This window comes from Flavobacterium piscisymbiosum, from assembly GCF_020905295.1.
GTDB classification, from domain to species: Bacteria; Bacteroidota; Bacteroidia; order Flavobacteriales; family Flavobacteriaceae; genus Flavobacterium; species Flavobacterium piscisymbiosum.
Genome location: NZ_JAJJMM010000001.1, coordinates 57,672 through 173,014, shown reverse-complemented (window position 1 = coordinate 173,014; position 115,343 = coordinate 57,672). Strand labels below are relative to the sequence as shown.

The window sequence follows — 115,343 nt, the reverse complement described above, 5'->3', positions numbered from 1 at the left end:
AATCGTCAGACTTTGGTCTTAATCTAGGTTTGGGGTATAATTTTACAGAAGATCTTTCTGTAGGTTTTCGTTATACCATTGGGCTTTCTGATATCGCAGATGTTCCTGATGATTACGATGATTATCCTGATTTCTATAATGCAAGCTTTAAAAACAGCAATTTTGCCTTATCATTAGCCTATAAATTTTAAAATTTACAACGACATAATTTTATAAACCTTCCTGATTCAGGAAGGTTTTTTTATGTCTAAAAATGTTTTTACTTTGTAAGTATGAATTGGAACCGATACATCAAAGATTATCAATCGTATTTAAGGATCGAAAGAGGACTGTCTAAAAACACTATCGAAAATTATGGTTTTGATATCGAACGATTGTGTCTTTTTTTAGAAACCAATCAAATTGAAGTTTCTCCTTTAAAAATTAATGACGAAACGATTCAGCAATTTATATATGCTGTTGCTAAAGAAGTTAATCCGCGTTCGCAAGCCCGGATTATTTCAGGCTTAAAAAGTTTTTTTAATTACCTGGTTTTTGAAGATTACAGAAATGACAATCCGCTGGAATTAATCGAAACACCAAAGACAGGCCGTAAATTACCCGATACTTTATCGGTACAAGAAATTGATGCGCTTATTGCGGCTATTGATTTAAGTTCTAATGAAGGCGAACGAAATCGAGCCATGTTAGAAACTTTATACGGTTGCGGACTTAGGGTTTCGGAACTGGTTTCGCTCAAAATTTCCGATTTGTTTTTTGATGAAGGGTTTATAAAAATCACCGGAAAAGGAAACAAAGAGCGTTTTGTGCCTATTGGGAAATTGACTCAAAAATACATACAGATTTATCACAAAGAAGTTCGCGTAAATCTAACGATAAAAAAAGGTCACGAAGATACTTTGTTCCTGAACCGAAGAGGTAACCAGCTTACTCGTGCCATGATTTTTACGATTATCAAAGATCTGGCAGTAAAAATAAATTTGCATAAAAGTATTAGTCCGCATACTTTGAGGCATTCGTTTGCTACTCATTTACTTGAAAATGGAGCCGATTTAAGATCGATTCAATTAATGTTGGGACATGAGTCTATCACAACTACTGAAATTTATGTGCATCTGGATCGAAGTTTTCTAAAAGAAGTAATGCATTCTTATCATCCTCGAAAATAATTTTTTTGCGATGACCAGTTATTTTAAGTGAAAATTTAATATATTGTGATGTATTTTCTACTAAAGGCAGATAAGATCGATAAACAGCGCTTTTATTGTGTTAAATGTTATTTTGATCACTAAATTTAAGTAAAATAAGTAGCGTATGGTTTTTGATTTATATGGAAATGAGGACTGCTTAGAGGTGAATAATTTTTATAAGAAGTTATTTGCAGAAATGCCTGATTTGCTTTTTCAGTTTGTCATTGATTGTGATAACAATTATTCTTTTCCACTTGTCAGTAAATCTGCTGATGAAATTTTTGAGCTTACCGCCGAAATGTTTTCAAGTGATCCAAAACTCATTATTTACGATAGAATTTTCCCTCAGGATCGTGATTTCTTTTTTGATTCCTTAGTCAAAGCGCGAAGAGAAGTAAAGCCGTGGGAGATTGAATTTAGGGCTGTTCTTCCGAAAAAAGGATTGCGTTGGTTTAAAATTTCTTCTAAAACCGAATTATCTCCTTCAGATGGTTGTGTTAGTTTTTACGGTCATGTCTCTGATATTACAGAACTAAAAGATAAGGAAGAAAAACTGCGGATATCCGAAGAGCGTTTTCAATTCGCTTTAGACGCATCAACTGCCGGAATCTGGGATTGGGATATGGTGACCAATAATGTTTTTTATTCTTCTTTATCGCTTAAAATTCTGGAACTCGAATCGACTGATATTTTTGATGATCCGGAACGCTGGGATAAAATTGTGCATCCTGATGATTTGCCTAAATATTATTCGGATATTCAGGAACACTTTGATAATAAGATTCCGTATTACGAAAATTACCATCGTGTCATGACGTCGAGCGGTAATTATAAATGGATTCTCGATCGCGGAAAAGTGATCAAAAGGGATGAAAACGGAAAACCATTACGTGTTATTGGTACGCATACCGATGTTTCTTTGCAAAAGGAAAAAGAGTTAGAACTTTTAAAAACCATGAAATTATACAGCGATCAAAATAGCCGACTGGTGAATTTTTCGCATATCGTTTCGCATAACTTAAATACGCAAGCCGGCAATATAAAATCGATTTTGGACTTTATTGATGCTGATATCGAAAGACAAACTGTCAATGAAATGCTAGAGCATTTAAGAACCGTTTCTAACGATTTGAATGATACAATTTCAAATTTAACTCAGATTGTAAAAACGCAAAGCAACATCAATATTGCTGTTGTACCATTGAAGCTTTGCGAATATATTGACAAAACAATCTCGACTATTAAAGGATTTGATAAACAAAAGAATGTTACGATAATAAATAACGTTCCGAAGTATTTGACGATTAATTTTAATCCGGCTTATATGGAAAGTGTTTTGTTGAATTTTGCCACAAATGCAATAAAATATGCCCATCCGGATCGGGACCCTGTTATTGTGTTTGATTTTTCGATTGAACCCGAAGGACATAAATCCTTAAAAATTACAGATAACGGATTAGGTATCGATTTGAATGTATACGGTGATTTATTATTTGGCATGTATAAAACATTTCATAAACACCAGGAAGCCCGCGGAATTGGTTTATACATAACCAGAAATCAAATTGAAGCTATGAAAGGGACTATTTCTGTTGAAAGTGAGGTTGGAGTAGGGACTAGTTTTAAAATCATCTTTAACGATGTTTAAAATCCTAAATTGATATAAATAATAAAGGCTATCTGTAGAAGATAGCCTTTATTATTTTATAGAGTTTCGAGATTACTTCGCAATATTAACTGCTCTTGTTTCTCTAATTACAGTAACTTTTACCTGACCTGGATAAGTCATTTCAGTTTGAATTTTTTGTGAAATTTCGAAAGATAAGTTTGCTGCGTTATCATCAGAAACTTTTTCGCTTTCTACAATTACACGAAGTTCTCTACCAGCCTGAATTGCGTATGCATTTTTTACACCGCTGAAACCGTAAGCTACTTCTTCAAGATCTTTCAAACGTTGAATGTAAGAATCTAAAACCTGACGTCTTGCACCTGGTCTTGCTCCTGAAATAGCATCACAAACCTGAACAATAGGAGAAAGTAATGATTTCATTTCGATCTCGTCGTGGTGAGCTCCAATGGCGTTACAAACTTCTTCTTTTTCACCATATTTCTCCGCCCATTGCATACCTAACAATGCGTGAGGTAAATCACTTTCGGTATCCGGTACTTTACCAATATCATGTAGTAAACCTGCTCTTTTTGCCAGTTTTACGTTAAGCCCTAATTCGGCTGCCATGATACCACAAAGTTTAGAAACTTCTCTTGAGTGTTGTAATAAGTTTTGTCCGTAAGAAGAACGGTATTTCATTCTACCCACTACTTTTATCAATTCTGGATGTAAACCGTGAATTCCTAAGTCAATAACCGTACGTTTACCAACTTCGATAATTTCATCATCGATTTGTTTAGCCGTTTTAGCCACAACTTCTTCAATTCTTGCCGGGTGAATACGTCCGTCAGTTACCAATTTGTGCAATGACAAACGTGCAATTTCTCTACGAACCGGATCAAAACAAGAAAGAATAATAGCTTCCGGTGTATCGTCAACAATGATTTCTACTCCCGTTGCAGCTTCAAGCGCTCTAATGTTACGACCTTCACGACCAATAATTCTACCTTTTACATCATCAGATTCAATGTTGAAAACTGATACGCAATTCTCAACTGCTTCTTCAGTTCCAACTCTTTGAATAGTGTTGATGATGATTTTCTTAGCTTCTTGTTGCGCTGTAAGTTTTGCCTCTTCAATAGTGTCCTGAATATGAGACATTGCTTTACTCTTAGCTTCAGCTTTTAAGCCTTCAACCAATTGTTCTTTTGCTTCTTCGGCAGAAAGCCCTGAAATTACTTCAAGTTGTTGCAGTTGACTTTTGTGTAATTTGTCAACTTCAGCTTGTTTTTTATCTAAAACTTCAATTTTGTTATTGTACTCGTTTGTTTTAGCTTCAAAATCGTCGTTAACTTTTTTGGCTTTAGAAAGTTCGTTAGAAATTTGAGATTCTTTATCGCGAACTCTTTTTTCTACTTCGGCTACTTTTTTATCTCTGGCTAAAATTACTTGTTCGTGCTCAGATTTTAATTCAATGAATTTTTCTTTTGCCTGAAGAATTTTATCTTTTTTAATGTTTTCGGCTTCTAAATTAGCATCTTTTAAAATTGAAGAAGCTTCTTTTTTTGCGTTCTTGATTAGATTAGAAATATTGCTTTTTTCGATAATTTTAGCGATTGCAAAACCTGCCGCAATCCCTATAATACCTGAAATAATGATCGTTATTATGTCCATGTTTGTTAAAATTTATATATAAAAAAAGCCTACATTAATTGCTTGAATAAACTCGTAAAGACAAGTTTTGAGCTAACTCACTGTTCAAGTTTCCTTGCCGAAGCATGGCATACTATAGTAGCGAAGATTCACTCACTTTAATTTGTTAGTGTTGAGTTTACCAATTGTGAACTAATGTAGGCAGTATCTTAGTTTCTGTAAAGAACGTTTAATTTTCGAGATATTGATCTAATAGCGAATTTAATCTTTTAATTCTTTCGATGGTTTCTTCGCCATCGATTGCGTTATCAATTTGTTTTTGTTCTACTTGTGATGCAAATTGCAAGGCACACATAGCCAGAACATCTTGTTTGTCACGAACCGCGTAACTTTCTTCGAATTGCTTGATCATAGCATCAATTTTTTTTGAAGCACTCCTAAGTCCTTCTTCCTGAGTAGGTTCTACCGTTAATGGGTAAACTCTGTCTGCAATTGATATTTTAATTCTTAGCTTTCCGTCCATGTCTTTCTAGTCTGATAGTTGTGCTATACAGTAATCAATTTCGCGAATTAATGAATTTATTTTAAGCTTTGTCTCTCTCTTGTTATTGTCGCTGCCGAGCAACGAATTGGCTATTTTAAGTGTTTCATATTGCTTTTTCAAAGCGTCCATTTCTTCAGATTGTTTCTGGATAATTTGCGCAGCTTTGGCTAGTTCTAATCGTAATACCTGATTATTTTTTTCTAGAGCTTTTGACTTCTCAAAAAGCTTTTCGACTTTATATTCAAGAGTATCAATTATTTCTGCAATTACACTCATTGTAAATCCTATTCATTACTTAATCATACAAAGTTAGTATTCCTTTTTATTAATGCAATTTTTTATCGATTTTTTTACATTAAAAATAACCAATTAAATGAAATTCAATCAATTGTATTTTTGTAGCTTTTTACTCGGTTTTGGCCTCTTATTTTTTTATCTTAGCAAAAATGTTGCTTATGAAATTCTCACTACTTGCCCTGTTTTTTTGCCCTTTTATTTTTGCTCAAACGCAATATCCAAAGAATGATTTCCGCGCACCGCTTGATATCCCGATGCAGCTTTCCGGTAATTTTGGAGAGTTAAGGCCCAATCATTTTCATGCAGGTTTCGATTTAAAAACAAATCAAAGAGAAGGATTAAGTGTACACGCAATTGCTGACGGATATGTTTCAAGAATAAAAATTTCGACTTTTGGAAACGGAAAATGTATTTATATTACGCATTCAAATGGGTATACTTCAGTTTATGGACATTTACAAACTCCTGTTGGTGAAATTCTGGATTATGTAAAAAAAACGCATTATAAAGAAAAAGCTTATGAAATCGAAATGTTTCTTAAGCCAAACGAATTGCCTGTTACAAAAGGGCAAATAATTGGACTTTCCGGAAATACAGGTTCATCTGAAGGGCCACATTTGCATTTTGAAATTCGCGATAGTAAAACAGAATTTGTGATCAATCCGATGTTTTTTGGATTTGATAAAGATATTAAGGATACTAAAAAACCTACGCTTTCTGGTTTGTATGTTTATCCTTTAGACAATGCAACGGTGAATCAGTCGAAACAGCCTTTGTTGGTGAATATGACGCTTCAAAAAGACGGAACTTATCTGGCAGGAAAAGTAAAAACAAACGGAAAAATTGGTTTTGGAATTAATGCTGTTGATACCGATGATGTTTCTCATAACAAAAACGGTGTTTTTAATGTTTCCAGTTTTTTAAACGGAAATCAAAATTACAATTATCAGTTTAATACCTATTCGTTTGACGAAATGCGTTACATCAATGCCTTTATTGATTATTCGCGATATAAAAAGACAAGTCAGCGTGTTCAGAAACTTTTCATGAAAACGCCTTTTGCATTAAGTATTGTTAAAACAGATTCAGAACGTGGTATAATTTCGGCTCAGCCAAATCTGGCTTCTACTTACAGAATTGAAGTTTCTGATTTTTACGGAAATCAAAATTCAATTACAGTTCCAATTGAGTATGATACCGCAACACCGCTTGTGCAGGCAGAACCTGTTACGTCAAAATTTTTTATTAAATATAATAAGGACTCCAATTTCGAGAAAGATAATATGTCGGTTTTCTTTCCTGCAGGAACTTTCTACGAAGATTTTAATATGAATTTTGATGTAAAAAATAACCGAATTTACATTCATGATGATACCGTTCCGGTACATTCAAACTTTACCATTACTATTAAGGACAGTACTTATCCTGAATCTTTGCGTGATAAATTGTATATCGGGAAAGGTACAAGTTATAACGGAACCATTAGAAAAGGGGATACTTTTACTGCAAAAGCTAAGATATTGGGCCAATACGGTTTGGTTCTCGATACAATTGCTCCAGTCATAAAAATTACAAAACCTGTTGAGGGAAAATGGATCAGCGACCAGAAAAAAATCGATTTTACAACTAGCGATGCTGCATCCGGCATAAAATCTTATAATGGATATCTGAACGGAAAATGGGTTTTATTTGAATATGAAAATAAAGCCAGAAGAATTACGCATACTTTTGATAATGAATTTTTGCTGGAAGGAGAAAACGATTTAAAAATAGAAGTGATTGATAATGTGGGTAATTCTGCTATCTTTGAAACTCGTTTTTTTAGAAGTCAACCAAAATAAAACCAAAGCGATTGAACCATAATAAGCAACTATTCGTTTTTCTTTTTTTATGTATTACGTGTTTTTCATTTGCTCAAAATGCTCATGTTAAAGGTGTTATTTTAGATGATCGTAATCGTCCTGTTCCAGATGTGAATATTACCTCTTTGGGTATTACAAAACAATCTGATGCCAATGGATTTTTTGAAATCAATGTACCTTCAAATAAAAAAACTTCACTGATTTTTACTCATATTTCATTAAAAATGATGAGTCTTACGGTGAGTTTAAAACCTAATGAAGTTTTTGTTTTTAATCCCGTTATGAGCAGTTCAGAAGAGCAAATGGGGGAAGTTTTTGTTTCTACTAAAAATAGAAAACGCGTTCAGGGAATTGCTACTGTTGATGCGGCTACCATTAAGAAAATTCCGGGAGCAAACGCAGGAATCGAAAATATTCTAAAAACATTACCGGGAGTAAATTCCAACAATGAGCTCAGTACACAATATGCGGTTCGTGGTGGTAATTACGACGAAAATTTAGTGTATGTAAACGAAGTCGAAGTTTATCGTCCGTTTTTAATTCGTTCCGGACAACAAGAAGGATTGAGTTTTACCAATACCGATTTGGTTCAGAATGTTGATTTTTCGGCAGGAGGATTTCAGGCTAAATTTGGCGATAAATTATCCTCGGTTTTGGATATTACGTATAGAAAACCAACTCAGTTTGGTGCTTCGCTAGAAGCTAGTTTATTGGGCGGAAGCATTTCTGTTGATGCCGTTTCTAAAAATAAAAAATGGTCAGCGGTGACTGGTGTTCGTTATCGAAACAATAGTTTACTCGTAAATAGTCAGGATACACAAACCAATTATACACCAACTTTCGCTGATATTCAGACGAATGTAAATTATGATATTTCGGATAAGTGGCAGGTGAGTTTTTTGGGAAATATATCTCAGAATAAATATCTGTATGAACCATTAACGCGCGAAACAAAATTTGGAACAATAGATCAGCCCATGTCACTGGCGGTGTATTACGAAGGAAAAGAACGCGATCAATACGATACCTATTTTGGGGCTTTAAAAACAACTTATAAGGTTTCGCCAAGTTTAACTTTAAAATTTATCGGCTCGCTGTTTCATACAAAAGAGGAGGAGCATTTTGATATTTTGGCACAATATCGTTTAGGAAATGTGGGCGAGGAAGGGTCGACTCAAGTAGATTTTACAAGAGGAATTGGTTCGCAGCTCAATCACGCCAGAAACGATCTTGATGCGTTGATCGCAAATGCAGAAATTAAAGGGTTTAAGGAATGGAAAAATGACAGTCAGTTAGAGTTTGGTTTAAAATATACCAGAGAATCTATTCGCGACAGAATTGTAGAATGGGAAATGATCGATTCGGCTGGATTTTCTATTAATCCTCCAATTGTTATTTTGCCTAAAAATAATCAACCGTATCAACCTTATACAGGACCGCTTTTGCCTTATCAGGATGTTCGAGCTACCAATTTTAATACGATCAACAGGATTTCGGGTTACGCCCAATACAATAAAAAATCAGAACTGGGATCTAATCAGGTTTGGTATAATATAGGAGCTCGTTTCCAGAGTTGGGATGTTTCCGGTGCGGCCGTTGAAGGAAAAAATCAGATTGTTTTTAGTCCGCGTGCTCAGTTTGCCATTAAACCGGATTGGGATATGGATATGGTTTTCAGACTTTCGGGAGGATTGTATCATCAGCCGCCTTTTTACAGAGAACTTCGTGATCTGGATGGCGTTGTGAATCCGAATGTAAAAGCACAGGAATCTGTACATATTGTTTTGAGTAATGATTATAATTTCAAGATGTGGAACCGCCCTTTTAAATGGGTAACGGAATTGTATTATAAATCACTTTCTGATGTCAATGTATATTCGATCGATAATGTGAGAATTCGTTATGTCGCCAATAATAATGCAAAAGCGTACGCGCAAGGTCTTGATTTTAGGTTGAACGGAGAATTTGTTCCGGGAACTGAATCGTGGATCAGTTTTGGGTATTTAAGAACTGAAGAGAATTATGCAGATAAAGGATATATCGCCAGACCAACGGATCAGCGTTTGAAATTTGCAATGTTGTTTCAGGATTATATGCCTAATATTCCGAGTGTGAAATTATATCTTAATCTGGTTTACAATACAGGTTTGCCAGGTGGAGCTCCGGCATATTCAGATCCGTATTTGTATCAAAACCGATTGAATGATTATCGTAGAGTAGATGTTGGTTTTGCTAAAGTTTTTGTAGATAGCAGCACAAAAGTAGCTAAGGCAAAATGGTTGAAAAACTTTAAAGAATTATCTGTTGGAGTAGAGATTTTTAATCTTTTTAATAATCAAAATGCGATAACCAATACATGGGTTCGTGATGTGTACTCTAAAAATCAATACGCGATTCCGAATTATATGACTTCAAGAGTTTTTAATGTAAAGCTGAATGCAAGATTATGATAAATAAGCGTGAAAAAAGAAAACGAATTTTTTACGTGCCGGGAATAATATCTTTGGTTTTTATTCCGTTGTTGTGTTTGTATTCTTGGTATAAAGCAGGTGTCTTTAAGAGCGAAGGATGTATTGATATCTATTTTCCTGAAAAGTTTATTGCCAAGTCAAATTTGCAATCTATTAAAAGAAATTATCAGGTTTTTAGCTTTAATAGTTCTGAAATTTTAGAATCTAAAGGCTTAAAAAATCTTCAGGCTGTTTTAAGGAAGTTAAATCGTGAAAATGACACTATAAATGGTGTTCAGATTCATATGGGAAATAAAATGGCTTATGAAGTTTATGTTAGAATTTTGGATATTTTAGCAATTGAACAAATGCCTACTTACCAACAATATAACAATGATTTTTTTGTTTTAATGTTGCCAAAACCGAAGGCTGATAAAAATTTACGAGAAATAACTCCCATTACATGTGGTTATTGGGAAGCTAATAAAGAGTTCATCTTAAAAGAACGGAAAGAAAAGCAATTTCAATATGTTTTAGCGCTGTATAAAAAGTATTGGTATCTTTTTCTAGCTTATCTGGGAATCGTAGTTCTCAACATCTTTGCCTTAGTAAAATTCAATAAAACGAAATAATACAATCAAAAATACTATATTTGATATCATAATATAATTAGCATACATGAAAAAATCCTTAACATATATAGCCTTGGCAATCGTCGGAACATTAGTGAGTTGTAAAGACGAAGTTCAGAAACCGAAAGTGATTTATGATGCTGCCAGCAAATCAAATGTTGTGTCCAAAACAGATTCAACGCAGATTGAAATAGCCGATTTGCCTATTCAGATGGAAGGAACGAGTTATTTAATTCATCCTGTTGGTGATTTACGCGTTTTCGAAAAAGGAACCAAATCACGTTATGGATCTTCGAGTGTAAACGATGTGAGCTTTACAATTTCGAATTTAGGCGAATATGAAATTACGGGATATTTGCAAAACCTGAAGTTTCAAAAAGTCGATTCAGATTCTATTCGACCTTTAACAGATAAACCGGCTTTGATCTTAACGGCTACTTATTTGAAATCGGTTGCAGACAAAACTCAAAACCAAATTATGGTATATACATTGGCTGATGCGGATACCAATAAAGATGGGAAAATAGATTCCAGTGATATCAAAACTTTGTATTTGAGTAATATAAGCGGTGAAAATTTCACAAAGATTTCCGAAGATTTTCAGGAATTAATAGACTGGAGTTTAGTAGAATCTAAAAGCCGTTTATACTTTAGAACAATAGAAGATACTAACCAAAACGGACAATTCGATAAAAATGACGTTTTGCATTACAATTATATTGATTTAGGATCTAAAAAATGGGAAGTGAAGAGTTATAAGCCGATTTAAAGATTCTAAGTTACTAAGGTTCTAAGTTGCTAAGATTTGGAATCAAAAGAAAAAGCCCTTTAAAAATTAAATCAATTAATTTTTAAAGGGCTTTTTCTTTTAAAACGGATAAAATCCTTTTAATCTATATAATCTGTGGCAAAAAAAAACTTAGTACCTTAGAACCTTAGTAGCTTAGTGCCTTTAGATCAATATATCACTTTCCAAATCAGATTTTTCAATCTCGAAACCAAATCCTAAGCGTTCTACGAGCTCAATAACCAGCTTTTTATACCAGTTTTCAGATTTTGGATGAATGTATATCTTTTCAATTAATTGTTTCAGGTCAACGTTTATTTTTATTCCGTCATTTAATTTGATATCGCTTTTTGAAGTATCGGTAAGAATGCGTACTTCACGTTCGTACTGAAAACTTTTTCGTTTAAACAAAAACGGAAAGAACAAGTCATCAAACGGAATGTATTCTTTTTTGTAATCGATGTAATTGACTTCGCCAATGTACTGGTTAAAATTATTTTCGCGTCGAACTGCTTTTTGTAATCTTCCAATAGTAGACTGAATGGCTAATCCTTCGCTGTTTTGGGTAAAAATCTGCCACATGGCAAACGATTCGTATTCGTTAATATGCCAACTGCTGATGGCTACTTTTTCGCGATGTGTTTTGTAGTAATCTAAAAATTCAGGGTTGTCTGCCGCCAGTTTTTTAATTTCTTCAAAAGTAGGTTCGCTAAAAGTGCCTTCATACTGATCTTCAAATTTATCAGATCGGGACATGAATAATTTCTTCGACAATAATAAATCAAGAAATTTAGATAAGTCTAAGTATTTCCAAACAATAGTATCCGGATCATCAGGAAGCGTTATGTTCGGATTGTTGAGATACATTTTTTGAGTTTTAAGATTTATTCTAAAAAAAAAGCCACAGATTATACAGATAAATATATGATTTTAATTCAGTAGTAGAAAAATAATCCGTGTTAATCTGTGTAATCTGTGGCTAAAAGTTACTTCTTTTATTTAGGATTCAAAAGACTGCATCGTTACCAGCTTATTGTAAGTTCCGTTGTGCGTAATTAATTCCTCATGCGTTCCCTGCTCAACGATTTTTCCTTTTTGCATCACTACTATAAGGTCTGCTTTTTGAATGGTCGAAAGACGGTGTGCAATTACAATCGAAGTTCTGTTTTGCATCATGTTCTCTAAAGCCACCTGAACAAATTTTTCGCTCTCTGTATCCAAAGCAGATGTTGCTTCATCCAAAATCATAATAGGAGGGTTTTTCAGTACCGCACGTGCAATCGATAAACGCTGTTTTTGTCCTCCTGAAAGTTTGTTTCCGCTATCTCCAATGTTAGTGTAGATTCCTAAAGGCAATTCATTTACAAATTCAAAAGCATTCGCAATTTTTAGAGCTTCAATAATTTCATCATCTGTAGCATCTAATTTTCCTAACGAAATATTTGCTTTTATAGTATCATTAAATAAAATACTATCCTGAGTAACCAATCCCATTAAACCACGAAGAGATTGTAAGTTCATGTCTTTTATGTTGATTCCGTCAATAGAAATAGTACCGTCATTTACATCATAAAAACGAGTCATTAAGTTGGCAATAGTACTTTTTCCGCTTCCTGATTGTCCAACTAGTGCTACGGTTTGACCTTTTTTAATACTAAGAGAAAAGTCTTTTAAAACCGTTTCGTCCTGATATTTAAAATTGATATTTTTAACCTCGATACTATCATCAAAAGATGTTTTTACAATAGCATCAGGTTTAGAAGTAATAGGGTTTTCCTGATCTAAAATTTCAAGAACACGTTCAGCTGCTGCATTCCCTCTTTTTACTCCGTAAGAAGCTTTAGAGATTGCTTTTGCAGGAGTCAGGATGTTGTAAGCTAATCCCATATAGGCGATAAAAGCAGCGCCATCTAAGCTTTTGTCTATTAAAACCATTTGACCTCCGTACCACAATAATATAGCAATTACAGTGATTCCCATAAATTCACTTGCAGGAGAAGCTAAGTTCTGGCGATTACCAATACTATTTGATAAGTTGAAAAAACGTTCTGTAGAATTTTGAAAAACATTGTTAAAGTAATTTTCAGAATTGTATCCTTTTACAACCTTCAAGCCTCCAATTGTTTCTTCTATAGTCGATAAAAAAGTACCTTGTTCCTGCTGCGCTTTAGTAGATTGTTTTTTAAGCTGTTTTCCAATTAATGAAATGATATAACCGGAAACAGGAATAAAAATAAAAACAAAAAGTGTTAGCTTAGGACTTATAATCAACATTGTGGTTATGGTGAAAATGATAGTCAGAGGTTCTTTTACAATAAGTTCCAGAATGGCCAAAAATGAGTTTTGTACCTCATTTACATCAGCAGAAATTCTCGAAATAACATCTCCTTTTCTTTTTTCAGAATAAAAAGCCAAAGGCAGTTCAAGTGTTTTCTTGTACATTGCATTTCGCATGTCTCTTAAAACGCCATTTCGCAAAAAAGTGATAAAAAACATAGCGGCATAATCAGCTAAGTTTTTAAGTAAAAAGATCGAAATAATAATCGCGACCATTATCGATAAAACATACCCGGATTCATGTGTGCCTTTTGTGGTGGTAATGTAATAGCTTAAATAATCCTGACCATAGTCCTGAATTTTTAAAATTCCCTGATATACTGGTTTTACCGTAATTTGCTTGTTTTTATCAAATAATACCTGAAGCATCGGTATTAAAGCAACAAACGAAAGAGTGCTAAAAAGCGCATACAAAACATTGAAAAAAATGTTTAAGAATGCATATTTTTTATACGGATATATAAAAGGGATTATTTTTTTTATGTTACTCATTTATTTATAGATGTTGTTTTCTGCTATAGCAATGGCTTTTTCCAGTTTTTCTAGCAATAATTCTAAAGTGATTTGCTTAGAATTTTAGCTGAAATTGTGCACACAATGTGTGCACAATTATAATTTGTTGAAATAGAGTGTTTTGATTTTTATCGTTATGCAATTTTAACTTGATAATAAAACTGATTACTATTTCGGGTAATAATTTTTTATTTCAATTGCATTCCTGCAATGATGTTTTGTATTTTTTCGTCTAAATAACTTTCCGCAGCATCAAAATTAGAAACCGAATCTAATTCTGCATTAACACTAATGTAGAATTTAATTTTAGGCTCAGTTCCACTTGGTCTTGCACAAATTTTAGAACCATCTTCTGTATAATAAATCAATACATTCGATTTCGGAATATCCATTGTAGATTCTTCGCCAGACAATAAATTCAAAGCAATCGATGATTGATAATCTTCGACCATAATTACTCTTTGTCCGCTGATTTCTTTCAAAGGATTTTGGCGCAAATCAATCATCATTTGATTAATTTCCTGTAAGCCTTCCATACCTTTTTTGGTTAATGAAACCAGGTATTCTTTATAGAAACCATTTTCTACATAAAGTTGTAAAAGTTCATTGTAAACGCTGCTTCCTGCCGCTTTTGCCTGAGCCGCAACTTCGCATATTAATAAAGTAGCTGCAACAGCATCTTTATCTCTCACGGCGTCACCCACCATAAAACCAAAGCTTTCTTCACCACCGCCAATAAATTCAAGTTCCGGAAAATCTTTGATCATTTTGGCAATCCATTTAAAACCGGTCAAGCCAACTTTACATTCAACGCCATAACTTGTAGCCAGTTCCATCATCATCGGAGTCGAAACAATTGTAGAACCTACAAATTGTTTACCGTTTATTTTACCTGCTTTTTTCCATTGTTTCAATAAGAAAGAGGTCATTAAAATCATCGTCTGATTTCCGTTAAGCAAAATCATTTTGCCATCGTTGTTTCTCACCGCAACACCAAGACGGTCGCAATCAGGATCTGTTCCTACAACAATATCAGAATTGGTTTTATCGGCCAAAGCCAAAGCCATAGTCAAAGCCTCAGGCTCTTCAGGATTTGGAGATTTAACCGTTGGGAAATCTCCGTCAGGAATTGCTTGTTCCGGTACAATATGAACGTTTTTATACCCCGCTTGAGCTAAAGTATCCGGAATAGATTTTATAGAAGTTCCGTGCAATGAAGTAAAGACAACATGTAAATTATCTTTGGCTTCAGCCGGAGTATTAAAACTTGCGTTGTCGATAGATGATTTTATAAATGCTTTGTCAATTTCAGTATCAATATATTCAATCAGACTTTCGTTAGCATTGAATTTAATTTTATCGTAGCTTAAATTTTCGATTACATTAATAATTGCAGCATCCTGAGGAGGAACAATCTGCCCGCCATCTTCCCAATATACTTTGTATCCGTTGTATTCCGGCGGATTATGAGAAGCCGTAAGTACGATTCCGCATTGGCAGCCTAAATGTTTAAGTGCAAATGATAATTCAGGAGTTGGTCGTAAGTCAGAGAATAAATAAACGTGAATTCCGTTTGCCGAGAAAACATCAGCCACAACTTTAGCCAAAGTATTACTATTATGACGACAATCATAAGCAATAACCACTTTTAAAGGCTGGTTTGGAAAAACTTCGTGTAAATAATCAGATAAACCCTGAGTATTTTTTCCAAGCGTATATTTGTTGATTCTGTTGTTTCCAACGCCCATAACACCACGCATTCCGCCAGTTCCAAATTCAAGATTTTTATAAAAACTTTCCTCAAGTTCCTTTGGCGACGTAGTCATTAATTCTTTAACCGCAGCTTGTGTATCGTTGTCAAATGTAGGTGTTAACCATTCGTTTACAGCATTCAGGATATTAGGTGCTATATTCATCATTCGTATATTTTTATATTTAATTTAAAATAATAATAATTTTCAGGAGCTATTTCCTGCTGTCCGTTATATCTTTTATGGCGAACCCCGCCATAAAAGGATGTCACTCCCATCAGGGCTAGGGCTTCAAGTTAAAAATTAACCTCTCGGGCTACTTTGTAACGCGCTTCGTTGTTTTTAGTTCTCAAAATAATTTCTCCAAGAAAACCTGCAAGAAACAATTGAGTTCCTAAAATCATAGTTGTTAAAGCAATAAAAAACCAGGGATTGCTTGTTACCAGGCTATATTTCATTCCGTTATACATATGGTATAATTTAGAAATACCAATATATGCGGCAGATAAAAAACCGATAATAAACATTACCGAACCCATTGCGCCAAATAAGTGCATAGGTCTTTTTCCGAATCTTGACAAGAACCAAATTGTAATTAAATCCAGGAAACCGTTTATAAAACGCTCCATTCCAAATTTGGTTTCGCCGTATTTACGAGCCTGGTGAATCACCACTTTTTCGCCAATTTTATTAAAACCGGCATTTTTGGCCAAAACAGGAATATATCGGTGCATTTCGCCCGAAACTTCAATGTTTTTTACCACCGTATTTTTGTAAGCTTTTAATCCGCAATTGAAATCATTCAATTCAACTCCCGAAGTTTTTCTGGCCGCCCAGTTAAAAAGTTTAGACGGAAGATTTTTTGCTACAACAGAGTCGTAACGTTTCTTTTTCCATCCCGAAACCAAATCAAATTTCTGAGCCGTGATCATTTCGTACAATCCCGGAATCTCATCCGGACTATCCTGCAAATCGGCATCCATAGTAATAATAACGTCTCCTTGTGCTTTTGCAAAACCAGCATGCAGTGCCTGTGATTTTCCAAAGTTCTTCATGAAACGAATTCCTTTTACATTAGGGTTTTCGTTAGAAAAACTTTCGATAATATTCCAAGAATCATCTGTACTTCCATCATCTACAAAAATGATTTCATAAGAGTAATTATTAGATTGCATCACTTTAATAATCCACGAGTAGAGTTCTTTTAGTGATTCCTCTTCATTAAGAAGCGGTATAAGTATAGATAAATTCATTTAATTTTTTATAAACTTTGAGGATTGTTATTCTTTATAATTGCCCCTATAAGCGATGAATACAATAACCCAAAAAATGAGTACATAACAAGCGTTACAGGAAAAACAATAAACGGGTTCATGAATTTTTTTATCATCGTGATTCCCATCTCCATTTCTTTGGCTGCCATTTGAGGATTCTTAGCCAGCATTCCTTCTTTCGAAATGTCGATCATTTCGTTTATGAACTCCGGGAAAATGAAATTAAAAATAACACTGAAAGTCGCATAGACAAAAGCAGCAACAAAAGTGATCGAAATTCCAATTTTTAAGCATTCACTAAAAGAAATGAAACCGTTATTGATGTTTTTCTTATAATTATTACAACCTATATATATAAACAGGATTGGTAGTATAAGATAGTTTGCTATGTTTACAATTGAGCCGGCACTAGAATTTACTAGTGATTTCATGCCAATTACGTACATAATAACGAATTCTAAAACCATGATAACACCAAACAAAACACCATATATAACTGATGATTTAGCAGGAGAAGTATTTTTTTCCATAAAACGATGATTTATTAATCCACAAATATAGCAATTCCCAATATATGAGAGATAAAAAAGCTTTTTGAATTTAACTAAAAAAAAGTGGGATAAACATTTGTAGATTAAAAAAGAATTGTAAATTTGCAAACTGAAATAATTAAAAGTTTTAAACAAAAAAAGAGTATCCTTTGTTTACACCTTTTTCTAACCATGAAAAAGCTTCAAAATAAAAATGCTCTAAACAATAAATAAAAATAAAAGATGAAAAAAGGAATTCACCCAGAAAATTACAGATTAGTTGCATTTAAAGACATGTCAAATGACGAAGTTTTTATCACTAAATCTACTGCAGATACAAAAGAAACAATTGAAGTTGACGGAGTTGAGTATCCAGTTGTAAAAATGGAGATTTCTAGAACATCTCACCCTTTTTATACTGGTAAATCTAAACTTATCGATACTGCAGGACGTATTGATAAATTCAAAACTAAATATGCAAAACACGTTAAAAACTAATAACTGTTTTAATTTATACAAAAGCCTTCCAATCGGAAGGCTTTTTTTATGCACAATTTTCTGTTATAAAATTTAACCGAAAAGTCCGCAACGCTTTGTAAATAATGACTTTGCAACCTTTGCGCAAGACCTTTGCGGGCTTTGCGGTTAAATGATTACCAATATAAAAAAATATGATTCTGGACAATATTTTAGTAGTAGCTCTAAAAAAAAGCAGCTATTTTTTGCTTTGAATTAATGTGCATTTAATGAAAACGCATAAATATTTGTAACTTTGATCTCGATAACCAAATCAATTTTAACAATATAAATTTATTTTATGAACTACATTCTTTTTGACGGTCCCGTCCGGAATGCTTTACTACCTTTTACTTTTACAAGACCTGTTGCTGATATATTAATCGGAATCATGACGATTCGCCAAAAGTGGGAGGCGCGTTTAGGTTCGACCATAACTACTATTACCGAAGATTACCTATCAACCAAATTCCCGATGGTGGAAATGGAAGAAAACGTGATGATCAATGCAGCATATTTACCAAATGATACGCTTGCAGAACTGGTTTCTGATTTAAAAGAAAACCAGGCGATCTTTAAAGGTGATGATGTGATCGCTTTTTTTACAACAGAAAATCAGGAAGAAGTAGATTTTGATTCTTACGAAATCATTCAATATAACGGAGATGCTCTGACTGTAGAACATACATGGGATATCTTTTCTAAAAATGATGCTGCCATTCGTGAAGATTTTATTTATTTAACCGAAGACAGAAAATCGCAATCTATCCCGAAGAGTGTAAATGTTATTGCGCCTGAGAATGTTTTTATCGAAGAAGGAGCAAAATTAGAGTTCGTTACACTAAATGCTTCAACGGGTCCTATATATATAGGTAAGAATGCCGAAATTATGGAGGGAACCGTAATTCGTGGCCCTTTTGCTTTATGCGAAAATGCTCAGGTAAAACTAAATGCTAAAGTTTACGGAGCTACAACAGTTGGCCCAGGATCAAGAATAGGAGGAGAGGTTAAAAATTCGGTTCTTTTTGCGAATTCAAACAAAGGACACGACGGATTTTTAGGTGATTCTGTTTTAGGCGAATGGTGTAATATTGGAGCCGACAGTAATAATTCGAACCTGAAAAATAACTACGAAGAAGTAAAATTATGGAGTTACGAAACCGAAGGCTTTGCTAAAACCGGACTTCAGTTTTGTGGTTTGATGATGGGAGATCACAGTAAATGCGGAATCAATACGATGTTTAATACCGGAACTGTAGTAGGAGTTAGTACCAATATTTTTGGGAGTGGTTTTCCTCGCAATTTTGTTCCGAGTTTTTCATGGGGAGGAGCTGCAGGTTTTACCACTTATGTAACCAAAAAAGCTTTTGAAACTGCAAAACTAGTAATGGGAAGACGAAACATAGATTTCGACGAAACAGAATCTGCCATCTTAGAACACATTTTTGAGGAAACTAAAAAATGGAGAAAAGACTAATTTTAATTAGATAATTAGTCAATTTGATCATGAGATAATTTAGTAAAGCCCACAGGTTTTTAGAAACTTGTGGGCTTTTTTGTTTTTAAAATTAAATGTTACTTATCAATTTTAGTAAAATCTCCTTTTAGGTTAAATTTTAATTCTAAACCGTTTGTTAGTTTAGCTTCATAGCCAAAAGTTCCTATCTCGATTTTGGTTATTTTCTCTTTACGAAAGTTGGTTTTTACATACGAAGCGATTTTTTTCGGGATAATAGAAGAAGGAATTTTATCTCCATTACCATCAACTTCTTTCCAGTTTCCTTTTTTGTCAAATTCTATTTCAATTTTATTATCAAACTGCACTTTGTATTCTGTAGAAAGAATTTCTTTATCTTCTAATATATAGCTGGGCTTTTTAGATCCAAAGTGAGCCTTTAAAAAAGTTTGTGCATTTGCGGGTAAAGCTTCTTTTTTAATAACGGTTTTTTGTGCATTTGCAGAAAGTCCAAATAGTAATCCTGCAATTAGGCAGACTACCAAGTTTAATTTCGTTCTCATATTTGCTGATTTTAATTGTTATACAAGATAAGACTAAATTTTGAAAGATATATTGAAAAAGAAAAGCCCTGATGTTGGAATCAGAGCTTAGGTTTTATTTTAATTAAAGATTATTTATCAATTCTCAGAAAATTTCCCTGAAGATCAAAAACTAAATCCAAATCATTAGAAAGTTCTACATCATAATAAGTTCTTTCTTTGTCGATAGCTGTTAATAGTAAAGCAGGATAATTTGCAGTTACATAAGCAGCGATTTTTTCTGGTACTAAAGCATTTGGAATAGCCAGGCGGCCTCCGTCAATCTCGGTCCAGTTTCCGTTCGCATCAAAATCAATTTCGAAACCATTTGAAAGAGAAACATCGTAGATAGCACCATTTAGAGCTGCAATATTTTTTTTCTCTACCAATCTGATAACTGCATCAGGAAAATGCGTACTTATTAATGTTGTTGCTGCTGCAGGTAAAGTAGTTGGGTTTACTACAACTTCATTATGATTATCTCCGTCGTGATCAATTCTAACAAAATCTCCCTGCATCGTAAAAACTAAATCTAAGTCGTTAGAAAGTTCTACATCATATTTTGTTTTTTCGTTTTCAATTTGAACTACAAACAAACCAGGATAATTTGCAGCTATATAAGCATTGATTTTTTCCGGAATCAAAGCAGTAGGAATTGGGTTGTTTCCTCCATCAATTTCTGTCCAGTTTCCGTTAGCATCAAAATCAATTTCAAAACCATTTGCAAGAGAAACATCATAAACCGTTCCGTTGTAACTTGGGATATTTAGTTTTACAGCTTTATATACTGCGTTAGGAAAGTAAGTTTCTGTAAATGTTTTTGCTGTAGTTGGAAGTGTTGTTGGTTCGATTACAGTTTTATCAGCAGTTGCATCGTCATTGCTGTCGCAAGAAACTGTAGATAGTAAAATTGATAATGCCATCAAACTTGTTAAGAATGTCTTTTTCATAATCTAGTGTATTTAAAATTTTAAGTTTGTATTATAGTGCAATATTATAATGTGAATTTGGAAACATTTAGGAATTTTCTTATTTTTTTAAATTTAAAAATAAAAAAGCCCCAATTTAAATATTTGGAGCTTTTGGTGTTTAGATATTTAATGATCTATGCGTACAAAATTTCCCTGAGTATCAAATATTAATTCCAAGTTGTTAGAAAGATCAATTTCAATAAAAGTTTTTTCATTGTCAATAGCGATCACAAATTGATTAGGATAATTCACTGTTATGTAAGTTTGAATTTTCTCTGGAATTAATTCTGCAGGAATCGCCTGATGATTTCCGTCAATATCAACCCAATTTCCATTAGCATCAAAATCAATCTCGAAACCATTTGTGAGGTAAACATCATAAATAGATCCATCTGCATCAGCTTGATTCTGTTTTTTTATTATTTGGTAATTAACACCTGGAAAATAAGTTGTAACAAATGCACTAGCCGATGCTGGTAACTCGCTGGCATTAATTACAGATTCGTGATCATCATCGTTATCGCAGGATGTTGTGGAGAATAAAAGTGATAAGGCAATAAAGCCTGTTAAAATTATTTTTTTCATGATTGTAATAATTTAATAAATGATTGTTTTAATTGTCGATTCTTAAAAAACTGCCTTTAGAGTTAAACTCTAATTCTAAGCCATTATTTATATCTACTTCATAACCTTTGTAATCTTTGCTTATTTTGGTTACTGATGTATTAGCAAAATTTGTTTTTATATAAGAAGCAATTGTTTTAGGAACTATGGCCACAGGAATTGAAGTGTGGTTTCCGTCAACTTCTTCCCAATTTCCTTTTGCATCAAATTCTACTTCGATGTTGTTCGTAAACTGAACTTTGTAATCTGTAGCGAAAGTTTCTTTGTCCTTAATTATATAAGAAGGCTCTTGTCCTGCAAAATGGGTTTTTAGAAAAGTTTGAGCATTTGCAGGCAGGTCTGTTTTTGTTATAACTGTTTTTTGAGCGTTTGCAGAAAAAGTCAATCCTACAAGCAGGCATGCGGCCAGTTTTAATTTCGTTTTCATAATTATAAGTTTTTAATTTGATACAAACCTATAACCTGAATTTGGAAACAATTAGGAAAAATATAATAAAAAGACTACTTTTTAGGAAAATTAATTTTGAAGGTATGTCCGTCATTAAATAGATATTCAATAGTAACCGAATAATTGGCAATGATCGATTTTACAAGAGGAAGACCTAAACCAGTAGATTCATTTGTTGTAGTATTACGGTAAAATCTATTGAAGATAAGTTCTGGATTTAATGGATAATTACTTCCACTATTAGAGATTGAAATATTGTTTTTATTTATTGTAAAATTGACAAAACCTTCGGGATGATTATGAATCAAAGCATTTTTTAATAAATTACTGATTAATGCAATTGCCAATCCTTTGTTCATAGTAAAATGTAAAGTATCGTTTTCGATGATAGTAATTTTTACTTTTTTAAAATCGGCAAGATCAGAATAGTCCTCTGTTAATATTGAGATAAGTTTATTAAAGTTGATCTCTTCTTCTTCCGGATATTGTTGGTTTTCGATTTTTGACAGCATTAGCAAAGATTTGTTCAATCGTGTTAATCTGTTTAATGTATCGGTTATCTTGCCAATTTCGATCATTTGTTCTTCTGAAAGGGTTGAGTTTTCTGCAAATAATTCTAATTTATTAATACTTATCGCCAGAGGAGTCTGCAGCTCATGAGATGCATTTTCTATAAATTGTTTCTGACTTGAATAGATGGTTTCATTACGGCTAAGCATTGTTTCTACTTCGCTTGCTAAAACATTAAATTCATCAATAGAGGAGTTAACAGGGACTAATTTGCTGCCTGTTCCAAGTTTTATTTGTTTAATGTTTTCCAGAATGATATAAAAAGATTTCCATATCTTCTTTAAAAGCAAATGGTTGACAGCCAATATACTAATTACCAGCATAACATATAACGCAATTAAGGACAAGAGTAAATCTGCCAGAAGGTCATCTTCTTCGACTATTGATGCTTTTATAATTAGTTCATAAGAGTTTCCGTTATCATCATTAAAAATTGTTTTTAAAACCCGGATAGGTTCATCTTCATTATCGTATTCCATGAATTCAGACGAAGTAAAAAGCTTGTCTTTATGAGAGTAATTACCTTTTGGCAGCGGTTTTATGGTAAATTTATTAATTCCAAATTCAGGTGAATTCAGGATTTTCTTATCTGTAAACACATGTCTCATGATTATGATTTTTGAGTTTTTCAAATCATCATCAATATTATCATGCACTTCGTCCAGAATATGGGCATAAAAGATTCCTGCCCAAATTGGGATCACTACTAGCAATGTTATTGCAAGATAACGAAGGGTATAATTTTGTAATTTCATTAACTCATTTTGTATCCAATACCATAAACTGCCTGAATATCAATTTCGGCATTACTTTCTTTTAGTTTTTTGCGTAAATTTTTAATCTGCGAATATACAAAGTCCAGATTGTCGGCCTGATCTGTATGATCGCCCCAAACATATTCTGCAATAGCAGTTTTGTTTATTAAGCGATTTGGATTAATGATAAAATAATAGAGTAAATCAAATTCTTTTCGGTTTAAAACTAATTCTTTGCCATCAATAGAAACTGTTCGTTGCTCTGGAGAAAGAGTAGTATTTTTCCAAACGATTAGATTATCTCCGTTATGATTATTTCTTCTAATCGCCGATTTGATTCGGGCATGTAATTCAGATAAATGAAAAGGTTTGCTCAAATAATCATCAGCTCCCAGATCTAAGCCTTTCACTTTGTCATCAACAGCATCTTTTGCCGAAATGATAATAACGGCACTTTGCTTCTTTTGTCTTTTTATTTCTTTCAGTAAGTCTAGCCCACTGCCGTTTGGAAGCATAATATCAATGAGTATACAATCATAGTCATACGATCCAAGTTTGTCAGAACCTGAAATGTAATCATGCGCGGTTTCGACTATATATTTTTCTTTTTCAAGTGATTGCTGTACCACTTCACGCAAACCAGCTTCATCTTCTATTATTAAGATTTTCATGTTTCGTTTGTTATGTAATTCAAATGTAAGAATATGGGCTCAAAATAAAGCTTTGTTTCTGGAAACATTTAGGAATTTCTCTAATTAGAAAATGTGCCAATTAGAAAATTAGAAAATGAAATGCTGCTATTTTAAAAGGAATTACATAATTTTCTAGTAACCATCGTTTTACATTATCCCATTATCAAATTACCACATTTTCTAATTCTGAAATTATCTAATTTTCTAATTGGCACATTCTCTAATTAAATCTATCTTTGCACCACGAAAAAAATGGGTTGTCAAATAAACGATGAACCGATAAAACAAATTCACAGAAAGTAATGATTACAGTTAACGATATTTCGGTTCAGTTTGGTGGAACTACATTATTTAGCGATGTTTCTTTTGCTATAAATGAAAATGATAAAATTGCCCTTATGGGTAAAAATGGTGCGGGAAAATCGACACTTTTAAAAATTATTGCAGGTCAGAGCAAACCTTCTACAGGAAGTATTTCGGCTCCAAAAGAAGCTGTTATTGCTTATTTGCCTCAACACTTATTGACAAAAGATGGTTCGACTGTAATGGAAGAAGCATCGAAAGCTTTTGGTGAAATTTTTAAAATGAAAGCTGAAATCGATGAAATCAACGAACAATTAACAGTTCGTACAGATTACGAAAGTGATGCTTACATGAAATTGATCGAAAGAGTTTCTGATTTGAGCGAAAAATTTTATGCAATCGAAGAAGTAAATTACGAAGCCGAAGTAGAGAAAATATTAGTTGGTTTAGGTTTCGAGCGTGAAGATTTTACACGTCAAACTTCAGAATTTTCAGGAGGATGGAGAATGCGTATTGAATTGGCTAAAATTCTATTACAAAAACCAGACTTAATTTTACTGGATGAGCCTACCAACCACATGGATATCGAAAGTATTCAATGGTTAGAAGAGTTTTTAATAAATTCAGCAAAAGCTGTTGTGGTAATTTCGCACGATAGAGCATTCGTAGATAATATTACCAATCGTACTATCGAAGTTACAATGGGAAGAATTTACGATTATAAAGCCAAGTATTCTCATTACTTAGAATTACGAAAAGACCGTCGCGTGCACCAACAAAAAGCATACGATGAGCAACAAAAAATGATTGCAGATAACAGAGCTTTTATTGATCGTTTTAAAGGTACATTCTCTAAAACAGATGCTGTACAATCTCGTGTTAAGATGCTTGAAAAGTTAGTTATCGTACAGGTTGATGAAGTAGATAATTCTGCATTAAAATTAAAATTCCCACCAGCGGCCCGTTCAGGACAATATCCTGTTGTGGTAAAAGAACTTTCTAAGTCTTACGGAGATCATGTGGTTTTTAAAGATGCTAATGTTGTAATCGAAAGAGGTGAAAAAGTGGCCTTTGTAGGTAAAAATGGTGAAGGAAAATCGACTATGATCAAAGCGATCATGAAAGAAATTGGTATCGATGAAGGAAGTGTTGAAATTGGACACAACTCTCAAATTGGATATTTTGCTCAAAATCAGGCTTCTTTATTAGATGAAAATGCTACGATTTTTGAAACTATCGATGCAATTGCGGTTGGAGATGTTCGTACGCAAATAAAAAATATTCTTGGAGCCTTTATGTTTCAGGGTGATGATATAACAAAGAAAGTAAAAGTGCTTTCGGGAGGAGAAAAAACGCGTTTGGCTATGATCAAACTATTGTTGGAGCCTGTGAATTTATTGATTCTGGATGAGCCTTCGAATCACTTAGATATGAAGACAAAAGATATCATAAAAGATGCTTTACGTGATTTCGATGGAACTTTGATCCTGGTTTCTCACGATCGTGATTTCCTTGACGGACTAGCAACTAAAGTTTTTGAATTTGGAAACAAACGTGTTAAAGAGCATTTTGAAGATGTAGCAGGTTTCCTTGCACATAAAAAAATGGATTCTATGAGAGAGATCGAGAAGTAATCTAGTTAAAAATATAATAATATAAAGGGCGTTAGTTAAATCTAGCGCCTTTTTTTTGTTAAAAAATATGGAAAAATGATTATTAAATAAATGTTAAAAACATGATATAAATCAGAATTGTAGCTGTAAGGATTAGATAATTTTAATAGAGCAAAACAGAGCTATATGTAGCTTAATTTTTATTAAAGTAAAATAAGTCTAAACTTTTATCATGAACATTTTAAATAAGTTTTTCTCAAAAAAGATTGCACTTCTAATCTTTTTATTTCCCTTTTTCTCGAATGGGCAAACTACAGATTCAAATGCCCAAAGCGAAGTAAAATATCCTCAATTTAAAGTTCAGGGACTTTTTCAGGGGCGTTATCTAAGTGGTTTTACACCTGGTATAGATGCTGCCACCGGACTACAGCATTCAGATGGTGAAGGGGTCGAAGATACATTCGATATAAAAAGAATGCGTCTGGGGCTTACAACCAAATTAAGCGATGGATTTGATATTGTTGTTCTGGCAAATTTTGCAGACGTAAAATCAGATCCTAAAAACAAGATTCTTGAAAATGCCTTTGCAAGATATATTTTTAATAAAAATATTGGTCTTATGGCAGGTCAGTTTAGACCCGCTTTTGGACTTGAGGAACTAAATCCTGCTGATATCCTTAGATCATTCGATTATTCTAATCAATACACAGAGTTTGGTAATAATGGCTGGGCAAGTTTTCAAACAGGAGCTTCTGTATTTGGAGGGTTTAATTTAGGAAAGCTTCCTGTTAGTTATGCATTTTCTGTCGTAAACGGAAATGGCAGAAATCAGGTATCAGACAAAGACGATGGTAAACAATACTCTTCGCGTTTTGCTTTCGAATTGAATAAAAAACACAATATCAATTTTGGTATTAATGGTGGTATCGGTGAAGTTTTTAATACCAAAGTTTTTGCGGTTGCCTTAGATCTTACAGCCGATTTTAGATTGGCAGATAAATTAATATTGCAAACTCAGCTTGAAGGCAAACAAGGAATAAATCACTACTTATATTATTCTTTAGCAGCAGAATACAGAACAGGAAACATTAATGATTATGAAATGCGTGGCGCTTATTTCTTACCCAATTTAAGGTATGAAATTAAATACCAAAAATTAACCGCCATAGAATTTTCATGTCGTTATGAATATTTTGACAGAAGTTTTAAAGTCAATTCAAATGCCAGACAAACTTATACACCAATGGCAGGTCTGGAATTTGGAAAAGGGTACACGGGACGTATCGAAATGGGAATGCAGTTCGATAATTACAAACGAAACGTCGCCAATACTACAGCATACGATAACAACTTATTTATCATACAATTTCAAGGAAGATTTTTCTAGAAATTAAACTATTGCGTAGTGTTTTGCTACACAAATATTAACTAATCAATAATTTAAAATAAAAATGAAAACAAGTATCAAAATAGTACTTTGTCTCTTTTTTGCAATTGCAGGAATCAATCTTTCTTTTGCAAATAGAACAGACAAAAAAGAGATTATTGCAGAGCAAACCATAGCTCAGGTTTCAGTTCCTTCAGATTCAAAAATAACTGTTCAAAAAGAGATTGCAACACCTTCAAAGGCACAAAATGAAACTGTCAAAAAAGCTTCGACAGATTCCGAAAAAGCAATACCGGCAAATGCTCCGTTTTTGTTTTGGAGTCAATTAGTCTTGCTTCTGGTAATTATTTATTTCGGAATAAAATATGGAGGTATCGCGTTGGGAATGCTTGGTGGTTTAGGAGTTACCTTATTAGTGTTTTTATATGGAGTAGAACCGGGAAAACCTCCAATAGAAGTGATGCTGATTATTCTAGCCGTAGTTACAACATCATCATCTTTAGAAGCGACGGGAGCATTAAATTTAATTGTGAGTTACGCTGAAAAATTGCTTCGTAAAAATCCGAATAAAATTGTTTTCCTGGCACCCTTAACAAGTTTTACGCTTACCATGCTGGTAGGTACAGGTCATGCGGTTTACCCGTTATTGCCGGTTATTTATGATGTTTCGATTAAGAATAAAATTCGTCCGGAACGTCCAATGGCGATGGCGGCAATTTGTAGTCAGTTAGGGATTACGGCGAGTCCAATTTCGGCAGCCGCGGCAGCTTTGGTCGGGATTTTTGCAGCAGCAAATCTGCATGTTAGTCTTATCGATATCCTAAAAATTACAATTCCGTCTTGTCTTGCTGGTTTGCTTCTTGCGGCACTTTGGAGTTTAAAAAGAGGAAAAGATCTAGAAAATGATCCAATTTTCCAGGAAAAAATAAAAGATGAAGAACAGAGAAAATATATTTTTGGAGATCTGGAAGCACAAACTAACAAATTCGGAAAAAAATCTAAAACTGCTTTAGCGCTGTTCCTGCTTGGAATTTTAGGAATTGTAATTATTGCTATTTTTCCCGAAGCCATACTTCCATTAGATAAAGAAGGAAATCCTTTAAAAATGAGTATCGTATTGCAATTTGTAATGTTAGCGGTTGGTGCAATCATACTTTTTGCTACAAAAATATCAGCAAAAAGTATTTCTGATACAAAAGTTTTCAATGCAGGTATGGTCGCAGCTATTATGATTTTTGGTATTGCCTGGATGAGTGATACAGTAATAGAAAACAATAAGCCTTATATTTTATCACTTATTAGCGAAACTGTTACGGCTCATCCGTGGACTTTTGCTCTGGCAATGTTTTGCGCTTCTGCATTCCTGAAAAGTCAGGCTGCAACATTATTAGTTATTATGCCTTTGGGAATTTCTTTAGGTATTCCAACGCCGGTATTGATAGCTTGTATTCCCGCTTCATATGCCTATTTTTTCTTCTGTTTTTATCCAAGTGATTTGGCAGCAATCAATTTTGACAGATCAGGAACTACTAAAGCCGGTTCATGGATATTAAATCATAGTTTTATGATTCCGGGTATGATTGCGGTCTGGACAGCAGTTATTGTAGGTTTTGGATTGGTTGAATTGTTATAAGATTTAATTATTATTAAAAGGGTTTAATTCTAATAAAAAAGCACAAGAGAGATCTTGTGCTTTTTTATTTTCAGATGAATGATTAGGCTTCTTTTAAAACACTTTTCTTTTTAAAATGTAAAGCGATATAGGCGGCAACAAAACAAACTATCCCTATAATAACCATGTTCCAAATAGGTTTTGTAGTTTGAGAAAAACTACCGTTTTCTATAATTAAAATTCTAAAAGCTTTTAGGAAATGAGTCAACGGAATTACGTTTGCAATTGCCTGAACAGCTTGCGGCATTTGACTTAAAGGCCAGGTAAAACCGCTAAGGATAAAACTTGGAGTTGCAATGACCATTAAAATCTCTGTAGCTTTTAATTGGCTAGGAACTAAAATACTGACCAGAATACCTATAAAAGAAACCGATAGCACAAATATGCCGGCAATGAAAGTAAGTGGTAATAAATTTTCATAAAAAGGCAATCTGAACCATAAAGTAAAAAGCCAGTAAATAATCCAAATACCAAAACTCATAATCATATAAGGAATTATTTTTACAGCTAACAAGTTTAAAAGTGAAGGGCATCTTTTAACTAAATCTTTAAAAGTTCCGTTTTCAAATTCTGAAGCAAACGAAAGCGCTAATCCTAATAAAAGAACTTGTTGCAAAACAGTCGCCAAAACGCCTGGCCAAAGAAAATACATATAATTGGTGCTTCGGTTGTATTTTTTTATGAAAGTAGTTTTGAAAGGTTCGTATTGCGATGCCAGTAAATTTTCAGGAACACCTTGTTTTCTTAATGTTTCAATTTGAACTCCGGCTTTCATTGTTCCAAGACAAACCTGAATTGCTGTTGAGGCATAATTGGCGGTCAAAACATTCGAAGTATTTACTATAGTTGTAATCTCCGGATACTTCTTGGTAAGTGTCATTTTTTCAAAATCCTTCGGAATAATAACAACGCAAGTTGCTTCTTTTTCGATAGCAATCTGCGAAAGATTGTTCTGATCGTATAAGATTGAAGCAATGTGAAGAACTTCATTGTCCTCAAACATCTGAATGGCTTTCGAACTTAATTCAGATCGATCCTGATCAATAATAATGATCGGTAAATCGGTCACTTTGCCTTTTCCGTAGACATAACCCAATAAAACGCCATAAAGAATTGGTGCTCCAATAAAAAGCAATCTCAGGACTTTATTGCTCCAGAATAATCTGAATTCCCGTTTAAGCAATGAAAAGAAATTTTGCATAGTTTAAAGAGATAAAGTAACAGTTGTTTTGGTGATAAGATCTTTTGTTTCGTCTATGTTAGAAGGTGTTATTTTTATTTCGAATAAACTTTCCTGCATTTCATAATCAGGATATGCCGTTGCGATATTACCGTAAGCGCCAAGTTGTTTTATTGTAGAAATCGTTCCTTTTATATCTTCTTTTTTATACGGAACATGAACCGTTATTTCCTGACCTTTTTTAAATTGTGCCAATTGATTTTCCGGTATCGTAAATCTAAAATAAGTACTGTTGGCAATATATCCATTAAATAAAGTATAACCCGGTAAGGCCAGTTCGCCAAGATTTAAAGTAATGGTTTCGATACTCATATTTTGGGGTGCAATTATGTAACGTTCTTTATCTGCAGTTTCTACTTCCTGCAAAGCACCAAGAGCTCTGTCTTGTTGTCCAAGAGCCATTGTTTGCTGCTCGATTCTGGCGCCTTTTTTAGCATCATCTAATTCGGCAACAACAGCATTGTATTGTGCCTGAGCTCCTTGGTATTTGGCAAAAGTTTCATCGTATGTTTGCTGCGATATTAAAGAGTCTTTCAGCATATTCGTCAATCGTTTAATTGATTTTTGTGCAAATTCATATTGTTCCTTTAATCCCATTTTTTTGGCTTCAAGCTGTTTAATTTGGTTTTCGGTTGCTCCTTTTACAGCCATTTTATATTGTGCCTTGGCTGATATTACGGCTCCTTCGGCCTGACTTTTTTTTGCATCAACTTCCGGAATATCGAGAATAGCAAGTGTATCTCCTTTTTGTACAATATCGCCTTCCTTGACAAAGATTTTTAAAATTTTGCCCGGAATTTTGCTCACAACGGCAATTTGTTCTTTTTCTATTTTTCCCTGAATTACATTTTCTTTTTTGGCTTTTTGACAGCTTATAAAAATGAAAATTAAACTGACTATGATGATTGCTTTTTTCATAAAATAGAAATTTTATTTAGATAATTTTTTTGATAGATCGCCGGTAGCAATTATAGTTTCAATTGCTGATAATCGCTGTTCGATTAAAGTTGTCGTTTTATTTACGGATGCTTTATACGAATCATTTTCGGCTTCAAGACGTTCAGATATGTTTATCAAGCCTTCTTTATATTGTTTTATGGCAAGATTTAAGTTGTTTCCGGCTACTTTTTCCTGTTGTTGCGTAATGTCAATTTTTTGAGTCAGAACACTATAATCGACAAAGTTTTTTTCGAGAAGCAATTCGAGTTTTTCTTTGGTATCGTCAATCTGATTTTGAACTTGTTCTATATTTATTTTGGCTTCATGCACTTTATGTTTTCTTTCAAAACCTGAAAAAACTTCCCATTTCATTGCGGCACCTACCACCCAGTTGTTGCTAATCGTTGCTTCGTTTAATCCTAAATATAATGCTTGATTTATTCCGGTAATGATTGGGGTTGTAGCATTTGCATCGAATAGGCTTGAATACGAAACTCCTCCAAAAGCACCTAGAGTGGGTAAGTATGTACCTTTTTCTTTTTTTAATAAATATTCGTAAGCAGTTTTAAAAGACTCCAAAGCTTTTATTTCCTGTTTGTTTTGCGTGCTCAATTTTTCGTCTGTAATTAAATACGGAACCAAATTGTATTGAACATGCTCAATTTCGGTAGTGGAATATCCTGTCAGGTATTGAATTTTTTTATAAACTAGTCTTCGTTTTCCGTCTAGTTCAATTTTTTTAGAAGCCAGTTCTAGTGATGCTAATTTAATTTTGTCTCTGTCATACGGAACGGCAAGTCCTTGTTCGATAGCTTTTGTAACACGTTTGGTTTCTGTTTCCAATCGGTTTTCGCTATCTTTTATTAGTTGGTCTATTTGTTTTAAGAGCTCAAGTTGGTCAAATGTATTAATGACATCTTTTATGATTTGATCTTTCTCAGATTCTTTTAAAAACTCAGTTCCTTTGGTTTTTTCGTGAATAGCTTTGGCTCCGTTCGGGATTTGCATTCCGCTAAAGAGAACTGTTTTAGCCATGACACTTCCGTTAAAAATGTTTCCATAATTTTTAAAAGCCGTTTTTCCATCAAATAATGGATAATTTACAATAGGTATGGTAGCCGTAGGAAGATCGACGGTTAGTTTATTATCAAAATAAGTATAAAGAGCACTGGCTTCTAAAGTTGGGATGTACTTGTTCCAGACGCTTTTTTCCTGAAGATTTAATTTCTCAATATCCAGGTCTTTGTTTTTTAAGGAAACGCTCTTTTCTATTGCTTTGTTTATAGCCTCTTCCAGAGTTGTCGAAACTTCGATCTGGCCGTAGCTGTAAGTCAATGAAAGAAAGAAAATGAAAATAGGTAAATGTTTTCTCATCGTAATTTTGTTTCTTAAGTTGTAATAAATCTTAAACAGTATTTTGTAAGATATTATAAAAGGCAGATATCTTAATTGAAGAAGTATTTACAAAGTTAGAATATTAATCTTACATTAAATGCTTTGTGATCAGTAAATTGGCAGAGACAGAGAATGTTGCAACTGTTTTTGATCTCAATTATAGAAAGTTTTCTAATGATGTTAAATTCTTACGTTTTTTTTATATCTTAGTCATCATAATCCGGCTTAACTAAATATTAACATGAAAAAGAGCTTCTTATTTTTTGCTATTGTAATGAGCGGTTTATTTAGCCTTTCTGCATTTTCTCAAACAGATAACGAGCCTGTTGCTTTAGGTTTACCGGGCGATAATCTTAATTTGTATGCGGTACTGGATATTTTTCAAAAATCTAAAACTTTAGAGGATTTCGAAAAATCATTAAATGATCCGGATAATAAGGTAAATAATTTAGACTTAAATAATGATGGAGAAATCGATTATATCGAGATCGAGAGTCATAAAGAAGGTAATACACATGTAATTGTGCTTCAGGTTGCTGTAAATAATAACGAAACTCAGGATGTCGCTGTTATCGAAGTTGACAAGGATAAAAAGAATAATATACATGTTCAGGCCATTGGCGATGAAGATTTATATGGTAAAAATTATATTATAGAACCTTCGGATAATGTTTCAGGCACGCCAAATCCCGGTTATAAAGGTGATGGTACTGTAATTGTAAATAATAACACGACCAATAATTATAATACAACAACCAATAATCCAAGTTATGTAAGTACAAGTGTAAGTGCATGGCCAGTAGTATTATTTTTATTTTCGCCAATATATGTCGCTTATAGATCTCCGTGGCATTGGGGATATTATCCTTCTTACTGGCGTCCTTGGCGTCCGGTTTACTACCATGATTATTGGGGATATCACGGACATTATTACAGAAGTCCTTATTATCGCAGAACGGCAGTTGTAAGAAATCCAAGATATTATAATAATTATGCGTCAAGAAGAAATACATCTGTAATCGTTAGGGATAACAGAACTAACGGACGTTATAATACGACCTACAATGGCAGGGATTATAAAAGACCAGCTCCGCTTACTTCTACAAGACCAACGCGACCAGGGAGCACAACGCGACCGGGAAATACAACAAGACCTGTAACGCGTCCCACTAACCCATCGACAAGACCGGGAAATACAGCGAGACCTGTAACGCGCCCGACTAATCCATCGACAAGACCAGGAAATACAACAAGACCAGGAAATACAACAAGACCTGTAACACGTCCGGTAAATCCCACGAATCCTTCAACGCGACCTGCTGTAAGACCAACTCAGCCTACAACAAGGCCAACTACACGACCAGTTACGCCAACTAATCCGACTACGCGCCCGGCTGTTAGACCAACACAGCCCGTAACTCGTCCTGCGGCAAGACCAGCAACGACGAGACCGGCAAACGGAAGTTCAAATAGAAGATAGTAATTCAGGTTTTTAATAATTGCTAATATTGGCTTAATTTTTTAGTTGTGATGCTTATGAGTAAAAATTTACACATAATAATTGTTTTTTTTATAATACCACTTTTCATGAATGCTCAAACGCTTACTACACCAGCAGCAACAGATGAGAGTAGTGTTAAGTATCCTCAGTTTCAATTTAAAGGTCTTTTGCAGGCCAGATATTTAGAAAGTTTTGGTGAAAATGTAGATGTTTTGGGAGTTCATCATTCGACTGGTGAGGTTACTCAAAGTTCGTTTGATATAAAAAGAATGCGTGTAGGACTAAATACAAAACTAAGTGAAGCTACAGAAGTTGTGATTTTAGTAAATCTGGCCGATTTTAAATCAGATCCTAAAGGAAAGGTTCTTGAAAATGCTTATGCGAAATATACTTTTAGTAAATATTTAGCTTTAACCGGAGGTCAGTTTCGTCCGGCATTTGGTATTGAGGAATTAGTTCCGGTAGATATTATAAAATCATTTGATTTCTCTAATCAGTATTATGAGTTTGGAAAAAACGGATGGACGAGTTTTCAAATCGGAGCATCTGCAACCGGATCTGTTGATATTGGTAAAATCCCTGTGAGTTATGCTGTTTCTGTTTTAAACGGTAATGGAAGAAATCAGGAAATGGACAATGATAACGGAAAACAATATGCTACAAGATGGGTTTTTGGATTATCAAAAGTGCATAAAATAAATTTGGGTCTTAATGGAGGAATTGGAAAAAGGTCTGATCAAAAAGTTTTTGCCGTAGGGGCAGATATTACCAGTGATTTTAAGCTTACAGATAAATTTACTTTTGATTTGCAAATTGAATATAAACAGGGAACAAACCAAAATTTATATTTTTCTTTGCCTCCGGAAGGCAGAACGGCGAAAATTGATGATTACCAAATGCGCGGTATTTATTTTTTACCTAATCTAAGATATCTCGTCGACTATAAAAAACTGACCTCACTGGAACTATCATGCCGATTTGAATCCTTTGATAATAATTTTAAAACAAACTCAAATTTAAGGACAACTTATACGCCAATGATAAGTCTGGAATTTGGTAAAGCATATACAGGCAGGATTGAGATGGGATTTGAAATCGATAAATTCGATAAAGATATTCCTAATTCAGCGTACTATAGTGACAACTTATTTATAATTCAGTTTCAGTGCAGACTTTAGTTTAATTTAATTTTCATCTTATGAAAGAAGTAAAAATTCCCCAAGCCATAATAACACTTGTAGTTGGAATTGCAATTTGGCTAATTCCGGCACCGGATGGCGTAGTTATCGAAGCCTGGCATTTATTTGCCATTTTTGTCGCCACCATTTTAGGGATTATTTTAAAGGCGGCGCCAATGGGAACCATGTGTATGATTGCTATTGCATTAACAGCTTTTTCGCAGGTTTTGGCTCCGGGCGAAGCAGGAAAATCAGTTACTTTGGCATTAAGAGGTTTTGGAGATAAAGTAATCTGGCTTATCGGAATTTCGTTTTTTATCGCAAGAGGATTTATTAAAACAGGTTTAGGAAACAGAATCGCTTTCCTGTTTATTAGAATATTCGGAAAAAGTTCCCTTGGTTTGGCTTATGGTTTAGGATTGGCTGATTTAGTTTTGGCTCCGGCTGTTCCAAGTAATACCGCAAGGGGAGGAGGGATTATTTATCCTATCATGAAATCGATGTCAATGAGTTTTGGTTCGATGCCTGATCAGCCTGAAACACATAGAAAATTAGGATCCTATCTTACTTTAAGCAGTTATAATGCCAACTTAATAGCGTCGTCTATGTTTCTGACCGGAACAGCTAGTAATCCTATGTGTCAAAAATTTGCACTTAATCTAGGAATCAAAATTAGTTGGATTTCGTGGGCAACTGCAGCTATCGTTCCGGGTTTGGTGGCTTTTTTTGTAATTCCTTTGGTATTATATAAAATTTATCCGCCGGAGCTAAAGAAAACGGGAGATGCTCCGCAAATTGCAGCTCAGAAACTAAAAGAAATGGGGGCAATAACACGTGATGAATGGATGATGTTGCTGACTTTCTTTATCTTATTGTTTTTGTGGATGACCGGCGATTTATTTTCTATCGATGCTACCACGACGGCATTTATTGGTCTGGTAATTTTATTGCTTACTTCGGTTTTAACCTGGGAAGATGTAAAAGCCGAAAAAGGTGCGTGGGATACCATTGTTTGGTTTTCGGTTTTGGTCATGATGGCCAGTTCGCTCAACGAATTAGGTTTTATAGGCTGGTTTAGTAATTTGGTAAAAGCAGAAATAGGCGGTTTAAGTTGGCAAATGGCTTTTCCGATTATTATATTGGTATACTTTTTTAGCCATTATCTTTTTGCAAGTGCAACCGCACACGTCGCTGCGATGTATGCGGCATTACTTGGTGTTGGTATTTCGTTAGGGATTCCGGGTTTGCTTCTTGCTTTTATGCTTGGTTTTGTAGGGTCAATCTACGGAACTTTAACGCATTATGGTCACGGTCCGGCACCTGTTTTCTTTGGGAGCGGCTACGTCGATTTAAAAAGTTGGTGGGTCAAAGGGTTAATTACCGGATTAACAATGTTGCTTATTTACATGGTAATCGGTGGATTATGGCTAAGACTTATTGGCTACTTTTAAAAATTAAATTCTAATTCCGGGAGGAAGTAATTCCTTGTATTGAGGATTTTTTTTGATGAATAATACAATTCTTGGATGAATAGGCATTAATCTGAATTTCTTTTCTATAATAAGTTCCATGATGTTTTTAAGTACTACATCAATTAATGCTTGATTGTCAAAACCTTCTGGTGAGTTGATTTTGGTGAGAAAGATTTTCTTTTCCTGAAACGAATATTCAACAGAAAGTAATCCTTCAGGGACTATGGTTTCAAATTGTCTTGCAAAAGTATTGTCTTTGATTTCCATAGTTTCAATAGGTTCCATATTAGTCATGTTTTTTGGGGATTGAATTAAAAAAATAATAGAAAAAGAACGTTAATAGTATTGTGCAAAAGGTCTTGGAAGGATCTTTTGATATTGGTTATAATGACTGCAAAGGTAATCATTTGATTTTCAATATAAAATTATTTTTTGATAGTCGTGTGAAGGCTTGGATTAACTGTGCTTTTTTGTAAAATTATTTTGTTTAAATTAATTATGGTGCAAGATTTGCAGTCTATATTGCTAAAAAAAGTAATTTTAGCTTGAAATTAAAAGCTGTAACCATAATCTGTTTCTATTAAAATGAGTAAAATTCCTGTATACTTTATGCCTGGTTTAGCAGCTAGTCCTGCTATTTTTGAAAGAATCAAATTAGATGAATCTGTTTTTGAGGTTTGTTTGTTAGAATGGGAAATTCCGCAGGCAAAAGAATCTTTATCTGATTATGCGCTTCGGATTTCGAAGAATATCAAACATGAAAATCCGGTTTTAATTGGAGTTTCGTTTGGGGGAATTCTGGTTCAGGAAATTGCAAAACATATCAATGCCCGAAAAGTAATTATTATTTCGAGTGTGAGAAGTAATGTCGAATTTCCGAGAAGAATGAAAATTGGTAAAACGACAAAAGCCTACAAGCTGATTCCGATGAAGTTGATTTTGAATATCGAAAATCTGGCAAAATATTCCTTTGGAGAAAAAATCAATAAACGAATTAAATTATACGAGAAGTTTTTAGCCGTTCGCGATCTTAAGTATTTGCAATGGGCGGTAGAATCGGTTATTTTATGGGACAGAAATGAAATTGATCCCAAAGTGATTCATATTCATGGTGATCAGGATGATGTTTTTCCTATAAAATATATCAACAGTTGTATTGTCGTAAAAGGAGGAACCCATATTATGATCCTGAATAAATACAAATGGCTGAATGAGAATTTGCCTTCGATTATATTGGAGGATTAGAAAACTTTAAAATCCCAATTTTTTTTTAAATTTCAAATTCCAAATGTTTGTCGGTTAAAACCTTTGTCAAAGTTTAAAACTTTGACAAAGGTAGTTGCGCAATCTGTGCACAAAGTTATTTCGCAAAATCTTGTCACAGGAATGACAAACTAGACGCAAAGGTACAAGACTATAATTTCTTTTTGAAAACAGGTGCCCTAGCCCTGATAGAAGCGGTATCCTTTTTCTTGCTCCTTTAGCAAGGAAAAGATACAAGCGGATAGCAGGAAATAGCTTCTAATTCAATTCCAAATTTTAAAAATCTAAAATCTAAAATCTAAACTCTGCAATCTAAAATAAAAAATCCCAAATACCATTAATTGGAATTTGGGATTTTAAAATATTTGTAATTTAAAGAAGTTTAGATTTTCTTCATTTGATCTTTCATCATTGTGATTTGCTCTTTCAACATGCCTTGTTTGTCAAGTTTCTTAGCTTCGTTCAATAAATTAGTTGCTTCAAGTTTTCTTCTTCTTGACATTGCAACTCCGGCAAGGTTTAATTTTGCTACGGCTAAATCCATATCCATTGATAGTCCAAGTTCGATCGCTTTTTTGAAATGTTTCTCGGCCTGGTTGATATTCGTTTGAGATAACATGATTCCGTGAAGGTAATTAAAGTATCCTTGTTGTTTTCTAACTAAAGCCGCTTCCGGGTTTTTGATGTATGCCAGCCATTTTTTGGCACCTTCGAAGTCTTGTTTTCTTAATTTAAGGAAGGCTAAAAGGATAAATTCGTTTTTAAAGTAAAGAAAAATCGGAATTGCCGTCAATAATATAAGGAAGATTCCGTTCCCGATATTGCTTTCGGTAAATTGCCAGATGCCAGCAACTACAAGAAGTCCGGCTAAAATAAGTTTAATATTTTTGTGAAACATAATAGATGTATATTTGTGATTGCAAATATAGTAAAATGAATTAAAAATATTTTTATTAAAGTACTTGCCAGAAAAAAAAGTCTTTGTATATTTGCACTCGGTTTTGGAATAACGATATACAAAACAGAAAAACAGATAATAGACACCATTTTAAAGATACAAAGCAATGAGCAAAAGAACATTTCAACCATCGAAAAGAAAAAGAAGAAATAAGCACGGATTTATGGACAGAATGGCTTCTGCGAATGGAAGAAAAGTTCTGGCGCGTAGAAGAGCTAAAGGAAGACATAAATTAACTGTTTCTAGCGAACCTAGACACAAAAAATAATGTTTGTATAAACATACATAAGGCGATTACTTTTTTAGTATCGCCTTTTTTTATACCTTGTCGGTAAAAAAAAATGTAACATTCTAGTTTCTAAAGCACTGTGAATGTTTTTGAATGCATATAATAACTACACAATACAAATAAAATGCCTAAAGACACATCAATAAAATCAGTTTTAATAATAGGGTCAGGACCTATTGTTATTGGTCAAGCTTGCGAATTTGATTATGCAGGTTCTCAATCTGCACGTTCTATTCGTGAAGAAGGAATTGAAGTTATCTTGATAAACTCAAATCCAGCGACTATTATGACCGACCCAACAATGGCCGATCATGTATATTTGAAACCTTTAACTACAAAATCGATTATTGAGATTCTGAAAGAACATCCACAAATTGATGCTGTTTTGCCAACAATGGGTGGGCAAACGGCTTTGAATTTATGTTTGGAAGCTGAAGAAAAAGGAATCTGGCAGGATTTTGGAGTAAAATTAATTGGAGTTGATGTAAACGCAATCAATATTACTGAGGATAGAGAGCAGTTTAAACAACTTTTAGAAAGAATTAATGTACCAACTGCGCCTGCAAAAACTGCTACTTCATACTTAGAAGGAAAAGAAATTGCTCAGGAATTTGGTTTTCCGCTTGTAATTCGCCCTTCGTTTACGCTTGGAGGAACCGGAGCAGCAATTGTTTACAAAAAAGAAGATTTTGATGAGCTTTTAACTCGCGGACTTGAAGCTTCGCCAATTCACGAAGTTTTGATCGACAAAGCTTTGATGGGGTGGAAAGAATATGAGTTAGAACTTTTAAGAGATAAAAATGATAATGTGGTGATCATTTGTTCGATCGAAAATATGGATCCAATGGGAATTCATACTGGAGATTCGATTACAGTTGCTCCAGCAATGACATTATCAGATACAACATTCCAGAAATTACGTGACTATGCCATCCTGATGATGCGTAGTATTGGTAATTTTGCAGGAGGTTGTAACGTGCAATTTGCAGTTTCACCAGACGAAAAAGAAGATATCGTAGCAATCGAGATTAATCCTCGTGTGTCTCGTTCTTCTGCATTGGCATCTAAAGCGACTGGTTACCCAATTGCTAAAATTGCTTCTAAACTGGCTTTAGGATACAACTTAGATGAATTGCAAAACCAAATTACAAAATCAACTTCGGCTCTTTTTGAACCAACTTTAGATTATGTAATTGTAAAAATACCACGTTGGAACTTTGATAAATTTGAAGGTGCCGACAGAACTTTAGGTCTTCAGATGAAATCTGTTGGTGAGGTAATGGGAATTGGACGTTCGTTTCAGGAAGCATTACACAAAGCAACTCAATCTCTTGAAATTAAGAGAAATGGTTTAGGTGCTGACGGAAAAGGATATAAAAACTACGAAGAGATTATCGAGAAACTAACTTTTGCAAGTTGGGATCGTGTTTTTGTAATTTATGATGCTATCGCAATGGGAATTCCGTTGAGCCGCATTCATGAAATTACTAAAATCGATATGTGGTTCCTTAAACAATACGAAGAGCTTTATACTTTAGAGAAAGAAATTTCGAATTATAAGATATCTAATCTTCCAAAAGAACTTTTGCTTGAAGCGAAACAAAAAGGTTTTGCCGACAGACAAATTGCTCATATGGTAAATTGTTTAGAAAGTGAAGTACATACTTTGCGTATGGATCAAAATATTAACCGTGTGTTTAAACTGGTTGATACTTGTGCAGCTGAGTTTAAAGCAAAAACACCTTATTACTACTCAACTTTTGAGGCTGAAATCGAAAAAGCAAATGGTGAGCGTTATGTAGATAACGAAAGTGTTGTAACCGATAAAAAGAAAATCATAGTTCTTGGTTCAGGACCAAACAGAATTGGACAGGGAATTGAATTTGATTATTCTTGTGTACACGGAGTTTTAGCTGCTAAAGAATGTGGTTATGAAACGATCATGATTAACTGTAATCCTGAAACGGTTTCGACTGATTTTGATACAGCTGATAAATTATACTTCGAGCCGGTTTTCTGGGAACATATATATGACATTATTCAGCATGAAAAACCAGAAGGTGTTATTGTGCAGTTAGGTGGACAGACAGCTTTGAAATTGGCTGAAAAACTATCTAAATACGGAGTGAAAATCATCGGAACTAGTTTTGATGCACTTGATTTGGCCGAGGATAGAGGACGTTTCTCAGATTTATTGAGAGAATTGCATATTCCTTTCCCGCAATTCGGAATCGCTGAAACGGCTGACGAAGCTTCTGCTCTTGCAGATACTCTTGACTTTCCGTTATTGATTCGTCCTTCTTATGTATTAGGAGGTCAGGGAATGAAAATTGTAATCAACAAAAAAGAATTGGAAGAGCACGTTATCAACTTATTGAAAACGATTCCAGGAAATAAATTACTTTTGGATCACTATTTAGCCGGAGCAATCGAAGCTGAAGCGGATGCAATTTGTGATGCTGATGGTAATGTGTATATCATAGGAATTATGGAGCACATCGAACCTTGTGGAGTTCATTCTGGAGATAGTAATGCTACTTTGCCTCCTTTTAACTTAGGGGAATTTGTAATGCAACAAATAAAAGATCATACAATAAAAATTGCAAGAGCTTTGAAAACTGTTGGTTTAATCAATATTCAATTTGCAATTAAAGATGATACAGTTTATATTATCGAAGCAAATCCTAGAGCATCGAGAACGGTACCGTTTATTGCAAAAGCTTACGGAGAACCTTATGTAAACTACGCTACAAAAGTAATGTTAGGATATAATAAAGTAACTGACTTTGACTTTAATCCGCAATTGAAAGGTTATGCGATCAAACAACCGGTTTTCTCTTTCAGTAAATTCCATAATGTAAATAAAGCATTAGGACCAGAAATGAAATCGACAGGAGAAAGCATCTTGTTTATTGATGACTTAAAAGACGATCAATTCTACGAATTGTATTCTAGAAGAAAAATGTATTTGAGTAAATAATCTCAAATCCTGTTATAAAAAAAGCTCCAATGAAAAATTGGAGCTTTTTTAGTTTTATAGTATGTTGATTTTTTAAAAAGAGATCAGGTATAGTTTTTACAACATTCAATCTTTATTCTTAATAAGCAAAATCATATTTAAAATTAAAAGTACCATCTGTTACTTTTGTTGTAATAGGGTTTGAAGTGCTTACTGGTTTTGAGTCGTCTTCAACGCAACTAAATGAAAATGTACCTGCAAGGTTTTTTGCACTTAAGTCAATCGAAGTTATTGATATATTTCCTTCAATTACCTCCTGCATATTTTCTTTACTCAAAGCCATCGAAACTTCAATCTGTGTTTTTGAGGCGTCATATGTGCTTTTAGTAATAGTATAGCTGCCTATTTTAAGATCGCTTCTTTTAATGTAAAGTCTAATTTCTTCTAATCCTTTTCTTCCTACTAACTGAATATATTCTGTTTCCGGATAATAAGTAAATAATGGTTTAGTAGCAAAATTTGAGTTAAATGGGTTGTTAACTTCCCATAATTTACCATCGACTTTTGCTGTCATTGCAAATTTTGAGGTTGGTACAGTAGGATTTTCCGGATTTTCTTCGCTGCTATTATCGCTTGAGCAGCTGTTTAATACAAGAATTAAAAATAATAAGAAGGTTTTTAAAGTAGTTTTCATCAATGATTTTTAAATGTTAATTAAGGGATAAATGTAGATTAATTTTTGTTAATATTTAATTTTATAATACACTATTTCGTAATAAAAAAGCTCCAATTAAGGAGCTTTTCGATTTTGTTAATTTGGAAGTTATTTTGCTTGATTATAATTTTATGAGATTATTCATTTTTGCTAAATGCCATATTGTCTCGCGTATTTTTTTGCACTGAAATTGCACCAAACAATGCTAATAAAAATGCAAATGCATAGAAACCTTTTTCGCTTGGTAAAATAGTCGCATTTATTAATCCGATGGTTAATAAAGCAATGGATAATAATGTACCAAACCAACAAATTCCATAATAGATATTTGTTACAGGAAGATTTTCAAGTCTGTCTCTAACACTTTTTTGTAATGATACTACACCAAATAAACCGAACATTAGAACGGTGAAATAATATCCTTTTTCATTTAATAACATTTCGGCTCTTGCAAGCCCAACTATAAATCCAACTGTTCCAGCTCCAAGAGCTACCCAAGATGCCGCGATAAAAGCGACCGAAGTTTTTTGTACCATGTTTTTTTTAATTCGTGTTTTGGTTAGGCGCAAATATAATTAAATTCAGTTCAGATTAGCGTAAAAACAAATAAAAATTACACAGTATAATCTTTCAAAAATGTATAAAAAAAGCTCCAAAAATATGGAGCTTTCTCGTTTAAAGTAAGATAGATGTATTATTTAATCAATTGCTGCAAAGGCTTCAATTGTTCCATGTCGATTTTGGATTCTTTTAGAACCGACATTAAAGTCATGATATTATTCGGGTTCATGTTTTCGCCTAATACGCGAACTACTGCAAAACCGTTTTCTTTTCTGTTAGCAAAAACGACAAACTCTTTGATATTGTCATCAGAACCTACATAACTTATTGATGCTCCATCTTTACCAGAGCCAAAACTCATCAATTGCTGGTATTTTGGATCTTTTAGAATTGCTTTGACTTTGGCTCTTTCTGCTTCAAACTGAACCTGATTGGTAGCATTTGCTTTAAAAGCCAGTATGTTCATCTTGTCAAATGATTTTAAAGCCTCGGTTTGTTCTGCAGATAGTTTTGTTTTCTCTACGTTTAAAATACTCGGCGAAACATCAAGAGCAATAAAGTTTTTATTATCTGTATTCTCTACAAAATATTTCTGCAATGAAGGATTAGAATTACAACTTACTAAAGTCAGTAATACTAAAAGGGCTGAGGTAAAAATGTTGGTTTTCATCTTATTTTTTGCTTTTAGAGGCTTTTTTTAGATCAGCACCACCCGGAAGTTTCATCTTATCTGTAAGTACTGAAATTTCGTTGATATCAAAATTACCTGTTAGTGATAATAAAACAGTTTCGTCGTTTTTAGCACCATCAACGTACATTAATAATTCTCTTATTTGAGAATCTGAAGCTCCTGATTTTACAGAGATTTTAACGTTTCTGCCGCCATCATTAATTCGCATTAATTCTTCTAATCCTGCCGTTTTTACATATTTGTCAGCAGAGGCTTTCATGTCGGCTTCAATTTTAGGATTTTTAGTAGTAAACACTTTTAAGTTGTCTAATTTTTTAATGAGATTGATGTATTGTTGTGTTTCTTTATCAGAGGGATCAGCTTTTACTTTACTCATTAAATCAAACATTTTTTTGTTTACAATTACAGAGGTTACATCGTCCTGACCATCAAATTTGTCAAATGCTCCCTGTGCATAAAAAGTAGTGGTAACGAATGCGAAAACTAGTGTTATGATGAAATTTTTCATTTTGATTGATGTTTTATTGTTTAAAAATTTTATTTTTTGATTGTTCATATTCATTAATGTATTGTACACTTCCAATACCTACATTAACATTGCTTGATAATAAGGCCAAAGCTTTTTGCGTTGCTGCTAATGCTTCTTCCGGATTATCGTAGGTTCCTAGTTCTGTTTGCGCCACAGCCGGAGCTGCATTTTTTTCGCTTACATAAAAATAGGTTCCAACTCCTAGTAAAACAACAACCGAAGCCGCAATCGATAACCAAGCCACATTTCGTTTTTTAGTTTTTAGTGGTATGTCCTGCGTCGATTTTTGTTCTTTTACCTGAGAGAAATAACCAAACATAGGTTTGTATTGCTCTAAATGCTGCGCAACATTTGATGAAGAAAAGTATTCTTTTAATTGATTTTCTTCGGCAATACTTGTTTCTCCCTGAAAGTATTTTTCTAATATATTTTCTATTTTATTGAATTCCATAACTGTGTGTGTTAACCATTGATTCTCTAATTTTTTTTCTCGCTCTCGAAAGTGCTACCCGAATAGCTGTTTCATTCATGTTGACAATTTTCGCAATTTCATCAAATTCATATTGTTCAACATCGCGTAACTGAATTAATATTTGTAATTGTTCGGGCAACTGACTTATAATTTTCTCTACCCATTCTAAGCTATTCGAATCCTCTAATTTTTTATCCAGCTGAGGTTCCCGGTCGGTATAGTTATTATGTACAATTTGAAGATTTCCGGCCCTTTTCGATTTTAACTGATCCAGACAATAATTTTTTGTCATTGTCATTGCTAATGCTTCTACACTGTTATAAGAATCTAAATTTTCTTTTTTATTCCATAATTTAACTATTACTTCCTGCGTAGCATCTTCGGCCTCTTCTGTACTGGTTAATAATCTTTTTGCCAGACGAAAAACTTTGTCTTTAAAAGGATTTATTAATTCTATAAACACATTCTGATTCATAAAATTGGTTGGTTATTCGTTAGCTTATATAGTCAAGACGAGGCACTATTATTTTTGTTACAGGGCAGATGTAAATTTTAATAAAAAAAATACATAAAAAATAATTAATGTTAAAACTAAAGATACTATTTTTACGTTAATACTACATAGATACCTACTATATGAAAACAATTTTAAAGAGCGTACTGTTATTATTTTTGCTTGCCTTTTCTTTGCAATCTTGTGAGGATCAGGATGATGTTGCCGCTCCGGCTGATTTGCAGGTGAAAGATTTCATTTGGAAAGGGCTAAATCAATACTATTTGTGGCAAGCCGATGTGCCTAATTTAGCCGATGACCGTTTTAATAATAATCAGGAAGCATTAAATTCTTTTTTACGAGGGTATTCTCAACCGGAAGATTTATTTCAGGCTTTATTGAATAAACCTATTAGCAAATTCCCAAAAGGTCAGGCAATTGATCGTTTTAGCTGGATAGTATCTGATTATACTGTTTTAGAACAGGAACTTCAGGGAACTACAAAAAATAATGGTGTCGATCTTAGATTAAGTTATAAACTAAATAGTACAACTGACTTAGTTGGTTATGTACGTTATATTATTCCTAATTCTGATGCTTCAGGAAAAGGAATCAAACGTGGTGATCTTTTTACGGGAATAAACGGCACTCAACTTACAGTTTCAAACTATCAATCTCTTTTGGCTGCTGATAGTTATACGCTAAATATGGCTGATTTTAATGGAACAAGTTTTGAGCCTAACGGAAAAACTATTTCGTTAGTGAAAACAACTTTAGATGAAAATCCTATTTTTATCAATAAAGTGATTACTTCAGGAAGTCATAAAATAGGTTATTTAATGTATAATGGTTTTTATGCGAATTACGATGCACAGCTAAATGCTGCTTTTGCCGAATTGAAATCGCAGGGAATTACAGATCTTGTACTGGATTTACGATATAATGGTGGTGGTTCTATACAAACTGCAACGCGTTTGGCAAGTATGATTACGGGTCAGTTTGCGGATAAGATTTTTGCTAAAGAAAAGTGGAATGCTAAGATAAATGCAGCTTTTGAAATTGATAATCCGGAATTTCTAAATAATCGTTTTGTAGATAAGCTAGACGGAGCAGCAATAAGCAGTTTAAATTTATCTAAAGTATATATTCTAACAACCACTGGTACTGCTTCTGCGAGTGAATTAGTGATAAATGGTTTGGTACCTTATATTTCAGTAGTTCAGATAGGAGAAACAACAGTGGGTAAAAACGTTGGTTCTGTTACATTATATGATTCTCCAACTTTTGGAAAAGCAAAAAGAAATCTAAATCATAAATATGCGATGCAGCCTTTGGTATTGAAAATCGTAAATGCTGCTGATTTTGGAGAGTATACAGATGGTTTAAAACCAACTTATGAGCAACTGGAGCGTATTACTAATCTGGGTGTTTTAGGTGATACATCAGAACCGTTATTAAGTGTTGCTATTTCGCAAATTACAGGAGCAACGGGTAAAAAAGCGCAACTGGATAAAGGTATAGCTCTAAAGAATTTTACAGATACTAAAGCGATGGATGGTATAAGAAATCAGATGTATGTAAAAGATGCTCCGGAGGGACTTTTAAAAGCATTAAAATAATAAACATAAAAAAGGCTTTCAGAAGTGAAAGCCTTTTTTTATCCAAAATAATAAACTAATTCTATTCTTAGGTTAGTTGTTAAAGTAAAATCCGTTTGGATTAACACCTACGCTAAAATCATTAGCAAGTTTTCCTGTTAGAGAATAGATATAAATATCTCCATTATCCACACCATTTACTCTGTCTGCAACATATATTTTGCTGTTTTTTACTGCTAAACCATAAAGTGAAGTCACCTCAGTAGCTTTGAAAATTGGAGCTGTTGGTAAAGTTGTAGCGCTTGTAGAAAGAGAGTAAATATTACTATCAATAGTGTAATATAATTTATCGTTTTCAAGGTCTAAAAATCCAGGATGTGTTATGCCTTCAAAACTAAGAGTAGAGGTAACAGTATTACTGCTTAAACTCACCTTTACTAATTTACCAGCTGTTTGGGTAGGAGCGTAGTTAGGATATCCTTCACATAAAATATACAAGCTTCCATTATCTTTTACCAATGCTGACGGCATATCACCTACTACAAAGTTAGTTACTACTGAGTTAGTTGCAGAATTAATTACAGTTAATGAATTTCCGAAGTTGTAACCTCCTTTGTGCGTTACATAAAGTTTACCACCGTTTTCAATTATTTTTTCAGGTCCTTCAACTACAGGAATTTTAGATGTTATAGTGTTTGTAGCAAGGTCAAGAATCCCTACGTAATCATCATTAGCATCTTCTCCTACTCCCCAGTTTGTAATATATCCTTTTCCATTTGCAAAAGCGATATATCTAGGGTTTTTGATACTTGCAGTAATAGTAGCAACGCTCTTGAAAGTATATCTGTTTACTACCTCAATTTTATTAGAATTATTTACAACCAGATAAGCAAAGTCTCCATTAAAACCAATGCATTGAATAATGTCGTTTGTTGTTTTTTCAGGATTTAATAAAGAAAAAACATTGTTTTCAATTTTTAAATCATCTGATAGATAAGATACATTTCCATTAGATTTAAGAAATTGACCTTCATTTGCAATAAATAATCCTCCTTCGTAATTTCCACGAGGTTCCGGTGTAGTATCATCATTATCACTGCTACATGACACAAAAAATGCCGAGCTTAGTATGACAGTTAAAAATAGTTTGTTAAATCTTTTCATTGTATTTAAAAATTAAGGTTTATGTATATTGTATAATTTCTTCCCGGCATTTGTCTGCTGGCAACGGGTTGGTAATTTTTATTCCAGATATTTAAAGCCTGTATTCCAAGTTTATAACTGTTCTTTTTTCCAAAATCGTAATCAATACCAATATTTCCAATATTGTAATCTTTTACTTTACTTGCAGGATTATTAAAAGGCGTTGTATAAGCATCTCCGTTGTATAAATATTGAAAATAAGAAGATACTTTTTTCCAATTATAAGAAACAGATCCTGTTAGTTTATGGTAAGGAACATAAATCAATTGCTTGTAAACAGATTCTCCTTTTATTAATTGTTTACTTTCAGAAACTGTATAAGCGTAAGTTCCGTTAACCGTAAAATGGTTGTTTCCTATTTTTGGTCTCCATTCTAATATTATTTCGGCACCATAAGCCCTTACTTTATCTGTGTTTTCGGGTGACCATGCGCCGCCGCTTCCCTCAGTTGGAACCCAGCGTAATAAGTCTTTGATGGAATTATAATAGGTGGTTAGTGAAACAGAAAAATTCTTTGTAAAAAACTCATTGCCAATTTCTGCCTGATAAGAAGTTTCAGGTCTTAGATCAGGATTACCGCTTCCTTCCCAAAACAAATCATTGTATGTAGGCATTCTGAAATTTTTTGAAGCATTAAATTTCACACGATAAAAATCAGTGAATTGATAACGTGTTCCAAAAGAAAACAGGAATGGATTTCCAAAATTATCGGTTACTTCCTGACGTATGCTGGCATTATAATCCCATTTGTCAGTCACCAAATGACTCAATAATAAACTAGCCGAACCAACTTCTCTTTTTGCATTATCGATGCTCGACCCATATCCTTTATTACGAGTGTAATCAACAATAGTGTTTAGTTTGATTTTATCATTTACATCAAAAGCCAAATCATATTTTATGATAGAAGTTTCAACTTTACCATATGTAAATAGTTCAGAATCTATATTGCTAAAATATTTATACGATTCCCCAATATGCGCCAATTTCAATTTTGATGTAAAACGATTGAATAAACTTTCCCATTCTAATAAATTTCGGGTGTTAAAATCGTTGTATTTTGTTTTGCTTTCTGTGGGTGTAATTAACGAAAAATGACGTTCTGCATCATAAAACTGGCTGTATGCTTTTATGGTGTTTTTAGCATCTATTTTATACCCAAAAGTGGTGTTCATGCTGGTATTATAATATTCACCATTTATGTTTCTCTGATCTGTTGTGCCTGGATACTTAAAATCATTATCAGAGCTATTTCTGGAAATATTTACCTGTAGACTATATTTATCAGAAGATGCGTTAATGCGATAGTTGGCACTCAAAGTATTGTAACTTCCCAGGCTAAAAAATACCTGATTCGAAAATTCATTTTTAAATCTCAAATCATTATTAAGGTGAATGCTTCCGCCGATTGCACTGCTCCCGTATAAAACGCTTCCTCCACCAGCTTTGACAGCTATAGAATTAAAATCTCTTGTTCCAACGGTATTGAAATCCGTCTGACCTAAAAATTGTGAATTAATGTTTATACCATTCCAGATAACTGCAGTTTGTGCCGCAGTAGTTCCTCTAAAAGAAGGTCCGGATGTCATACCAAGACCATTTTCCTTAAAATAAATGACAGTATTGTAATTTAAAAGAGATGTTAAAGAAGATGCATTTTTATTGATAACCGAATCATTCAATATTTGAACCGATTGTGATGTGGAGTACTTTTTAAGATTAACATCAGATACAATAACTTCTTTTAAGTTATTAATAGTATCTCTCTGCGCTACAATAATCTGGCACAAGAACAATAAACAAAAAGCAAAAAGTTTTTTCAAAATCATAATTTCTAAACTCTTTTTCCCGAGAGCTCGATATTGGTTACAAAGGCAGGTCTCCTGGCTTGCGTCTTGTTGTTTACCTTCCCGTTCGCGGGGGCGAGCAGTGGTTTGTAGTTAACAACAATCGTTCTTTTTTAGAACTAAGCTTACAGTTGCGGGTACAGCTCAAGATTTGATTATTACTTGATTCCCTTTTAATGTGTTTCGAAATAACACAACCTTAATTATTTGCAAAGATAAAGTTAAAAATGTCGAATTTTCTAATTTGTTTCACTATTAAGAATAAATTCTAAACAAAACGTATTTAAAGTGCTATTTTTATTACCTCACCAAAATCTACCTTGTTATTAAAAGCATCTTTTAGCGACAGGGAAGTACGATGACATAAAATGCTGCGAATTACTCCAGCGTGCGCTACAATAATGATAGGTTTTGTAATTTCCTTTGAAATTTGAGATAAAAAATCACCAACCCGTTCGTGTAATGCTATAAACGATTCGCCATTGGAAACGCTAATATTTACAAAATCCTCCATCCAGGGATTAAGCTGCTCCGGCGAAATTTCATTCCAGTTTTTCATTTCCCAATCGCCAAAATTCATTTCCATCAAACGATCTTCTTTTTCAAATGAAATTGCTTTAATGTTATTTTGAATGTATTGTGCTAAAATCACACAACGTTTTAGTGGACTGGAAAAAATTATTGCTTCAGAAGGTAATTGCGAAACAATATTTTCAAAAACAGACTCAAAAGGTTCTGCTAAACCCACATCCGATTGTCCGTAGCAAACTCCTTTGTCGCAAATCGTTTCGGTGTGGCGAACTAGATAAACTTCCATATCAAAAGAATACTTAAATAATAAACAACCTCGCAAACCTGTTGTGTCGCACCAAGGCAATCTCCCGTGTAGCCATCAATCCATTTCTGGAAATAACGCGCTAGAAAAAATCGCGTTATAAAAACCGGAATTAAAGCCAAAAGGAATTTATGTTGAAAATAAGAGAAAACAAAAAGAGGAAGTAATCCGAAGAAAAACGAACCAAAAACTTCTTTCCAGGAATGGTTCTTAGCTATAGGTTTACTTTTACTCGAAGCATCGTCTCTCGAATATTCATGCGTAAAAATAATAGAGATGGCTGCCAAACGGCTCAAAGCATGCGCTGAAACAAATAAAATAAAAACCTGAAAAAAGGCTATAGAATTATCTCCTTTGAAAAGCGAAACAGATTCTGAAAGTAATTTGAATTTTAATAAAAAAAGTAAAACCAAACCAATCGCTCCATAAGCACCAATAGCGCTGTCTTTCATAATGATCAGGATTTTTTCTTTGGTCCAGCCTCCGCCAAAACCATCACACACATCTGCAAAACCATCTTCATGAAAAGCTCCGGTGATAAGAACAGAAATAATTAAGGCAAAAATTACCGCAGTTTCTACAGAAAGAAAAAGAGAAAAAAGATAAAAAGCCAGAAAAGAAATACTGCCAACAATCCAGCCAATTAAAGGAAAATAACGAGTCGCCTTGTTTAAATAATCAGGATGATGGTCAATGTTTTTTGGACACGGAATTCTGGTGTAAAACATTAAAGAGGTAAAAAAAATATGTAGTTCTTTTTTCATTTAAAAAATGTAGAGTTATTAGGCTAAAGCCATTTTGTTTGTCAATTAATATTTAATCAACATCTAAAGATGTTGGCTATTCAAATCTCGATTGTTTTAAAATTTTATTCTTATATACGAATATGTTTTTTGAATAGCCCCCAGATTTATCTGGGGTTATTCTATTTAGGGTTAGAAAGGCTTTAGCCAAATTCTAATTGTTTATTTTTTTTTGAAGCTTCATAAATTCTTTTTCATTTATAGGATATAGAGTTATTCGGCTAAAGCCATTTTGATTATCAATATTATGTAACCAACATCTAAAGATGTTGTCTATTCAATTTAGATTGCTGATATTTTCATTATTAATATTAATGCGTTTTTTTTTGAATAGCCCCCAGATTCATCTGGGGGTATATATTTAAAGTTAAAAAGGCTTTAGCCAAATTTTATTTATTGTTTTTGAAATCCAAATTTTCTAATAATCTCGTTGTACTCTTCCTGAAAAGTTTTTTTCTTATGATGACTTTCTTGATTTTTAATATAATCCCTTACTTTATCTACTAAAGATTCTGAAACTGAAACCGCAAAATATTCATCTTGCCACTCAAATTTTTCTTTTGTCAATTTATTTTTATTAATCCAAAATGAAGATTCGCCCTTAAGTAATTGTATTATTTTTTGAATATTTTGATCAACTCCTAAAGAAATTAGACAATGGCAATGATCTGAATATCCATTTATAAAATCAACATAAATTCCTTTTTCTTTTGCGTTCTCTCTAATATGATTCCAAACTTTTTGTCTTAATTCTAATGAATCTAAAAATGGAAATCTGTTCTTTGTACCCCAAACAAAATGGATGTACACTTTTATTAATGGCATAATTATAATGTTTTTTCTTACTTAACGAGAAAATGCCACTAAAATTACTTCCTACTAATGCCAGCACTTTCAAAACTTGCCATATCATTCAAAAAAGTTTCAGCCGATTTTAAAACAGGGAAAGCAATCGCACAACCTGTTCCTTCTCCCAAACGCAAATCCAGATTTAAAATAGGTTTTGCATCTAAATGATCAAGAAGCTTTTGGTGGGCTTTCTCGGCAGAACAATGACAGAAAACGGCATTGTTTTTAATGTCAGGATTTATTTTTGCAGCAATCAAAAAGGCGACGCTGCAAATAAAACCATCAACCAAAATCAGCATTTTATTATCAAAAGCAGTCAACATTCCGCTGGCGATTTGTATAATTTCAAAACCTCCAAAATAGGCGAGCTGTTGTTTTAATTCGGCTTGACCGGAATAATTTTCAATCGCTTTTTTTAGAATGTTTTGTTTTTCAGTTAATTTTTTATCTTCAATTCCCGTTCCTTTTCCAACACAATCTTCGATAGGTAAACCCGTTAAAAGACTCATTAAAACCGAAGCTGTAGAAGTATTTCCAATTCCCATTTCGCCAAAGCCAATGCAATTAGATCCAGTTTTAGCAATGCCTTCAACAATCGATTTTCCTTTTTCGAAACACAATTGCAATTCGGTTTCGCTCATGGCAGGAATGTGTAAAAACGACTGCGTTCCTTTTGCAATTTTGGCATGAATCAAATTCGCATTTGTGGGGAAATCATAATTTACCCCGGCATCTACAATCGATAACCGAATATCATTTTGATTACAAAATACATTTATTGCTGCACCGCCTTCCAGAAAATTACCTACCATTTGTCGCGTAACATCTTGCGGATAAGCGCTCACACCATGATTCGCAATACCGTGATCAGCTGCAAAAACTATTATATTAGGATTTGTTATTTTCGGATTCAGAGTTTCAAAAACCGTTGCCATCTGAAAAGCCAGTTTTTCCAAAGTTCCTAAAGACCCAATAGGTTTGGTTTTAGAATCTATTTTTTCCTGTAAAAGTCTACTGAAATCAGGTTTTGGTTCAGCCGATTTTTTAACTTTTAGATTAAAATCTACAATAGAATTTTTAGTAACGTTTTTAATTTCGGTACAAACCGGAGCTTCAGATTTTTGTTTCCAATGCAATTGTTGCAACATTGGTTGGTTGTCGTAATTGGTTGCGGGTTTTCCAATACAGAAATAACCCAAAGGCTCTATATTTTCAGGTAAATCAAGAATCTTTTTGAACTGATAATAATCTAAAATCGAAACCCAACCCATGCCGTAACCTTGTTCCGTGAGCGAAAGCCAGATATTCTGCGCCGCACAAACCGAACTAAATTTTACCGCTTCGTTACTGCCCACAGTCCCAATCGTAAACTGATTTAGAACCGATCGATCATACGCAATAATAAGTCCAATTGGCGCTTCTTCGATTGCTTCAAGCTTCAACGATTTGTAATGCTCTTTTTGTTCGGGATTATCGGTAAGTTCTTCAGCCTTTTTATTGTAATCTAAAAACAGATTTTTTACAGCCGTTTTAACTTCATCAGACTTAATAATAAAATAGCGCGTAGCATCTGTCAATCCAACAGATGGCGCCCAATGTCCGGCTTGTAAAGCTTTCTCAATCACTTCATCAGGAACTTCATCTGCAGTAAAATGTCGGGTGTCTCTGCGCGATTTTAAAATATCATCTAAGTAGCTCATAAATTCTTCAAATTACAATTTTTAAATTCCAAATTACAATTCAATAGCAATATCAATTGCAAAAATCAATTGCAATTTGAAAATTTAAAGATTAAAGTAAAGATAAAGTATAAGGTTGGAATTTGGAATTTAAAAATTGAAATTTGAAGTTTTGGATTTTTGACATTGCAATTGTCATTGATATTAATTTTTGCAATTGTCAGCCTTTTATCTTAACCGGAATTCCTGAAACCATCAAAACCACCTCATCAGCATTCGAAGCCAGAAACTGATTCATCCAGCCTTGCAATTCGGTAAATTTTCTGCCAATATGAGTTTCGGCATGAACGCCCATTCCAATTTCGTTGGTCACAATAATCAGTGTAGCATTTTTTTGATTGGCGATCGAAAGAAACTCTTTTTTAGCTTCTTCCAAACTCAAATTCACATCAAAGTTATGATCGGTAAAAAAGTTGGTTAGCCAGAGTGTCACGCAATCAATCAGTGCTATTTTTTCGGTAAAATCAATTTTACTCAAGTATTTTTCCTCTTCAATATTCGTCCATCGTTCATCACGTTCTTGTTGATGACGGTCGATTCTATTCTGGAAATCGGCATCCCATTTTCTGGCTGTTGCTACATAAATTGGTGAATCTGTAAGTTGTAAAGCCATGTTTTGGGCATAACTGCTTTTTCCTGATCGTTCGCCTCCGGTAATTAGGTAAATCATTTTTTTTGTGAATTGTTAGTTGTGAAATGTGAATTATTATGGCGTTCCCTTCGGTCGGGCTATCCGCTTTATCTTTTATTTTTTTTAAAGGAAAAAAATAAAAGGATATCGCTTCTATCCCTAACGCAAAAGTCAGTCGTGTAAAAAACAGCTATAAACTTATAACTCATAATTAATAACTCATAACTAATAAGGACAATGTTTACAGTCGTTTCCGCAGCAAGTTCCTCTTTTTAGGTGAAACCAGGCTTTAAAAACATAATTGCCATTTTCTATATAATAATCGATTCCTTCAATCAGCTTTTCTTGTTTGGGTAAGGCTGTCGCTTTGTTTATAAGCGCTTTTTGAGGTGTCATTGTTTCTACATAAGCATCAATTTTGTCTTCGCAAGCTTCTTTAAAGCAAATCGGACATAGGCAATCGCCTCCTTCAGAAAGGTTAAAAATAGGAGGGAAGTCATTGCACCAACACTTGCTTTCTTCTGAAATATCTCCACAACTAAAAGAGGATTCGCAGCTAGAGCAAATTTTTGTTTTTATGCTATTCATAGGTTAAATATGGTATTTTTTTGGTTTTGTAAGAATAAAGGTAAACAAAAAAAATAGAAATTGCGTTACCTTTGTAACTCTCGAAAGAGTAAAATTTATCTTGTAATAGTTTACATTACGAGATAAAATGCAGAATGCAAAAACTATTCCTCAAAAAATAAGATAACCCATATATGAAACATTTATTACCAAAACTGATTTTTATTTTACCATTTTTCATTCTTGTTGGATGTAAAAAAAATGAAACAGAAGCCGTTGTAAAAACTGAAATTGCAAAAAATAGTATCGAATACGCATCGGGACTTTCTATTGTAAAACACGACGGATATTCAGTTGTAACAGTTTCTGATCCTTGGCCAAATGCCAATGCAAAATTTACTTATGTTCTAAAAGAAAAAGAAGCTAAAGTTCCGGATAGCTTACAAAAATATACTACAATAAAAGTGCCTTTAGAATCTGTGGTGGTAACTTCAACTACTAATATTCCGTTTCTTGAAATGCTGGAAGTCGAAGATAAATTGATAGGTTTTCCTCATACTGATTATGTTTCATCTGAAAAAACCAGAGTTTTAATCGATAAAGGATCAGTTAAAAATGTAGGTGAAAACGAAAAATTAAATATCGAGCAATTAATCGAGTTGTCTCCGGATCTTATTGTAACTTTTGGTGTAGACAACAACAATTCAGCGTTGGATAATTTGAAAAAAAGTGGCTTAAATGTTTTAATTCAAGCCGACTGGATGGAGCAGTCTCCGCTTGGAAAAGCAGAATGGATCAAGCTGTACGGAGCTTTATTTGGTAAAGAAGATAAAGCCAAAGAATTGTTTGATAAAATTGTTACAAGTTACGATCAGGCTAAAAAATTAGTAGCTGATAAACCTGCAATCTCAACTGTTTTATACGGTTCTATGTATCAGGATGTTTGGTATGTAGCCAAAGGAAATAGCTGGGTAGCACAATTTATGGCAGACGCTCATGCCAATTATTTATGGGCAGATTTAAAAGGAACGGGAAGCGAAGGTTTATCTTTTGAAAAAATATTGGTAAAAGCCAAAGCAGCTGATTTCTGGATTGCTTCAGGATCATTTAAAACCTTAGACGAATTCGGAAAAACAAATCCGCATTACAGTCAGTTTGATGCTTTTAAAAATAAAAATATTTATACTTTCGAAGGTAAAGTAGGAGCAACCGGTGGAACCGTTTATTATGAATTGGCACCAAGCCGCCCGGATTTAGTATTGAAAGATTATATCAAAATATTTCATCCTGACTTATTGCCTAGCTACGAATTTACTTTTGCATCAAAACTAAACTAAGCGTATTGATCAATAAAAAGAGAAATATAATCCTGTTTTTGGTACTTGGTTTAGTACTTTTATTCATGTTTTTTTTGGACATAAGTTTAGGTTCTGTTACTATCCCTTTCAAAGATGTATATACAAGTTTAACAGGCGGCCAGGCCAGTAAATCGACCTGGGAATATATCATTATTAATTATCGTTTGCCAAAAGCAATTACAGCCGTTTTGGTTGGTGTGGGATTGTCTATTAGCGGACTTTTAATGCAAACCTTATTTCGAAATCCGTTGGCGGGTCCGGATGTTTTAGGATTAAGTTCCGGCGCAATACTGGCAGTTGCAATTGTTATTTTAGGAGCAGGTTTTTTACCATCATTTTTAAACGTAATTTTATTATCGCCATACGGAATCGTGTTTGCCTCAACATTAGGAAGTGTCTTGGTTTTAATGCTGGTTTTGTTAGTAGCACAACGATTACGAAACACAATGGCAATTTTAATTGTAGGGCTTATGTTTGGTAGTTTTACGAGTGCTATTGTGGGTGTTTTAACTTATTTTAGTTCGGCAGAACAATTGCAAAAATTTACTTTTTGGTCGTTAGGAAGCCTCGGAAATCTTTCTTGGACATCACTTTCTGTTCTTGCAGTTTGTGTTGGTTTTGGATTACTTTTAAGTGCCAGCAGTATTAAACCTTTAAATGCATTGCTTCTTGGCGAAAATTATGCTAAAAGCATGGGATTGAATTATAAAAAAGCAAGACTCATTATCATATTCGCCACAAGTATTTTGGCAGGAAGTGTTACCGCATTTGCAGGCCCAATAGCGTTTATAGGATTAGCAGTTCCGCATATTGCAAAACTAACATTTCAAACCAGTAATCACGCCGTTTTGTATTGGAGTACTTTTTTTTACGGGGGTATTATTATGCTATTTTGTGATATTGCCTCACAATTACCGGGATTAGACACAACATTGCCTATTAATGCCATTACATCTATAATTGGTGCACCGGTCGTAGTATATTTATTAATGAGAAAAAGAAATTTTCAATAGCTCGTATGGGCCCACAGATTCGACGGATAAAACTGATTTGCACAGATTTTAAAATCATTTTAATCATTTAATCTGTGGCAAAAAAAACTTAGCAACTTAGCATCTCAGAACCTTAGTAACTTTAAAAGATGACAACTATTTTAGAAACTTCAAATTTAAGCATTGGCTATAAGTCCAAGAAAGCAACTGTGGTTATTGCCGAGAATTTGAATTTGAATTTAACTTCAGGGAAACTCATTTCATTAATAGGAGCAAACGGAATTGGGAAATCGACTTTATTACGAACGATTACAGGAATTCACGAACCATTATCAGGAACTGTTTTTCTGAACGATAAAAATATAAACAGTTACAAACCTCTGGATTTAGCTCAAAATCTAAGTTTGGTTTTAACCGAAAAATTACCGCCAAGCAATCTTTCTGTTTTCGAATTAGTGGCATTAGGCCGTCAGCCATACACCAACTGGATTGGCACTTTAACCCAAAGCGATATCGAGAAAGTTCAGGAAGCATTAGAACTGACACAAATCGAACATTTGGCTCAAAAAAAACATTTCGAAATTAGCGATGGACAATTGCAAAAAGTCCTAATTGCAAGAGCTTTGGCACAAGATACACCGCTTATTATTCTGGATGAACCTACAACACATCTTGATTTACTGCATAAAGTTTCATTATTCAAATTGTTGAAAAAACTAACTCAGGAAACTCAAAAATGTATTTTGTTTTCGACTCATGATATCGATCTGGCTATTCAGTTAAGTGACGAAATGATTATTATGACACCGGAATTAATTGTTCAGGACGAACCTTGTAATTTAATTTCAAACGGAAGTTTTGCCAATTTGTTCAAAGATGAACATATTGTTTTTGATGCTGAAAAAGGGAAGTTTGTAATTACTTAGGATTATTCATAAGTTAAAAATCGCATTATTTATAAGTCCCGGCGGGACGTTATATTTATAGAAAAAGTTATCGCATTTTAGGTGAAATATTTATCTGTTTAAAATGAATATTTCAGATATCGCTCCGCGGGAGCTTTGGTTGAGGGTCAATACTCTAGCTATAAATATTACGCTCCGCTGAAGCTTGTGACCAAATTTTTAAATTAATTTAAAACTTTGCTCCATTTTGAAAAGGAAGATTATAAAATATTATTTTCTTTCTTATATCTATTTCTTTGTATGGTAAGCGTAATTGTTAATTCATTGATGTCAGTGCTTAAATCGGCAAGATCAAATTTCATTACCTGACCTGAATCTATAATATAATAAACGAAATAATAACGGGTATCTTTTTCGTTTTTATGTTCAGTAACGACTCTTTCGTTTTCAATATTACTCCAGGGAACCAGAATTAAATTTCTATACTGAATTCCTTTAGAATTAATTCTGAATTGAATTTCATCAATTCTCTTTATTTCTTTAATTAAATAAGGAATTTGAAATAGAAAAATACCTGAAAGTATAAGTGATACAAGTGATTGGTCCTGATTTAGAAAATATATTGCAGCCACAACAAGTCCTATTAAAAGCAATATCCTCAAAAGAATATTTGTTCTTGTGTAGTAAATTAAGATTTCTTTAGAATAACTTAGATTATTTGCGTCTATTAAAGGTCTCATTTTAAAGTTTTATTCCAAGTTTGTCTCTTTGCCTCACCAACCACAAAAGCCACCGAATTAGCAATATTAAAACTTCTGATTAATTTCGACATTAGGATCGTTAAAAGATTTCAGATTTATAAAATATTATTTTATGTATTAAAACTATTTCTCTGTCTCATAAGTGCTAGTTGAAGTTCTCTCTTACTAATATTGAATTTTCTAAGATTAAATCGCATCACCTTTCCTGAATCGATGATATGGTAAATAAAATAGTTATTACTATTATCATCACTTGTATATTCCGTTACGGCTCTTTCGTTTTCGATATTATTCCAGGGAACTAAAGGGAGATCTTTATATTGAATTCCCTTAGAATTAATTCTAAATTGAATCTCATCAATTCTCTTTATAGATTTAACTAAAAAATAAATTTGCAATAGAAAAATACCGAATGCTAAAAGAATTAGTACTACTTCTTTGCATTCTGAATTACAGATGAAAACAATCACAGTAGCAATCAACATACATATTTTCCATACAATATTTATTTTCGAAATGTAAATCAGAGTTTCTTCTGAGTTGCCGGGATTATTTTTATCAATGATTGATCTCATTTTAAATCTTCAACCCAATTTGTCTCTTAGCTTCTCCAACTACAAAAGCGACAGAATTCGCGATATTAAAACTTCTGATTAATTTCGACATCGGGATCGTTAAATGATTTTCAAAACGGGCTAAAACTTCTTGTCTTAATCCAACACTTTCTTTTCCAAAAACCAACCAGTCTCCATCCTGAAAATCAGTTTCAAGATATGACTTTTCAGCATGAGAACTCATCAGGAAAACACGTGACTGATCCGGAATTTGCTGAATCCATTCGTCAATGCTTTGATATTCGGTAACGTCAAGATGTACCCAATAATCCAAACCGGAACGTTTTAGGTTTTTATCATTAATCACAAATCCAAAAGGATGAATTAAGTGTAATCTACTTTCAGTACCCACACACAATCGTCCAATATTTCCAGTATTATTTGGTATTTCAGGTTCTACAAGAACAACGTTTAGCATTTTTTTTAGTTATGAGTTATGAGTTATGAATTGTGAGTTTTTAATAATTATCTAATTGACACATTATCTAATTAACATTATCTAATTTAAAATCCGGAACTTCTAAAACGTCACCGGCTTTCAGGTTTTGCAAATATACATTTCCTATACGAACACGAACCAATCTTAAAGTCGGAAAACCAACAGCAGCTGTCATTTTTCGAACCTGACGAAACTTTCCTTCATTTACTGTTATCGATGCCCAAGAAGTTGGTCCATGACGTTCGTCTCTTATTTTTTTTGCTCTTGGCCCAAAATCAGGAATTTCAGTAACGATAAAAGCAGAGCAGGGTTTTGTTTTGTATTTGCCGCCATCAAAACCAATTTCTACACCTTTTTGCAATTCCTCAATCGCTTCCGGAGTAATAACACCGTCAACCTGAACATAATATTCTTTGTCGACTTTTTTGCTTCTTATTTGTTCGCTCACTTTTCCGTCAGTTGTCAATAAAAGCAATCCTTCAGAATCTTCGTCAAGCCTGCCAATAGCCATAGTTCCTTCGGGGAAATTGTATAATTCTCCCAAAAGCTTTTTCTTTCTTTTTAATTCATAAATAAATTGACTCAGATAGCCGTAAGGTTTAAAAAGAATAAAATGTTGATGCATGCTGTATTTTTAGACTGCAAAGATAGTTTTTGTTTTAGAAGAATTCCAATCAGAGAATTTGACAATTAGAAAATATGTCAATGAGATAATTCACTTAGAGATGAAATTATCTAATTTTCTAATTGACATATTCTCTAATTATCTCATTAAATAAACCAAAAGCAATGTTAAAGGACTTACTTTTCAGGCTAAGAATTCGTAATATTATAAGACTAACACTAAAATACAAAATTATGGAAACTAATAATTTAGGAACGAAAAAGATAAATGGAGTACAAAAAGATATAGATGAAACTAAAGGAAAAAACATTTCTCATGATGGAAAATCAGATGATCCAAAACTTAAAAAAGAGGTAGTTGCCGATAAAGATGGGGATGAAAAAGTGGTGGACAGAGCGCGAAATGAAAACGAAGATATTAAAGAAGTAAAGGATGATGGAAAATCTAAAGGTGCTAATGCCAATAGAGGAGTGTCATCAGATGAAGAGGCAAAAAAAACGGTAGAGAATAAAGACCGAAATTCTGATATAACACCAAATCGTTATCCTAATTCTAATCCCGAAAGTCATGAAGATCGAGGAAACATGAAATTAGATGAAGAGTAAACTCTCTCTTTAAATACTAAATATTTTGCTGAAATTGGTTCTTTTTTTCTTAAATAACATTTGATTGGCAAACGGCGTTAATGTTATTCTAAACTTGGTTTTGAGATTGGTTGTCCCTTTAGATCTTCGTAAATTGTAGTACAAATTTTAAATAAATTAAAAATGGCACTTTTAGAAAACAAAGTAGCTTTTGTGTCCGGTGGTGGTTCAGGAATTGGACGCGCAGTGGCAGGAGCTTACGCTCGAGAAGGAGCAAAAGTAGTACTTTCAGATATTAACGTAGAACACGGAGAAGAAACCGTAAAATTTATAAAGGACAAAGGTGGAGAAGCTTTTTTTGTAAAAGGAGATTCATCAAGTGCTGCCGATAACAAACACATGGTTGAAGTAGCGGTTTCTAAATACGGCCGACTTGATATTGCGTGTAACAATGCAGGAATGGGAGGCCCGGCAAAACCAACAGGAGAATACGAACCGGAAGCCTGGGATAAAGTAATTGCGCTGAATCTAAGCGGAGTTTTTTACGCCTGTCGTTACCAGTTAGAACAAATGGAAAAAAACGGTGGTGGAAGTATTGTAAATATTGCGTCTATTCACGGTCAGGTTGCAGCTCCGTTAAGTCCTGCTTATACAGCATCTAAACATGGTGTTGTGGGGTTAACCAAAAATATTGCGGCTGAATATGCACAAAAAAACATTCGTTGTAATGCTGTTGGGCCGGGTTATATAGAAACGGCTCTGCTAAAGGACAATTTAAATAAAGACATGATGACTGCCATAGCAGCAAAAGCCCCAATGAACCGCTTAGGTACATCAGAAGAAATTGCAGAGTTAGTGGTATTTCTAAGTTCAGAAAAATCTTCTTTCACAACCGGAAGTTACATCATTGCCGATGGTGGATATACAGCAATTTAATACTTCTTTCGATATAATATGACGAAAAGCTATCTCAGTTTGAGGTAGCTTTTTTATTTGAACAATAGTTAAAAAGAAGGCTTTGTCTTGTTAAAATAATTGTTTAAAGTAAATTCTTTCAATAACATATAATTTTGTAATGTCAGTATTTGTGTAGTAAATGTTTAACTATTTTGATTTAAAGATGAATTTAATTAGTATATGTTTATAAATTTGGATACAATAAGTTTAAGGTTTAACAATATTCTGTTAACTTTAAAGGATATAAATTTGATTTCTAAAAACTCTATTATTCAACGTATGAAAAAAATCTACTCTGTACGCCACCTCATGGCACTTTTAATTTTTTGTTGTTGCTGTTCAGGAAATCTTTTTGCGCAGATTATAATGCCTGATCCAATTGTAAAATTGCCTTATAAACAAGATTTTAGTACCTGGCCAATAGATGGTACAAGCTTTTTGCCTGGTTTTCAGGGATGGGTTGCGGGTGGTAATACTTCAGGTCAAACCTCATATGTTACTGATGCTACTCTAACAGCTAACGGAACCATAATAGCTGGTAAAGATGCTGCGAATACTGCTGGTAGTTTTTATAACTATGATGGTAAAATTGGTTTTCTAAATACAAGCGGCCTCAATCTTACACTTGGTTTTGCTTTTTCAACTATTGGTAAAACTGCCATACCGGTTCAGTATGATGCAATAACGATTAGAAATCCTTATGATATTCCTCCAAAAACGACTAATAGCAGGATTAATGAAATGGTTTTGCAATATAGAATTGGAGATAATACTGCTTTTGTTACGCTAGATGCAACAGCTTATAGAAATAATACCGAAAATCAGTTAAGTGGTGTAAAAGATCAAAAACTGGAAACAAAAAAAATTATATTACCGGTTGAGTGCGAAAATAAACCATTAGTTCAAATAAGATGGATTTCAAGACAGGAATCAGGAGGAGGTTCACGTCCTTCTTTTGCAATTGATAATATAATAGTTGGAAGAGATGATACTGCCCCTATTAATGAAACTGGCTACCCAAAAGCAGCTGCTATTTTGGGACAAGGATTTGATTTTGTAAATAAAATCGACGAGATAGGTAAGACTTATTATGTTTTACTACCAGGCGGAAGTACAGCTCCAACAATTGCACAAGTAAAAGCAGGTCAGGATTCAAACGGAATTGCAGCATTACAATCTGGATTTCTTGACATTACAAATGCTTCTCTGGAATATGTAAAAAGCTTTACAGGATTAAGTTTAAATACTGCCTATTCTGTTTTTTCTGTTTCTGAAGATCCCTTCAATAATATTCAGGAAAAATTAACTAAAACAGATGTGACTACTGCAAGTGTATTAGTACCATCTCTGGCAACAACAGTTGCTTCTCTTGACCTTGGATTAGTAGAACAAGATTATAATTCGGATAATTTAAGTTACCAGATTCAGGGAGAAAATATTTCAACAGACGTTACGGTAAGTGCTACAGGAAATTTTACAGTTTCGAAAGACGGAAACAATTTTGCCACATCGATACTATATGCTGCAACAGATTTTGCTTCTAATGCCACGCCAACTGTCTATGTTCGATTTACTCCAACTGCGGCTGAAAGTTTTTCAGGACAAATTACACATGAAATTACCGGAGGTGCAACAAAAATAGTTACGCTTACAGGAATAGGAACTAATCCGTATGTGGAAGGTTTTAACAGTTCAAATGTCCTTACTAATGGTACCTGGACGCAATATGATGTAGCAGGACCATTAAATAAATGGAGTACAACAACAGTGGCAAGAAACGTAAACTCAGGAACAGGTGCAGTGTTAATGAACGGATATTCTGATACAGGAGCCAGCAAAGACTGGTTGATTTCGCCAAGATTACGTTTAGACAATGCAGCCAAATTTGATAAAATGGCTTTGCTTTCGTTTTATTCCCGCAAGTTCTACGCAGGAAGCGATTTAAAATTGATGGTTTCTACTAATTACGATGGGAAAAGCAATCCTGAAACAGCTACCTGGACAGAATTAGATGGTAAATTTCCAACAACAACAGGATCGTATTTTCAATCTCAATACATCAAATTAGATGCTTATAAAACCAACAACACTTATTTGGCGTGGGTTTATGTAACAACAGCCGGAGGAACAAATAATGCAGCAGAATGGTCTATAGATGATTTTGCCATTACCAATGAAATAGGTTATGTTGATTCGAATCCTAATTTAAATTTTGGAATAGTAAATCAGGGAAATACTTCTGCGAGTCAGTCATTTACACTTAAGGCTGAAAATTATGGCGATATCACAGTAACAGCGCCGGCAGATTATCAATTGTCGCTGGATAATGTTTCGTTTCAATCTAGCGTTTTTGTTACTTCGGCAGATGCGTTAGCAACCAAAACAATTTATGCAAGATTTGTACCTTCTGTAAAAACATTTGCAATTTCGGGAGCATTAACGGTAGCAGGAACTTCTTTAAACAAGAAAATTGGGTTTTTGACAGGATCTTCATTACCACAAGAAGATACTTTTGATGTGGTTACTTATAATTTAGAATTTTTCGGAGCCCCAACGGCGGCTTATGGGCCCGCAGACAAAACGATACAACTTGAAAACGTGGCGAAAGTCATGAATAAATTAAATGCTGATGTATATGTGGTTCAGGAAGTTTCCAGTGATGCTCAAATTGATGCTTTAATTCAAAAAATAAATATAAATGGTAAGACCTTCGATAAAACAATTTCGACATCCTGGTCCTATTCATGGGATTCAACTGCAGATCCTAGTTTTCCTCCGCAAAAATTAGTAGTTCTTTATAATACACAAACTGCTACTATCAAAGCTACAAAAGTAATGTTCAAAGATTTGTATGATGAAGTTCGTGCAGGTACAAAAAGTTTAGCAAATTATCCGGGAGGTAATGGTTCAAGTTTCTTTTCATCCGGACGTTTACCTTATATGGTACAAATAGAAACAAATATTGGCGGAACAAAAAAACTGCTTAATTTAGTCGATCTTCATGCACGTGCCAACAGCGGAACTGATATTAGTAAATACAACCAGCGTAAATATGATTCTCAGGTCTTAAAAGATAGTTTAGATCAATATTATGCAAATTCTAATTTAATTATTTTAGGAGATTATAATGATGATGTCAAAGCATCAGTTATTACTCCAAATCCTTCGTCGTATAAGATGTTTGTAGATGATACCGCAAATTATACCGCACTTACTTTAGAAATTAGTAAGGCAGGTGCTTATAGTTTCCTGAGTTCGGGAGGGTTTTTAGACCATATCACGATTTCTAATGAATTGAATGATCAGTATATTCAAAATTCAATTGCAGTTTATGATCCACGTACGGATATTGCAAATTATACCACAACAACATCAGATCATGGACCAGTAATAGCACGTTTTCAATTAACAGGAAACTTGTCTACAATTGATTATGAACTGAAAAACGGATATCTGGTAAAAGCATACCCAAATCCTGCGACAGATGTTGTAAATGTTGAAGTGAAAACCAATGATAACAGAAAACTAAAATTAAAATTTTATGATATTTCAGGTCATTTAATCGGAAATTCTGTAGAAATAAATGCAACACAAGATTTGAGTACAACCGCTATTCCGGTAAGTTATTTACAATCCGGAATTTATTTTTATACCTTAACAGAGAACAATAAAGTTGTTTACAAAGGTAAGGTTATAAAAAAATAAGAGTAATTTAAATTATAAAAAAGGCATTCACAACAACAGTGAATGCCTTTTTGTTTTTAGAATAATCCTCTGAATTTATTCAAGTCGATGTCAGGAGAAATTGTATAAAAAAAATCCAACTGCCATTGTTGCGTTTTTTGTGCCTGTTTGCTTGTGGTTTCATCCCAAGGCGGATAAACCCTTGTAGCTCTTTTGCCTTCTTTAGTTGCTGTCGAAAAGATTCCTTTTACCAATAAAATACTTTTCGGAAAAATAAATTGTCCATATAAATCATCCTTTCGAACGCTTACAATCACAAAATCTATTGGGTCTGAAGCATCAAAAGGTTCGATAATTCCGCTATTATTCCGTTTCCACAACGTTACAAATTGCCCTGTTTTTGTTGGGGTAATTTTTGCCGTTCGATAACAAATGTTCTTTTGGTTTAAATAAAAACGATAGGCGTCATAATCAGCGCTCTCATTTTCAGGTTGAGGTAATGTAATTTCAAAATCGCAACAATCATAAACCAGTTCTTTGGCAATAATAAGATCTTTAGGTATAGATTTTAGATCCTTCCAATTGTTTTTGATTGTCATTTTAGTCGAAATTTTTTATTGGGTTATTCGGGTAAAATTACCACAAAAAGAACTTTAAAAAGAAACATTCAACCCAAAATTTAATCCCCATTGAAATTGATTAAAAGACTGATTACTTAACGGATTTATATAATAATTCATTGCAGGTTCAACAAAAATGTTTGTTTTCTTATAAACACGATATTGTAGTGTACTACTTAATGTAGAACCATAAACATAGTCATTTGCATTTACGTTCTGACCAATTGAATTACCATCTAATGCCACATTATTAGAAATCAGTTTCCCCACAAAACCACCTGTATTTAAATTGATACTTGCTCTGTTCAGACTAAAAACAACATACGAAACTTCTAAAGGCATTTCTAGATATCGTAAATTTTGATCCAGATTACCATTTTTAAGATTATTATTTTCGATGTTATTTTGCTTGAATGCGTCACTAGTGGTGTTGGGAACAAATACATAATTATCATTGGCTGTAATAGGCGCCGATAAAGCTGCTGAAGCACTTTGATTAAAATAGTCACTAGAGCTAAAAAAAGCATTGTTTTTTGCACTTAAATACGAAACATTGGCAACACTTTGTCCTAATTCGTTAATTTTTAATCCAGAAGCAACCGCCCATTTCTTGTTGATTTTGTATTTGGTTTTTACACCGTAACTATTACTTTGTCTGGAATCATTTGTATTACCAAGCGTTTTTTCGTTCTTGTAATTTTCAGAACTGGCAACTCCTGCAAAAACTTCAACAGCCCATTTTTCGGCATCGTTCAGCTTTTTGCTTTCCTTTTCTTTTTTCTCTTCCGGAGTTATAATGCCTTTTTCTAAATTCTGAAGTTCTGCTAACTGAACAGAATCTTTCCTGCTCAAAACATCATTAAATTTTGAATTGCTCTTTTGATTGCCTGCCAGTTGCTTTTCAGAGATTAAATTTCCGGTTTGTTCATTTGATTTAATTCCATTTAAATCTTTTTTGTTTTCATTTAAAAAGGAAGAATTAAGAGCAACATTATTATTTGAAGTGTATTTATCTTCAAAAATAGATTTCGATAATTGATTTTTTGAACTTGGATTAAACGGATTGACCTTACCTGCAGAAAATGTTTTTTCGGCTAAAATCTTATTGCTGGCCTTTTTATCTGCATTGGCGATCTGATTTTTAGAAGCTGAATTAAATCCATTTGTTTTACTTGTAGCCAAAGCTTTTTCAGCCAAAGTTTTGTTCGAAAATTTCTTATCTGTTAAAGGCTGAATTTTCGAATTTGGATTAAATAACCCTATTTTTCCTGAAACAGTAGTTTTTTCTTGTATTGCCTGATTTGAAACATTTTTATCGGCATTCGCCACTTGGTGCTGCGAATCTGAATTAAATCCGTTTTTGTGATCCGTAACAAAAGTTTTTTCGGCTACAGCCGTATTATTATTATTATTATTATTATTATTTGGTTTTTCAGTATTTGAATTTAAATCGCCACTATTACTCTTTTTAGATTCTGTATGAGCAACCGCTGTTTTTTGATTTTTATTTTTTTGAGAATTTTCAGGTTGATTCGCCTTGTTTTTTATAGATGAAACGTCATTAATAATATCAGATTCTTTTTCGGTAACAGCTTTTCCTGATTTGTTTTCCTCAGTAGAGATTGTTCTGTTTGTGTTTGTGTCATTTTTTTTCTCATCAAGAACAACGCTATTATTTTGCTGAGAATCGATTTGTATCGTTTTAATTCCTGAAGTCGAATTAAAATGTAAAACAGAAGGGAGTAGCAAGCCTAATAATAAGCATGCCGCAGCCGACCACCAAAGAATAACCCTTTTCTTCTTTTTTGGTTTGTCTAATTTCTTCTCAATTTCGCCCCATAATTCAGGAGGCGGAACACTCGAAAAGTCTTCCATTGATGAAAAAATATCTTCTATATTTTGCTTTTTCATGCTATTTTAAAATTTTTTATGCTCAGTATTCTTTTTTGCAAAATGTGCTTGGCCCTGTTTAAATTTGATTTTGACGTTCCTTCCGAAATTTTTAATAATTCTGCAATTTCCCGATGTTTCATTTTTTCAAAAACATATAAGTTAAAAACCGTTCGGTATTGATCAGGTAAATCCCGGATATATTCTAATAGTTTTTCTTGTTCAATAGGAGCAATGTCTAATTCTTCTTCCTCCACAAAATCCGTATCAGGATCAAAAACATCCAAAAAGAAACTTTCTTTTTTCTTTTTATTTAAGGTTTCGATTAGTTTGTTAATGAAGATGCGTTTTAGCCAGCCTTCAAAACTCCCTTCAAATTTATATTGACTTATTTTTTGAAATACGATAACAAAAGCTTCCTGAAAAACATCTTTTGCATCATCTTCGTTTTTCATATACTTTAGGCAAATACCATATAAAACAGGAGAGAACAACTGATAAATTTTCAGTTGTCCCTCTCTGTCATTTTTTATGCACAGTAGAATGTATTTTTCTAAATCGTCTTTCAAAAAAGTGGTATTGTTTGGTTTTGCAAAAATAGTTTTTATAAGCTTATAAAACTACCTTTTAAAAATAGTACGGGCTGCATCCTGGTTATTGCTAACAATCGTTAAATTTTGATTGTCAAGACTTTCTATGATATAAGTCTTCCCTTCAAAAGTAATTAAGTCATTTTCTGACTGGTCGAAAAAGCTGCTGCCTTTTTCTATTTGATAAGCACTATTTCTAATTTCTACATTGTTTTTGTAAGTGATCACTCTTCCGTCAGGAGTAAAAACAACCTTCTTTGTAAATCCGATGGTTTTAGGAGTCGCCGTGTATGGGTTGCTGCTTCCGCCAATCGATTTTTGCCAGATCCAGGTATTCACGATAGATCCGGAGTTCAGGGTTGTTGATTCCAGCGAGTAAGCCGTTGAAAAAAGGCAACACACTATAATAAGTAATAAGAATTGCTTTTTCATGATCGATTATTTTTGAGCCGCAATTTTATCCTGTATCGCTTTTTTGAAAGTTTTTATTTCTGCACTCTGATCTGCAGTGTCAGTATTGTCAATAAAAATCTTAGTTACAATTCCTGCCTGACGAAGCTCGAAATAAGTGCCACCCTGATCAGCTGCATCTGGCGCACCATAAGTTTTCGTTTGTCCTTTTAAACTTAAAATTTCTGCAGGTACACTTTTTAAGAACAATGTATAATCACCTTTTTTGTTTGTTGTTGTGTATTTGTATTGATTGAAATCAAAACCATTAGCAGCAACATTTTGGAATTTCAGGATATTATAATCATTCAATTGATAAAATTTTCTGCAATCAGTTCCACCTGTACATTGATTAAAATAACTTCCTATTACAATGTTATCAGGGTTCTCATTCGTTTTACTAAAAAGAATTGGTTTTGAAGTTTTTGGAATTAAGATAAAATCGCTAGGATAGTTTACTGTCGAAGAAATAGGCTCTCCAGGTTGAGGTGCTTTTTCATAATAAGTAATCAGAATTTCGCATTTGTTTTCTACCATACTCGTTATTTTTATACCATAACCAGTTGTAGTTTTAAGACCAGAGAAAAGACCAACCAAATAGTTTTTAGTAAAATCTACAGTTAGATCACCTGCATTTGGACAAGTGCTTGCGTTATCACGCTTAGTAAAGAAACTTTGTAATTTCTCATCTGTATTTACTAATATATATGTGGGAACAGTTGGGTAAGTTTTTACATTGTACGCACATAAAAGAGGAGTTCCTATAAATGCTGATTCTTCTGTTGGCCCGCAATCTGCTTTTATATCGTCATTATTAAGAGAGCAAGCACTGAATCCAAAAGCTATAAACAAGCTTAACATTAATTTTTTCATGATAAATTTTTAATAGGTTATATATACTGTAGATGTGCTTGTTTTGAAATGGTTGCGTTGAATAAAAGTTTTTTTTAGTTTTTTTTAATGTGAATAATTTTCTAAATGTTTTTTAAATTCAGACTGGGCATTAAAATGTGAAATTTCGATTTTAAAAATTAAGCACTTCGTATTATTGATTACTTTTACTTTTTTATAAAATAAATTTAGTTATGGTCGATTTTCTTCCCTATTTGGTCGCTTTTGTTGTCGCTTTGTTTTTAGGCATATTTATGGGTAAGTTGTTGTTTTCGGCTCGATTTCAATCAGAGAAAATCAGTCTCGAAGAGCGATTAAGTGCTGCTATAAATCAATTGCAATTGCAAAAAGAACAATTTGAAAGAGAAAGAAATAATTTCGAAAAACAGATTCACTTAGTTGCTGCCGAAAAGGAAAACATTCGAACAGAAAAAGACAGTTTAGCGATTCAGCTTTCTAAGAAAGAAGTAGATTTCGAAAATTTGTGGGAACGCCATAAAGAACAAAAAAACGAGATAACGGAGTTACAGGAAAAATTTACCAAAGAATTTGAAAATCTGGCTAATAAAATCCTCGAAGAAAAATCGGCAAAATTTACCGAACAAAATAGCGAAAACATGAAAAATATCCTGTTGCCTTTGCAGGATAAAATTCAGGGTTTCGAGCAAAAAGTAGAACAGACCCACAAAGAAAGTATCGATTATCATGCAGCACTTCGTCAGCAGATTGTCGGTTTAAGTGAGATGAACGCTCAAATGAGCAAAGAAACCTTAAACCTGACTAAAGCTCTTAAAGGAGATAGTAAAATGCAGGGAAATTGGGGCGAACTGGTTCTGGAACGTGTTTTAGAAAAATCAGGTTTAGAAAAAGGACGTGAATACGAAGTACAGCAGAGTTTTACCAATAACGAAGGAAATCGTGTTTTTCCTGATGTTGTGATCAATCTGCCAGATGGTAAAAAAATGATTGTAGATTCTAAAGTTTCTTTGGTAGCCTATGAAAGATGGATCAACGAAGAGTCTGAAATACTGAAGATTGATTTTCTAAAAGAACACGTAAATTCTATAAGAAGACACGTAGAACAACTCGGCAATAAAAATTACCATGATTTGTACCAAATAGAAAGTCCGGATTTTGTTTTGCTTTTTATCCCAATAGAACCAGCTTTTGCCATTGCATTAAACGAAGATTCGGCACTTTATAACAAAGCATTCGATCGTAATATTGTAATTGTAACCCCAAGTACTTTACTGGCTACTTTAAGAACCATAGACAGTATGTGGGCGAACCAGAAGCAACAGGAAAATGCTTTTGAAATTGCCAGACAAGCCGGAGCATTATATGATAAATTCGAAGGTTTTGTTGGTGATTTAGTGAGAATTGGAAACAAAATTAAAGATACTAAAACCGAATACGAAAATGCGATGAATAAACTTGTCGACGGTAAAGGAAACTTAATTTCGAGTGTAGAAAGACTTAAAAAAATGGGAGCGAAGGCCAAGAAATCGCTTCCGGAAAATATAGTTGCCAGAGCTGCAAACACAGACGAAAATCAATCTTTAAACTAAGATTTTATGAAAAGAATTCTAATCATTATCGCAGCAATTTGTGTATTGGCTTTTACAGCTTATTTTGCCTTTATTTATTATGTTCCTTACAGCGAAGGATACCGTTCAGGCGAGTTGATCAGGATGAGCCATAAAGGAGTAGTAATGAAAACCTGGGAAGGCGAATTAAGTCAGGGCGTTTCAGGATCGCAAATTTTTAGTTTTTCGGTTTTAGACAGTGATAAAGAAGTAATAGATCAATTGAATAATCTACAAGGACAATATGTAAAATTGACTTACGTAGAACGCTATAGAACGTTTAGCTGGTGGGGAGATTCCCATTTTTTTATCACCGCTATTCAAAAAGAAAACTCCCCATTTAAATATAAATAAATATGATAACAGACTTTAAGCCGGTATCCTCATCAAAAATTAGTATTTCAGAATTAATGCTGCCATCGCACACGAACTTTAGCGGTAAAATCCATGGAGGTTATATTCTGCAATTGCTCGATCAGATTGCTTTTGCTTCTGCCTCAAAATTTTCAGGAAATTATTGCGTAACGGCTTCTGTGGATACAGTGAATTTTTTAAAACCAATTGAGGTTGGCGAATTAGTAACAATGAAAGCTTCTGTAAATTATGTAGGTCGAAGTTCAATGGTTGTAGGTATTCGTGTTGAAGCCGAAAATATTCAGACAGGCGCAATTAAACATTGTAACTCCTCTTATTTTACAATGGTTGCTAAAGATAAAGATGGTAAAAGTGTTCCGGTACCAGGATTAATCTTGTCGAATCTTGACGAAGTGCGTCGTTTTAGAAAGGCAATTAAACATATTGAACTTCGAAAAGAAGTAGAAGAACATGAAAAAGTAACCAATGTAAGTTCTATCGAAGATCTCGCAGGTTTAGCAAAATACAATGTATTATTAGAAATTAGCTAGAATAATTCTCTCCATTTAAAAATAAAGAATATGGTAAAGTTTGGATACACAATATTATATGTAGAAGATGTACAAAAGTCAATTGAGTTTTATGAAAACGCATTTGGTTTTTCAAGAAAATTTGTAACACCAGAAAATGATTACGGAGAATTAATTACTGGTGAAACAACGATTTCATTTGCATCAAAAAAATTAGCCGCTCAAAATTTAAAAGATGGTTTTATCGAAAGTAATCTTGAAGATAAACCTTTTGCAATTGAGTTGGGTTTTATCACAGATAATGTTGGCGAATTGGTACAAAAAGCAACTTCTTTTGGCGCCATTTTAGTAAAAGAACCAACGCAAAAACCGTGGGGCCAAATTGTAGCGTATGTAAGAGATGTCGATGGTTTTTTAATTGAGATTTGTACAGAAGTGCAGGGGTAGAAATTTTGTTATTATTGAAAACGAAATTATTTTTTTTCTCTACCAATATTTAATTCCTAACAGAATATCTTCTAGAGATTATATATTGGTAGAATAAAATTGTAGAACACAGAGTATGTCGCGTAGGGCAATGTCATTAAGTTATGCGTTAAACACAATCCCTTTGTGATCTTAGAGCAAAGCGTAATTCACAAAACTTTGCGTAATTCTTTGTGAACTTTGCGGTAAAATTTTCTTTATCGAGTTACTTATGGGCTTCTCCCGAAGCCTCGGGACACTCAGCCTGACAAGATTGCGTTAAAAAAGATTAACTTAATGACATTGCACGTAGGGACAATGTTCGCCAAACAAAAATCATTTTTTCACCAACTCCATTTCACATTTTACAAACAAAAAATATTTCACAAATATTTGGCAAAAATCGGCAACCGTGTCCGTGAAAATTTCGTAACTTTAAGTATAAACATTTGGTTATCACGTTTTCACGGAGTACTGCCATTCAATTTTTAAAAACTTATATTAAGTCCAGTTTTTTTCTCTTCTTAAAATAAAAAAAATCGAATGACATAATTGTTTAATTATTGACGATTATGAAAAAAACTACTTTTTTTATTTTGCTATTTACAGCCTATTCTGTTATCGCACAGGATAAATTTTTCACCAACACGGGAACTATAAATTTTGAAGCTTCTGTACCTTTCTTCGAAGAAGTAAAAGCTGTAAACAGACAGGTTGCCATTGTTCTGGAGCCTAAAACAAGTACATTTATTTGTACTGTGATTGTTAGAGATTTTCGTTTTAAGTTAGATATGATGCAGGAGCATTTTAACGAAAATTATATGCAAAGCCGTCGTTACCCTAAAGCTGTTTTTAAAGGAAAAATCGAAAAATTTGATTTAAAAGATATCAATGAAACGGAGAAAGAATATCAAATAAAAGGAAAATTGGTTTTGCGCGGAAAATCGAAAGATATTATGGTAAGCGCTTTAATTAAAAAAGTAGGCGACGGAATTCAGATTATTTCTGATTTCCCAATTTCAGTTTCTGATTTTAATATCCAGATTCCGAATGAAATTGCTGCTAAAATTTCGAAAACGGCCAATACCGAATTAATTGGAGTGGTTAAAACCAATGATTCGATGTATCTTACTTTAAAATAAAATTTAATTGAGACAGCTTGCAAGTGCAGTTTCTAAATCAGTAAATTGAAAATCAAATCCCATTTTTTGTATTTTTTCAGATGAAACTCTTTGGCCTTCTAAAACAGCCACACTCATTTCGCCTAAAACTATTTTCAGGACAAAAGCAGGTGCTTTTGGGAGCCAGATTTTGTATCCAAATAAATTGGCCAGTGTTTTAGATAAACTCTCGTTTGTGGTATTGTCTGTAACGCAGGAATTATAAGCACCATGCATTTGCTCGTCTGCAATTGCTTTCAAATAAATATTGCATAAATCCTCGATATGAATCCACGGAACATATTGTTTTCCTGTACCTAAAATGGCACCAAAACCAGCTTTAAAACTCGGAGCTATTTTTTTTAGGAAACCTTCGCCTTTGCCCAATACAATTCCGGTTCTTACTTTTACGGTTCGAATTCCTAACGAATTTATTTTATCGACCGCTTTTTCCCATTCCTGGCAAGTAATGCCTAAAAAGTCATTTGCCGGCGGAGTATCTTCGGTACATATATTATCGTTAGTATAAGCGCCATATATTCCAATTGCCGATGCTGAGACAAATGCATCCAGCTTTTTATTCTTTTTTTCTAAAACAGAAAAAATAAGATCGATAGGCTGTGTGCGGCTTTCGAGTATGTCTTTTTTACGTTTTTTAGTCCATCGTTTTTCAACAATTCCTTCTCCTGACAAATGAATAATGTAATCTGCTTTTACTATTGCTTCTTCATCAATATAATTGCGGGTCAAATCCCATTTATAATAGGTGATCGATGAAGTATTTTTTCTATCAGAACGGCTTAAAATAGAGACTTCGAAACCATTATCAATAAGTAAATCGGTTAAGTGTTTGCCTATAAATCCAGTTCCTCCGGTAAGTAAAATATTTTTTGCCATAATAGTTTATAATTTATTTAACAGCGTATTCTGTTTAACGATAAGTAAAGATACTTAAACATTGATTACCTTTAAGGCAAATTAAAAATTTAATAAGATGGAAGCTAAAAAGAAGACAATCAGTAAAGAAGACATCGTTTCAATATATATGGAAGAAGTTCTGGAAAAAGGACAAAAGCCAAAATCGGTTTATCATTTCGCAAAAGAAAATAATTTTACTGAAGCCGAATTTTATGCGTTTTTTGGAACACTAGAAGGTTTAGAAAAAGAAATTTTCAGATTATTTTTTGCCAACACAGTCGATTTGCTGCATAAAAACACTGATTATCTGGAATATGATATGAAAAACAAAATGTTGAGTTTTTATTTCACCTTTTTCGAAATCCTGACAGCCAACAGAAGTTATGTTTTACAATCCTTAAAATTCGACCGAAATCCGTTAAAAAACCTCGTACAACTTACTACGCTTCGCAATAGTTTTAAAGAATATGTTTCAGGAATCCTAACCAACGATTACAGATTAGAGCAGGAAAAGCTGCGAAAGTTTCAGGAAAAAGGAATTCAGGAATCGGCCTGGTTGCAATTAATGCTTACCATAAAATTTTGGGTTGACGATGATTCGGCAGCTTTTGAAAAAACAGATATTTTTATCGAAAAATCAGTAAATGCTTCATTTGAATTAATGAATGTTGCGCCTCTAAATCACTTGATAGATTTAGGTAAATTTCTTTTTAAAGAAAAAATCTACAGCAAACAATGAAAACAATCGATTATATACCAACATCAAAAATAGAAAGAGCCAGTAAATTGGTGCAAACCGGTGCAAAAATAGGCGTAAACTATGTAAAGCATTATGCCGAAAAAATGGTGAATCCTGATTTGACCCGCGATAAACTCAACGAAAATAACGCCGAAGACATTTACGACGGACTAAAAAGCCTGAAAGGAAGCGCGCTAAAAGTGGCCCAAATGCTAAGCATGGACAAGAACTTTTTGCCTCAGGCCTATGTCGAGAAATTTTCTTTGTCACAGTTTTCCGTTCCGCCGCTTTCGGCGCCATTGGTTTTAAAAACGTTTAAAACCAATTTCGGAAAAACACCTTACGAAATCTTCGACGAATTCAATGCCAATTCTGTCAATGCAGCAAGTATAGGTCAGGTACATTTGGCGGTAAAAGAAGGTAAAAAGTTAGCTGTTAAAATTCAGTATCCCGGTGTTGCCAATAGTATTTCGTCTGATTTGGCTTTGGTAAAACCCATCGCAATTAGAATGTTTAACCTTCAGGGAAAAGATTCTGATAAATATTTTAAAGAAGTCGAAGATAAACTCATCGAAGAAACCAATTATTTACTCGAACTAAAACAAAGCGAAGAAGTAGTAGAAGCGTGCAATAAAATCGAGAATTTACTTTTTCCAAGATATTATCCTGAGTTTTCATCAGAAAAAATCATCACGATGGATTGGATGACAGGAATTCATCTTTCTGAGTTTACCGCCATCAATACAGACAAAGAAGCTGGCGATAAACTAGGTCAGGCACTTTGGGATTTTTATATGTACCAAATTCATGTACTACGAAAAGTACACGCCGATCCGCACCCCGGAAACTTTTTGGTCGATGATCAAAACCGTTTGATTGCACTTGATTTTGGATGTATGAAAATAATTCCCGAAGAATTTTATGTGCCATATTTTGAGTTAATCAATAAAAATGTAATTACAGATAAAGCGCTTTTCAATCAAAAATTGTTCGAATTAGAAATTCTTCGACCAGATGATACTCCGGCAGAAATTGAGTATTTCACCGAGATGTTTCATGATTTGTTATCTCTTTTCACAAAACCATTCCAAAATGAAACTTTCGATTTCGCCGATGAAACTTTCTTTGACAGCATTGCGAAATTAGGCGAACGTTTCTCTAACGATACCAATCTCAAAAAAATGAACGGAAATCGTGGCTCTAAACATTTTATTTATATGAACCGTACTTTCTTTGGTCTATATAATTTAATGTTTGATTTGAAAGCGAAGATTGTGGTTTCGAATTATATAAAATATTAGGAGTTAAAAATAGTACTCCGATAATAAAATTAAACTTAAATAAATGAGAAATATTCTAATTATCGGAGGAAGCAAAGGAATCGGAAGTGCTGTTTTATTGCAACAGCTCGAAACCAATCGGGTGTATAATATCAGCAGGAGCGCACCGGAACTTACGCATCCTAATCTTACTCATTTTGGTTTAGATGTATTGCAGGAGGAACTTCCTGATCTAGACGAAATAGATTCTTTAGTTTATTGTCCCGGTTCTATTACGCTAAAACCTATCTCGAATTTAAGTATTGATGATTTTAGAAAAGATTTCGAAATCAATGTCATTGGCGCTGTAAAAGTTATTCAGAAATATTTGCCTGTTTTAAAAAAAGGTGATGAACCTTCGATCGTTTTATTCAGTACCGTTGCCGTAAAATTAGGAATGCCTTTTCATGCCAGTATTGCAACTGCAAAAGCAGGTGTCGAAGGCTTGACAAAATCACTTGGGGCCGAATTGGCTTCTGTAGTTCGTGTCAATGCCATTGCGCCTACTATTACAGATACTTCACTTGCGGCTTCGATCTTGCGAAACGATCGCATGAAAGAAAACATGATCGATCGCCATCCTATGAAAAGTTATTTAAAACCTCAGGAAGTTGCCCAAATGGTTGATTTCCTGATTTCTGAAAAAGCGAATTCTATTTCAGGTCAAATTTTCGAAATGGATTATGGATTAGTGACTTTTAAAATCTAGACACTATGAAAATTCTCCTGACAGGTGCAACAGGTTACATTGGTAAACGTCTTTTGCCTATTTTAGTGGCGCAGGGACATCAGGTAATTTGCTGTGTAAGAGATAAAAACAGGTTTTACATACCCGCAGATTTTCTGCAAAAAGTACAAGTCATTGAAGTCGATTTTCTAGAAAAAGAAACGCTGACAGCAATTCCTGCCGATATTGATGCCGCTTTTTACCTCATTCATTCCATGTCAGGTTCTGATACCAATTATGATGAGTTAGAAAGTATTTCGGCAACTAATTTTACCGAAAGAATAAATCAGACTCAGTCACAACAAATCCTGTACTTAAGCGGAATTGTAAATGATAAGTCACTTTCTAAACATTTGTCGTCCCGCAAAAATGTCGAAAGTATTTTAGCGAAATCAATAGTACCCTTAACCACTTTAAGAGCCGGAATTATTGTAGGATCGGGCAGTGCTTCTTTCGAAATCATCCGCGATTTGGTCAACAAACTTCCGGTAATGATTACGCCCAAATGGCTCAATACAAAATGCCAGCCCATTGCGATAAACGATGTTTTGGAGTTTCTCTCCAAATCACTTTTAAATCCAGTCACTTATAATCAGAGTTTTGATATTGGAGGTCCGGATATACTCACCTACAAAGAAATGCTATTGGCTTTCGCCGAAGCAAAAAATCTCAAACGGTACATTTTTACTATTCCCGTAATGACACCTAAATTGTCATCATACTGGCTGTATTTTGTTACCTCAACCTCATATAAACTGGCATCGGCTTTGGTAAGCAGTATGAAAGTCGAGGTTATTTGCAACGATCATCGCATTAATGAGCTTTTGCAAGTGAAGCCCATGACGTATAAACAAGCGCTTTCGAGAGCTTTAATCAAAGTCGAAGAAGATAAAGTGGCTTCAAGCTGGAAAGATTCTCTTGTAAGCGGACGTTTTAACCGCAATATCTCGGCACATCTAAAAGTTCCTAAAAAAGATTGCTACATCGACCGGAGAAAAAAAGAAATCGAAAATCGCGATTATACCATAGATAGAATCTGGTCAATAGGAGGCGAGACAGGTTGGTATTACGGCGATTGGCTCTGGAGTTTACGAGGCTTTATCGATAAGCTTTTTGGAGGTGTAGGTTTGCGCCGTGGCCGAACCAATAAACACGACATTCATTCCGGCGATGCTTTAGATTTTTGGCGCGTTTTATACGCCAATAAACAAGAAGGAAAACTGATCTTATACGCCGAAATGAAATTGCCCGGAGAAGCCTGGCTCGAATTCAAAATCATTCACAATACCTTATATCAGGCAGCAACCTTCAAACCCAAAGGTATTTTAGGAAAACTCTATTGGTATTCTGTTTTACCGTTTCATGGTTTTATTTTCAACGGAATGCTTAATAAACTCATTAAGTAGTTTTAGGAGCTGTTTCCTGCTATCCGCTATATCTTTTGTGGCGAACCCCGCCACAAAAGGATATCGCTTCTATCAGGGCTAGGGATGCAGTTTTTATTAGAACTTTTATCCATTAATATTACAATTTTGTCATCCTGACGAAGGAAGGATCACACTCGTAACTCGTCAAAGATTAGAAATTCGTTTTTATTATAATAACAAACCCGACAGGTTTTTAAAACCTGTCGGGTTTACTTTTAGGAACGGAGTTTCTTGCGGAGATCCTTCCTTCTTCAAGGATGACAAAATTGGGTAAAAGTTTCGAAAAGTATTGGGATTTGGTCACGAAGCTTCGGGATAAAAAATTTGGAATTTATTTAATTATCCCAGCCTTATAAGTCGCAATTGCACGATCCCTTGCAAAAGCGTGATCTACCATTGGTTCATTATATCCTAAATCAAATTCAGGAATCCATTTACGAATGTAGATTCCTTTTTCGTCGAATTTCTTTAGTTGAATTTCCGGATTAAAAACCCTGAAGTAGGGTGCAGCATCACAACCTGTTCCTGCTGCCCATTGCCAGTTGCCTACGTTTGATGCCAATTCGAAATCCAGTAATTTCTCGGCAAAATAAGCTTCGCCCCATTGCCAGTTGATCAATAAATGTTTGCATAAGAAACTGGCGACAACCATACGAACACGATTGTGCATATAACCGGTTTCGTTTAGCTGACGCATTCCCGCATCGACCATTGGGTAACCGGTAGTTCCGGAACACCAACGTTTAAAATCGTCTTTGTTATTGCGCCATTGAATGCCATCATAAGCCGACTTGAAATTGTGATTCACGCAATTCGGGAAGTTAAACAGAATCTGAATAAAGAATTCTCTCCAGATTAATTCGCTTAAAAAAGTCTGGTTTTTCTTGTTCGCCCAATTCACTAATTTGCGAATACTAACCGTCCCGAAACGTAAATGTGGAGAAAGATAAGATGTACCATCCAAAGCCGGAAAATCTCTTATTTCTTTATAATTACCTATTTGAGTTAAGTTATGAGGCAATACTTTTATCGTGCTTCTTTCAAAACCAATTTTGGATAATTCAGGAAACTTGAAATTGTTTTTAGCAAAGTTAGAAAACAATGGTTTTGTGTCATATTCAAAAGCTTGTCCTGAAAGATGATATTTCTCCAGCCATTTGTTTTTATAAGGTGTATAAATTGTGTACGGAAGTCCATCAGCTTTGGTGATTTCTTTTTCTTCGAAAATCACATGATCTTTGAATGAAAAAGCTTCTATATTATTTTCTTTTAATAAAGCCGAAATAGTCAGATCACGTTTTATAGCGTAAGGTTCATAATCTTTATTAAAGAAGATTTGCTGAATATCAAACTCTTCTACAAGCGATTTCCAAACGTTGAAAGTTTTTCCTTTTTTGATTAAGATGGAAGAATCAATTGCCTGAAGTTGTTTGTTTATTGCTTCGAGTGAATCGTAGATAAAACTAACGCGCGCATCATCTTTAGGAAGATTTTCTAAAATATCTTCATCAAAAATAAATAACGGAATTACGGGAAAATCAGATTGCAGGGCATTGAATAATCCGATATTGTCATCGAGACGTAAATCACGTCGAAACCAGAAAAAAGTAACTTTTTGTTTAGTCATTATTATATTTCTTTTGCCACAGATTATAAAGGATTTTGGTTTCACGCAGATTCTGCAGATTTAGGCAGATTTATTTTTTATTTTAATTTAATTAATCTGCGTTAAAATTAATCTGGGCGTAAAATTATTTTGAATTGAATAGTTCTTCGATTTTTTTGTGGCGATATTCAAAAATGGATTTCAGTTTGTTCCTGACCATTATTGTATTGGCAATTTGTCCTAAGAAACCAAATGGTAGGGCATAATGTACCACATCGGTCATTTTTGTACCGGTTTCTGTAGGTTCAAAAAAGTGTTTGTGATGCCATAATGCGTACGGACCAAAACGCTGTTCGTCTACAAAATATTGATTTTCTGATGAAATGGTTATGATGGTCATCCAATTTATTTTGATTCCTAACAGAGGTTTTAAAGTATAGGTAATCACTTGCCCGGGATACATGCGTTTGCCGTCGAAATCTTCAATTACGAAACTCATATCGTCAGGTGTTATCGTTTGAAGGTTTTGTGGACTCGAGAAAAAGTCCCAACATTTTTCGATACTGGCGTTTAAGTGTTGTACGGTTTCTAGCTTATATACTTTCATAAAATCGATTATTACGAATGGTTCTTGAGATGCGTTTGCGTTAGGGGTTGTAGTGGAGCTCTTTTTGTGTCAGGCTTTTTTTGCCTGATACAAAAAAGCGGGAACGGAAGACCCGACCCGCTTTTTCTGCGGGTAACGCCCAAATTATGCTACATTTTATAATATTTGAAAGGAACGAATAACATTCCGAAACATTCTCCGTGCTCTTTTCCTAAATGCTTGTGGTGTATTTTATGAGCTTTTCGTAAACCAATCAGGTATTTGTTTTTGGTGTTTTTAAACCATTTAAAACGCTGATGAATTAAAACATCGTGAATTAAAAAATAGCAAGCGCCATAAGTCGTAACTCCGCAAGCGATGAAAAACAAATAATTGAATCCGCCCTGAACGCCAAAATAAAAAAGAACAATACTGGGAATGGCGAAAATGACAAAGAAAATATCGTTGCGCTCAAAAGTATCCGGGTATTTGGGTTGATGATGATCTTCGTGAAAATACCACATAAGCCCGTGCATAATGTATTTGTGCGTGAGCCAGGTTACACATTCCATGAAGAGAAAAACGCCTAAAAAGATGAAGAAAGAAATCATTTTTTATGTTTTGAATTATTATAATAATTAATTTTCGCCAATCTTGTCATTGCGAGGAACGAAGCAATCGCATTTGCTAAATCAAACTTTACGTTTATGATAGTGAGGTTGCTTCGTTCCTCGCAATGACATAAAAGGCGTTGAAATCTAAACCAGTTTCAACTTGTAAGTTACAAAAGATTGCGCTAAAAGTCCAGCCTTTGTATAATTTGAAACTCTGATTCTTGAGCTTCCAATTTCGTAATACGGTGTATTTTTTAGTTTTTTTAGTAACTTTTTGTAATAGATGTAAGCGGTATAAACCCCAAATTGTGCTTCGATAGGCAATTTTACAATTCCCTGATAAGCAATCCTGAAGTCTTCTTCGATTTCGTTGATGATCGTGGTTTTGGCATTTTCATCAAAAGAATTTAAATCGACTCCGGGAAAATAATTTCGGTTTAAAACCAAATTATCATCTTTAAGATCTCTCAGAAAATTCACTTTCTGAAATGCCGATCCTAAACTCATGGCTTCGTTTTTTAGCTGCTCGTATTTTTGTTCATTTCCTTTTACAAAAACTTTTAGACACATTAAACCCACAACATCGGCAGAGCCGTAAATATAGTCTTCGTATTCGGTTTGTGAATTGTAGGTTGATTTGATGAGGTCTAGTTTCATGCTTTTAAGGAAAGCCTGAACCAAATCATCAGTAATATTGTATTCTTTTACGGTATGCTGAAAAGAGTTGAGAATAGGGTTTAAGCTAATGCCAAACTCAACGGCTTTGTAATATTCTTTTTCGAAATCATTAATAAGATTTTCTTTGTCGTACTCATGAAATGAATCGACAATTTCGTCAGCAAAACGAACGAATCCGTAAATGCTGTAAATCGCTTCACGAATGCTTGGTGAAAGCATTTTTACCGCTAACGAAAAAGATGTACTGTAGTTTTGGGTGACCAATTTGCTACATTTGAAAGAAACGGTGTCGAATAGTGATTTCATTTTTTAAGATCTAAAAGATTTTTGAATTAACTCGGCTACTAGTTTTCCTGAAATTAAAGCAGGCGGAACACCTGGGCCAGGAACGGTTAATTGTCCTGTAAAATATAAATTCCGGACTTTTTTACTTTTTAGTTTTGGTCTTAAAAAAGCCGTTTGCAATAAGGTATTGGCCATTCCGTAAGCATTTCCTTTGTAAGCGTTATAATCGGTTACGAAGTCATTCTTGCAAAATGATCTCTTAAAGATAATATTATTTTTAATTTTTTGTTGTGTAAGCTCCTCAAAACGAGTAATAATTTTCTCGAAATATTCTTCTCTAAGTGCTTCACTATCATGTATTCCCGGTGCTAACGGTATGAGAAAAAATCCGCTTTCCATGCCTTCCGGTGCTGCAGTCTGATCTGTTTTTGATGGAAAATTGGCGTAGAACAAAGGTGCATCCGGCCATTTTGGTTCATCGTAAATATCGGCTGCATGCTGATTGAAATCGACATCAAAAAATAAAGCGTGATGCGAAATGTTTTCTATTTTTTTATCAAAACCAACAAAGAACAAAAGTGAAGACGGTGCGAAAACCCTGCTTTCCCAATATTTCTCTGAATAGGCACGATGCTCGATATCTAATAAAGTTTCGGTATGATGATAATCGGCTCCGCTTAAAATGATATCGGCTTGTATCGTTTTTCCGTTGATGACAATTGCGGTTGCAGTTTTATTCTCGACAATTATTTTTTCGATAGCAACATTGGTTTCTATTGTAACTCCAAGTTCCAAAGCCAGTTTTTCGATACCGCGAACAACGTCGAACATTCCGGTTTTTGGGTGCCAGGTTCCTAAGCCAAAATCGGCATAATTCATGAAATTATAGAATGATGGAGTTTTGGTAGGTTTTGCCCCTAGAAATAAAACGGGAAATTCCAAAATCTGAATTAGTCGTTCGTTTTTGAATTTCTTACGAATATCAGTACTTACGGTACTAAAAAACTGATTGAGTTTTAAAGTAGTTTCCACGGTGATTAATTCAAGCGGAGAAACTCCGGGACGATACACCAAATCTTTAATCGCAATATCATAATTGCTTTTAGCCTGCTTGATGAAAGTTTCGAGTTCGTGGCCACTTCCTTTTTCTATGCTTTCAAAAGTGGTTTTTATTTCTTCGAGATTGTCATAGATGCTGATGAAATCATCTACGCCAAAATAAACCCTGTAAGCAGGATTTAGTTTTATAAGCTCGTAATAATCGGTAGTTTTTTTATTGAAATCGTGAAAAAAGCGTTCAAAGACATCTGGCATCCAGTACCAGCTTGGTCCCATATCAAAAGTGAAACCCTCTTTTTTGAATTGTCTTGCCCTGCCGCCAATAGATTCGTTTTTTTCATAAATCGTCACTTTGTTTCCTTGTTGTGCCAAGTAACATGAAGCGGCTAAAGCAGAGAAGCCTGATCCTATTATTGCTATTGTTTTTTTCATTTGTTTAACAAATGTACAAAAACTTTAAACAAAATTAATTATAGCATACTAATTGTTTCTTCCATAGAATCGAAAATTCGTATTCTTTCGGGTAGTGTTTTCTGGTCAATATGCTCTACCATATTTCCCATTAACCATATTTCATTGTTTTTTTGAAGTAATTTTTGCCCCATAGATTTTACATACTGATTGATAACACTGCGATCCGGCTGCACTGTCATGAAAGATATAAATGTAATGTTCTCGAAATGTTTGGTTAAATCCTGAAGGTTTTCGATGGGCATACTTTCGCCCAAATAAATGGTTTTGTAGCCATGGGATAAAATTTCGTATTGCAGGTATAATAAACCTATTTGATGAATTTCGTTTAATGGTAACGAAAGCACAAAAATTCTATTGGTCTTACTTGGTTTTAATATTTGAAGACTTTCGGTGTAGATTAATATTTTTTGTTTGATCAAATGACTCATGAAATGTTCATTTGCAGGAGTTATGGTTTCTGATTGCCATAATAATCCTAATTCTTTCAATAAAGGAAGAAAATGATCTTTGAAAACTTCTTTGAATGATTTTTCAGAGATCAGCCAATCAAAAGTATTGAAGAATATTTCCTGGTCAAAATTCATCATGGCCATTTTGAATGAAGTTATGGCGTAATTCTGAGAATTTTTCTTCGAAATAATTTCACGAACCAATTGCGGTATCTTTTCTTCGGGATACGTTGCTATTTTAGAGATCTTATATCCGTATTCGTGTAATAAAGTAATGTTTAAAAGCTTCTGTAAATTTTGCAGGTTATAGAGTCTAATGTTGGTGTCGGTACGCATTGGCTCTAAGATGTTGTATCTTTTCTCCCAGATACGAATGGTGTGTGCTTTTATTCCTGATAAGTTTTCAAGATCTTTTATGCTGAAAACAGTCTTAATATTGTTTATCATTACTGGCTATTTGGTGAACAAAAATAGAATAAAATCTGAGATGTGTCTTAAAATCTTCTTAAGATTAGAGAATTAATCGAATTTGATGTTGGAGAATTTATTTAATTTATCTAAATGCAAAATTGTTTTAGAACTGTCTTTGCTTCGATTGTACATAGTTTCGAATTTTGCTCCATAAATGATTTCATTAAAAGTGTATGATGTTCTCGCGGCTACTGTGTTACTATACATATTGTCGAAAGTGGTTATAAACACGAATATCTCACCGTGTATTTTTTTGAAATCGTCTTTGGTAAAATTATACAACGGACTGTTTTCAGTAATTGGATGCACGAGAGTCCAGCTTAACGAAAGGGCATTTATTTTGTCTAATTCGAGTTCCAGACTGTAAAATTTATTGGTTTGCTCGCCATTTTCTTCCACACTCATCACTAATGTAATTTTTGCTGTAGCATCTGTAAAGTTGGTATTTTTAAAAGGGACCAAACGTATCATTAATCCTTTGTTTTTCCCGTAAGGTGAAATCAGGGCATTGTCTGAAAATTTTAAAAATGCAGTTGGTTTGCTGAATCTTCCAAAAAATAAACCTGTTGCAATGGCAAAACTTAATAAACCAATTAAAGCTTCGGCTGCTGATAATGCACTGGTTAAAAAACCTGTTGGACTAATGTGTCCGTAACCAACCGTTGTAAAAGTTTGTGCACTGAAAAAATAGGCCTGGCCAAATTGGGTTAAAACGCTTTGAGATTGTTCGATTCCGTCGAGATGTTCGATACCAATGGCATAATAGATAACGGCAAAAATAAAATTGAGGACAATGTAAAAAATAAACAAAATCGACATGAATTTCCAGTTGGGCATATCAATCATGGTGTGATACCAACTGATGCGGCGAAAGAAATGCATGCCTCTTTTTTCGATATTAGGGGTTCCGTCTTTGTTTACAAATCTTCCTCCGTAACTGTTTGCATTTGCACCAAAGCCGGAGTTTTTATCGGTTTGTGCTTTGTGGTTTATCTTTTTTAAAAGTGCCATTAAAAGTTTGTATTAAAGGACAAATGTAAGGATAACTTTGAGATGAAATTAAGTCGAAGTTTTTTGAATAAAAAAAGCAATCTGTAAAACTGATTTTTACAGATTGCTTTAATATTGAATGCGTTTGATGACGTTTTATTTACAAAAAGTCGCTTTGTTTTTTATGGCGCTCTGGCTGCCTAATTCGATTGCTTTAGAGAAATCTTTGCAGGCATTTTTTTTGTCTCCCATTTTATTGTAAGCTAATGCTCTTAAGTTGTAAGCAATATAATCTTTTGGGTTTAAACCAAGTGATGAGGTGCAATCGTCAACGGTTTCTTTAAAGTTGTTTAGTTTGTAATTTACATTGGCTCTGCCGGTAAATGCATCTGCGTTCATACTGTCGAGGTCGATTGTTTTGCTAAAATCAGCTTGAGCGCCTTTTAGATCGTTGAGTTTAAATTTTGCAACACCACGATTTTGGTACGCTTCGACGAATTTAGAATTCATGCTAATGGCTTTTGTGTAATCGGCAATTGCGCCTTTTGTGTTGCCGGCTTCGGCTTTTTTCATGGCTTTGTCAAAATAGCCAGTTGCAGATTGTGCCCACGTAGAGCAAGTGATCATAATAAATGATGCAATTAAAAAGTGTTTCATAAACCAATTTGGGATTAGGTTAGTAGGTTAAATAATTCTGGAAACGAATTTAGTAAAGTTTTGTTTTGTTGGGAAAGTTCTTTTGTGAAATAACTATTATTTAATTTATTCTTTTTGGATAATTTGTTTTTTGTTGTAGTAAAGCATTGGAAACTAGGTTTTTATTTCTGTTAAAAAAAAGATTATTTAATCTGATTTCTTATTACGAACAAACGGATTGGAATTTAGCCTCCAGATATATCCAATTTGTAAATTTCCTGACGATAAAGCAATGTTGTTAGTGTCATTGCCTGAGAAAGAAGAAAATATAAGGTTGTTGATATATGATAGACCAAGAGACCAATTTTCTTTATTATAACCAACAGATATTCTTGGGAAAAATGTAGGGTAGATTTCTATCTTTTGTTTGCCAAAATCGTTTATTCTTTCAGTACCAAAGTTTACCCCCATAGTTGCTGATCCGCTGGTAAACCATCTTTTGTTAATTGCCCAGGTATAAGCATAACCTCCACTTACTCCGAATTGGAAATTGCGTAATGAATTTTTAGATTTGTGTACAAAAGAGCTGTCAGAACCTATTTTGGTAAAATAAACTCCTCCGCCAAGCAAAAAGCTTCCTGCTGATTTTAATTGTCTTTCGTTTTGATTAAAAGCGGCTTTATAGGAGAATTTCTTATTGTTAAAAACATATTGGCCAAAAGCGCCATATTGCTGAATATTTAAGTCAGGATATAGTTGTGTGTTTTTATCCGATTGATCTGAAGTATAAAAGCCATGATATTTTTGTATAAAAAGGTCTATAATGAACTTTTTCCCGTAATGGTGAATTTGAAAATCAAGTGCTTTGGTTTCTCCTTTTTCATCATCTTTCAGGAAACTCAAACTGTGACCATAGCTTAAATCGATTATGGTATTTTTTATAGCAACTCCAAAACCTAAACTCATCGGAGTATTGGGCATGAAATTTTTAATTTCTCCATCTGTTTCCTTTTCCATCGAAATAAATTTCATCGATAGATAAGTTCTTAGAGAGACTTTATTGTGAAAAGGTTTAATATACGTTGTGTCAATCTGCGCCTCGCAAAAATAAGGAAGGATAAAAAAGAGCAAAAAAGAAAAATATAATTTCATTAGGATGTCAGACGGAAAATAAGGACTCTTAGTATTTTAGAAAAACCGATTAAAAAGGTTTACAGGGGTTAAAAATAAGACGTAATTAATTGATTTTAGTTACAAAAATTTATAATCTAATGTAAATAAAATGTGTTTTAGAGTTATTCTATTTGTTTTTATAAAACGATAATTTTATTTAAAAAGGGATTCATTTCTTAATTGAGATTTTATTCTAATTTCTTTTCTGCTATAATTTTTTATGTAAATTTGATTGGTATCTATTTGTACAACAATGTTGTAATAGATAGATATACTCAGGAAAAGGAATGTTTTTTTTCTAAAAATAAACGTTTTAATTAGTAACCCCAATAATAATTAAAAAGAATGAGAAAAAATTTTGCCCTTGCTTTTGGTGCGCTCTATATGTTGTTTTTTACAATTCCGTTTCCAATGCTTATTTATTATAGCGTTAATAGTGAATTTGATGTAACTACGCTGAAAGATAAAAATCCGTGGTTGGCTTTGATTATAGTTTCGATTTCGATAATTCTTTGGTTGATTGTTTTAATTGGCTATTTCCACAAATGGATTCTTCAAATTTTTATCTCAAAAAGAAACATAGAAAAACTAAAGTTGGGCGGAGTATCGCGCGAAGCAAAAATTTTAAGCGCTGTAAAAACATCTAAACCCAATGAGAAATTCAATACCTATGAACTTGAACTATCATTTAAAAACCTGGCTGATACAGAAATTACAAGCAAGACTGTTATTACGGATGCTAAACCTCACCAACGTCGTTTTGAAGCGGGAAAAAAATTAAGTTTAATACTTGACAGAGATGCCAAAGAAGCTCCGCATTTTATTATTGCCACTACAGAAGTGGGTTTAAATATAGTGAGGATAGCATTTATTGTATTCGGCTGGCTGGTATTTGTTGCTGCAGTAATTGGTTATTATATTTACGCATATCGAACAGAAAGTTATGGTATGGGCTGGCGCTTTATAAGTTTTGGACATCCGCTGATTGTGTGTCCGATGGTGCTTTTGTTTTTTAGATATCTTTTGAAGTTTATTTACAGTAAGCTTACAGGATTAAATGGCAGTTCATCAATGATCAAGTTTAAGGGAATAAAAACCTGGGCGAAATTGATTAAAGTAAGCCAAACCGGAACTTATATTAATGACCAGCCCGAGATTTGTTTTGAACTCGAGTACACGGATAACAAACATCATGTTCATCGCAATAGTCTGAAAAAAGTAATCAGGCTTCTTGAACTCGATATTACCAAACAGGAAAAAATAGAGATTTTTTATCTGCCGGAAAATCCAAATAAAATTGCTTTTGCAAGCGATCTAAATACTATAGACTAACGATGAGAAAATTAATTATACTGCTAATTTGCTGTCAGCTTTTGTTAAGTTGTGAGCAGGTAACTAAAACTATCGATGAGACCTTTAAGCCGAATGATACTTTAGTGCAAAAGGAAAAAGAGAAAGAAAACACAATACCTGAAACAACGGTAAATACTCAGATTGATGTTGAGCAAATTATAAAAACAGCAATTGAAACACATTCTGTAGGACATATACATACCGAAGGAAAGAATGTCAATTTTCTAACAGATACAAACGAATTAGAAAAAGCAGAGGAGGCTTTGAGGAAATTGCCTCAATATGCCGGAAAAGAGATTTTTATTTATTCGACGCTGTATTTTTATAATGACGGACTCATTAATGTGATGCTTCAGCATCCAACAAATCCTAAATATGTGGATATTTATGATTATAAAGATGGTAAGTGGTCTGAACCAAAACCTCTTCAGCTATCGGTTAGGGACGAGGTTCAAAAGCGTTTGGTTTCACTTAATAAAATTAAGTTTGTAAATGTTGCCAAAGTAACGTCTACTTACAATGAGAAAGCAAAAGAAATAGAGGGAGCAAAACCTCTTACAAGTGCTTATGTTTCTATTTGGGATAATAAGATGCGCTGGTATCCTTCGAGTATAAATGGGAGTAGGGAAAGATACTCGATACAATTTAATGATGACGGAAGTTTGAAAGCATTTAAGCAGGAGTAAAGCTTTTATGTTGAATATTTATAATTTGCCTGACTTGTTGATGGCATTAAAAAAAGGTAAAACATATTGCATGTTTTACCTTTTTTAATTCTTTATGTTTTTTGGTGCGAATTATAAAATCAAACCGATAATTTTATTTTAAAATCGCCGGCAATAAATAATCGTGAACTATTTTGTCTGCCTGAGCATGTCCGTAAGGTTTATTGAAAGCTTTTGAAGTGATGATTACTACAAGCGGTAAATCTTTAAAAATTATAAATTCGTTTCCGCCATTTCCGGCGCAATAATAGGTTTCGTAATTTTTACCTTTGTAATTGACTGTTTTATTCCAAAACAAATAACTGTAGAATTGGTTCTCTCGCTCAGAAATCTTAATTTGTTTTGTAAAGGTTTTTTCGACCCAATTTGCTGGGATTATTTGTTTGCCATTCCATGCGCCATTATTTTTATATAACTGAGCATATTTGGCATAATCAAGCGAAGTCATTTGCAGGCTGCCCGCTGTATTTGGTACTTTTTGCGGCGTATATTGCCATTGATAATTGGTAATGTTTAAGGGTTTGAAAAGTTTTTCATCGGCGTATTTTTCTAGTCTGCCAGGAACACTTTTATCCAGAATATCTCCTAAAAGTACCACACCGGCCGTAAAATAGTCCCATTTGGCTCCATTTGTTTTAGTAGGATCAGTAGGCAAATCCAATGTAAATTTTACCCAGTTGTCTGTGGGATACATGTTTTCTTCGTTTCCTGGTGACTCGCTATGGGCGTCAGATCCTTCAAATGAAGAGCTCATCGTGAGCAGGTCTTTTATTTTTATGCTGTCTTTTTTTATGTTATAATTTGCATAGTCTTTTAAATTATAAAAAGAGCTAAGTGGTTGATTTTCATTTTTAATAGATCCATCATTTATGGCTAAACCCATAAGTGTCGACGCAAAAGATTTTCCTGCCGAACGGGTATCATGCAAGGTATTTCTGGCGGCATCATTAAAATATTCTTCTATCAAAAGTTTACCATCATAAATGGCGACAACACTTGTTATTTCTTTTAGATTGTATGAAGCAATTTCCTTATTTAGTAATTCAATTTTCTTTTTGTCAAATTGAAAATCAGAAACTTCCCATCCGCTGTTGGGCAATATTGGCTGTATTTTCATTTGTTTGGCAGTTACTTCGGGGGTTTTTATGATCAGTTTAATTTGCCCTTTTGCTATTAAATTTCCCACTATGGCTTCGGTATTTTTATTGGTAATGATATAAGGTCTAACTTCGATTCTTAGCGTATGAGTTCCGTTTGTTAATGCTTTTTCTCCGCCATTAAGTTTAAAACGGTCCCACATGTGTAAAGCCCAAAGATTTTCGGCTTTAGAACTGGTAAGCGGGATTCTTAATGTTGTTGAGGTATTTTTGCTGCTTCCGTACCCAAAATTACAGCCGGAGTTAATGTTGTCTTTATAAATGAATTTATTATCAATATAAAAAGAAAACTGAAGATTACCCATTTCTACAAGTTCTTCAGCCGATAAATTGGGAGCTAATTGATGTAAATAATTTGTTATTGAGTTATCCAGAAAAATCCTGATGTTAAGATTTGATTTATACGTAAGGTTGAATGACTGAAGAAAATCGGTTTTTTTGTATTGATCTAATGGAATGTTGCCATCCATAAAAGTAACTTTTCCAATGTTTGATTGATGAAGTTCTCCCGTAATTCCTTCGGTTTTAAAAAGATCCGTATTTTGGCTAAAGCCAGTAAGACAGAAAAGGCTGATTGCAAGTAGAAATAATGTTCGTTTCATATTTTTGATTGATTGATTTGATTGAGGTGTAAAATTATTCTGCCGCCAGCATTAAAAATTGTACCAGATTAACATTTGGCATTATTTCATTAAAAGTAATTTTAAATGTGCAGAAGGATTTAATCCGTTTACCTCTTTGAAACATCTTGTAAAATGACTTTGATCAGAAAACCCACATTCGTAAGCGATTTCGGTTAAGGACTGTTTTTGTAAAGAAAGAAGTGAAAGTGCTTTTTCGACTTTTAATTTCCTCATGTATTCACTTAAAGTGCAGTGAAAGTATTTAGAAAAATCTCTTGACAGGTGAACCGGATGTATTCCGGCTATTTTAGATAAATAATCTAACGAAATGGTATCTCCAATCTGGTCGTGGAGAATTTCGTCAATAATTTGTACCCATTTTGGATTTTTGTATAGTAATGAATTGTTGTGTGCGCTTAGTTTTGATAAGATTTCGATCAGTAATGTTTGTGTAGAAAAATCTACGGCAGCACCTTCAATTTTCGCAGCTCTGAAAACTTTATACATTAAAAACTTAATTTCCGGTTTTGCGATGTTGATGCTTCCTTGCAAATTATCCTCTGATAATGCAATAGTATCAAACCAATGTTTTTCGATTTCGAGATGAAAACCTCTGGTAAATCCGTCAGGTTTTATATTATAATGAGGTTCCTGCCAATTATGAAAAAGCAAACTTCCGGGAGAGCAATTGTAGATCTCTTTTTTATTTCCCTCGATAACATTGCCTTCAAGGATAAAAGTAAAATAAGCGTTTTCATGATAATGCCAATCGACTTTACTGTGGGTGTAAACGGTATCTGTTAAGGTTATTCCGTCCAGTAAAATAGTTTCATTGGTTTGCCCGTAAAATGCGCCTCTTTGCAGATGTTTCATGTTAATCGCATTAATTTTATTAAGTGCTGAGGTATTTTCGATGGTTCTAAATGTACTCTAAATTAATACATAAAGAATTTTGGTTTTATCTATTAGAAGAAATAAATCATAAAAAGTTACAGAAGAGGTTTGATTTACTTGAGATTGTTTATTTTGGTGTCACTTAGAAATCTTAATAATAAAAATGCAAACATTCTTAACAACAACCTGTCTTCTGTTTTTTACTTTTAATATATCACTTGCGCAAACCAATCATAATGATCTAAAAGATGTTAATTTAAAGGGGAATGTAAAATCATTTGGTCAATGTTTTCTTGATGGCACTGAGATACCTCTTGCGGATAATAATAAAATATGCCAAACGGGAATTGGTAATATGTATAATGAAAAAGGCTTTCTTCTTTCATCCAATTCCGTTTCTTATAATGCTAAAGTACTTGAAATGAAATATTATTATGATACAGATGGTGTTCTTAATGCGTCTGACTATTATTATCCGGGAACAAAAATGAGCCAATCATTTCTTATTACCGTAAAACAGGATACGACTAAAAATGAAGTAAGTTATTGGTTTTATGAGGGAAGTGTCTTGCAGTCGAAAACAGTTTTTATTCGTGATGAGAAAGGAAATTTAGTTGGGCATATGAATTATGGTAAGGATGAGAAGCTGAATATGGAAAAACATTATGAATATGATGCTGATAATTATAGAATAAAAGAATCGTTTTGGAGTATTAGTCCGCCAGGATATTTGGATAAACCAATACTTAAAAGTATAGTTACGTATAAAAATGATGAATTTGGTAATCCTATAATGAAAACCAATTCTAGTAGTAAAGAAACGACCACTTATACTTATAAATATGATAGAAATGATAATTGGTTGCTGCGTACTTCTTATAATTACAAAGGAGAGATTAATCAAATAGCCGAACAATATTTCGAGTATTATTAATGAATATGATAAGAGATTTGTTTTAAATGAAAAAAAAGTACTTTAGAGGGTCTGTCATTTCTGTAAAGATCCTAAAATGAAAAAAGGTCAAGTAAATTAATACTTGACCTTTTTTTTGTGACCCGACTGGGGCTCGAACCCAGGACCCCATCATTAAAAGTGATGTGCTCTACCAACTGAGCTATCGAGTCATTCTTTTCTTGAATGCGGGTGCAAATATAAGGAGTTATTTTTTAAATATCACTACCTTCTTTTAAGTTAATTTAATGTAAATGTATTGTTTTGGATTAATGAGTTGAAATAGAGGTGGAAACAAAAGAAAAATAAAATATTTTTTTTGTGGTTTTAATTTTTTGTGACCTTGACGGTAAGAAATCTGAACCTTTTATTAGAAGATTTGATTATAATAAACTACTAGATCATTTTTTTTCTATATTAGTTCAATCAAAAAATACAAAAAAAATGAAGAAATTCTTATTAGTTTTTTTAATAGCTATGATTCTGCAAAGTTGTAATGATTCTTATGAAATTGAGGAATTAAAAGCTATTGAAGATATTAGTAATGATTTTTTAATAAAAAAGGATTTAAATACATTGTTGAATGTACCTGATTCAATCGATCATATTGCAGTTTATAAGCCGAATATTGATTCATTAAATATAAAAGTTTATCTCTCTGATGCTCTTATTCCAATTGCTCAAGAAAAGGAAGATAATCTATGGATGTTTAAAAATAATGAATTTTCAAAATCTGATTCAATAATATTTTATGGTATTGTGAATTCAAATCGTTTTAAGGAACTTCAATATAGAGATTTTGACAAGAAAAAAATAAAGCTTAAAAAGCCATATAGCCAATCTGAGATTTCTGAAGTGAAGATTGTTGCAGATCAAGAATATAAAATTCTTAAGTTTTCACGTGTGTGTTTTGATGCTGAGAAACAAAATGGAATCGTTGTTGTTGAATTGCTGACTGGATTAGAATATGGGACTCAAAGCGGATTCAATGGTTCTGTTTTAATTAAAAAGAAAAATAATAAATGGGTTTGTATATTGCCAAATTAAAATAATAACAGTTTGTATTTGCATGATACAAGTATATATTACAAAATTAAAAAGATATAAAAAAACCTATTTCTCAATGAAATAGGTTTCTTTTTTGTGTGACCTTGACGGTACAGAATTCGAACCTTTTATTAGAAGATTTAAAGATTTTGAATGATATATAATTTTGCCATTTATTTTTAACTTCATTATTTAAAGTCTCATTCTCGTTCATCAAAGTAGAAAAAAAACCAGAGTTTACGCTTCTGTTAGTCCAAAAAGTATTCTATAAATAAAAGTTCGTTTGATAGTTTATGAAATAAAAATCTTATTTTTGAAAACAACTAACTACTGATTTTTGTGAGACATAGCTGTCTAAATCAGGGTAGATAAGTCTAACATCGTCAGACATATATGCGAGTTAGCAGATATTATTAAAACCGAACGAAATGGAAGTATTCTCAAAAGCATTTAACAGACCAAAAGACAGATTATCAAAAACCAAAAAGTCAATTTTCAATTCTTTATTTTTTGGAGAAAAAAAATTAAAAGATAATGAACAATTATTCCAATTGGCAAAAATATCTTATATGCGTAACTATGTAAGTAACGCATTGGAAACTATCAACTTGTGCCTAGAATCAGGAAATAGTGAAAAATGGGAATATTTTGCATTTAAAGCAAATTGTTATGAAGACTTATCAGAATATAAAAAAGCAATAGAAAATTATGAAATTGCTATAGAATTAAGTGAGAATGATGAAGATGTTTACGCATTATACCATCAAGTTGGTTTTTGCTTTTTAAATTTAAAAAATGATAATAAGGCTAAAGAATTTTACACATTTGCATTACAACTTAAAACCAATTTACAAAGTAAAAATAAAGAAGATTTAGAAGGTTTGGACGGAGGCGTATTACTTGGTGTTTCTCTTCAAAGAATTTATAATAATCGTGGCAATGCTCGAAAAAATCTAGGCGAGTTAAACGACGCAATAATAGATTGTGAAAAAGCAATTTCCATAGATAAAAATTATTCTAATCCTTATTTGCTATTATCTCAAATTTATGACTTAAAAGGTTATCAAGAAAAATCATTAGAGTTTTTAAAAGCATCAGCTAGATTAGGAAATAACTCTGCAAAGAACAAATTAGATGAAATTGGAATAAATCAAACTACAATAGGCAGTAATTCAATCGGAAATGTAAGGTTTGAATTGGAACAATGCTTAAAAGCGACTTTTGAACAACACGATTTAAATAAAGGGAAATTACTTGCAGAAGAATTAATAAACAAAGGAGTGAATGACATTATTCCGTATTTATGTTTATCTGCTATTTATGGAACTCAAGAAAATTGGAGATTATGCGAAAAATACAGTCTTGAAGGTTTGAAATTTGACAATAATAACGCAATGTTATTAAATCATACCGGAGTAGCTATGTGTGAATTAGGCAATTCAAATGGACTAAAATATTTAGAATATGGAAAAAATCTTGGAGACCCAAACTGTAGTGGAAACTATAACTATTGGCGAACTAAAATATAACATCTGCTAACAGCCGTTACACGAGATTTGGGCATTTGGCTGAATTTAAAGATTGTTTGTATTTGGAAAATTTGTGTTTAACCGAAAAACCTCGCATCTTTAATCCCAAACCTCGTGTAGCGCCAGAACGTTAGCACTAATTCTACCTCCGAAAAAAACGTACAAAATGACAAAAGCAACCATAAAAGCTCAAGAAATTATTAATTCAATCAATAATGGAGAATCAATCGTATCAATAAAATCACAATTTGACACTGATCAATGGTATAGTTATGGTTCAAAAGCTTATAATTTGTCTTTAGAAAATGCAAAAAAAGAAAGAAAACAAAAAAAAGAAAATGTTTTGACAACATCAAATGATGAAATCTCAGCAATTTTAAAATTAAACGAAAAACTATCTGAACACGCATTACTGTTACCAATATTCTCAACATTAGGAGAATTAAATCATATTACATCTCTTCTACCAAATTTACCTAACTCAGAAAACCAGATTCTTGAAATAATTGGTAAAATGACAATGCATCCTAAACTTAGAGTTCTTCAAAAAAAAGGTAGAATTGAAAAGTTTGAATATTTTAAAATTTTCTCTAAGTTAGTTGACGCATCTACTTTATGCTATTACAGAGGAAACTTTATAAGCTGTTATTTAACACTAATACCTGTTATTGAGGGAGTAATAATTAGATGGATGGGATTTTCTGAAACAGATTCTAAGCCAGAATTTGAAGAAATTAGAAAATTTTTCAAAAATTCTGCATTAAGACAACCTTTTCCCGCTAATATTCTTTTCCACAATATTTTCACAAAAGCTTGTGATAAAATACTAAATGAACACTTTTATAAACCTACTTCTACAGGGAATTCATATGCAAACTTTAATCGTCACGTTGCTTCACATTTATTAAATGACAATCAATTTGCTACAAAAGAAAATTGTTTAAGATTATTTATATTATTGGATACTATGACTGAAATTTATTTATATGAATCACGAGAAAAAGACCCACGATTTAATTTAGGTAACGAAGAGATAAAAGAAGATATTGATTTATTAACCGAAATATTGTTAGAAAACTTAAAAGAAACCCCTGAACAGAAATATTTTGGAACAAAACTAAAAGACATCGTACAATAAGAACTAGTGCTAACAGCCGTTTGGCGTGATTGGGGTTTTAGGCTGAATTTAAAGATGGTTTTGTATTTGGAAAATTTGTGTTTAACCGAAAAATCTCGCATCTTTATTCCCCAACCACGCCAAGCGCCAGAACGTTACCACCAATGCTAAAAGAAGAGAGAACTATATGAACAAGACAATGAAACTAATTTTAGGAATTTTTATTTTTCTATCACAATATTCATTTGGACAGACCTATAAGTATCCAAAATGCAATTCTCAAGAAGATTCCAACTTAAAAATTCTAAAAATTACTCGTGATGACTACTCTACCATCATAGATTTTGAATACATAAGAAGCGAAGCACAAGGAATTTACATTTTTTTGAATCCACCTAATACAGATGGTTCTTATTACATAAAAGCAGACGGCAAAACATATAAATTAACATCTACAAATGGAATTGGAAATACTAATGGAATTACGCCAGCAAGTCAATATAAGCCAGTTAACTTTTCTGCGACATTTGAAGCTATTCCAAAATCTGTTACACAATTCGATCTAATAGAAGGTAGCTCGACAGGGTCTTGGCATTTTTACGGAATTACTCTTATATCATCAAATAATACGAGAGATGAAACTAAAATATTAAAAAGTGAAGCAAAAATGAGAGAATCAGATAATCCATTGTCAAAACTAATTACTGTTATTCCTGCAGGCACAAGCATTAAGATTCTATCATTTTCAATTAGTGGTTATTATAAAGCAGAATACAAAGGGCAAATTGGATATTTAAATGAAATTTACTTTCAATCGTCACAAATTAATAGTTCCTCCTCCAGTAAAACTTGGGACGAATACAACTTAAAAGAACACTGGAAAACCAATGGAATGAGTAAATTTGAGGGTATATATGAATCTATTGGTTCGTATACTGATATTGAAGTTCCTTGTACTAATAGATATGGTCAAACTATCTGTTATATGACTTGGAGAAGTTATGACGTGAAATACCAAGTAGCATTAGTTAAACAAGCAAGTGACTACAACTTGATATATTTATCAGGGAATCCCAAAGGAAGTGAAAAAATTGGAGGTTGCAATTGCGATGGAGAATCATATTTGGCACCTACAAGCAATCACTGGAAAATTGGAGAAGTTAAAGCACGACTTTACAAGACAGCAACACCTGATTTTTATAAATGCGATTGGTTTATGGGAGATAAAACACTCAATCCTGATGGTTATATAACTTTTGAAAATTATGCATACTTCACATTATTATTGTCAGGAGAAAAGTTAACGTACTTAAAACTATATCCAACAGTAGATGAAAATATAGAACAAAACACTAATAAAATTGAAAAATCTTCTGGAACTGGTTATGCAATTTCATCGAATGGATACATTGCAACAAATCATCACGTAACAAATGGTGCAACTTCAATAAAAGTTAGAGGAGTTAATGGCGATTTTTCAAAAACCTACTCGGCAAAAGTTATTGTTGATGATAAAAACAATGATCTTTCAATTGTTAAAATTGATGATCCAAATTTTACTACATTAGGCACAATCCCTTATATAATTGCAAATCGTGCATCAGATGTAGGTAGTTCAATTTTTGTTTTAGGATATCCTTTGCGAGCAACAATGGGAGATGAGGTAAAACTAACAAATGGTATTATTAGTTCCAAATCTGGATTTCAAGGAGACATTACCTCTTATCAAATTACTGCACCAGTTCAACCAGGCAATAGTGGAGGACCATTGTTTGATGACAAAGGAAATATTATTGGAATTATAAATGCCAAACATGTTGGAGCAGAAAACGCTTCTTATGCAGTTAAAGCATCCTATTTAATGAACCTTATTGACCTAATGCCGACATCTCCAAAACTACAAACCATAAGCACTGTTACAGGTAAACCTTTAACTGAGCAAGTAAAGATTTTAAAGAAATTCACCTACATAATTGAAATCAATCAATGACAATAGAAACAAATCCGATAAGCAAATTAAAAATCTAAATTTTTCAAAATTCTTGTCGATCATTACAAACCCCAAATTTGATAGTGGACGGAAAATTTGTAATAGAATATTGAACGGTAAATTAAAGTGAAATAATATACACAACAAACAGACGCAAAAGCACAGGTGGTAACACACGCTACAACGCTAGCAGTCATTTTACCAGAACCGAAATTTAAACGAGAAAAATAGTGGAAAATTGAGAATTCTTATTGATACAAATATTCTGATAAACCTAGAAGACAATAAAGTCATTAATAAACAGTTTTCAGAATTTTACAGATTAGCAATTACCAATAATTGCAAAGTTTTCTATCATCCAAATGCAATTCCTATTGACATAAGTCGAGATAAAAATACCGATCGAAAAGAAATAATAAAATCCAAACTTGATAAATACGAAAAATTAAAAGATTTTTCAGAACCTACAATAGAATTCACTAATCATATTGGAGGCAAAAAAATAAATGACGAAATTGACAATAAACAATTATACCAATTATCTAAAGGTTATGTAGATGTATTTGTTACACAAGACAATGGAATTCATAAAAATGCAAAAAAAATTGGTTTACAAACAACGGTTTTAGATGTTAATCAAATTCTTTATTTATTAGAAGAGCAATTCACTATTAAAATCCCAACTCATCCAATTCTCAAAGAGCATAGCATAAGAGAAATTGAGAATAAATTCAACTCTGAATTTTTTGATAGCTTGAGAGAAGATTATGGAGGTGATATTTTTGACAAATGGTTGGCTAAATGCTTAACTAAAAATAGAAAATGCTATACATTGATTGTTAATGATGAATTACAAGCCATATTAATCTATAACGTTGAAACTGTAGAAGAACATCAATTAAAGAATATATTTGGAAAAGCTCTCAAAATTTGTACGCTTAAAGTTTCTGATACTGCATTCGGGATAAAACTAGGCGAATTATTTCTCAATAAAATGTTTGAATATTGTATTAATCAAAAAATAAATCATTTATATCTTACTGTTTACGAGAAACAAGAACATCTAATCAAGCTATTAGAAACCTTTGGTTTCTATAAAATAGAGTTTGAAAACAAACAAGGATTAATAGAAATTCAGATGATAAAATGTTTAGACAAAAAACAAATAAACGCTACTGAAAATTCAATTAATATTCATCCATTTTACATTGACAATCCAACGATTTCAAAATTTGCAATTCCAATAAGACCTGATTATTATGGTAATCTTTTCAAAGATGGACAATTGAGAATACCTACTTTGTTCGATACTTCGCCAGATAGTGTAAATGAAATCCAAGGAAATACAATCATAAAAGCTTACATTTCAAACTCTAAAATTAAGAATCTAAAACAAGGCGATTTATTATTTTTTTATTCTTCAAAAACTAATCAGGAAATTGAGCCAGTTGGAATTTTAGAAACTATACAAATAGTCAAAAATTTTGATGAACTATGGAAAATTGTTGGTAAAAAGACGGTATTTTCGCAAGAACAATTATTAGAAAAATTAAACGAAAAAGGAGAATTAAATGTTATTACGTTTCGACAGATTACTTACTTGAAAAAGAAAGTAAAACTGCCAAAAATTAAAGAAATAAAAAGCTTTAAAAATAAAATACAAACAATTACAAAAATATCAGAAACTGATTATCAAGAATTAAAAGATGAAAAATACTTTGACCAACGTTATATTATCGATTAAGCCAATTTATGCAGAAGCGATAATGGCAGGAACAAAAAAAGTTGAATTTCGTAAAAAAATTTTCAAGAGAGAAGTTGAAAAAATTTTCATTTATTCTTCGATGCCTAAAAAAATGATAATTGGATATTTTACGATATTAGAAGTTATTGAAGATACACCTTCCAATATTTGGAAAGAATTTAAAGACGTTGGTGGAATATCGGAAAAAGATTTTTTCGACTATTATAAAAACACAGAAAAAGGTTTCTCTATCAAAATTGATAAAGTAGTAAAATTTAAAGAGGAAATTGAACCAGAAGAGTTTATAGAAGAATTTTGCGCGCCACAATCCTATATCTACATCGAACAAAAAACGACTGCTAACAGCCGTTTGGCGAGATTGGGGGTTTAGGTTGAATTTAAATATAGTTTTTTTGTACTTGGGAAATTTGTGTTTAGCCGAAAACCCCTGCATCTTTAATCCCTAACATCGCCAAGTGCCAGAACGTTATGACTAATTGTAAAACAGACTACAGCGAAATTAAATTATGGAAATAATAATTGGAATAGTAGGAATAATAATTGGGCTTTTAATAGCAGTTGTTCCGTTTTTATGGAAACGATATGTAGCAAGACCAGAAGTGACCATTGAAATTATAAATAACGGAGGTTGGAGCTCTCCTCGAGGATTTAGCCAAAAAAACGAGGTAAATGAAAAAGGTTACATTGATGGAAATAATGCAATTAGAATATTTGAATTGAACTGGAAATTTAAAATCCGAATAACAAATAATTCAGAAGTAACGGCATTTTATCCCGAACTGAACTTTAATCCAAATGGACCAAAATTTACGCTAATTGATAAATTAAATAAACTTCAACCAATCAAAACTACAGAGAGTATCGAACTTAATGTAGAATATAGAAAATATGAAGAAAGAAGAGGTCAAGAACGTACAGATGTTGGAAGAGAAATGCCCAAGGAGTTTAGCGACCTTGGATTACTTTTAACTTATCAAAATTCACACAAAACAAACTTTTATACCTTACACAATTTTAGCGACAACAAAAGCAATTTCTTAAAGAAAAGACCTCGTGAATATAAAAACAACTAGCCATAACAGCTACACGAGATTTGGGTATTAGGCTAAATTTAAAAAAGGTCTTGTATTTTGAAGATTTGGCAAATCTGAAGGATAGGCTTAATTTAATCCCAAACCTCGTGTAGCGCCAGAACGTCAGCGGTAAGTGTAACCAAAAAATAACGTCAAAAATGAAAGCAATTGTAAAAAAGATTGATTACCAAAAAGGGTTTGTATATGTTTCGACTGAAGAGAACAACACTTCTATGTTTGAAATGTTATCTGATGATAATTTCGAAATTGAAGATGTTCTTTCTTGGGAAGAATATGAACATTTGGGACATTGCGAAATCAAAAATATTACACAAAATGAAATAGTTGAAGTCTTCTTTCAAAATCATTAAATAAATGGCATTATCAGAAAAACTAATACGAATATTGCGTTCTAATACTATATTATCAGAATTAGAGCTAAATGATTTAACAGAAAGACAAGGTTGGGATATAGTATATGCATTAAAGCCTAAAGCAGAACCTAAAATAGAAATCTGTTTTACGGGATTTTCACCGACCGAAAAAAGTGTATTAACTAAATTAGCAGAAGAAAATAATTTTCATATCGCGAAAAGCATAACAGTTAATTTAAATTTTTTGTGTTGTGGAGAAAATGCTGGACCATCTAAAATAAAAAAAGCAGAAGAACAAAATGTTATATCGTTAAGTGCGGAAGAGTTTCACAATTTAATTGAGACAGGAGAAATACCTCAAAACACCTACTCCTAATAACCGTTTGGCAAGATTGATGTTTTAGGCTTAATTTAAAGATGGTTTTGTATTTGAAAAGACTAGTGCTTAACCGAAAACATAAATCTTAATTTAGTCCCCAACCTCGCCACGCGGCAGAACTTTGGTGGCAGTAATCCAAAAAAATGAGAATAATAAATGAAAAATAAAAACTTCCGAATTATAATATTATTATTGATTTTAATATTTCCTATAATTATCTATATGATTAATTTCAGTAGTTCAACAATATCAAAGGACACAGAAATTTGGGGCAATTTTGGAGATTATGTAAATGGAACATTTATGCCAATTATTGCATTGTTGGGTGTTTTAGTAACTTATTATTTGGGAATAATATCTGAAAAACGAAACGAAGCAAATATTAAGATTGAACAACTAAAACACAGACCAATTCTTCATATTGGGTATTTTGATGCTGAAGACTTTATGGAGATTTTTATAGAAAACAAAGGGAACGGACCATTAATTATTAAAAAATATACGATAATTAATGAAACTAATAATACGGAAATGAATAGAATTTATGATTGTTTACCCGAATTAATAAATGATGATTATGACAACTATACAGGAAACATTATAGGAATCGTAATGAAAGCAAGTGAAAAATTTCAATTATTTCTATTTAAGAGCGAAGATGATGATGAAATTAGTAAAGAAAATAGAAGATTAATTCGTGAAAACATTTCGAAATATAAAGTATCAATTGAGTATCAAGATGTTTATGAAAATATAATGCCGAAATCTGAAAGAAGTTTAATTTGGTTTGGCAGAAACGCATAAAATTACTACCACCAACACACGCTATAAGCAATTCGGGGAATTGGCTAAATTTGAAGTTGGTTTTGTGCATGATAAATTACTACTTATCCGAAGATTTGGTTTCCATAACCAGAAACTACGTGGAGCACGAGAACGTTATCCGTAATACTTCCGCAATCTTATAAAAGAAAAACTAATAATGACAAAATTTGATGATTTTACTTTTGACCATTTAAACAATTTGCAAGTTGGAAAAATTGGAGAATATTGGGCAAAAATTTGGATGACATTTGCAGGTTTTGACATTTATACAAGTGAAGTTGACAACAAGGGAATTGATTTCATAATAAGAAGTGACAATGATAAGCACATTGATGTTCAAGTTAAAACTGTAAGAGAAAAAACAGGATATATTTTTGTGACGAAAGATAAATGGAAAAATGAATTGAGAGAAAATTTATATTTAGTATTAGTAATACTGAAAAACAATGAAATGCCTTCTGTGTTTTTTATTCCATCAAAAGTTTGGAGGAATCCAACATCACTTTTCACAGATAAAAATTATGAAAAAGATGGGCAAAAAAGCAAACCAGAATGGGGGATAAATATATCTCAAAAGAATATGGAAGAATTGAAGCAATTTGAAATAACAAAATATATTGCCGAAAATAAGACCTACTGCTAAAAGCCGTTAGGCAAGATTACGAATTCGGCGGTAAAATCACGTTTCGCGCTTCGCAAGAAATTTTATCTTTAACAGAAAAATAATTCTTTTTGAACGTCGGAAACTTGCTAAACGTCAAAAAGTTCGCAGTAAGTTTAACACAGAAAAATGGAACGAAATATGACAATTAAAAAGAAGACACAAATTTTCATTACAATTTCTGCAATTTTAGTTGGACTAATCCATTTGTTTTTACCTAATCTTAAAATTGATGCAATTTTTATAACTTTAATTATTATTGCCATCATACCTTGGCTTGAACCTTTATTGAAATCAGTTGAATTACCTGGAGGATTAAAAGTAGAGTTTCAAGATTTTAAAAAATTGGAAGATGAAGCTATAAAAGCTGGACTTATAAAAACTGAATCAAAAACCGAAATTATTGAAAGCAAACATACAGAAACTTATACTTTCATAGAAATTGCATAAAAGAATGAAGAATTAGCTTTAGTAGGATTTAGAATAGAAATAGAAAAAAGATTAAGAACTTTAGCCGACAAATATAGTATTGAAAGTAATAGATTTTCTGTAACTAGATTAATAGAAGCATTAGCAAAAGAAGACATTATAACAAATGCAGAAAAAATATCATTAATTGATATTATTAGCACTTTAAACAAAGCATCACACGGTATCGAATATGACCAAAGGAATGCAAATTGGGTTATTGAAAATGGTCCCAAAATATTAGAAAGTTTAGATGAAAAATTAGAATTAAGAGGTGGGCGTTTATCTGCTGGAAATTCAGAAGAAAAAATTCATTGGATTGAAAAGTCTTTTGATAATTGTGAATGGACAACTAATGCGGAATGGGGAGAATGTATAACTAAGCATACTGATTTGTGGGAAAAAGAATTGAATAGAATATATCAATCTTTATTAATAAAACTTATTGCACCGCAAAAAACTAAATTAGTCGAAACTCAAATAAATTGGGCAAAACAAATTGATTTAGAAAAAGATTTTTTATATTCATTTGAAGATTTGCAGATAAAAATTGGAAGAGAAGGAATTTTTATAACTGCAATGAACTTTATGAATAAAAGAACGAACATTAGAATTAGAAGAAGTTCTAACTAGATTAACCGAATAAAAAAATTACTACCAACTCACGCAATAAGTAATTTGGGCATTAGACTTAATTTGAAGTTGGGTTTTTGTATTTGGAAGATTTTGCAAATTAGAAGATAAGGCTAACTTAATCCCAAACTGGATGTAGCGTGAGAAGGTAATACCTCAGTTTAGAAACCCGAAATATGGAAGACAACTTAGAATATAAAATACTTAAATATTTATCCGAAAATAATAACGGAAAACCAATTGATGTTTCAAATATGGACACTGATAAAAATCGTCTTAAAAATGCATTGTCTAACCTTAAAAAAGAAAAATATATTAAGTGTCGAGTTATCACTAATGAAAACATAGTTGCTAAAATTGAATTTAAAGGAATTAAATACCTTGAAGAAGATAGTAGAGAAAAAGTTAAATCGACAATTATTGCTGAAAACTATATTGCAGGGAATAATTATGGAAACCAATCATCAAATAATTCGATAACAAGTAACACAACTATAAATCCAAAAACCGAAGTAAAAGCAAGTTCATTAATATTGAATATTTGGAAACTTATTTCAGAAAACAAACTAATATCAGGTTTATTAGTAGTTGTAATTTTATGGGCAATAAAAGAAATATTTGGAATAGATTTAAAATGATTTCAACTTTAGCGGTGCGAAAATTAAACCAAAAATTGGAATGAATAAGAAATAGTGGAGACAAAGTTAAGGGTGTAAAAATACACCCTTAGATTTTTAAAGTCCTTTATGAATTCTTCTTTTCTTCTTTTGCTTAAATTGTTTTGATACATAGTCATTTACTTTCTCTCCACGAAGTAGAATATTTGTAAGATTTTCTTTTACATACTCTCTTAATTCAACATCTTGAAAGTTTGCTGAACCTGTTGAGTTGGACTTTTGGTATTTCCTTTCAAGTGTAAGAATGTGCATGGCACAGCTTTCTTGAATCCCCTTTGCACTAAATTCCTTTCCCAGACTGCTTCCGTTGAAGACTGATCTGGTTTTATGGTCAACGTAAGTTATTCCGTAAAGCTTTCCTTCATTGCTTTTTCTCAGTATCATATTAATGCTTTCTCGTTCTAATATCTTCGATAATTTTTCGGGAGAAATTATGTCTTCGCGAATGAAAACCAGATTTATGACATTTTTCACATATTTTTTATAGGGTTCTTTCTCAGCTTCATTAGACTTAAACTTTCCTTCCAGAAATTTTAAAGTAGGTCTGCTGTAGAATTCGCTGGCTTTTATCGGCACGCCTATCGGTTTTGAATTCTCGTCAAGGATCTTGTAAAGCAATCCATTATTTTTAAAAACTCTCGATTCCTCGCTTCCTCTGTCAGCATGGACATTATAAAGATTTAAAACCGCATTGAGTTCAGGCAGACTTGAATATTTATAGTCAAACAACACCTGATTTAAAACTGAATTGATAGCCTTTTTGGACTCTGCTTTTCCGTATTGGACTCTGCCGATATCTATCGGATTTAACGAAAATTGTTCTTTCTGTTTTCTTCCTTCTGCTTTTACAAGTCCGAACATCTCTTCAATTTCTTTTCGGGCAGGTTCTGATTTTCTGATTCCTAATAAATGCAGGTCAATTCTTTTACCGTCTCTCTGAATGTTGTTTGTCACTATATGGCAGTGCGGATGTCCTGCATCATAATGCTGGTATACCAGATAAGGCTGTCTGCCGAATCCCAGTTTTTCCATATAAGTGTCTGCTATTTCAGCCAGTTTTTCTTTCGAATGATTTTCCGAAGGATCAAAGTTGAGAGAGATATGCACCGTATTCCGCCTCACATTGGTATTGAGTTCTGCCAGTTTCAGAAAGCGGTTTAATTTTGAAGAGGAACTCAGTTTTTCCAATTCCAGCGGATAATTTACAGCACTGATGCATTCAGCTTTTCCGATTTCAACTTTATTCTCGTTGTAATTCAGAACGGCTCTTATGGACGAACTTGTTTTTATCACTGCAACCATTTTTCTGCTATTTTCTGAGTGTGGCTTGAGACCTCCTCCATTTTATCAAAAAGCCTTTTTCTCTGGATCTCGAACAGATAAAGGTGTCCTTTGAAATCGGGAACTGTTTTGAGCGTGTTTATCTTTCTGGCAATCTGATTGATATTATTGCCGATTGCCCGTAATTCGGAAGTAAGCACAGCTGTCTCTTCCATCAGTTCGTCTAAAGACTGGTTTCTGTAAGTGGCGACAATTGGTTTGTTGAATAAGTGGCTTCTGATGTGGTCGCTTAATTTTCGGCAGGTGCTTGCTCTGAATCTTTTTTCCAGTTCGGCATACTCCAAAGGAGTGAATCGCAGTCCCACAATTCGTGTTCTGTTTGAATTTTCTCTTTTCATCATCTTTCATTTTCATTATTATCAAACTCTTTGCTTTTAAGATTCTCCACCGCCGAGTTCCGAGGCAATAGGTGGCAAGATAGGCGGTTGTTAAACAACCGTTCATCTTGCTAGATGCAGGAACGTGGCATCTTGAAGAATTTTAAAAGTCTAAATACTAAATTAAGTTTATCTTTTGAAGATTCCTATCCTAAGTAAATTTTGCGCATGATAGCTGTTGGCTGTTATCTTTTTGAAGCGTTTTCTAAGCAACTTTTAAGATAGGATATTTAAACTAGAGATTTAAGAATCATAAAATTCATTTAATTGACAGCTCCGATTTTAGTTGGTCAGTCTGCTTTTTATGTTTCTTTTCCAGCTCTTCAAACTCTTTTACTTTCTTTTTATAATAAACCTCTTTTAAATAAATTTCTTTATCAATGCGGGAAAGCTCCTTTTCCAAGATCTTGGTTTTTTCATAGCGATGTAAAAAAAATGCAAGGGCAAAGAATAAAAGGCTTAAAAGAATTACAAAAAGAATTTTGAGACGATTCATAAGCAAATGAATTATAGAATTGGAAATCTTCTGTTTTATTTAGAGATAAATATATAGTAAAATCTTTAATTCTTGTTTTTAATTTACTGGCTTTTATGTGTTTAGAAAGGTGATATCTGTCGAAAATATTTTTAAAAGAAAAGGAAAAAAGAAAGCAGTCTTTAATTGGACTGTCAGACAGCTGAAGTGCTATAAGTCCCGAAGGGCATTTTTTAGGAACGAAAAAATGTTATGCGCACTTCTCTGGCTGTGTCCAATATCTTGCTTTGCTTTTTTTGTTTTAGAAATGATTTAGAAGGTTTGATACTAAAGCAGTGTGAAATTGCTTTTTACATTATCAATCAAAAATATGCTGTCATTTAGTCCGTTAAAAGTAATAAATTCCAGAACATAATTTTCAGCTTCCTTTTTCCTGTCTGGATCAGTTGAAAATGTATTTAGGTAAAAATCTTCGTTTTCGTCTTTGATATGAATTATTTCAGTATATCCTTTTGTGATTAAAGCTCCTTTAAGCTTTAACACCTTAGCCTCACTCGTTCGGTCAATTTCCTTTTTAACTCTAAGATTTATAGTTTTATTCATGAATTGTGTATTGGGTATTTAGAGAGTATTTGAAAACAAAAAGAGACTCGAAAGTCTCTTTTTGGAATTAATATATCTTTTATAAAAGCTTATTTGGATTTTGGATTTTCTCCAAATTTGAATCATTTCGACATTTACTTATTTGATTAATTGTTCAAGCCTTTTCATCATTTCATCTTTTTCTTTCAGCATACGCTCATACAATGCAATTTTTTCTTCATGTATTTGTACAATTTTATCAATTGGATTAAATGTACAATTGATATATCCAGAATTATTTGCAATTGCTCCTTCATGAAAAGTGTTAGCAATAATATTTATCGCCTGCTCTTCATCAAAATTCTGAAAAGCTTCAACAGGAATTTTCAAAGAATCAGAAATCTGTTTGAGCAGTTTATCTTCAATTACATCTTTCTGTTCCAGCATTGAAATTTTCTTCTGATTCCAGTCTTCTCCCAGATCATAAGCAAGAGCTTCTTGTTTGATGCCAAGCATTTCCCTGAAGCGTTTAACATTTCTTCCCTGATGAATTTTCTGTTCCATAATGATTGTTAGTTTTCTGAAGTTTCAAAGATAAAGTTATCTGGATTAAAAAATCTGAATTCCAAAGATAAAAAAATATACTGTAAAATATCCCTTTTGTCAGATATTATATCCAATTACGGAATAGATTATCCTGTTGAATAGCAGGAACTTCGCTGTGAATTTTAAATCTTACCGCCATGAAAAAGAATAAAATATCCTTCAATACAAGATTTTGGGCAGGGTTTACGGCAGGAAATCCATTTGAGGCATTTGATGCTGTTTTTGACTTTGCACATCTTGATTATTACAAACAGAATTTAAGCGAAGCAGTACTATACTGCCATAAGAGAAAGGTGTACAAACAGAACGACCCCAGCAATGTTTTTGTCTTTTATAGTGCTATTTGTTCTTTTGTTAAAATCTGCCACAGCCTGAAAGGTAAAAGCAGGAAATGGAAAGTGAAAGAGTCGACCCGATTAGAGGATGTGTTTCATCTTTCTTCTCTGACAAAGGAAGAATTTGATAATCCTTTTTTGGTGCTTCAAAAAGCGTTTGAAGAGAAAACGCTCGAACAATTTGAATCTTTCTTATTTGAAATCGTTGAGCTTTCTTTATCTCGTTATGCTTGCGATCCCGACTCCGATCTCATGACACCCTATATTCATTTAACAAAAATGCTCGATGCAGGGGAATTAATGAAAGAAAGAGGTATTGAGAGGATCTGTAAATCTGATCTCGCTGAAACGCAAAAAGAAAAGAATCTCTCACCAGATTAATTTTTGATAATATACCACACAAAACCAAACTTCGAATAAGTATTAACTAAAATGAGTAAAATTATGAAAGCAATTCAAAACACCACGTCCGATTTAATTTATCGAGTTATTTCACAGAACATTGATCCGATAGGCATCTACTGTTTTGCACAGAAGAAAAGCAGTTATACTTTTAATGAGCCTTTTCAGAAGCCCGTTCAGAAAGAAAAGCATGTACATCTTTATCTGCTGGTCATAGCCGAAGAGTTCGAGGATAATATCGGCAATGATCTTACCGATAAAATAAAGAGCAGATCAAGAGGCCAGATAACGGTAACCATTCTCATGCATAGACTGAGAAATATCGTGAAATTATACGGAGACCAGCAGTATTTCTTCTGGAACATTTTTAAGAATGCGCAGAGAATTCATATAGATGCTTACAAGTCGCCGATAATCTGGGCTAAGAATCCAGAAAAAAGATATATGAAAAGTACTGCATCATACGCAGGAGACAGAAGAAATATTACTGAATCGATCTGGGATCTTATCTATAATAACGACCAGTATTTCTCTTATGAAGTCAGAATGTGTTCCCTTCATCAGATTGTGGAACAGACCTGCCTTTCCCTTATAAGGGTATTTCTGGGATATACGCCGAACCACTTTTCTCTAGGTTACTTATTTGAGCTTTGCGAGTATTTCACGAATTTGACTTCTGAATACTTTCCAAGAAACAGCAGTGATGAAAAAAATATGTTCAAGCTTTTGAAAAAGAACCCAAATACGCTTCGATTCAGCAGAAGGAACAGTTTTGATTATCTGTACTATGGGCTGATGGAAGACAGATGCCGTCAATTTATGAAAGAAGCAGAAGTCATGATTCAGAATGAACTGGAGAGGCTTGAGGGAATTCATCAGCAGGAAGCTTTATCAGCATAAAAACAGAAGTTATGGAAACCGATGAAATCAAAAAACTGGAAGACATCAGGGTGTTAAGCGGAAGACTGCTTAATACCCTGAAAAAAGCAGAGGATAAAAGAGGGATGTATAATGCAGAGATCAGGGTTTATGGCTATTGCGAACTCGGTTCTGTTGTTAGAAACCTGATGAGGCTGTGCATTATCGCTTTAGATCAGGACAGCGCAGAAGTTCCGCCAACGATTCAAAACAAATACATTGATGTTGGGTTTATACTGGGGATTGCACTGCAATTATTTCCAGTTGACGAATTTGAATTTTTAAATGAGATTACAGATCTGTTTTCAGAAAATAGAAAAGAAACAGAATGTCTAGATTAAGATTTAATATTTGAAAATTATGGAAACTGACAAAATAAAAACATTGGAAGAATTTAAAGATTTTGCATCTTATCATTTTAAAGTGCTCAAGCCTGCCAAGGACAAAGAAGGGGAATCAATACGTGAGATAAGATTTTATGGATACACAGATATGACGTGTCTGGGAGTGAATCTCATCCGAATGTGCCTGAATATCATTTATTCGGATGAACTTGATAACAGAGAAATATACATAGGTTCTGTTCTGGAACTTGCCCTTCAGCTTATTCCAAGTGCAGAAATAGAGGTTCTGGATGAAATATACAGAATGCTCAATAAGCAGAAGGAAGATAAATGAATCCTAATACTAAATAAGTCTATCAATAATGATAGCACCATTTTTATGGACATATTATGTCCATGAAAGTGAGAGAAAAGCATTTTATCTTTGTCAGAATCAAAAATTGGATTGAGTGATGATAAGTAAATTTTACTTATCATCCTCAGTAGATTAGGTTTTATATTTGTGTTATCCTACCCAAATTTTGCGCAGGATAAAAAGAGAAAAGTGTTTTAACTTTATGCCGATGAATGATTGTGGAACAAAAAAGACCGAGACTCGGTCTTTTTTTAATGAAGAGGAATTGTGAAATGAGAAATGAAGATGAGAATGAAAGAGGAAAAATGACGGCAGAGCAAGCCATGAAAATGCTGAAAGATGAGAATGTAGATGTAACGCTTGAACAGGCAGGAAGAGTATTAGATTTTTTGCGACTGCTTGCCAGAGTAACGGTTTTAAACTATTTAAAGAAGAAAAGGGATGAAAAAGACAGCAGATTTATACGTGAGAGTGAGTACGGACGAGCAAGCGGAAAAAGGTTACTCTCAAAGAAACCAAGAGGAAATGCTAAGAAAGTATTGTGAGATTAATTCTATTTATATAAGGGATGTTATTTATGAAGATCATTCTGCAAAAACATTTAATAGACCCAAATGGAAACTTTATCTGGCAACAATTAAAAAGTACAAAAACAAAACTGATTTTATCTTGTTCACCAAATGGGACAGATTCAGCAGAAATGCAGGTGATGCATACCAGATGATTAATACACTGAGAAGACTTGGTGTCGAGCCTCAGGCAATAGAACAGCCTTTGGATTTGTCTATTCCAGAAAACAAAATGATGCTTGCTTTTTATCTTGCAGCTCCTGAAGTAGAAAATGACAGACGGGCATTAAACACTTTTCACGGTATGAGAAGAGCAAGGAAAGAGGGGCGTTACATGGGGCTGGCTCCGTCTGGTTATATAAATAAAATTACCGAAGATGGTAAGAAATATATAACGTTTGACCAGCCTGAAGCATCTATCTTAAAATGGTGTTTTGAAGAAATTGCAAAAGATATTTTTAATACAGAACAGATTTTTCTTCAGGCGAAAATGAAAGGACTTAAAACGAGTAAAAATAATTTTTGGAGACAGATCCGTAATCCTGTTTACTGCGGAAAAATATTGATTCCCAAATATAAGGATGAGGAAGCAAAATATGTAATGGGATCGCATGAGCCGTTAATTTCTGAAGGGCTGTTTTATCTTGTTCAGGATGTTTTAGACGGACGAAGAAAGAATTTCAGGACTAAGTCGGTAACCTCCGAACCGTTTCCGCTTCGAGGTTTATTTAAATGCCCTTTATGCGATAAAATTTTAACTGCAAGCATATCTAAAGGCAGGAATAGTCATTATTCATATTATCATTGCTATAAAGGCTGTAATTACAGAATCAGATCATGTGAGGTTAACCGCATTTTCTACGATCAACTGAGAAAGTATATTCCAAAACCTCAAACAGAAAAGATTTACATTACGGCTGTTAAAGAATATTTTAATGATTTCAATAAGGAATCAATCGCAGAAAAGAACAGAGTCATTTCTCAGCTGAAAGAATTTGAACAGAAGATTTCTTATATCAGAGATTTGCTGGCTTCAAGAAAGATTGAAGTGAAAGATTACACTGAGATGAAAACGGATTATGACAATAAAATTCATCGACTTGAAATTAAATTAGCAGATTTAGCAGGAGAGAACATTAGTATTACCGATCTATTAAAAGCAGGAATAAAAAATTTAATGAGGCTAAACGAATGTTGTAGTGAAGCGGATCTAACTCACTTTCGGAATATTATCGGTTCAATATATCCTGAAAAATTCACAATCGAAGAAAAGCAGTTTCGAACCACAAGAATAAATGAGGTCGTTCAGCTAGTTTACTTAATTAATGAGGAATTAGACCCAAAGAATAACGGGGCAAAGAAGAAAAAATCTTCTTTGCCCCGTCAAGTGACCACGGTGGGATTTGAACCCACACGCCCTTACGAGCACCACCCCCTCAAGATGGCA

The 115,343-nt window shown here is 33.3% G+C and carries 115 protein-coding genes, 2 tRNA genes, 1 pseudogene and 1 riboswitch (2 of these 119 cut by a window edge); of the genes and pseudogenes, 58 read left to right on the top strand and 60 right to left on the bottom strand.

The window, feature by feature from the left end:
- The 3 genes from LNP81_RS00875 to LNP81_RS00865 form a co-directional block, all read left to right on the top strand.
- Positions 1–191, top strand: the final stretch of a protein-coding gene (locus tag LNP81_RS00875) for a porin family protein (RefSeq protein ID WP_230032720.1). 397 nt of this gene lie to the left of the window's left edge; the window shows 191 of its 588 coding nt (coding positions 398–588); the start codon falls outside the window, past its left edge; the stop codon is at positions 189–191.
- Between the two features lie 81 nt (positions 192–272).
- Positions 273–1,169: a site-specific tyrosine recombinase XerD gene (gene xerD, locus LNP81_RS00870; protein ID WP_230032718.1), complete on the top strand. Its 897-nt coding sequence runs from the start codon at positions 273–275 to the stop codon at positions 1,167–1,169.
- 145 nt (positions 1,170–1,314) lie between these two features.
- Entirely contained in the window at positions 1,315–2,838 is a 1,524-nt protein-coding gene (locus LNP81_RS00865) for a sensor histidine kinase (RefSeq protein WP_230032716.1), read from the top strand.
- A gap of 72 nt (positions 2,839–2,910) precedes the next feature.
- On the opposite strand, the gene rny is transcribed toward LNP81_RS00865, so the two are convergent.
- The 3 genes from rny to LNP81_RS00850 form a co-directional block, all read right to left on the bottom strand.
- Positions 2,911–4,473, bottom strand: a complete 1,563-nt coding sequence (gene rny, locus LNP81_RS00860; protein WP_055091880.1) for a ribonuclease Y — start codon at positions 4,471–4,473, stop codon at positions 2,911–2,913.
- A 208-nt stretch (positions 4,474–4,681) separates the two neighbouring features.
- Entirely contained in the window at positions 4,682–4,975 is a 294-nt protein-coding gene (locus tag LNP81_RS00855) for a cell division protein ZapA (protein ID WP_041516860.1), read from the bottom strand.
- 6 nt (positions 4,976–4,981) lie between these two features.
- The gene (locus tag LNP81_RS00850) at positions 4,982–5,272 is read right to left on the bottom strand and encodes a hypothetical protein (protein ID WP_230032712.1); all 291 of its coding nucleotides are present in this window, start codon (positions 5,270–5,272) and stop codon (positions 4,982–4,984) included.
- A 179-nt stretch (positions 5,273–5,451) separates the two neighbouring features.
- Between LNP81_RS00850 and LNP81_RS00845 the strand changes: the two genes are divergently transcribed.
- Genes LNP81_RS00845 through LNP81_RS00830 form a run of 4 tightly spaced genes read left to right on the top strand, consistent with a single transcriptional unit; the run spans position 5,452 to position 11,006 of the window.
- Positions 5,452–7,134 carry a M23 family metallopeptidase gene (locus LNP81_RS00845; protein WP_230032710.1) on the top strand — a complete coding sequence of 561 codons (1,683 nt, stop codon included), beginning with the start codon at positions 5,452–5,454 and terminating at the stop codon, positions 7,132–7,134.
- Positions 7,135–7,145: 11 nt separating this feature from the next.
- Positions 7,146–9,605 carry a TonB-dependent receptor gene (locus LNP81_RS00840; protein ID WP_230032708.1) on the top strand — a complete coding sequence of 820 codons (2,460 nt, stop codon included), beginning with the start codon at positions 7,146–7,148 and terminating at the stop codon, positions 9,603–9,605.
- Positions 9,602–10,237 carry a hypothetical protein gene (locus tag LNP81_RS00835; RefSeq protein ID WP_230032706.1) on the top strand — a complete coding sequence of 212 codons (636 nt, stop codon included), beginning with the start codon at positions 9,602–9,604 and terminating at the stop codon, positions 10,235–10,237. Before LNP81_RS00840 ends, LNP81_RS00835 begins: the two co-directional genes overlap by 4 nt.
- Positions 10,238–10,283: 46 nt before the next feature.
- Complete coding sequence (locus LNP81_RS00830; protein ID WP_230032704.1) at positions 10,284–11,006, top strand: hypothetical protein; 723 nt, start codon at positions 10,284–10,286, stop codon at positions 11,004–11,006.
- Between the two features lie 183 nt (positions 11,007–11,189).
- On the opposite strand, the gene LNP81_RS00825 is transcribed toward LNP81_RS00830, so the two are convergent.
- From LNP81_RS00825 to LNP81_RS00805, 5 genes are all read right to left on the bottom strand, one after another.
- Positions 11,190–11,891: a hypothetical protein gene (locus tag LNP81_RS00825; protein WP_230032702.1), complete on the bottom strand. Its 702-nt coding sequence runs from the start codon at positions 11,889–11,891 to the stop codon at positions 11,190–11,192.
- A 132-nt stretch (positions 11,892–12,023) separates the two neighbouring features.
- Positions 12,024–13,853, bottom strand: coding sequence for an ABC transporter ATP-binding protein (locus tag LNP81_RS00820; protein WP_230032701.1), 1,830 nt, complete (start codon positions 13,851–13,853; stop codon positions 12,024–12,026).
- A gap of 209 nt (positions 13,854–14,062) precedes the next feature.
- The gene (locus LNP81_RS00815; RefSeq protein WP_230040844.1) at positions 14,063–15,790 is read right to left on the bottom strand and encodes a phospho-sugar mutase; all 1,728 of its coding nucleotides are present in this window, start codon (positions 15,788–15,790) and stop codon (positions 14,063–14,065) included.
- 131 nt (positions 15,791–15,921) lie between these two features.
- Entirely contained in the window at positions 15,922–16,878 is a 957-nt protein-coding gene (locus LNP81_RS00810; protein ID WP_230032700.1) for a glycosyltransferase family 2 protein, read from the bottom strand.
- Between the two features lie 8 nt (positions 16,879–16,886).
- Positions 16,887–17,429 carry a DUF4199 domain-containing protein gene (locus LNP81_RS00805; protein WP_230032698.1) on the bottom strand — a complete coding sequence of 181 codons (543 nt, stop codon included), beginning with the start codon at positions 17,427–17,429 and terminating at the stop codon, positions 16,887–16,889.
- A gap of 243 nt (positions 17,430–17,672) precedes the next feature.
- On the opposite strand from LNP81_RS00805, the gene LNP81_RS00800 reads away from it, so the two are divergent.
- Positions 17,673–17,927 (top strand): type B 50S ribosomal protein L31, encoded by a 255-nt coding sequence (locus LNP81_RS00800; protein WP_029272307.1) that lies wholly within the window; start codon positions 17,673–17,675, stop codon positions 17,925–17,927.
- Between the two features lie 319 nt (positions 17,928–18,246).
- Positions 18,247–19,422, top strand: a complete 1,176-nt coding sequence (locus LNP81_RS00795) for a GlmU family protein (RefSeq protein ID WP_230032696.1) — start codon at positions 18,247–18,249, stop codon at positions 19,420–19,422.
- A 98-nt stretch (positions 19,423–19,520) separates the two neighbouring features.
- On the opposite strand, the gene LNP81_RS00790 is transcribed toward LNP81_RS00795, so the two are convergent.
- The 6 genes from LNP81_RS00790 to LNP81_RS00765 all read right to left on the bottom strand — a co-directional run bounded on the left by LNP81_RS00790 (position 19,521) and on the right by LNP81_RS00765 (position 24,021).
- Positions 19,521–19,964, bottom strand: a complete 444-nt coding sequence (locus tag LNP81_RS00790; protein WP_230032694.1) for a PepSY-like domain-containing protein — start codon at positions 19,962–19,964, stop codon at positions 19,521–19,523.
- Between the two features lie 110 nt (positions 19,965–20,074).
- Positions 20,075–20,932 carry a PepSY-like domain-containing protein gene (locus tag LNP81_RS00785; RefSeq protein ID WP_230032693.1) on the bottom strand — a complete coding sequence of 286 codons (858 nt, stop codon included), beginning with the start codon at positions 20,930–20,932 and terminating at the stop codon, positions 20,075–20,077.
- 147 nt (positions 20,933–21,079) lie between these two features.
- The gene (locus tag LNP81_RS00780) at positions 21,080–21,538 is read right to left on the bottom strand and encodes a PepSY-like domain-containing protein (protein WP_230032691.1); all 459 of its coding nucleotides are present in this window, start codon (positions 21,536–21,538) and stop codon (positions 21,080–21,082) included.
- A gap of 28 nt (positions 21,539–21,566) precedes the next feature.
- Complete coding sequence (locus LNP81_RS00775; RefSeq protein ID WP_230032690.1) at positions 21,567–22,004, bottom strand: PepSY-like domain-containing protein; 438 nt, start codon at positions 22,002–22,004, stop codon at positions 21,567–21,569.
- Positions 22,005–22,078: 74 nt separating this feature from the next.
- Positions 22,079–23,350 (bottom strand): sensor histidine kinase, encoded by a 1,272-nt coding sequence (locus LNP81_RS00770; protein ID WP_230032689.1) that lies wholly within the window; start codon positions 23,348–23,350, stop codon positions 22,079–22,081.
- On the bottom strand, positions 23,350–24,021 hold the full coding sequence (locus tag LNP81_RS00765; protein WP_230032687.1) for a response regulator transcription factor: 672 nt from the start codon (positions 24,019–24,021) through the stop codon (positions 23,350–23,352). The genes LNP81_RS00770 and LNP81_RS00765 overlap by 1 nt, the downstream gene beginning before the upstream one ends.
- Positions 24,022–24,344: 323 nt before the next feature.
- Between LNP81_RS00765 and LNP81_RS00760 the strand changes: the two genes are divergently transcribed.
- From LNP81_RS00760 to LNP81_RS00750, 3 genes are all read left to right on the top strand, one after another.
- Positions 24,345–25,979: an ABC-F family ATP-binding cassette domain-containing protein gene (locus LNP81_RS00760; RefSeq protein WP_083694260.1), complete on the top strand. Its 1,635-nt coding sequence runs from the start codon at positions 24,345–24,347 to the stop codon at positions 25,977–25,979.
- Between the two features lie 211 nt (positions 25,980–26,190).
- The gene (locus LNP81_RS00755) at positions 26,191–27,345 is read left to right on the top strand and encodes a porin (protein WP_230032685.1); all 1,155 of its coding nucleotides are present in this window, start codon (positions 26,191–26,193) and stop codon (positions 27,343–27,345) included.
- A 64-nt stretch (positions 27,346–27,409) separates the two neighbouring features.
- Positions 27,410–28,978 (top strand): anaerobic C4-dicarboxylate transporter, encoded by a 1,569-nt coding sequence (locus LNP81_RS00750; RefSeq protein ID WP_230032682.1) that lies wholly within the window; start codon positions 27,410–27,412, stop codon positions 28,976–28,978.
- 82 nt (positions 28,979–29,060) lie between these two features.
- Here LNP81_RS00750 and LNP81_RS00745 read toward each other — a convergent pair whose 3' ends face one another.
- Genes LNP81_RS00745 through LNP81_RS00735 form a run of 3 tightly spaced genes read right to left on the bottom strand, consistent with a single transcriptional unit; the run spans position 29,061 to position 32,570 of the window.
- The gene (locus LNP81_RS00745; RefSeq protein WP_230032679.1) at positions 29,061–30,218 is read right to left on the bottom strand and encodes an ABC transporter permease; all 1,158 of its coding nucleotides are present in this window, start codon (positions 30,216–30,218) and stop codon (positions 29,061–29,063) included.
- Between the two features lie 3 nt (positions 30,219–30,221).
- On the bottom strand, positions 30,222–31,175 hold the full coding sequence (locus tag LNP81_RS00740; RefSeq protein ID WP_230032677.1) for an HlyD family secretion protein: 954 nt from the start codon (positions 31,173–31,175) through the stop codon (positions 30,222–30,224).
- A 12-nt stretch (positions 31,176–31,187) separates the two neighbouring features.
- Entirely contained in the window at positions 31,188–32,570 is a 1,383-nt protein-coding gene (locus LNP81_RS00735; protein WP_230032673.1) for a TolC family protein, read from the bottom strand.
- A 262-nt stretch (positions 32,571–32,832) separates the two neighbouring features.
- Between LNP81_RS00735 and LNP81_RS00730 the strand changes: the two genes are divergently transcribed.
- From LNP81_RS00730 to LNP81_RS00720, 3 genes are all read left to right on the top strand, one after another.
- Positions 32,833–34,071 carry a hypothetical protein gene (locus LNP81_RS00730; RefSeq protein WP_230032670.1) on the top strand — a complete coding sequence of 413 codons (1,239 nt, stop codon included), beginning with the start codon at positions 32,833–32,835 and terminating at the stop codon, positions 34,069–34,071.
- Positions 34,072–34,178: 107 nt separating this feature from the next.
- Positions 34,179–35,270 (top strand): porin, encoded by a 1,092-nt coding sequence (locus LNP81_RS00725; protein WP_230032668.1) that lies wholly within the window; start codon positions 34,179–34,181, stop codon positions 35,268–35,270.
- 20 nt (positions 35,271–35,290) lie between these two features.
- Entirely contained in the window at positions 35,291–36,721 is a 1,431-nt protein-coding gene (locus LNP81_RS00720) for an anion permease (RefSeq protein WP_230032666.1), read from the top strand.
- Positions 36,722–36,724: 3 nt separating this feature from the next.
- Here LNP81_RS00720 and LNP81_RS00715 read toward each other — a convergent pair whose 3' ends face one another.
- Positions 36,725–37,036, bottom strand: a complete 312-nt coding sequence (locus LNP81_RS00715; RefSeq protein ID WP_228520454.1) for a GNAT family N-acetyltransferase — start codon at positions 37,034–37,036, stop codon at positions 36,725–36,727.
- 291 nt (positions 37,037–37,327) lie between these two features.
- On the opposite strand from LNP81_RS00715, the gene LNP81_RS00710 reads away from it, so the two are divergent.
- Positions 37,328–37,987, top strand: coding sequence for an alpha/beta hydrolase (locus tag LNP81_RS00710; protein ID WP_230032665.1), 660 nt, complete (start codon positions 37,328–37,330; stop codon positions 37,985–37,987).
- A gap of 400 nt (positions 37,988–38,387) precedes the next feature.
- On the opposite strand, the gene LNP81_RS00705 is transcribed toward LNP81_RS00710, so the two are convergent.
- Positions 38,388–38,903 (bottom strand): hypothetical protein, encoded by a 516-nt coding sequence (locus LNP81_RS00705; protein WP_035682014.1) that lies wholly within the window; start codon positions 38,901–38,903, stop codon positions 38,388–38,390.
- Positions 38,904–39,069: 166 nt separating this feature from the next.
- On the opposite strand from LNP81_RS00705, the gene rpmH reads away from it, so the two are divergent.
- On the top strand, positions 39,070–39,231 hold the full coding sequence (gene rpmH, locus LNP81_RS00700) for a 50S ribosomal protein L34 (protein ID WP_008464848.1): 162 nt from the start codon (positions 39,070–39,072) through the stop codon (positions 39,229–39,231).
- A gap of 145 nt (positions 39,232–39,376) precedes the next feature.
- The gene (gene carB, locus LNP81_RS00695; RefSeq protein ID WP_230032664.1) at positions 39,377–42,232 is read left to right on the top strand and encodes a carbamoyl-phosphate synthase large subunit; all 2,856 of its coding nucleotides are present in this window, start codon (positions 39,377–39,379) and stop codon (positions 42,230–42,232) included.
- Positions 42,233–42,350: 118 nt separating this feature from the next.
- Here the strand turns inward: carB and LNP81_RS00690 are convergent, their stop codons facing one another.
- The 6 genes from LNP81_RS00690 to LNP81_RS00665 form a co-directional block, all read right to left on the bottom strand.
- Complete coding sequence (locus tag LNP81_RS00690; RefSeq protein WP_230032651.1) at positions 42,351–42,905, bottom strand: Riean_0653 family protein; 555 nt, start codon at positions 42,903–42,905, stop codon at positions 42,351–42,353.
- A 158-nt stretch (positions 42,906–43,063) separates the two neighbouring features.
- Positions 43,064–43,462 (bottom strand): inner membrane protein YiaA, encoded by a 399-nt coding sequence (yiaA, locus tag LNP81_RS00685; RefSeq protein WP_230032649.1) that lies wholly within the window; start codon positions 43,460–43,462, stop codon positions 43,064–43,066.
- 158 nt (positions 43,463–43,620) lie between these two features.
- Complete coding sequence (locus LNP81_RS00680; RefSeq protein ID WP_230032647.1) at positions 43,621–44,157, bottom strand: DUF4252 domain-containing protein; 537 nt, start codon at positions 44,155–44,157, stop codon at positions 43,621–43,623.
- A 1-nt stretch (position 44,158) separates the two neighbouring features.
- Positions 44,159–44,686, bottom strand: a complete 528-nt coding sequence (locus tag LNP81_RS00675; protein WP_230032641.1) for a DUF4252 domain-containing protein — start codon at positions 44,684–44,686, stop codon at positions 44,159–44,161.
- 13 nt (positions 44,687–44,699) lie between these two features.
- The gene (locus LNP81_RS00670; protein WP_230032639.1) at positions 44,700–45,158 is read right to left on the bottom strand and encodes a hypothetical protein; all 459 of its coding nucleotides are present in this window, start codon (positions 45,156–45,158) and stop codon (positions 44,700–44,702) included.
- On the bottom strand, positions 45,145–45,654 hold the full coding sequence (locus LNP81_RS00665; protein WP_194616771.1) for an RNA polymerase sigma factor: 510 nt from the start codon (positions 45,652–45,654) through the stop codon (positions 45,145–45,147). Before LNP81_RS00665 ends, LNP81_RS00670 begins: the two co-directional genes overlap by 14 nt.
- Positions 45,655–45,815: 161 nt before the next feature.
- Here LNP81_RS00665 and LNP81_RS00660 point away from each other — a divergent pair, with 161 nt between their 5' ends.
- Complete coding sequence (locus LNP81_RS00660) at positions 45,816–47,291, top strand: S41 family peptidase (protein ID WP_230032636.1); 1,476 nt, start codon at positions 45,816–45,818, stop codon at positions 47,289–47,291.
- A 72-nt stretch (positions 47,292–47,363) separates the two neighbouring features.
- Here the strand turns inward: LNP81_RS00660 and LNP81_RS00655 are convergent, their stop codons facing one another.
- The 8 genes from LNP81_RS00655 to LNP81_RS00620 form a co-directional block, all read right to left on the bottom strand.
- Positions 47,364–48,434: a YncE family protein gene (locus LNP81_RS00655; protein WP_230032630.1), complete on the bottom strand. Its 1,071-nt coding sequence runs from the start codon at positions 48,432–48,434 to the stop codon at positions 47,364–47,366.
- Between the two features lie 5 nt (positions 48,435–48,439).
- On the bottom strand, positions 48,440–50,302 hold the full coding sequence (locus tag LNP81_RS00650) for a TonB-dependent receptor plug domain-containing protein (protein ID WP_230032628.1): 1,863 nt from the start codon (positions 50,300–50,302) through the stop codon (positions 48,440–48,442).
- Positions 50,303–50,329: 27 nt separating this feature from the next.
- Positions 50,330–50,537: riboswitch (cobalamin riboswitch) on the bottom strand.
- A gap of 66 nt (positions 50,538–50,603) precedes the next feature.
- Complete coding sequence (gene cobC / locus LNP81_RS00645; RefSeq protein ID WP_230032626.1) at positions 50,604–51,137, bottom strand: alpha-ribazole phosphatase; 534 nt, start codon at positions 51,135–51,137, stop codon at positions 50,604–50,606.
- A complete protein-coding gene (locus LNP81_RS00640; RefSeq protein ID WP_230032623.1) occupies positions 51,122–51,919 on the bottom strand; it encodes an adenosylcobinamide-GDP ribazoletransferase in 798 nt (265 codons plus the stop codon). The genes cobC and LNP81_RS00640 overlap by 16 nt, the downstream gene beginning before the upstream one ends.
- 432 nt (positions 51,920–52,351) lie before the next feature.
- The gene (tnpA, locus tag LNP81_RS00635; protein ID WP_230032620.1) at positions 52,352–52,783 is read right to left on the bottom strand and encodes an IS200/IS605 family transposase; all 432 of its coding nucleotides are present in this window, start codon (positions 52,781–52,783) and stop codon (positions 52,352–52,354) included.
- Between the two features lie 44 nt (positions 52,784–52,827).
- On the bottom strand, positions 52,828–54,507 hold the full coding sequence (cobT, locus tag LNP81_RS00630) for a nicotinate-nucleotide--dimethylbenzimidazole phosphoribosyltransferase (RefSeq protein ID WP_230032615.1): 1,680 nt from the start codon (positions 54,505–54,507) through the stop codon (positions 52,828–52,830).
- Positions 54,508–54,706: 199 nt separating this feature from the next.
- A complete protein-coding gene (cobU, locus tag LNP81_RS00625; RefSeq protein WP_230032613.1) occupies positions 54,707–55,216 on the bottom strand; it encodes a bifunctional adenosylcobinamide kinase/adenosylcobinamide-phosphate guanylyltransferase in 510 nt (169 codons plus the stop codon).
- A 186-nt stretch (positions 55,217–55,402) separates the two neighbouring features.
- Positions 55,403–55,765, bottom strand: coding sequence for a C1orf53 family protein (locus LNP81_RS00620; protein ID WP_230032611.1), 363 nt, complete (start codon positions 55,763–55,765; stop codon positions 55,403–55,405).
- Between the two features lie 173 nt (positions 55,766–55,938).
- Between LNP81_RS00620 and LNP81_RS00615 the strand changes: the two genes are divergently transcribed.
- From LNP81_RS00615 to LNP81_RS00605, 3 genes are all read left to right on the top strand, one after another.
- Complete coding sequence (locus LNP81_RS00615) at positions 55,939–57,081, top strand: ABC transporter substrate-binding protein (protein WP_230032602.1); 1,143 nt, start codon at positions 55,939–55,941, stop codon at positions 57,079–57,081.
- A gap of 65 nt (positions 57,082–57,146) precedes the next feature.
- Positions 57,147–58,115, top strand: a complete 969-nt coding sequence (locus LNP81_RS00610) for an iron ABC transporter permease (protein ID WP_230040843.1) — start codon at positions 57,147–57,149, stop codon at positions 58,113–58,115.
- A gap of 128 nt (positions 58,116–58,243) precedes the next feature.
- Positions 58,244–59,020, top strand: a complete 777-nt coding sequence (locus LNP81_RS00605; protein WP_230032597.1) for an ABC transporter ATP-binding protein — start codon at positions 58,244–58,246, stop codon at positions 59,018–59,020.
- Between the two features lie 239 nt (positions 59,021–59,259).
- On the opposite strand, the gene LNP81_RS00600 is transcribed toward LNP81_RS00605, so the two are convergent.
- The 4 genes from LNP81_RS00600 to LNP81_RS00585 all read right to left on the bottom strand — a co-directional run bounded on the left by LNP81_RS00600 (position 59,260) and on the right by LNP81_RS00585 (position 61,438).
- Positions 59,260–59,739, bottom strand: a complete 480-nt coding sequence (locus LNP81_RS00600; RefSeq protein ID WP_230032594.1) for a hypothetical protein — start codon at positions 59,737–59,739, stop codon at positions 59,260–59,262.
- 131 nt (positions 59,740–59,870) lie between these two features.
- Positions 59,871–60,335: a hypothetical protein gene (locus LNP81_RS00595; protein ID WP_230032591.1), complete on the bottom strand. Its 465-nt coding sequence runs from the start codon at positions 60,333–60,335 to the stop codon at positions 59,871–59,873.
- A 1-nt stretch (position 60,336) separates the two neighbouring features.
- Complete coding sequence (locus LNP81_RS00590; protein ID WP_230032589.1) at positions 60,337–60,792, bottom strand: tRNA (cytidine(34)-2'-O)-methyltransferase; 456 nt, start codon at positions 60,790–60,792, stop codon at positions 60,337–60,339.
- Between the two features lie 67 nt (positions 60,793–60,859).
- Positions 60,860–61,438: a pseudouridine synthase gene (locus tag LNP81_RS00585; protein WP_230032587.1), complete on the bottom strand. Its 579-nt coding sequence runs from the start codon at positions 61,436–61,438 to the stop codon at positions 60,860–60,862.
- 233 nt (positions 61,439–61,671) lie between these two features.
- On the opposite strand from LNP81_RS00585, the gene LNP81_RS00580 reads away from it, so the two are divergent.
- The 3 genes from LNP81_RS00580 to LNP81_RS00570 all read left to right on the top strand — a co-directional run bounded on the left by LNP81_RS00580 (position 61,672) and on the right by LNP81_RS00570 (position 66,684).
- Positions 61,672–62,043, top strand: a complete 372-nt coding sequence (locus tag LNP81_RS00580; RefSeq protein ID WP_230032584.1) for a hypothetical protein — start codon at positions 61,672–61,674, stop codon at positions 62,041–62,043.
- Positions 62,044–62,205: 162 nt separating this feature from the next.
- Positions 62,206–62,958 (top strand): SDR family NAD(P)-dependent oxidoreductase, encoded by a 753-nt coding sequence (locus LNP81_RS00575; RefSeq protein ID WP_230032582.1) that lies wholly within the window; start codon positions 62,206–62,208, stop codon positions 62,956–62,958.
- Between the two features lie 300 nt (positions 62,959–63,258).
- Positions 63,259–66,684: a T9SS-dependent choice-of-anchor J family protein gene (locus tag LNP81_RS00570; protein WP_230032579.1), complete on the top strand. Its 3,426-nt coding sequence runs from the start codon at positions 63,259–63,261 to the stop codon at positions 66,682–66,684.
- A 56-nt stretch (positions 66,685–66,740) separates the two neighbouring features.
- Here LNP81_RS00570 and LNP81_RS00565 read toward each other — a convergent pair whose 3' ends face one another.
- The 5 genes from LNP81_RS00565 to LNP81_RS00545 are packed head-to-tail and all read right to left on the bottom strand — an operon-like array spanning position 66,741 to position 71,086.
- Entirely contained in the window at positions 66,741–67,262 is a 522-nt protein-coding gene (locus LNP81_RS00565) for a MepB family protein (RefSeq protein ID WP_230032577.1), read from the bottom strand.
- A 54-nt stretch (positions 67,263–67,316) separates the two neighbouring features.
- Positions 67,317–69,194: a hypothetical protein gene (locus LNP81_RS00560; RefSeq protein WP_230032574.1), complete on the bottom strand. Its 1,878-nt coding sequence runs from the start codon at positions 69,192–69,194 to the stop codon at positions 67,317–67,319.
- Positions 69,191–69,742: an RNA polymerase sigma factor gene (locus tag LNP81_RS00555; RefSeq protein ID WP_194616752.1), complete on the bottom strand. Its 552-nt coding sequence runs from the start codon at positions 69,740–69,742 to the stop codon at positions 69,191–69,193. The genes LNP81_RS00560 and LNP81_RS00555 overlap by 4 nt, the downstream gene beginning before the upstream one ends.
- Before the next feature lie 51 nt (positions 69,743–69,793).
- Positions 69,794–70,195 (bottom strand): hypothetical protein, encoded by a 402-nt coding sequence (locus LNP81_RS00550; protein ID WP_230032571.1) that lies wholly within the window; start codon positions 70,193–70,195, stop codon positions 69,794–69,796.
- A 6-nt stretch (positions 70,196–70,201) separates the two neighbouring features.
- Entirely contained in the window at positions 70,202–71,086 is an 885-nt protein-coding gene (locus tag LNP81_RS00545) for a protease complex subunit PrcB family protein (protein ID WP_230032568.1), read from the bottom strand.
- Positions 71,087–71,298: 212 nt separating this feature from the next.
- On the opposite strand from LNP81_RS00545, the gene LNP81_RS00540 reads away from it, so the two are divergent.
- The 5 genes from LNP81_RS00540 to LNP81_RS00520 all read left to right on the top strand — a co-directional run bounded on the left by LNP81_RS00540 (position 71,299) and on the right by LNP81_RS00520 (position 75,181).
- Complete coding sequence (locus tag LNP81_RS00540) at positions 71,299–72,672, top strand: DNA recombination protein RmuC (RefSeq protein ID WP_230032565.1); 1,374 nt, start codon at positions 71,299–71,301, stop codon at positions 72,670–72,672.
- A 6-nt stretch (positions 72,673–72,678) separates the two neighbouring features.
- Entirely contained in the window at positions 72,679–73,044 is a 366-nt protein-coding gene (locus tag LNP81_RS00535; RefSeq protein WP_230032561.1) for a 6-phosphogluconate dehydrogenase, read from the top strand.
- A 2-nt stretch (positions 73,045–73,046) separates the two neighbouring features.
- A complete protein-coding gene (locus LNP81_RS00530; protein ID WP_230032559.1) occupies positions 73,047–73,595 on the top strand; it encodes an acyl-CoA thioesterase in 549 nt (182 codons plus the stop codon).
- Positions 73,596–73,625: 30 nt separating this feature from the next.
- Entirely contained in the window at positions 73,626–74,021 is a 396-nt protein-coding gene (locus tag LNP81_RS00525; RefSeq protein ID WP_230032556.1) for a VOC family protein, read from the top strand.
- A gap of 590 nt (positions 74,022–74,611) precedes the next feature.
- A complete protein-coding gene (locus LNP81_RS00520; protein WP_230032552.1) occupies positions 74,612–75,181 on the top strand; it encodes a YceI family protein in 570 nt (189 codons plus the stop codon).
- 3 nt (positions 75,182–75,184) lie between these two features.
- On the opposite strand, the gene LNP81_RS00515 is transcribed toward LNP81_RS00520, so the two are convergent.
- Entirely contained in the window at positions 75,185–76,096 is a 912-nt protein-coding gene (locus LNP81_RS00515) for a TIGR01777 family oxidoreductase (protein WP_230032551.1), read from the bottom strand.
- A 97-nt stretch (positions 76,097–76,193) separates the two neighbouring features.
- On the opposite strand from LNP81_RS00515, the gene LNP81_RS00510 reads away from it, so the two are divergent.
- From LNP81_RS00510 to LNP81_RS00495, 4 genes are read left to right on the top strand one after another with little or no spacing between them, the layout of a single operon-like run.
- Complete coding sequence (locus LNP81_RS00510) at positions 76,194–76,856, top strand: TetR family transcriptional regulator C-terminal domain-containing protein (RefSeq protein ID WP_230032548.1); 663 nt, start codon at positions 76,194–76,196, stop codon at positions 76,854–76,856.
- Entirely contained in the window at positions 76,853–78,157 is a 1,305-nt protein-coding gene (locus LNP81_RS00505) for an ABC1 kinase family protein (protein ID WP_230032545.1), read from the top strand. Before LNP81_RS00510 ends, LNP81_RS00505 begins: the two co-directional genes overlap by 4 nt.
- A gap of 43 nt (positions 78,158–78,200) precedes the next feature.
- Positions 78,201–78,884: an SDR family NAD(P)-dependent oxidoreductase gene (locus LNP81_RS00500; RefSeq protein WP_230032543.1), complete on the top strand. Its 684-nt coding sequence runs from the start codon at positions 78,201–78,203 to the stop codon at positions 78,882–78,884.
- 5 nt (positions 78,885–78,889) lie between these two features.
- On the top strand, positions 78,890–80,308 hold the full coding sequence (locus tag LNP81_RS00495; RefSeq protein ID WP_230032540.1) for an SDR family oxidoreductase: 1,419 nt from the start codon (positions 78,890–78,892) through the stop codon (positions 80,306–80,308).
- A gap of 352 nt (positions 80,309–80,660) precedes the next feature.
- Here LNP81_RS00495 and LNP81_RS00490 read toward each other — a convergent pair whose 3' ends face one another.
- The 9 genes from LNP81_RS00490 to LNP81_RS00450 form a co-directional block, all read right to left on the bottom strand.
- On the bottom strand, positions 80,661–81,956 hold the full coding sequence (locus tag LNP81_RS00490; RefSeq protein ID WP_230032537.1) for a cryptochrome/photolyase family protein: 1,296 nt from the start codon (positions 81,954–81,956) through the stop codon (positions 80,661–80,663).
- Positions 81,957–82,080: 124 nt separating this feature from the next.
- Positions 82,081–82,542, bottom strand: coding sequence for an SRPBCC family protein (locus tag LNP81_RS00485; protein ID WP_230032534.1), 462 nt, complete (start codon positions 82,540–82,542; stop codon positions 82,081–82,083).
- Positions 82,543–82,691: 149 nt separating this feature from the next.
- Positions 82,692–83,132, bottom strand: coding sequence for a sterol desaturase family protein (locus LNP81_RS00480; RefSeq protein ID WP_230032532.1), 441 nt, complete (start codon positions 83,130–83,132; stop codon positions 82,692–82,694).
- A gap of 147 nt (positions 83,133–83,279) precedes the next feature.
- Positions 83,280–84,119 (bottom strand): phytoene/squalene synthase family protein, encoded by an 840-nt coding sequence (locus LNP81_RS00475; protein WP_078005799.1) that lies wholly within the window; start codon positions 84,117–84,119, stop codon positions 83,280–83,282.
- 3 nt (positions 84,120–84,122) lie between these two features.
- A complete protein-coding gene (locus LNP81_RS00470; protein ID WP_230032518.1) occupies positions 84,123–85,589 on the bottom strand; it encodes a phytoene desaturase family protein in 1,467 nt (488 codons plus the stop codon).
- 38 nt (positions 85,590–85,627) lie between these two features.
- On the bottom strand, positions 85,628–86,527 hold the full coding sequence (locus LNP81_RS00465) for a MerR family transcriptional regulator (protein WP_230032516.1): 900 nt from the start codon (positions 86,525–86,527) through the stop codon (positions 85,628–85,630).
- A 72-nt stretch (positions 86,528–86,599) separates the two neighbouring features.
- Complete coding sequence (locus LNP81_RS00460) at positions 86,600–87,562, bottom strand: ion channel (protein WP_230032513.1); 963 nt, start codon at positions 87,560–87,562, stop codon at positions 86,600–86,602.
- A 135-nt stretch (positions 87,563–87,697) separates the two neighbouring features.
- A complete protein-coding gene (locus tag LNP81_RS00455) occupies positions 87,698–88,198 on the bottom strand; it encodes a tetratricopeptide repeat protein (RefSeq protein WP_230032510.1) in 501 nt (166 codons plus the stop codon).
- Positions 88,199–88,384: 186 nt separating this feature from the next.
- Positions 88,385–89,329, bottom strand: coding sequence for a DUF4421 family protein (locus tag LNP81_RS00450; RefSeq protein WP_255700727.1), 945 nt, complete (start codon positions 89,327–89,329; stop codon positions 88,385–88,387).
- Between the two features lie 366 nt (positions 89,330–89,695).
- Here LNP81_RS00450 and LNP81_RS00445 point away from each other — a divergent pair, with 366 nt between their 5' ends.
- Together LNP81_RS00445 and LNP81_RS00440 are read left to right on the top strand one after the other, a co-directional pair.
- Complete coding sequence (locus LNP81_RS00445) at positions 89,696–90,682, top strand: hypothetical protein (protein ID WP_230032503.1); 987 nt, start codon at positions 89,696–89,698, stop codon at positions 90,680–90,682.
- A 2-nt stretch (positions 90,683–90,684) separates the two neighbouring features.
- Positions 90,685–91,389, top strand: a complete 705-nt coding sequence (locus LNP81_RS00440) for a hypothetical protein (RefSeq protein ID WP_230032500.1) — start codon at positions 90,685–90,687, stop codon at positions 91,387–91,389.
- A gap of 133 nt (positions 91,390–91,522) precedes the next feature.
- Here the strand turns inward: LNP81_RS00440 and LNP81_RS00435 are convergent, their stop codons facing one another.
- Entirely contained in the window at positions 91,523–93,187 is a 1,665-nt protein-coding gene (locus LNP81_RS00435) for a serine hydrolase domain-containing protein (protein ID WP_230032498.1), read from the bottom strand.
- A gap of 81 nt (positions 93,188–93,268) precedes the next feature.
- Positions 93,269–94,081, bottom strand: a complete 813-nt coding sequence (locus LNP81_RS00430; RefSeq protein ID WP_230032497.1) for a helix-turn-helix domain-containing protein — start codon at positions 94,079–94,081, stop codon at positions 93,269–93,271.
- A 184-nt stretch (positions 94,082–94,265) separates the two neighbouring features.
- Between LNP81_RS00430 and LNP81_RS00425 the strand changes: the two genes are divergently transcribed.
- Positions 94,266–95,036, top strand: a complete 771-nt coding sequence (locus LNP81_RS00425; RefSeq protein ID WP_230032493.1) for a hypothetical protein — start codon at positions 94,266–94,268, stop codon at positions 95,034–95,036.
- A 118-nt stretch (positions 95,037–95,154) separates the two neighbouring features.
- Here LNP81_RS00425 and LNP81_RS00420 read toward each other — a convergent pair.
- A tRNA-Lys gene (locus tag LNP81_RS00420) sits at positions 95,155–95,227 on the bottom strand.
- Positions 95,228–95,498: 271 nt separating this feature from the next.
- Here LNP81_RS00420 and LNP81_RS00415 point away from each other — a divergent pair.
- The 14 genes from LNP81_RS00415 (at position 95,499) to LNP81_RS00350 (ending at position 107,553) form a co-directional block, all read left to right on the top strand.
- Positions 95,499–96,101: a hypothetical protein gene (locus LNP81_RS00415; protein WP_230032492.1), complete on the top strand. Its 603-nt coding sequence runs from the start codon at positions 95,499–95,501 to the stop codon at positions 96,099–96,101.
- A gap of 428 nt (positions 96,102–96,529) precedes the next feature.
- A complete protein-coding gene (locus LNP81_RS00410) occupies positions 96,530–97,630 on the top strand; it encodes a tetratricopeptide repeat protein (RefSeq protein WP_230032490.1) in 1,101 nt (366 codons plus the stop codon).
- Positions 97,631–97,796: 166 nt separating this feature from the next.
- Complete coding sequence (locus LNP81_RS00405; protein WP_230032489.1) at positions 97,797–98,768, top strand: hypothetical protein; 972 nt, start codon at positions 97,797–97,799, stop codon at positions 98,766–98,768.
- 178 nt (positions 98,769–98,946) lie between these two features.
- Entirely contained in the window at positions 98,947–100,737 is a 1,791-nt protein-coding gene (locus LNP81_RS00400; RefSeq protein ID WP_230032488.1) for a S1C family serine protease, read from the top strand.
- A 238-nt stretch (positions 100,738–100,975) separates the two neighbouring features.
- Positions 100,976–102,481: a PIN domain-containing protein gene (locus tag LNP81_RS00395; RefSeq protein WP_230032486.1), complete on the top strand. Its 1,506-nt coding sequence runs from the start codon at positions 100,976–100,978 to the stop codon at positions 102,479–102,481.
- Positions 102,444–102,872, top strand: a complete 429-nt coding sequence (locus tag LNP81_RS00390) for an ASCH domain-containing protein (protein ID WP_230032478.1) — start codon at positions 102,444–102,446, stop codon at positions 102,870–102,872. Before LNP81_RS00395 ends, LNP81_RS00390 begins: the two co-directional genes overlap by 38 nt.
- 136 nt (positions 102,873–103,008) lie before the next feature.
- Positions 103,009–103,575 carry a hypothetical protein gene (locus LNP81_RS00385; RefSeq protein ID WP_230032474.1) on the top strand — a complete coding sequence of 189 codons (567 nt, stop codon included), beginning with the start codon at positions 103,009–103,011 and terminating at the stop codon, positions 103,573–103,575.
- A 158-nt stretch (positions 103,576–103,733) separates the two neighbouring features.
- Positions 103,734–103,946 carry a hypothetical protein gene (locus LNP81_RS00380; protein ID WP_230032471.1) on the top strand — a complete coding sequence of 71 codons (213 nt, stop codon included), beginning with the start codon at positions 103,734–103,736 and terminating at the stop codon, positions 103,944–103,946.
- Positions 103,947–103,950: 4 nt separating this feature from the next.
- Entirely contained in the window at positions 103,951–104,325 is a 375-nt protein-coding gene (locus tag LNP81_RS00375) for a BRCT domain-containing protein (RefSeq protein ID WP_230032468.1), read from the top strand.
- 225 nt (positions 104,326–104,550) lie between these two features.
- Entirely contained in the window at positions 104,551–105,132 is a 582-nt protein-coding gene (locus LNP81_RS00370; protein ID WP_230032466.1) for a hypothetical protein, read from the top strand.
- 178 nt (positions 105,133–105,310) lie between these two features.
- Positions 105,311–105,796: a hypothetical protein gene (locus LNP81_RS00365; protein ID WP_230032464.1), complete on the top strand. Its 486-nt coding sequence runs from the start codon at positions 105,311–105,313 to the stop codon at positions 105,794–105,796.
- A 147-nt stretch (positions 105,797–105,943) separates the two neighbouring features.
- A complete protein-coding gene (locus LNP81_RS00360; RefSeq protein WP_230032462.1) occupies positions 105,944–106,264 on the top strand; it encodes a hypothetical protein in 321 nt (106 codons plus the stop codon).
- 33 nt (positions 106,265–106,297) lie between these two features.
- On the top strand, positions 106,298–106,915 hold the full coding sequence (locus LNP81_RS27430; protein WP_346432751.1) for a lysozyme inhibitor LprI family protein: 618 nt from the start codon (positions 106,298–106,300) through the stop codon (positions 106,913–106,915).
- 176 nt (positions 106,916–107,091) lie between these two features.
- Positions 107,092–107,553 carry a YjcQ family protein gene (locus LNP81_RS00350; RefSeq protein WP_230032456.1) on the top strand — a complete coding sequence of 154 codons (462 nt, stop codon included), beginning with the start codon at positions 107,092–107,094 and terminating at the stop codon, positions 107,551–107,553.
- 96 nt (positions 107,554–107,649) lie between these two features.
- On the opposite strand, the gene LNP81_RS00345 is transcribed toward LNP81_RS00350, so the two are convergent.
- On the bottom strand, positions 107,650–108,894 hold the full coding sequence (locus LNP81_RS00345; protein ID WP_230032451.1) for a relaxase/mobilization nuclease domain-containing protein: 1,245 nt from the start codon (positions 108,892–108,894) through the stop codon (positions 107,650–107,652).
- On the bottom strand, positions 108,882–109,271 hold the full coding sequence (locus tag LNP81_RS00340; RefSeq protein WP_230032447.1) for a plasmid mobilization protein: 390 nt from the start codon (positions 109,269–109,271) through the stop codon (positions 108,882–108,884). The genes LNP81_RS00345 and LNP81_RS00340 overlap by 13 nt, the downstream gene beginning before the upstream one ends.
- Before the next feature lie 306 nt (positions 109,272–109,577).
- Here LNP81_RS00340 and LNP81_RS00335 point away from each other — a divergent pair, with 306 nt between their 5' ends.
- Positions 109,578–109,796, top strand: coding sequence for a hypothetical protein (locus tag LNP81_RS00335; RefSeq protein WP_230032445.1), 219 nt, complete (start codon positions 109,578–109,580; stop codon positions 109,794–109,796).
- Positions 109,797–110,112: 316 nt separating this feature from the next.
- Here the strand turns inward: LNP81_RS00335 and LNP81_RS00330 are convergent, their stop codons facing one another.
- Together LNP81_RS00330 and LNP81_RS00325 are read right to left on the bottom strand one after the other, a co-directional pair.
- The gene (locus tag LNP81_RS00330; protein WP_230032443.1) at positions 110,113–110,388 is read right to left on the bottom strand and encodes a hypothetical protein; all 276 of its coding nucleotides are present in this window, start codon (positions 110,386–110,388) and stop codon (positions 110,113–110,115) included.
- 138 nt (positions 110,389–110,526) lie between these two features.
- A complete protein-coding gene (locus tag LNP81_RS00325) occupies positions 110,527–110,931 on the bottom strand; it encodes a helix-turn-helix domain-containing protein (protein WP_230032442.1) in 405 nt (134 codons plus the stop codon).
- A gap of 179 nt (positions 110,932–111,110) precedes the next feature.
- On the opposite strand from LNP81_RS00325, the gene LNP81_RS00320 reads away from it, so the two are divergent.
- From LNP81_RS00320 to LNP81_RS00295, 6 genes and pseudogenes are all read left to right on the top strand, one after another.
- Positions 111,111–111,689, top strand: a complete 579-nt coding sequence (locus LNP81_RS00320) for a hypothetical protein (protein WP_230032438.1) — start codon at positions 111,111–111,113, stop codon at positions 111,687–111,689.
- 63 nt (positions 111,690–111,752) lie between these two features.
- Positions 111,753–112,610: a hypothetical protein gene (locus LNP81_RS00315; protein WP_230032435.1), complete on the top strand. Its 858-nt coding sequence runs from the start codon at positions 111,753–111,755 to the stop codon at positions 112,608–112,610.
- An 11-nt stretch (positions 112,611–112,621) separates the two neighbouring features.
- Entirely contained in the window at positions 112,622–112,969 is a 348-nt protein-coding gene (locus LNP81_RS00310) for a hypothetical protein (RefSeq protein ID WP_230032432.1), read from the top strand.
- A 19-nt stretch (positions 112,970–112,988) separates the two neighbouring features.
- The gene (locus LNP81_RS00305; RefSeq protein ID WP_230032431.1) at positions 112,989–113,306 is read left to right on the top strand and encodes a hypothetical protein; all 318 of its coding nucleotides are present in this window, start codon (positions 112,989–112,991) and stop codon (positions 113,304–113,306) included.
- A 275-nt stretch (positions 113,307–113,581) separates the two neighbouring features.
- Positions 113,582–113,872, top strand: coding sequence for a hypothetical protein (locus tag LNP81_RS00300; RefSeq protein ID WP_230032429.1), 291 nt, complete (start codon positions 113,582–113,584; stop codon positions 113,870–113,872).
- Positions 113,769–114,554 (top strand): annotated as a pseudogene (locus tag LNP81_RS00295) (recombinase family protein); the annotation flags it as partial. The gene LNP81_RS00300 and the pseudogene LNP81_RS00295, both read left to right, overlap by 104 nt.
- Before the next feature lie 730 nt (positions 114,555–115,284).
- On the opposite strand, the gene LNP81_RS00290 reads toward LNP81_RS00295, so the two are convergent.
- Positions 115,285–115,343 (bottom strand) — tRNA-Leu (locus tag LNP81_RS00290); it runs 24 nt beyond the window's last position.

What these genes read in the sequence shown, in the direction of transcription:
- xerD (WP_230032718.1), top strand. Translation starts at nt 273, where the DNA reads ATGAATTGGAACCGATACATCAAAGATTATCAATCGTATTTAAGGATC.
- LNP81_RS00865 (WP_230032716.1), top strand. Translation starts at nt 1,315, where the DNA reads ATGGTTTTTGATTTATATGGAAATGAGGACTGCTTAGAGGTGAATAAT.
- rny (WP_055091880.1), bottom strand. Translation starts at nt 4,473, where the DNA reads ATGGACATAATAACGATCATTATTTCAGGTATTATAGGGATTGCGGCA.
- LNP81_RS00855 (WP_041516860.1), bottom strand. Translation starts at nt 4,975, where the DNA reads ATGGACGGAAAGCTAAGAATTAAAATATCAATTGCAGACAGAGTTTAC.
- LNP81_RS00850 (WP_230032712.1), bottom strand. Translation starts at nt 5,272, where the DNA reads ATGAGTGTAATTGCAGAAATAATTGATACTCTTGAATATAAAGTCGAA.
- LNP81_RS00845 (WP_230032710.1), top strand. Translation starts at nt 5,452, where the DNA reads ATGAAATTCTCACTACTTGCCCTGTTTTTTTGCCCTTTTATTTTTGCT.
- LNP81_RS00835 (WP_230032706.1), top strand. Translation starts at nt 9,602, where the DNA reads ATGATAAATAAGCGTGAAAAAAGAAAACGAATTTTTTACGTGCCGGGA.
- LNP81_RS00830 (WP_230032704.1), top strand. Translation starts at nt 10,284, where the DNA reads ATGAAAAAATCCTTAACATATATAGCCTTGGCAATCGTCGGAACATTA.
- LNP81_RS00825 (WP_230032702.1), bottom strand. Translation starts at nt 11,891, where the DNA reads ATGTATCTCAACAATCCGAACATAACGCTTCCTGATGATCCGGATACT.
- LNP81_RS00820 (WP_230032701.1), bottom strand. Translation starts at nt 13,853, where the DNA reads ATGAGTAACATAAAAAAAATAATCCCTTTTATATATCCGTATAAAAAA.
- LNP81_RS00815 (WP_230040844.1), bottom strand. Translation starts at nt 15,790, where the DNA reads ATGAATATAGCACCTAATATCCTGAATGCTGTAAACGAATGGTTAACA.
- LNP81_RS00810 (WP_230032700.1), bottom strand. Translation starts at nt 16,878, where the DNA reads ATGAATTTATCTATACTTATACCGCTTCTTAATGAAGAGGAATCACTA.
- LNP81_RS00805 (WP_230032698.1), bottom strand. Translation starts at nt 17,429, where the DNA reads ATGGAAAAAAATACTTCTCCTGCTAAATCATCAGTTATATATGGTGTT.
- LNP81_RS00800 (WP_029272307.1), top strand. Translation starts at nt 17,673, where the DNA reads ATGAAAAAAGGAATTCACCCAGAAAATTACAGATTAGTTGCATTTAAA.
- LNP81_RS00795 (WP_230032696.1), top strand. Translation starts at nt 18,247, where the DNA reads ATGAACTACATTCTTTTTGACGGTCCCGTCCGGAATGCTTTACTACCT.
- LNP81_RS00790 (WP_230032694.1), bottom strand. Translation starts at nt 19,964, where the DNA reads ATGAGAACGAAATTAAACTTGGTAGTCTGCCTAATTGCAGGATTACTA.
- LNP81_RS00785 (WP_230032693.1), bottom strand. Translation starts at nt 20,932, where the DNA reads ATGAAAAAGACATTCTTAACAAGTTTGATGGCATTATCAATTTTACTA.
- LNP81_RS00780 (WP_230032691.1), bottom strand. Translation starts at nt 21,538, where the DNA reads ATGAAAAAAATAATTTTAACAGGCTTTATTGCCTTATCACTTTTATTC.
- LNP81_RS00775 (WP_230032690.1), bottom strand. Translation starts at nt 22,004, where the DNA reads ATGAAAACGAAATTAAAACTGGCCGCATGCCTGCTTGTAGGATTGACT.
- LNP81_RS00770 (WP_230032689.1), bottom strand. Translation starts at nt 23,350, where the DNA reads ATGAAATTACAAAATTATACCCTTCGTTATCTTGCAATAACATTGCTA.
- LNP81_RS00765 (WP_230032687.1), bottom strand. Translation starts at nt 24,021, where the DNA reads ATGAAAATCTTAATAATAGAAGATGAAGCTGGTTTGCGTGAAGTGGTA.
- LNP81_RS00760 (WP_083694260.1), top strand. Translation starts at nt 24,345, where the DNA reads ATGATTACAGTTAACGATATTTCGGTTCAGTTTGGTGGAACTACATTA.
- LNP81_RS00755 (WP_230032685.1), top strand. Translation starts at nt 26,191, where the DNA reads ATGAACATTTTAAATAAGTTTTTCTCAAAAAAGATTGCACTTCTAATC.
- LNP81_RS00750 (WP_230032682.1), top strand. Translation starts at nt 27,410, where the DNA reads ATGAAAACAAGTATCAAAATAGTACTTTGTCTCTTTTTTGCAATTGCA.
- LNP81_RS00745 (WP_230032679.1), bottom strand. Translation starts at nt 30,218, where the DNA reads ATGCAAAATTTCTTTTCATTGCTTAAACGGGAATTCAGATTATTCTGG.
- LNP81_RS00740 (WP_230032677.1), bottom strand. Translation starts at nt 31,175, where the DNA reads ATGAAAAAAGCAATCATCATAGTCAGTTTAATTTTCATTTTTATAAGC.
- LNP81_RS00735 (WP_230032673.1), bottom strand. Translation starts at nt 32,570, where the DNA reads ATGAGAAAACATTTACCTATTTTCATTTTCTTTCTTTCATTGACTTAC.
- LNP81_RS00730 (WP_230032670.1), top strand. Translation starts at nt 32,833, where the DNA reads ATGAAAAAGAGCTTCTTATTTTTTGCTATTGTAATGAGCGGTTTATTT.
- LNP81_RS00725 (WP_230032668.1), top strand. Translation starts at nt 34,179, where the DNA reads ATGAATGCTCAAACGCTTACTACACCAGCAGCAACAGATGAGAGTAGT.
- LNP81_RS00720 (WP_230032666.1), top strand. Translation starts at nt 35,291, where the DNA reads ATGAAAGAAGTAAAAATTCCCCAAGCCATAATAACACTTGTAGTTGGA.
- LNP81_RS00715 (WP_228520454.1), bottom strand. Translation starts at nt 37,036, where the DNA reads ATGACTAATATGGAACCTATTGAAACTATGGAAATCAAAGACAATACT.
- LNP81_RS00710 (WP_230032665.1), top strand. Translation starts at nt 37,328, where the DNA reads ATGAGTAAAATTCCTGTATACTTTATGCCTGGTTTAGCAGCTAGTCCT.
- LNP81_RS00705 (WP_035682014.1), bottom strand. Translation starts at nt 38,903, where the DNA reads ATGTTTCACAAAAATATTAAACTTATTTTAGCCGGACTTCTTGTAGTT.
- rpmH (WP_008464848.1), top strand. Translation starts at nt 39,070, where the DNA reads ATGAGCAAAAGAACATTTCAACCATCGAAAAGAAAAAGAAGAAATAAG.
- carB (WP_230032664.1), top strand. Translation starts at nt 39,377, where the DNA reads ATGCCTAAAGACACATCAATAAAATCAGTTTTAATAATAGGGTCAGGA.
- LNP81_RS00690 (WP_230032651.1), bottom strand. Translation starts at nt 42,905, where the DNA reads ATGAAAACTACTTTAAAAACCTTCTTATTATTTTTAATTCTTGTATTA.
- yiaA (WP_230032649.1), bottom strand. Translation starts at nt 43,462, where the DNA reads ATGGTACAAAAAACTTCGGTCGCTTTTATCGCGGCATCTTGGGTAGCT.
- LNP81_RS00680 (WP_230032647.1), bottom strand. Translation starts at nt 44,157, where the DNA reads ATGAAAACCAACATTTTTACCTCAGCCCTTTTAGTATTACTGACTTTA.
- LNP81_RS00675 (WP_230032641.1), bottom strand. Translation starts at nt 44,686, where the DNA reads ATGAAAAATTTCATCATAACACTAGTTTTCGCATTCGTTACCACTACT.
- LNP81_RS00670 (WP_230032639.1), bottom strand. Translation starts at nt 45,158, where the DNA reads ATGGAATTCAATAAAATAGAAAATATATTAGAAAAATACTTTCAGGGA.
- LNP81_RS00665 (WP_194616771.1), bottom strand. Translation starts at nt 45,654, where the DNA reads ATGAATCAGAATGTGTTTATAGAATTAATAAATCCTTTTAAAGACAAA.
- LNP81_RS00660 (WP_230032636.1), top strand. Translation starts at nt 45,816, where the DNA reads ATGAAAACAATTTTAAAGAGCGTACTGTTATTATTTTTGCTTGCCTTT.
- LNP81_RS00655 (WP_230032630.1), bottom strand. Translation starts at nt 48,434, where the DNA reads ATGAAAAGATTTAACAAACTATTTTTAACTGTCATACTAAGCTCGGCA.
- LNP81_RS00650 (WP_230032628.1), bottom strand. Translation starts at nt 50,302, where the DNA reads ATGATTTTGAAAAAACTTTTTGCTTTTTGTTTATTGTTCTTGTGCCAG.
- cobC (WP_230032626.1), bottom strand. Translation starts at nt 51,137, where the DNA reads ATGGAAGTTTATCTAGTTCGCCACACCGAAACGATTTGCGACAAAGGA.
- LNP81_RS00640 (WP_230032623.1), bottom strand. Translation starts at nt 51,919, where the DNA reads ATGAAAAAAGAACTACATATTTTTTTTACCTCTTTAATGTTTTACACC.
- tnpA (WP_230032620.1), bottom strand. Translation starts at nt 52,783, where the DNA reads ATGCCATTAATAAAAGTGTACATCCATTTTGTTTGGGGTACAAAGAAC.
- cobT (WP_230032615.1), bottom strand. Translation starts at nt 54,507, where the DNA reads ATGAGCTACTTAGATGATATTTTAAAATCGCGCAGAGACACCCGACAT.
- cobU (WP_230032613.1), bottom strand. Translation starts at nt 55,216, where the DNA reads ATGATTTACCTAATTACCGGAGGCGAACGATCAGGAAAAAGCAGTTAT.
- LNP81_RS00620 (WP_230032611.1), bottom strand. Translation starts at nt 55,765, where the DNA reads ATGAATAGCATAAAAACAAAAATTTGCTCTAGCTGCGAATCCTCTTTT.
- LNP81_RS00615 (WP_230032602.1), top strand. Translation starts at nt 55,939, where the DNA reads ATGAAACATTTATTACCAAAACTGATTTTTATTTTACCATTTTTCATT.
- LNP81_RS00610 (WP_230040843.1), top strand. Translation starts at nt 57,147, where the DNA reads ATGTTTTTTTTGGACATAAGTTTAGGTTCTGTTACTATCCCTTTCAAA.
- LNP81_RS00605 (WP_230032597.1), top strand. Translation starts at nt 58,244, where the DNA reads ATGACAACTATTTTAGAAACTTCAAATTTAAGCATTGGCTATAAGTCC.
- LNP81_RS00600 (WP_230032594.1), bottom strand. Translation starts at nt 59,739, where the DNA reads ATGAGACCTTTAATAGACGCAAATAATCTAAGTTATTCTAAAGAAATC.
- LNP81_RS00595 (WP_230032591.1), bottom strand. Translation starts at nt 60,335, where the DNA reads ATGAGATCAATCATTGATAAAAATAATCCCGGCAACTCAGAAGAAACT.
- LNP81_RS00590 (WP_230032589.1), bottom strand. Translation starts at nt 60,792, where the DNA reads ATGCTAAACGTTGTTCTTGTAGAACCTGAAATACCAAATAATACTGGA.
- LNP81_RS00585 (WP_230032587.1), bottom strand. Translation starts at nt 61,438, where the DNA reads ATGCATCAACATTTTATTCTTTTTAAACCTTACGGCTATCTGAGTCAA.
- LNP81_RS00580 (WP_230032584.1), top strand. Translation starts at nt 61,672, where the DNA reads ATGGAAACTAATAATTTAGGAACGAAAAAGATAAATGGAGTACAAAAA.
- LNP81_RS00575 (WP_230032582.1), top strand. Translation starts at nt 62,206, where the DNA reads ATGGCACTTTTAGAAAACAAAGTAGCTTTTGTGTCCGGTGGTGGTTCA.
- LNP81_RS00570 (WP_230032579.1), top strand. Translation starts at nt 63,259, where the DNA reads ATGAAAAAAATCTACTCTGTACGCCACCTCATGGCACTTTTAATTTTT.
- LNP81_RS00565 (WP_230032577.1), bottom strand. Translation starts at nt 67,262, where the DNA reads ATGACAATCAAAAACAATTGGAAGGATCTAAAATCTATACCTAAAGAT.
- LNP81_RS00560 (WP_230032574.1), bottom strand. Translation starts at nt 69,194, where the DNA reads ATGAAAAAGCAAAATATAGAAGATATTTTTTCATCAATGGAAGACTTT.
- LNP81_RS00550 (WP_230032571.1), bottom strand. Translation starts at nt 70,195, where the DNA reads ATGAAAAAGCAATTCTTATTACTTATTATAGTGTGTTGCCTTTTTTCA.
- LNP81_RS00545 (WP_230032568.1), bottom strand. Translation starts at nt 71,086, where the DNA reads ATGAAAAAATTAATGTTAAGCTTGTTTATAGCTTTTGGATTCAGTGCT.
- LNP81_RS00540 (WP_230032565.1), top strand. Translation starts at nt 71,299, where the DNA reads ATGGTCGATTTTCTTCCCTATTTGGTCGCTTTTGTTGTCGCTTTGTTT.
- LNP81_RS00535 (WP_230032561.1), top strand. Translation starts at nt 72,679, where the DNA reads ATGAAAAGAATTCTAATCATTATCGCAGCAATTTGTGTATTGGCTTTT.
- LNP81_RS00530 (WP_230032559.1), top strand. Translation starts at nt 73,047, where the DNA reads ATGATAACAGACTTTAAGCCGGTATCCTCATCAAAAATTAGTATTTCA.
- LNP81_RS00525 (WP_230032556.1), top strand. Translation starts at nt 73,626, where the DNA reads ATGGTAAAGTTTGGATACACAATATTATATGTAGAAGATGTACAAAAG.
- LNP81_RS00520 (WP_230032552.1), top strand. Translation starts at nt 74,612, where the DNA reads ATGAAAAAAACTACTTTTTTTATTTTGCTATTTACAGCCTATTCTGTT.
- LNP81_RS00515 (WP_230032551.1), bottom strand. Translation starts at nt 76,096, where the DNA reads ATGGCAAAAAATATTTTACTTACCGGAGGAACTGGATTTATAGGCAAA.
- LNP81_RS00510 (WP_230032548.1), top strand. Translation starts at nt 76,194, where the DNA reads ATGGAAGCTAAAAAGAAGACAATCAGTAAAGAAGACATCGTTTCAATA.
- LNP81_RS00505 (WP_230032545.1), top strand. Translation starts at nt 76,853, where the DNA reads ATGAAAACAATCGATTATATACCAACATCAAAAATAGAAAGAGCCAGT.
- LNP81_RS00500 (WP_230032543.1), top strand. Translation starts at nt 78,201, where the DNA reads ATGAGAAATATTCTAATTATCGGAGGAAGCAAAGGAATCGGAAGTGCT.
- LNP81_RS00495 (WP_230032540.1), top strand. Translation starts at nt 78,890, where the DNA reads ATGAAAATTCTCCTGACAGGTGCAACAGGTTACATTGGTAAACGTCTT.
- LNP81_RS00490 (WP_230032537.1), bottom strand. Translation starts at nt 81,956, where the DNA reads ATGACTAAACAAAAAGTTACTTTTTTCTGGTTTCGACGTGATTTACGT.
- LNP81_RS00485 (WP_230032534.1), bottom strand. Translation starts at nt 82,542, where the DNA reads ATGAAAGTATATAAGCTAGAAACCGTACAACACTTAAACGCCAGTATC.
- LNP81_RS00480 (WP_230032532.1), bottom strand. Translation starts at nt 83,132, where the DNA reads ATGATTTCTTTCTTCATCTTTTTAGGCGTTTTTCTCTTCATGGAATGT.
- LNP81_RS00475 (WP_078005799.1), bottom strand. Translation starts at nt 84,119, where the DNA reads ATGAAATCACTATTCGACACCGTTTCTTTCAAATGTAGCAAATTGGTC.
- LNP81_RS00470 (WP_230032518.1), bottom strand. Translation starts at nt 85,589, where the DNA reads ATGAAAAAAACAATAGCAATAATAGGATCAGGCTTCTCTGCTTTAGCC.
- LNP81_RS00465 (WP_230032516.1), bottom strand. Translation starts at nt 86,527, where the DNA reads ATGATAAACAATATTAAGACTGTTTTCAGCATAAAAGATCTTGAAAAC.
- LNP81_RS00460 (WP_230032513.1), bottom strand. Translation starts at nt 87,562, where the DNA reads ATGGCACTTTTAAAAAAGATAAACCACAAAGCACAAACCGATAAAAAC.
- LNP81_RS00455 (WP_230032510.1), bottom strand. Translation starts at nt 88,198, where the DNA reads ATGAAACACTTTTTAATTGCATCATTTATTATGATCACTTGCTCTACG.
- LNP81_RS00450 (WP_255700727.1), bottom strand. Translation starts at nt 89,329, where the DNA reads ATGAAATTATATTTTTCTTTTTTGCTCTTTTTTATCCTTCCTTATTTT.
- LNP81_RS00445 (WP_230032503.1), top strand. Translation starts at nt 89,696, where the DNA reads ATGAGAAAAAATTTTGCCCTTGCTTTTGGTGCGCTCTATATGTTGTTT.
- LNP81_RS00440 (WP_230032500.1), top strand. Translation starts at nt 90,685, where the DNA reads ATGAGAAAATTAATTATACTGCTAATTTGCTGTCAGCTTTTGTTAAGT.
- LNP81_RS00435 (WP_230032498.1), bottom strand. Translation starts at nt 93,187, where the DNA reads ATGAAACGAACATTATTTCTACTTGCAATCAGCCTTTTCTGTCTTACT.
- LNP81_RS00430 (WP_230032497.1), bottom strand. Translation starts at nt 94,081, where the DNA reads ATGAAACATCTGCAAAGAGGCGCATTTTACGGGCAAACCAATGAAACT.
- LNP81_RS00425 (WP_230032493.1), top strand. Translation starts at nt 94,266, where the DNA reads ATGCAAACATTCTTAACAACAACCTGTCTTCTGTTTTTTACTTTTAAT.
- LNP81_RS00415 (WP_230032492.1), top strand. Translation starts at nt 95,499, where the DNA reads ATGAAGAAATTCTTATTAGTTTTTTTAATAGCTATGATTCTGCAAAGT.
- LNP81_RS00410 (WP_230032490.1), top strand. Translation starts at nt 96,530, where the DNA reads ATGGAAGTATTCTCAAAAGCATTTAACAGACCAAAAGACAGATTATCA.
- LNP81_RS00405 (WP_230032489.1), top strand. Translation starts at nt 97,797, where the DNA reads ATGACAAAAGCAACCATAAAAGCTCAAGAAATTATTAATTCAATCAAT.
- LNP81_RS00400 (WP_230032488.1), top strand. Translation starts at nt 98,947, where the DNA reads ATGAAACTAATTTTAGGAATTTTTATTTTTCTATCACAATATTCATTT.
- LNP81_RS00390 (WP_230032478.1), top strand. Translation starts at nt 102,444, where the DNA reads ATGAAAAATACTTTGACCAACGTTATATTATCGATTAAGCCAATTTAT.
- LNP81_RS00385 (WP_230032474.1), top strand. Translation starts at nt 103,009, where the DNA reads ATGGAAATAATAATTGGAATAGTAGGAATAATAATTGGGCTTTTAATA.
- LNP81_RS00380 (WP_230032471.1), top strand. Translation starts at nt 103,734, where the DNA reads ATGAAAGCAATTGTAAAAAAGATTGATTACCAAAAAGGGTTTGTATAT.
- LNP81_RS00375 (WP_230032468.1), top strand. Translation starts at nt 103,951, where the DNA reads ATGGCATTATCAGAAAAACTAATACGAATATTGCGTTCTAATACTATA.
- LNP81_RS00370 (WP_230032466.1), top strand. Translation starts at nt 104,551, where the DNA reads ATGATTAATTTCAGTAGTTCAACAATATCAAAGGACACAGAAATTTGG.
- LNP81_RS00365 (WP_230032464.1), top strand. Translation starts at nt 105,311, where the DNA reads ATGACAAAATTTGATGATTTTACTTTTGACCATTTAAACAATTTGCAA.
- LNP81_RS00360 (WP_230032462.1), top strand. Translation starts at nt 105,944, where the DNA reads ATGGAACGAAATATGACAATTAAAAAGAAGACACAAATTTTCATTACA.
- LNP81_RS00350 (WP_230032456.1), top strand. Translation starts at nt 107,092, where the DNA reads ATGGAAGACAACTTAGAATATAAAATACTTAAATATTTATCCGAAAAT.
- LNP81_RS00345 (WP_230032451.1), bottom strand. Translation starts at nt 108,894, where the DNA reads ATGGTTGCAGTGATAAAAACAAGTTCGTCCATAAGAGCCGTTCTGAAT.
- LNP81_RS00340 (WP_230032447.1), bottom strand. Translation starts at nt 109,271, where the DNA reads ATGAAAAGAGAAAATTCAAACAGAACACGAATTGTGGGACTGCGATTC.
- LNP81_RS00330 (WP_230032443.1), bottom strand. Translation starts at nt 110,388, where the DNA reads ATGAATAAAACTATAAATCTTAGAGTTAAAAAGGAAATTGACCGAACG.
- LNP81_RS00325 (WP_230032442.1), bottom strand. Translation starts at nt 110,931, where the DNA reads ATGGAACAGAAAATTCATCAGGGAAGAAATGTTAAACGCTTCAGGGAA.
- LNP81_RS00320 (WP_230032438.1), top strand. Translation starts at nt 111,111, where the DNA reads ATGAAAAAGAATAAAATATCCTTCAATACAAGATTTTGGGCAGGGTTT.
- LNP81_RS00315 (WP_230032435.1), top strand. Translation starts at nt 111,753, where the DNA reads ATGAAAGCAATTCAAAACACCACGTCCGATTTAATTTATCGAGTTATT.
- LNP81_RS00310 (WP_230032432.1), top strand. Translation starts at nt 112,622, where the DNA reads ATGGAAACCGATGAAATCAAAAAACTGGAAGACATCAGGGTGTTAAGC.
- LNP81_RS00305 (WP_230032431.1), top strand. Translation starts at nt 112,989, where the DNA reads ATGGAAACTGACAAAATAAAAACATTGGAAGAATTTAAAGATTTTGCA.
- LNP81_RS00300 (WP_230032429.1), top strand. Translation starts at nt 113,582, where the DNA reads ATGAAGAGGAATTGTGAAATGAGAAATGAAGATGAGAATGAAAGAGGA.